Here is an 82,098-nt window from a genome sequence, read left to right on the forward strand (position 1 = left end):
TCCGGCCCCCGCAACCAACTTATTATCTTTTCCCCTTCTCCATATCCATCTCGACTCTCCTGTCTATCACCCTGATCCAGCACATTAATTTATGTGGTGGCGATCCTTTGTGCCATTTGTTCGGTATCATTCTGGCTTCTGTTCATGGATGAGGCCTCTCCCTGTGATGCACGCTTTCAACTACCTTGCCCCCAAGATAACCATGCAGACCAGCACCCTGAACGAGGTGATGGCGAGCGACATTCCCGTCAAACTGCTGCTGGTCGCCGAGACCGGGCGCGACGCCCTGCTGGCGCAACCGGCCTTTGCCGGAGTGGCGGCCCAGATAGCCCTGGGTCTGCCGGCCCCTTACCGGCTGGCGGATGATCAGGGCCTGCAGCTGGTGCTCTTCGTGGACTCGGCGCCGGTGCTGGATCACCGGCTCTACAAGCAGGCTCGCACCTGGACAGCCCCCCTTGCGGGTCTCAAGGTGGCGCAGCTGGCGCTGCACCTGGAGGGCTTCGATGAGGCGCCCCGGGCGCTGCTGGCCGAGCTGGTGCTCGCCACCCTGCTGGCGGCCAATGTGCCGCTGCCCACCCAGAAACGCGCCGACGAAGCGCCCATCGGCTATCAGAGCCTGACCCTGTCTCCCCCCTGCATCCTGGATCTGGCCCGCATCGAGGCCGAGGCTCAGGGCAACGGGCTGGCCCGTCATCTGGCCGTGCTGCCCGCCTCCGAGTTGAACGCCGCCAGCTACCGTGTCTTCGCGCGGCAGCTGGCGCAGGCGGAGGGCTGGCAATGGGAGGAGTTCGATGAGGCGGCCCTCGCCAAGCTCGGCGCCGGCGCCTTCCTGGCGGTGGCCAGGGGCTCTGAGGACAACCAGGCCGCCATCGTCAGGCTCAGCTATTGCCCGGCCAATCCGGTGCGCCGCATCGCGCTGGTGGGCAAGGGGATCTGTCACGACTCCGGGGGCTATAACCTGAAAGTCGGTGGCAGCATGTATGGCATGCACCTGGACATGGGGGGCAGCGCTGTGGCGCTCGGGACCCTGCATGCCATCAGCCGGGCCAAGTTGCCCTATGAGGTGCACTGCTGGCTCGCCATCGCCGAGAACCACATAGGCCCCCGTGCCTACCGACCGGGGGAGGTGGTGACCGCCCTCAATGGCACCACCATAGAGGTGGTGGACACCGACGCCGAGGGGCGCATGGTGCTGGCGGATGCCTTGGCGCTCGCGGCCAAAGGGGAGCCCGATCTGCTGATCGACTACGCGACCCTGACCGGCGCCTGCAAGCGGGCGCTCGGCAGCCGCTACAGCGGCGCCTTCACCAATCGCCCCGACTGGCTTCCCGAGCTGATACGCCTGGGGCAGCAGAGCGGTGAACGCATCTGGCCCTTCCCGCTGGACGAGGATTTCGATGACAATCTCGATAGCGAGTGGGCCGATCTGTTACAGTGCGCGCCTGGTAGCTCGCCGGATCACATTGACGCCGCCCGCTTCCTCAGCCGCTTCGTGCCCGGGCAGACACCCTGGTTGCACCTCGACTTGAGCGGTTTTCGCAACAAGGGGGGCAACGGCGTGGTCGGCAGCGAAGTGACCGGGTTTGGCGTCAGGCTGTCGCTGATGCTGCTCGCCAGCCCGCTCGGGATGGCCGAGCCCGCCACATGAATCGCCAAGTACAACCAATGAGGACAAGCGTGAAACAAGCAAGCTATGACTGGGTGTTGTTCGATCTGGACGAGACCCTGCTCGATTTCCCGGTCGCGAAGGCACTGGAGCGCACCCTGCAGATCTATGGCGTGACGCCGACGCCCCCCAGGATGGCGGCCTATCACGAGCTGAACCACAGGCTGTGGCAGCAATACAACTCAGGCGAGATAGACGCCACCTGGCTGCAGCAGACCCGTTTTTCGATGTTTGCCGAGCAGGTGGACGTGGCACCCATGGCGATGAATGACACCTTCCTGCAGCAGATCATCGCCCTGAGCGTGCCGCTGGAGGGGGTGGAGGAGACCCTGCTGGCCCTGAAGAGCCGGGTCAGGATGGGGATCATCACCAATGGTTTCAGCCTGCCCCAGCGCGGTCGTCTCGACAAGCTGGGCTGGAATGAGTGGTTTGAGCCCCTCGTTATCTCCGACGAGGTGCAGGTGACCAAGCCGGCCGCCGCCATCTTCCAGCACGCCCTGGATCTGATGGGGCAACCGAGCCCGGCGCGGGTTCTGATGGTGGGGGACAACCCCAAGACCGACATCGCCGGTGCCGCCGCCCAGGGGCTGGCGACCTGCTGGTACAACCCCGCCCGCCAGCAGGGGCCCTGCGAGGCGACTCACGAGATCCATCACTTCGCCCACCTCTCTGACATAGTGCTGGGACGCTGAGCCAGGCGCTAAGCGGATCCGCAAAGACACAAAAGGCAGCCCTCGGGCTGCCTTTTTTCATCTGAGGCGTTCTCAGGTGCCGAGGCGGCTGAGCAGCCAGGCCTCGAGCAGGGCGACGCCGGGGGCCAGCACGGCCTCGTCGAAGTCGAACTCCGGATGGTGATGAGGCGCCGCCAGATTGGCCCCCAGGATCAGGTAGGCGGCCTGGCCGCCATTTTGCTGCACTCGCTCGATGAGAAAACCGGCATCCTCGCTGGCACCGAAGCGGCGGCTGTGGATGGTTTCGAGCTTGAGCGCCTCGGCCAGGGGCACTATCTCCTCGAGCAGGGCCGGGCTGTTCTCTATGCCGATGGCTTCCCCCTGCTTGCGAATGAGGTAGCTGGCCCCCTGCATCATGGCGGCCCCTTCCACTATCTGCTGCACCTGGCCGAACATGTAGTCGTTGAGGGCCGGGGTGGCGCCCCGGGTCTCTCCCTGCAGGCGAGCGTGACCCGGGATCACGTTGCGACCGCTGCCCCCATTGAGCTGGCCTATGTTGATGCGGGTCATGCCGTCCCGGTGGCGGGCAATGCCGAGCATGGCGGTGGTGGCCGTGCAGGCCGCCGCCAGGGCGTTGTTGCCGGCGTTGGGCTCGAGCCCCGCGTGGGCGGCGCGTCCCATGAATTCCACATCGAACTTGGTGGAGCAGAGAAACTCGGTCGGATTGACCACCAGTTCGCCGCTGTTGGCATGAATGCCGATGTGCAGCGCCAGCAGGGCATCCACGTCGTCGAGCTGACCACCCGCCGCCAGCGCCTTGCCGCCGCGACACCCCTCTTCGGCAGGCTGGAAGAACAGCTTGATGCGGCCGTTGAGCCGCTCGGCCAGGGCGCTGATCCGCTCGGCCAGCACCAGCCCGATGGCGGTGTGGCCGTCGTGGGCGCAGGCGTGCATCCAGCCCGGGTTGGAGGAGTGCCACCCCTCCTGGCAGGGCTGGTGCGCCGGATCCCGGCTCTCTTCCACCTCTACCGCATCTATGTCGAAACGAAACCCCAGGGTGGGGCCGGGGCGGCCGCTGTCCCAGACCCCCATCACACCGGTGATCTCGTCGATGCGGGCCAGCCAGTCGGGGTGTGCCCCCTGACGCAGGGCTCGCTCCTTCTGGGCCGCGACGTCGATCTCTCGTCCCATGATGAGGTTGCTGGCCAGCAGCTTGTCCCCCAGCATGACGGAAAAACCGAGTTCGGACAGGTGGTGGGCGATGAGGGCACTGGTGCGAAATTCACACCAGGCGGCTTCGGGGAGACGGTGAAGGTCACGGCGCCAGTGGCGCAGAGCATCCTGAGTCATGGTGATTCCTGCATGGCAAATCCAGTGGACATTGTGACGGGCAGGGGGACAAGAGTAAATCCCGCACAGACAGATGCAGCAAGGGGAGCACTGAGGCTCCCCTTGCAACAACGGCGATCATGACGCCCAGGTCGTTAAATGCTCACAGATAGCCAATAAGTCCTGACTGGCATCCTGTTCTTGCGCAAGGCTTCAAAAACCCATCTTTGTGGGTGTTTTTGCGGCCTGGTGAGGCCATCAAGACCCAGGGCAAGCGGCTTCCTGACCGATTAACCGCCTTAGAGCTGTGCCAGCGAGGGCAGAGAGACGGCAACCAGAGTGAAAAACACGGTAAAAACGGCGGTAACAACGAACTCTTTCATTATTTTGTCTCCCTTGGCTGACTGATGATGAGACCAAGATACCACAATGACAGGGGATAACAATGAAAAATGTATTTATATGACCAATTTCACTTGGTGGCGATGTAGTGCCATGTTTTTGTAATTTTGTGGCTGTTTTATCGTCTTGTCATGGGGAGATCAATTTCATGCATGTCATTGATGCCATTATTCCTTTTATATACAGATAGTTACTGTTTATCGTTTGTGTTTTTTGATGGGTTTTGTACGAAGCTCTTTTAATGACCTTCAACTTTTGTGACGGAAAATGGCAGGGCGATGCGCCTGAAAGTGTCGCCAATGATGGGTTGGCTGGCTGGTATCACCATTTCCCTTGTCTCATCACTTTTACCTGCCCGCCATGGGATAAGCCCAGTCTGGGCGGTGCTTTATCGTCATCACCTCCCGGCAGAATTTCAATTCACAGAGGAAAACAGGGCAAAACAGCAGACATTCGGCAGGGGAAAGACCCGCAGCTTGGCCCGCCAAGCCGCTCATTTTGGACATTATTGGCTGCAGGTATGAGCCTGCATCCACAGGTGCACAGAGACAGATTCTAGGCATGGGGTTGCTTGTTGTCAGAGGACGCAAGGGGCAGGGCGAGAGGTGTCCTGAGAAGCACATCGGCCAGGGACGTGCGGGTTCCAGGCTGAGCAAGCCCTATGGCCCAGGGGCAGGCAGAAGTGCCGGCAAGAGGGCGGGCAAGACGAGGGAGTGAAGGGAGCAGGCGTCTGCTGAAGAGGGGTGAATGAGAGAAGTGAAAAGAGAAAGGGGAGAAGAGAGTGCGCGCCTATCTCGCCAACTTATCTGGCAGAAACGCAACGGGGTGCGGATCGGCGGGCTGGCTTATGGACAAGGCAGGAAGGGCGGTGGCCTGTGTCTGCCAGCAGACTGCGCTGATGACAACCGGCAGGCATGAAAAAACCCTCCAACGGAGGGTTTTTGTCACAACAACCTGCATGAAGCGCCAGGGGGCTTAGAACAGGGTGGTGGAGAGATCGTACAGCTCCTGATCGAAGGGGCGCTTGAGGTTCTCGATGCAGTCGATGATGTCGTGGTGCACCATCTCGTTGCCCTGGATACCGACGCAGCGGCCACCCTGACCGGCCAGCAGCTGCTCGACGGCAAAGGCACCCATGCGGCTGGACATGATGCGATCGCGAGCGGTCGGCGAGCCGCCACGCTGGATGTGGCCCAGAATGGTGGCGCGGGTTTCGCGGCCTGTCATGGCTTCGATGTCCTTGGCCAGGGCGTTGACGTCGGTGACGTGCTCACAGATGGTGATGATGGCGTGCTTCTTGCCTTTGGCTTCGCCTTCCTTGATCTGTTGCAGCAGCTTCTCTTTGTCAAAAGCCACTTCCGGCACTATCACGTACTCGGCGCCACCGGCAACGGCGGCGGACATGGCCAGATCGCCACAGTGGCGGCCCATGATCTCGACCACCGAGATGCGGTGGTGGGAGCTGCAGGTGTCGCGCAGACGGTCGATGGCGTCGACCACCACGTTGAGGGCGGTGTCAAAGCCGATGGTGAAGTCGGTACCGGCGATGTCGTTGTCTATGGTGCCCGGCAGACCTATGCAGGGGAAACCCTCTTCGGTCAGCTTCTTGGCACCCATGTAGGAGCCGTCACCGCCGATCACCACCAGGGCGTCGATGCCGTGTTTTTTCAGGTTCTCGATCGCTTCGGCGCGCACTGCAGGGTCCTTGAACGCGGGGAAACGGGCAGAGCCCAGGAAGGTGCCGCCGCGGTTGACCACGTCGGAGACGCTGTGGCGCTCGAGCTTGACGATCCTGTCCTGATGCAGACCGAGGTAGCCATCATAGATGCCGTAGACTTCCAGGCCATGATGCAGACCGGCGCGCACCACGGCGCGGATGGCTGCGTTCATACCCGGTGCGTCACCACCACTGGTCAAAACACCAATACGTTTGATTTGTTTGGTCATGAGTGCCTCTGGATCTGAGTTGTCGAATATCAATATCTGAAAATGGGGCCAGCCGTTTTTACTATATCGGCTTTCCTATGGAAGAAGGGGACCCATAGGAAAGCGATATCAAGAGAGGGGCCAGGCCCCTCTCTTGCGTCACTTACTGGGCGGCGCCAGCGATGATCTGGGAGAAGTCGTCCACTTTCAGGGACGCACCACCCACCAGGCCACCGTCGATGTCCGGCTGACCGAACAGATCGGCAGCGGTCGCGCCAGTGACGGAGCCACCGTACAGGATCTGTACTTTGGCAGCGACGGCAGCGTCGAAACCGGCCAGGTACTGACGGATGTGAGCGTGAACGGATTGCGCGATTTCCGGGGTGGCAGTCTTGCCGGTGCCGATGGCCCATACCGGCTCGTAAGCCACGACGGCGTTCTCGAAGGAGGCGATGCCGCAACGGTCGATGACGGCTTTGAGCTGGGTCTCAACCACGTTCTTAGTCACGCCGGCTTCGAACTGCTCCAAGGTCTCACCGATGCACAGAACCGGCACCAGGCCGCCTTTCTGGATGGCTTCGTACTTGGCAGCTACCACGTCGTCGGTCTCTGCGTGCAGGGTGCGACGCTCGCTGTGGCCGACCAGGGAGTAGGTGCAACCGAAGGCTTTGAGCATGGAGGGGGCGTTCTCGCCGGTGAAGGCGCCGGACTCGTGAACGTCGGCGTTCTGGGCACCGTAAGCAATCTTGCTGCCAGCGGTCAGCTGTTCAACCAGACCCAAAAAGATAACCGGCGGGCAGACGGCGACTTGCACGGAAGGATGAGCGGCAGCAGCCGGGGTCAGTCCTTTGATCAGAGCTTCGACAGAAGCTTTGGTGCCGTTCAGTTTCCAGTTACCCATTACCAGGTGCTGTCTCATCTTCTCAATCTCCTAGGCATTTGATTGCGCAACATTATATGAATTGAACCGAGCCCAAGATAGCTGACCCGGCGGCAAATGACGTAATTTTTTTTCGCTTTCCTGATCCAAATCAGGAATGCAAGAACCGATCGCTCAATCGTTAACCTGCCCCCGCAAACGGGCCCACCATACCCCAATCCACTCGTGAATGGCAGCCTCGGAATACATCAGGTAACGCCCCTTGGGCAGGTAGCTGTAGAGGGGCTGCGCCACCTGACTCTGCTTGGCGGTGTAGTCTGTGGGGGCCGGCACCGCATCGAGTCCCTGGCCGCGATAGAGCGCCATGGCCCTGGGCAGGTGGGTGGCCGAGCTCACCAGCGCCACCCGCTTGCCCTTGAGGTGGGCGCTGATGCTGACCGCCTCGTCATGGGTGTCTTTGTTGTTTTCAAACAACGTCATTCGGGATCTCGCTATCCCCAGGCTCGCCGCCATGCGGGCGTTGACCTCGGCATTGGACAGGGGATCCCCGGACACATAACCGGAGAAGATGATCTTGGCTTCTGGATAGGCTTGGGCAAGCCGCACTCCCTCCAGGGTGCGGGCCTGGGAGATGTTGTTCTGCCAGGAACGCTCGGGGATCGCCGGATCGCTCACATGACCGTTGCCGAGCACCACTATGGCCTCGATATCCGGATGCTGGATCACCTCGAAGGGCGGATAGGTCTGCTCCAGGCTGCGGGCCAGCTCATAGCTGACGGGTCTCATCCCCATCAGGGCGATGATCACCAAGGAGAGGGTCGCCAGCAGCTTGCCGCTCTTCTGAAAGCGGGTGAACCAGAGCAGCGCGAGCGCCAGCAGCAATAAGGAGAGGGAGAAGGGCAGCGGCATCAGCAGCTGGCCTAACCATTTTTTAAGCTCAAACACAGTGGTGTCGTCCTTGAGTTTTCAGCGGATCCGGGATGTGACAGAATACCCCTCTTTTTTCCTGTGGCCCAATCCTGTGTGGTTCCTCCAGCGAGCCCTCACGGCGGGGCGGCCGAAGATGAGAGTGTCTTGAAGCAAGATCAGAGTTTTGACGGGCGCGCCGACAAGTTCGCCCGCAACATTTATGACTCCACCAAGGGGCGCATTCGCACCACCGTGGTGTGGAGCGACATCGAAGCCTGCCTGGCGCGCCTTGGCAACAGGCCGCTGCGCATCCTGGATGCCGGCGGCGGCTTTGGCTACTTCGCCCAGAAGCTGGCGGCCATGGGCCACCAGGTGGAGCTGTGCGATCTCTCGGCAGAAATGCTGGAACTGGCCCGCAGCCAGATCGCCGAGAAGGGGCTGGAAGACAGAATCCGTCTCATCCATTGCCCCATTCAGGATCTCAAGGCCCATGTGACCGGCACCTTTGATCTGGTGCTCTGCCACGCCGTGCTGGAGTGGCTCGCCGAGCCCCGCCAGACCCTGCTCGGTCTGTTCCCTTTCGTCAATGCAGGGGGCATACTGTCGCTGCTTTTTTACAATCGTCATGGCCTGCTGTTCCAGAGCCTGGTGGTGGGCAATTTCGACTATGTGCGCCAGGGGCTGAACAAGAAGCGTCAGACCGCGCTCACGCCCACCAACCCCCAGTTGCCGGAACAGGTCTATGACTGGATAGGCCGGGGGGGCCTCAAGATCATCGGCAAGACAGGGGTGCGGGTCATTCACGACTACATGCGCCACAAGCAGGAGCAGGTCGAGAAATTCGATGATCTGCTGGCCATGGAGCAGCACTACTGTCGTCAGGAACCCTTTGTTTCCCTCGGGCGCTACATCCATGTGATGGCCCAGAAGCCGGTCGGCTGAGGGTGGTCATGGGGGCCTGAATGGTCGGGATGCAAGGGTTTATGCGGCCGGGATACCGCCGCCGGGGTTGCCCATCCCCGGGTCCAAATCACCACGAGGGGTCTTGTGCCCCCGTTTATAACAACGAGATGATAACGTCATGATGAGTACATCCCGTACCCTGCCAGAGACGGTGGGATGGGTCAGACAGGAGGGCCTCTCCTTGAATCTGCCCACCGACAGGCTGGCCTTTCTGATTGCGATCAAGACACTGTCCGAGGACGAGTCTGATCTCTCGGAGGCCGCGCTGCACGACGCCTTCGGTTATGTGAGCAGCGCCTTCGGCCAGATGGACGAGACCCTCTCCGGTCGCGCCAACAACGCCATCAACGATCTCATTCGCCAGCAACTGCTGTCGCGCTTCACCACCGACATGGTGGCGGGGGAGAGCCTCTATCGCCTGTCGCGCCTTGGCATGAGCATCGTCGACTTCTTCATGGATCAGCGCCAGGTCGATTCCATCAAGCTCTCCATCCTGCTCGAACACCTGGCATCCGAGCTCGACACCGCCCGCAAGGCGGCGCTTGAGACCAATACCCGCGAGCAGTGGGATGCAGAGGTGCTGCCGCGCCTCTCCTTCTCCCTGGAGGAGACGCTCGGGCGCATCGATCTCACCCAGCGCGCCATGGACGAGCAGCAGAATCAGGTCAAGAACGAGATAGCGGCCCTGCTGACCCAGAACTGGATCGACGCCATCCACAGCTGCGAGAAGCTGCTGCGCGAGACCGGCCAGACCCTGCGCGAGCTGCAGGATACCCTGGACGCCGCCGGCCACCGGCTGCAGGCGGGGCTGCTCAACATTCAGGAAGCGGCCCAGGGGCGCGACGATCTCTTCCACGTCGAGGAGCTGACCCATGCCCTGCAGGGGCGGCTCGACGTCATCACCTCCTGGGGCCAGCAGTGCATCGAGCTCTGGTCCCGCTATGACAGGCACGTCCACAAGTTCATCCGCAACGCCATCGACATGGACAAGAACCGCGCCTTCAGCCAGCGGCTGCGGGAATCCATCCGCAACTTCGAGCAGCACAACTTCTTGCTCAGAGTCGCCGAGGAGCCGCGCCTCTTGGAGCTGCGGGACGAAACCATCGCCATCCACGACGAGGAGGTGACCGGCGAGGTGCCCCTCGAGATGGAGTTCATGGAGATGGTGGACATCAACCAGGCGCTGGCGGAGCGCATCGAGCGCTATCTGGCCCGCTATCCCGAGCAGGGGCAGCAGTTGGACCTGGCCGATGTGCTGCGGGAATACCTGCTCGATTTTCCGGCCCACGCCCACTTCGACGTGGCGCGTCTGCTGATAGACCAGGCCGTGCGCCTCGGCCATGCCAGCGGTGAGCGCGAGCTGCACCGCCAACCCGCATGGAAACCCATTAACCAAGCTGGATCCAAGGTTCAGGCCTATGTCATTGATCAATTCTGAGTTTCCCTTGCCCCTGCGGCTCGCAGAGGCCATCGCCAACCCCTTGTTTCCGCGCATCGACACCGCCCTGCGCTCGGGGCGCCACATCAGTGCCGACGATTTCGAACAGCATTCGGCCCTGGTGGAGTTCCATGGCGAGCTCGAGCTCTTCTACGGCCGCTATCAGGTGGAACTCATCAAGGCGCCTGAGGGCTTCTTCTACCTGCGTCCACGCCCCAGCGCCGACATCGGCACCACAGTGCTCTCCGAGCTCGATATGTTGGTGGGCAAGGTGCTCTGTTACCTCTATTTGAGCCCGGACAGGCTCGCCTCCGAGGGTGTGTTCACCATGGCTGAGTTGCAGGAGGAGGTGCTCGGTCTGGCCGACGAGAAGCAACTGCTGCGCATGGTCAACAGCCGCTCCGGCGGCACCGATCTGGACAAGAAGAAGCTGCTCGAGAAGATCCGCACCTCCATGCGCCGTCTCAAGCGCCTCGGGATGATCACCGCCCTTGGCAACAGCGACAAGTTCAGGGTCAACGAATCCGTGTTCCGCTTTGCCGCCGATGTGCGCTCCGACGAGGATCCCCGCGCCGTGCAGCTGCGGATGATCCAGGAAGGGGAGGCCATCTTCCACGACGACGAGATGCCGAGCAGCGATTCGCTGTTTGACGACATCGAGGGAGATTTGGATGAAGAGCAGCTGGAGCTGGAGGTGGAAGATGATCTGCAACGTTAATGTTATGGCACAGATGGAGTCGGCCGGTTTGATGGAGAGTGTGGCGTGAGAGGCAAATTCAAATCCCTGACCATGGTCAACTGGAACGGCTTCTTCGCCCGTACCTTCGATCTCGACCAGCTGGTCACCACATTGTCCGGCGGCAACGGGGCGGGCAAGTCCACCACCATGGCGGCCTTTATCGCGGCCCTGATCCCGGATCAGTCCCTGCTGCATTTTCGCAATACCACGGAAGCGGGCTCCAGCAGCGCGTCCCGTGACAAGGGGCTCTACGGCAAGCTGCAGCGCGGCCACTGCTATTCGCTGCTGGAAGTGATGAACAGCCGCGAGCAGCGGATCTGGGTCGGCGTGCACCTGGAGCAGGTCGCCAACCGGGACAACAAGGTCAACATCACCCCCTTCGCCCTGGTGGACGTGCCTGAGCAGCTGCAACCCACGGATCTGCTGCTGGAAAAACTCCATGACGGCAAGGGCCGGGTGCGTGCCTTCACCGATCTGAAGGGGGCCGCCGCCGAGCTGGGGGCCATGAAGGTCGCCAAGTTCAATACGGTGACCGATTATCACAACTTCATGTTCGAGTTCGGCATCACGCCGAAGAAACTGCGGGATCAGAAAGATCGCGGCAAGTTCTATCGCCTGATCGAGGCCTCGTTGTATGGCGGCATCTCTTCGTCCATCAGCCGTTCCTTGCGGGAATACCTGCTGCCGGAGAACTCCGGTGTGCGCAAGGCGTTCCAGGACATGGAGGCGGCCATCTACGAGAACCGCCGCACCCTGGAAGCCATCAAGGAGACCCAGGGCCAGCGGGATCTGTTCAAGAACCTCATTACCGAGACCACCCACTATGTGGCGGCCGAGTATGTGCGGGGCGCCGCCGAGAAGAGCCGTCTCTCCGAGCTGGCCCTGAAGGCGCGCGCTGAGCTCGCCGGCAAGCGTCGCCTGCTGGCGGAAGAGAAGCAGCGCGCCATCTATCTGGCGGACGAGGTGGATCAGCTCAGCAACCGCGAGAAGCTGTTGACCGACGAGCTGGAGTCCGCCGCCGAGCACCTGGCCAAGGTGATGGCCGCAGTGGCGCTGCAAAAGAAGATAGAGCTGTATCGCGCCGATCTGCGGGAGCTCAACGACAAGCTCGAGCAGCAGCAGGCGGTGGTGGAAGAGATCCACGGCCAGTTGCTGGAGGTGGAGGAGCGCAAGGAGCTGGCCCAGGCAGAAGTAGACAGCCTCAAGACCCAGCTCGCCGACTATCAGCAGGCGCTGGACATTCAGCAGACCCGCGCCATCCAGTACCGCCAGGCGGTGCAGGCGCTGGAGACGGCCCGCGCGCAGTGCGAACTGCCGGGACTGACCGCCGAACAGGCGAGCGACAGCCTGCATCAGTTCCGCGCCGCCGAGCAGAGCCTTACCAGTCGAGTACTGGGGGCCGAGCAGCAGCTGGCGCTGGCCAAGGCCGCGGTGGCCGAGCATCAGGCCGCCCTGACGCTGCTGCTCAGCATCGCCCCCGAGACCGCCCGCGAGGCCGCCTGGCCCACGGCGCAGGCGCTGCTCAAGCGTCACATCGAAGACAAGGCCCGCATCGCGCAGGGGCAGGGGCTGCGCGCGGCGCTGGCCCGCCTCGAGAAAGAGAGCGACAGCCAGAAGAATCTCTTCAAGTTGCGTGACGAGCTGCAGCAGGCGTCTGGCCAGCTGATCGCGAGCCAGGACGAGCTGGAGCTGTTTCTTGAGGCCCAGCGCAACCGTCAGGAAGAGCTCGCCGATCAGCAGGCGGAGGCGAACCAGCGCCGCGCCAGCCTCGAGCATCAGGGCGCCCAGCTGGGCCGCGATATCACCGAGCTGACCAGGCTGGCGCCGCGCTGGCTCAAGTCGTTCGAGAAGCTCGAACAACTGCGCGAGCAGAGCGGATTGCCGCTGGCCACCGCCGAGGAGCTCTCGGCCGGTATGCAGACAGTGCTCGACAAGGAGCGGGAGTTCGAGCAGGAGAGCAACCGCATCCAGGGCCAGAAGCAGGCCCTGGAGCTGCAAATTCGCAACCTGCAGCTGGGGGCCGGGGAGGCGGATCCGCGCCTGGCCCGCGTCGCCGAGCAGGTGGGGGGCGTGCTGCTCTCCGACGTCTATGACGACATCTCCATCGACGATGCCCCTTACTACTCGGCGCTCTACGGTCCGGCTCGCAGCGCCTTGGTTGTGCTCGACCTTGAGGGCGCCATCGAGCGACTGAAAAAGCTGGAAGATTGCCCGGAAGATATCTACCTCATCCAGGGCAACCCCGACTCCTTTGACGAGGATCTGGTGGAAGCGGACGAACTGGGGGACGCCGTGCTGGTGCGCACCAGCAAGCGCCAGGTGCGCTTCTCCCGCTACCCCGAGCTGCCGCTCTTTGGCCGCGCCGCCCGGGAAAAACGCATAGAGCAGCTCGATCTCGAGCGGGAAAATCTTATCGAGGGCTACGCCAAGGCCGCCTTTGAGCAGCAGAAGTACCACCGACTCTACGGGCATTTTCGCGACTTTATCGGCCAGCATCTGGATATCGCCTTCCGCCCCGATCCGGAAGCAGAAGTGCAGGCCAAACAGGCCGAGCTGCGCGCGCTGCAAGGGGCCATGGCCGAGTGCGACAAGCAGCTGAGTGAGGCCAAGGCGGCCGCCGCCCAGCTGACTCGCCATATCCAGCTGGTGCAGGGGATGCTGCCCTTTGCCCATCTGTTTGCCGAGACAGACCTGGCGGCTCGTCTCGAGGCGGCCTACGCCGACATCGAGGCCCTTAAAACAGCCGAAGCCTTTGTGGCCCAGCACGGCAAGGGGCTCGAGAAGCTTGAAACCCTGGTGCAGGTGCTGCGCCAGGATCCCCAGGATCTCTCTGCCCTGCAGGCAGCCTTTGACGAGGCGAGCGAACTGCTGGCCGAGCAGAAGCGCCGTTGCTATGCCCTCGATCAGCTGGTGGCCCGTCTGCCGCACTTTGCCTATCAGGATGCGCAAGACCTGCTGGGCAAGGCCTCCGAGATGAGCGAGCGACTCAAAGAGAAGCTCAAAGCCGCCGAGCTGGCGGCCCGCACCGCAGGGGAGCAGCACAAGCAGATTGCCCAGCGTCACACCGAAGCGCTGCAACTGCGCACCGCGCTCGATTCCAGCGCCTCGGCCAAGGGCCAGACCCTGGCGGAGTTCGAGCAGGAGCTGGGGGCCATGGGGCTCACCCTGTCGGACGACATGGAGGAGAAATCCCGCGCCCACAAGAAAGAGATCGAAGAGCTGCTCATTCGCACCCGCTCCCGTCGCACCAGTGCCGAGGCCCAGTTGCAGGTAACCAAGCGCGAGATTGAATCCTTGGGCGGTCGTCTCAAGCTCGAAGGCAAGGACTACTTCGGCGCCCGTAAATCCCTGGTGGGCCACAAGGCGAACTGGTCGCGGGTGGTGCGGCTGGCGCGGGAGACCGATGTCGAGAAGCGCCTCAACAAGCGCGAGCTGGCTTATCTTGACAGCGACGAGCTGCGCTCCATGTCGGACAAGGCCCTCGGCGCCCTGCGGGTGGCGGTGGCCCACGACGAGGCCCTGCGCGATGCGCTGCGCCTCTCCGAGGGCAACCGCAGCACGGAGCAGAAGGTCGCCTTCTACGTGCAGGTCTACCGTTACCTCAAAGATCGCATCCGCAACGACATCATCCGCTCGGACGATCCTGTGGAGGCCATCGAGGAGATGGAGATCGAGCTGGCGCGGCTTGCCGACGAGCTCAAGCAGCGGGAGAACCATCTGTCCCTCTCCTCCCATGAGGTGGCGGCCAAGATCACCAACATCATACGCCGGGAGCAGAACCGCATCCGGGTGCTCAACCAGGGCCTGCAGAACATCGCCTTCGGCCTGGTGCGCGGGGTGCGCCTCAACGTCAACATCCGCGAGGCCCACACTCGTCTCTTGACCGCGCTTGCCGATCAGAGCGCCATGCACAACGATCTGTTCGCCGACAAGGAGCTCAGCTTCTCCGAGGCCATGGCCAAGCTGTTCCAGCGCCTGAACCCGCAGATAGAGCAGGGGGAGCGCAACTATCAGGTGATGGGGGACGTGCTGCTGGACTATCGCAACTACCTGGAGCTCGAAATCGAGGTGCAGCGTGGTGCCGATGGCTGGCTGCGTGCCGAGAGCGGCGCCCTCTCCACCGGTGAGGCAATAGGTACCGGTCAGGCCATTCTCTTGATGGTGCTGATCAGCTGGGAGGAGGAGTCCCGCCGTCTGCGCGGCAAGGACATAGCCCCCTGCCGTCTCTTGTTCCTCGACGAAGCGGCGCGCCTGGATGGCAAGTCCATCGCCACCCTGTTCGAGCTGTGCGAGCGCCAGGACATGCAACTGCTCATCGCGGCGCCGGAGAACATCAGTCCCGAGAAGGGCACCACCTACAAGCTCATCCGCAAGGTGCAGGGCAAGCACGAGCACGTGCACGTGGTGGGGCTGCGGGGCTTCGGTTTCGCCGATGACAAGCTGATCGCCTGACCTCTTCCCCTGACAGGGGCTGACGGGTGAACACACAAACGGGAGGCTTGGGCCTCCCGTTTTCCATGGGAAATATGAGAGAGTAGGCGCCTGTTCGCGGGATCCAGACTGGCGATGCAGGGTAACGGCCATGGCACATCAACCTGACATCGCATCGAGGGAATAAAGCATGACGTGGAAATTACAAAAAGGGCTGCTGGCCTCCCTGTGCCTGCTGCTCGCGGCCTGCAGCAGCCAGCCTGATGCGGGCAGTGCGGGCAACGGGCGAGGTTATACCCAGACTGGGCTGGCCTCCTACTATGCCGATCGCTACCACAACCAGCGCACCGCAAGCGGCGAGCCCTACCAGAAGAGCGCCAACACCGCCGCCCATATGACGTTGCCCTTCGGCGCCATGGTGCGGGTGACCAACCTTGCCAACGGCAAGAGCGTGGTGGTGCGGGTCAATGACAGGGGCAACTTCCCCAGAGGCCGGATCATCGATCTCTCAAGAGCGGCATTTAGCACCATAGGCAACACCCGATCCGGCCTTCTCAAGGTCAAGGTCGAGGTGTTGTAGGGGGCCATAAGCCCGGCCCATTGCACAGCGGGAAACGGCAAGGCCCCGGACATTGCATCTCAGCGTTGACAGCCTCCAGCCTCCAGTCGTATCTGTGTTATTGCGTGACTGCCGCTCAAGGCACTCAGCTGATCTTTTGCTGCCCCTCGCCAGGGCGCCAATATGGAGGTTGTTGAGATGACGAACCGTACGCCCATTCAGGCCACACAGATCCCGGAGAACAAGGCAAAGTCCCTCTATCCGGAGCCCTTCGCCTCCCTGGTCAAGCACCGCACCAGACGCAGACTGGGGGACCACTTCGGTCTTGCCAATCTGGGGGTGAACCTGACGACCCTGGCGCCGGGCGCCATCTCGGCGCTCAAGCATCACCACAGCAGGCAGGATGAGTTCATCTATGTGCTCTCGGGCACCCCTATGCTGCGCTACGGGGAGGAGGAGTACCTGATGTCGCCGGGGGAGTGCATAGGCTTCAAGGGTGGTAACGGCCTGGCCCACCAGTTGCTCAACCCTGGGGAGGTGGAGGCGGTTTATCTCGAGCTGGGGGACAGGCTGGCGGGGGACACAGTCCAATACCCTGACGACGATCTGGCCCTGGTTCAGGGCGCCGATGGCGCCTGGGTTGCCAGTCATAAGGACGGGACCCCTTATTAGGGGCCCATCACTCTTTGGGAAAGCATGATAAGCCTATGAAATTCATCCCCTTCTGTGAGGTGCGCGCAGAGGATTTTCTGCCCCTGGTCAACGACGAGACGTTGCGAAAGCACCTGATTGACCATCCCTCTTTCGAGCTGGCCACGGTGCGGCGCTGGATGGAGGAGAAGATGGCGATAGATGCGCTGCCCGGTTGCCGCGTGCGCGCCGTCCTCATCGATGGCCGACTTGCGGGGTGGTGCGGCCTCCAGCCCGATGAGGAGGGAGTCGAGATAGCCATCGTCATCGCCAGGGCGGGTTGGGGCAGGGGTCTCGCCATCTTCAACGAGATGATGGGTTGGGCGCGCAGCATGGGCCATCAGGAGGTCGTCTTTCATCTGCTGGGCACACGCCCCTTATACAAGTCCCTCGCCAGGCGCGCCACCAGGGTGACAAAGACGACACTGTCGGGGCACCCTTTCACCACCTATTACTTCAGCGTTTAGATCTGGAGCAGGCCCTGCCGCCGTCCCGTTGTTCACCCGGGTGAACACTCTGTCCATCCTGCCCATCTATATCGACCTGGCCGCCATGCCTACACTGGGCGCCATGTTGAGGGAGGCGGCTGCCATTAGAGGGCAGCCACCTCCCGGTCTCTTGATGATGTGACAGTGGAGAAATAGGGATGAAGAGAGAGTCGGACAAGATAGTGTCGATCGCCGTGCTCAAGGCCAAAGCCGGCATGAGAGAGCGCCTGCGCCACGAGTTGCTCGCGCTGATAGCGCCCACCCGCCGGGAGCCTGGCAATCTCGATTATGTGCTGTTCGAGTTGAAGGACGAACCCGGCACCTTCTACATGCGCGAAGCCTTCGTCAGTCAGGCCGCCCTGGATGCCCACTGCGAGACGGACTATTTCCAGGCCTTCGCCCGCCAGGCGGGCGACTTGCTGGCAGAGCCCCTTAGCCTCATCTTCATGGAGGAAGTGAGTCCGTCATCGGCCATGACGCAGGGCTGAGATCTGGCTCTGCTCTTCCCTCGAGCCAGTTTGCCCCCGTTCCCAAAGGGTGCGGATTCGCTATGATTGAGATGGCGCAGTGACTGGTACTGAGGGCGCTGCATGCAAACCCCGGTTGTCACTAGTCAAAGGTGGTATTGGGCCTATTGTCGGCCGTCACGGGAGGCGTCATGAAGAGAACCCTGATCCTGGTGCGTCACGGCAAGTCGAGCTGGGAAGAGAAGGGGCTGACTGACAGGGCGCGGCCGCTCGCCGAGCAGGGCCTGCGCGACGCGCCCCTGATGGGCAGACGGCTGGCGCACGATAAGGTGCGACCCGATCTCATCCTCTCGAGCCCCGCCTGCCGGGCCTTGTCGACGGCGAATATCATCGCCGAGGTGCTCGGCTACCGGCCAGAGGAGATAATGACGGACGAGCGGCTCTATGGCGCAGATGTGAGGACCCTGATGGAGGTGATGGGTGAGCTGGGTGACGAGTTAAGATGCGTCATGCTCTTTGGTCACGATCCCGAGTTCACCGACCTTGCCCACCGTTTTTCCGGTAGGATCACCCGGATGCCGACTTGCGCCGTCGCCCGCTTCACCTTTGACGCCCCCTCCTGGTCGGCCGCCGCGTCGCAAACGCCGCTGACGGCCGTGCTCGACTATCCGAAAAAGGGGTAAGTGAATAGCAAGAGGAAGCGCAGGGTTGTCGCTCACCGGGGTCTGGTGAAGAAGCTGGCAAGAGAGCAAACAAGAAGGGGAGCCCAGGCTCCCCTTCGCATTTCCGTCATGTCGCTTATTTGGCGGCGATCGGCCCCTTGGTGCCCGCATCGTTATCGACCCAGCCATCCTCCCCCTTGATGCGACGATCCCCCTGTATGGTGTAGATGACCATGCCGTCCTTGAACACCAGGGCCCCGTCGGATTTCTTGGCACTGACCTTCTTGTCGTTGACCCACACCTGATCCTTGTCATCGATGCGGATGGTGGCAACGGTGGCGCCCGTTTCGGGGAAGGTGGCGACCCAGTTGCCCGCGTAGGGACTGGCGCTGGTGGCCGCAGCGGGGGCGGCGCCAAACCCGGCGGCCGCGTTCTCGGCCTTGGTCTTGTGAATATCGCAGCCCTGGGCCTCGGTCACCTGGGTGCAGCCGGAGCGCTCCAGCTGCTGGGCATATTTTGCGTTGATGGCGTGAGCCGGGGCCATGCCAAGCAGGGTCAGGGTCACGATCAGAGCAGCATTCCTGGACATAATTCATCCCTCAAAATGTGAGTCTTGCCGGTTCATCGCAGCCTTGACTGCCATGAGCAACAGCCTGGGTTCGCGGCAATATCCTGGGTGCGAGGTGGCAGGCCTGTTTCACGTTAGCAGCTGGAACGGGACTCGCACAGGGGGGCGAAAAAATAGGTGCCATCCACGGGCTCCCTGAGCCCGTGGACTCAGCTTTGGGGCACTCTTATCCCCTTGTCGAGGTAGAGGCTGCTGTAGTGGGCGCGATGGGTGACGAACATCACCTGGTGGCGGCTGCCGTCAGAGAGGATGACGAAATCTCCGGCCTGGGCCGGGCTTTGCAAGAGGATCTCGTGCTCGGGGGCCGTCAGCTTGTCGACCTCTTCCCTGAAGATGAGGGTGTATGAATACATATGGCACTCCACTGCAGGCGCATATACAGACAGGTTTCCCAACTCTAGTCGCCAGTGCCCGGATCCGCGGCGCTCAAGCGGCACCTGTGCGGCCGTTAATTTTATGGGTAAGCTGACCCCTGATGGGCGCCCCCGGAAGGGGCCGCAAGGATGAGCCTATGAACCCCACTTTTCGTGAAGCAAGAAGCCAAGGAGTTGTCATGACGGAACTGGTCACTGAGCTGGTGCGGATCGCCGCCTTTTCCGAAGGATCCCGCGGGGGCAATCCCGCCGGTGTCTGGGTAGGGGCCCAACTGCCGACGGCGGAGGAGATGCAGCGGATCGCCGCCGAGGTCGGATTCTCGGAGACGGCCTTCGCCGCCCCGCTGCAAAGCGAAGGGCAAGGCGCAGAGGTGCGCCAATGGCGGGTGCGCTACTTCTCTCCCGAGGCGGAGGTGCCGTTTTGCGGCCATGCCACCATAGCCCTCGGGGTGGCGCTGGCGCGCCGCTTCGGGGCAGGGGACCATGCCTTGCGCCTCAGCCAGACCCAGATTCGGGTCTCGGGCTGGCAGGATGAGCAGGGGCAATGGCAGGCGGCGCTGCAATCCCCGCCGACCCACAGCAAACCGGCGCCTGCGGATCTGATGCGCGAAACCCTGGCGCTGTTTGGCTATGACGCGGCCAGCCTGGATCCCCGTATACCCCCGGCGATCATTCACGGCGGCGCCGATCATCTGGTGTTGGCGCTCAAGGATCGCGCAACGCTCTCGGCCATGCACTATTCGCAGGCTCAGGGGCGCCTGCTGATGCGCCGCGAGGGCCTGGTGACCATTCTGCTGGTGCATGTGGCCGGGGAGAGGTTGTTCCACACCCGCAATGCCTTCGCCTACGGCGGCGTCTATGAGGACTCGGCCACCGGCGCCGCGACCGCAGCCTTCGCCGGCTACTTGCGCGACCTCCACTGGCCCCACGGCGGCGCCATCGACATAGTGCAGGGGGAAGACATGGGCATGCCGTCGCGGCTGCATGCCGAGATCCCGGCGGAACCCGGCAGTTCAATTCGGGTGTCAGGAGCGGCGCGGTGGATCTGAACCGGCATCATACGCAATACCACGTCAATTGAGGCAGGAGGACGATGTCGATGGGATTGTTTGAGCGAGCGGATATTCGTGCATTGAGCGAAAAGCTGCTGGGGTTGTCACAGGGGCAGGGGATGCTACTGACTAGCGCCGCAGGCCGAGAGTTGGATGACATGCTCAAGCGCGTTGGCGGTGTGCAACCGCTCGGTTTGGGTGCGCGGCGTCAGCTTACCGAGCGGGGTCGTGTTTTTTTGATGGACAAGCTCGCAGAGGCAGCAGACGACAATGTCTGGTCGGGTGATGCCGTGCTGACAGAGTTGGGTTGCCAACTGCCTCGGCGCATTAACGGTGCAACCCTGAGTGGCCTTTGGCACCGAGACTGCAAGGTCAGATTGTCACAGAATCACATGGAGCAGGTTGCAGCGCTGGGGCTTAGGGTATTTGGTGATGAGGTCATACGATTACGTACCTTGACACCGCTGACATTGGTCGATGTGGAGGGCGGACGGCACGACATGACCGCTGTGATGATGCTTCTGGGGGAGTTGGTATTGCCAGAACGAGCCTTGGTCGGGTTGGAAGGCATGGAATGGCAAGGGTGGCAGTTAGTCACGGTGGAAAACAAGGGGGCCTTCGTGGACTACCCGCTACAAGAGGGCGAATTGCTGCTTTATGTCCCTGGCCGCAATACCGCCCTGGCAAAGCAACTGCTCCCCCTATTGCCAGAGAGCCTCCCCTGGGCACACTTTGGGGATCTGGATCAACGTGGCCTGGACATTGCCACCGAACTGGCGGGGGCTCTGGGTCGTCCTCTGGCGCTCTGGTTACCCGACAATCTCATGGATTACGTCCATCACTATGCCCGCGACTTACTCCGTCAGCCGAAAGAACAAAAGAGGCAGCGAGGCAAAATTGCTTGGCGAGACAACATAGCACCAGTTCAGGGGAGCACAGTGCTGGCAGAGGCATTGGCTCATTTGACCGCCAATAAAGCCTGGTTGGAACAAGAAGTCCTGGTCACAGCCAGATGCTGGCAGTTATGGGCACTTGGTGTTGAGAGGTAAACCGCACAATAAAAAACCGCCCTTGTGAAGTGGGCGGTTTTTTTATGGTGCCGACCCTTATTTCAGGGCTTTCTTCAGCTTCTTGATCTTGCCTTCGTGCTTGGCAATTTTATCCTTGCGGGCGGCGATTTTCTTCTTGATATCTTTTTTGCTGGCTTTGGCCATAGGTAGTGCTCCTTGTGTCAAGAGGTCATCATGGGGTCATGATGTTCAGGATCTGTCCATGTGAATAGCCCAGAGTGCCACATGAATTCCATCCGGGCCAGTGCTTCAGGGTTCCGGGAGCGGATGCTCCCCTGACGCAAATCCGGCGAAGGGGTGGCTCGCTCATCGGGACTGGTTTGCAGGATAGTCCAGTTTCCCGGCGGCGCCACTGTGGCAGCGCCGACATTGTCGGTGGCCAGACAACAAAAAAGCGCCCCTGGGGGCGCTTCTTGCATCATCCGAACCACAAGCCAGGGGATCAGGCCTTCTTCAGGTAGGCCGCGACCAGCACTATCTGCACGCCGTTGACCTTGCCTTCGATGTGCAGCGGGTTGTTGGTCAGGCGAATGCCTTTGACCAGGGTGCCACGCTTGGCGGTGAAGCCGCCGCCCTTGACCTCGAGATCCTTGATCAGGGTGACGGAATCCCCCTCCTGCAGCACGGCGCCGTTGGAGTCGATGGTGGGCACGCTGTCGTCATCGTCACTGGCGCTGCCTGCCTCGGCCCAGGCCTTGGCCTCTTCTTCCATGTACATCATGTCCAGCATGTCCTGGGCCCAGATCTCGCCCCGGGCAGACAGGTTTTTAAGCTGGCGCCATGCCATCACCTGCACCGCCGGCACCTGGCTCCACATGCTGTCACCCAGGCAGCGCCAGTGGTTGACCTCTGTGGTGTCCGGCTGCTCCAGCTGGCCACGGCAGGTGGTGCACAGCGCCACGCTGTGGTCATCGTCACTGGCGGGGGAGTGTGGCACCGGGAAGGCAGTCAGCGCATGTTCTGCTCCACACAGCTCACACTTGGCGTCCGCACGCGCTTGCAGGATGGCATTGATGGTCATGTTTTGGTTCCGTTCATATGGATAAAACGACCCGCGTGGGCGAGTCGCGCTAATGAGGGGGCGGAATATAGCACAAATCCCTGCTTTTTGTCAGGCTACCAGCAAGGGCGCAGGGCAGGCGCGCTGGCGAGTGCTTTTTGATGGCAGATCGCTAGAATGAGCCTCCCTTTTGGATAGCAGGACAAGCTCACCGTGCTGGCTCACCGTTTTCGACAACTGGATCGCTTGCTGACCGAAGAGAGAGGTTGGTGGCAATACCAGCCCTATCATCATCTGAGCCTGGCCTTCGCCGCCGAGGCCCCCGAGCTTGCCGCCTGCCTAAACGGCCTCAGTCTTGACGAGATAGCGCGGCTCGACGGCGACATGGAGGCGCTGTGCACCCTGCTTGCCCCCTGGATCCCGGCAGGGGCCGAGTTGCATGCCCTGAGCGAGCTCGACGCCTTTGTCCCCGAACCCATTCACTGCGCCAGGGCCATGGCGATGTACATGCCGGGACGCAAGCAGGCGCAGATAGAAGCCTTCACCGGCTGTCTGCCCGCCCATCAGGGCCCCTATCTGGAGTGGTGCGCCGGCAAGGGCCACCTGGGGCGCCTGGTCTCCCTGCATCGGGGGGCCGAGATCCTCAGCCTCGAATTGCAGCGCACGCTCTGCGAGGAGGGGCGGCAGCTCGCGGCGCGGGATGGTGCCCACATGCAGTTTGTGGAGGCCGACGCCTTCGCCGCCGAGTCGGGGGCGCTCATAGCCCCGCACCATCACGCCATGGCGCTCCATGCCTGCGGTGAGCTGCATACCCATCTGCTGGAGCAGGTGGCCGAGCGCGGCGCCCGGGGCGTGACCCTGTCCCCCTGTTGCTATCACCTGATCCGCACCTCTCATTACCGCCCCCTGTCACAGGCCGCCAAGGCCAGCGCCCTGCACCTTGGCAAGAGTGACTTGAAGCTGCCGCTGCAGGAGACGGTGACCGGCGGTGCCCGCATCTCCCGCCTGCGCGAGCAGGAGGTGATCTGGCGTCTCGCCTTCGATTGCCTGCAACGGGAGGTGCGCGGGGTGGATGAGTACCTGCCGGTGCCCAACCTGCAAAAGAGCCTGCTGGCGGGCAGCTTCGAGGCCTTCTGTGACTGGGCCGCCGAGCGCAAGGGGATGCTGTTGCCTGGGGGGATAGACCATGGCGACTTCCTCGCCAGGGGGGAGCGGCGCTTTGGGGACGTCGCCCGCATGGAGCTGGTGCGCCATCTGTTTCGCCGTCCGCTGGAGATCTGGCTCGCCCTGGATCGCGCCCTCTTCCTCGAGGAGCAGGGCTATGAGGTAGAGCTGGGGGCGTTTTGCGACAAGCCCATGACCCCTCGCAATCTGCTGATCCGGGCGGTGCGCGTCCGCGGCGCATAAAAACGAGCGTTCCGGGATCAAAATGAGGCCGTGGCGAGGTTTCATCTGAGTGCAGAGTGAAATGGCTCACAAAATCGCCAAACTCTTAATTCTTGTCGTGAATTTAGTTGTCAGGATGCCTATGCTCGCCCTGACATTTTCAAGACAAGGATGGTTACCCATGTTCATGCTCAAGCGCACCGCCTGGCTGGTTGCGGGGCTCTGCGCCTCGCCAACTTATGCGGCCATGAATATTCAGCCCGACCCACAAAATAGCGGTGGCTATGTGATTGCCGCCTCCGATATAACGGCCGTTGAAAAGGCCAAGACGGCCAATCCCATGTACGGCATCTGGTCAAAGGCATTGGCCACCCGGCCCAACACCCTGGTGGATGCGATTGTGCCGAGGCGAGTCGACAACCCGGACAACGTCAAACGGGTCGAGCGGGTCTTTACCGAATCGGACTGGGATTTTTTGACCCAGATGGCGGCCCCTGAATATACCTATGAGCGCTTCTTGCGGGCGGTCGGCAAGTTCCCCGCCTTCTGCGGCGACTACACGGACGGGCGCAATGCGGACGCCATCTGCAAAAAATCCATCGTCACCGCCTTCGCCCACTTCGCCCAGGAGACCGGCGGCCATATCGGCAAGGACAATGTGTCCGACAACCCGCTGGGGCTCGAGGAGTGGCAGCAGGCGCTGGTGCATGTGCGCGAGATGGGCTGGGCCGAGGGGCAACTCGGCTATACCACGGGCTGTGGCCAGAATGACTGGCAGAACAGGAAATGGCCTTGCAGCACGGGGCAGGGCTACTTTGGCCGTGGCGCTAAACAGCTCTCCTATCACTTCAACTACGGCGCCTTCTCCGAGGCGATGTTTGACGGCAACGCCTCTGTGCTGCTGAACAGCCCCGGCCTGGTGGCCGACTCCTGGCTCAACCTCGCCTCCGCCATCTGGTTCTTCCTGACGCCGCAAGCCCCCAAACCCGCCATGTTGCACGTCATCGACAGAACCTGGGTGCCCTCCCAGCGCGAGGTCGCGGCGGGCATCGGCTATGGCTTTGGCACCACCATCAATGTCATCAACGGCGGCATAGAGTGTGGCGAGCAGAACAAGAACAAGGGGCAGCCGGTCAACCGTATCCGTTACTGGGAAGGGCTGGCCGCCCACTACGGGATCCCGCTGCTCCCGGACGAGAAGAACACCTGCTGGCAGCAGACTCCCTATGGCAGCCTCAACCTGAACGGCGCCACCGACGTGCTTTACACCAACTGGGACGGCAACTGGAAATATTATGCCGACAGGCCAGGTGGCTACTCGTTTGAGTGCGAGCTGGTGGGATTCCAGACCGCCTATTCGGCCCTGGTGCCGGGGGATTACGAGAAGTGCGTGACCAATTTCTACGGCTCCCACGCCAACTGGCCCAAGGTGCGGGTGGTGGCCAAGCTCGATCCCGCGCCCGTTGACCCGACCGACCCGCCCGTGGGAGATGTGCCTGCCTGGGTAGCCAGCAAGGTCTACACCGCAGGCAATAAAGTCAGCCACAAGGGCGTGGTGTATCAGGCGAAGTGGTGGACCCAGGGCAACGAGCCAGGCAAGGGAGACCCCTGGGCGCCGGTGAACTGAGCCCGGCGAGGGCGCGTCATCAGTCATGATGGGGAAGGGGGGTGATGGGCCTCTCTTCCCCTCTTTCATGGGGATCCGGCGCAAGGGGGCCTCTGATCGGCCCGGCGGGTACTTGCCTGCGGTCCTTACCCAGTCGAGAGTGTTCGAGATCTCATCCCACACAGAGGAGTGACACATGAATATCGCCATCCATTTTGAAATTCCGGTGCAGGATCTGACGCGGGCCATCCGCTTCTATGAAGCGCTCTTCGAGATAGCCCTCGAGCGGGCGCACATAGATGGCAACGAGATGGCGCTGTTCCCGCTGTTTGACGGCATGGCGGGCTGCTCCGGCGCCCTGGCAAAGGGGGAGAGCTATGTGCCGAGCCAGGACGGTACCCGGGTCTATCTGAAGGTCGCGGACATAGAGCGGGCCATGGCCCGGGCGCTGACAGCGGGAGGGGAGTGTCTCTATACCATCACCCGGGTGGGGGAGCACATTCGGGTGGCCGAGATCAGGGATTGCGAAGGCAATCGCATCGCCCTGCAGGAGGGGCCCTGAGTGTTATTCATCCCGTGCATGGGGGTTGTTGAATCATTCATGTGATAAATGATGGTGGCGAATTTCCCCTTTTGGGGGGAGGCCAGGGTCGTCGGCCCCGCGGCGGGGCCCCGGGATGGTCAGTTGCCGCCGCCCGGATCCCGTGCTACTTCATCTGGTGCGGCAAGGAGTCAAGATCCACTTAGCCCCGTCTGCCGCTCAGCACTCAAGGAGGCATCATGGAAGGTCATTGTCTGTGTGGCGGGATCACCGTTTCAAGCGGCGATCACAAGGAGGTCAACCTGTGTCACTGCGCCATGTGCCGGCGCTGGTCCGGCGGGCCCATGTTCGCGGTGCATGGCGGCAAGGGGGTCAGTTTCAAGGGGCTCAGCCCTGTGGCCTACCGCTCGTCCGAGTGGGCGGAGCGCGGCTTCTGCCCCAACTGCGGCACCCACCTTTTCTATCATCTGTTGCCGACGGACGAGTACATCCTCTGTGCCGGGCTGTTTCAGGAACAGGCGTTCGAGCTCACCGGGCAGATCTTTATCGACGAGAAACCGGACTTCTACGAGCTTAAAAACGACACCCCGACCCTGACCGGGCAGCAGGTGTTCGAGCAGTTCGCCCCCAAACCCTGAGCCCGTCGCTGCGCCAGCAGTGTCGGCAAAACCCCAAGGAGACTGCCATGGATGAGCAACAGAAGGTGAGGGGGCCTGCCTCCTATTTTCCCTCCATCGAGAAAACCTACGGGCAGCCGATTGCCCACTGGCTGGCCCTGCTGGCGGGGCGGGAGGAGCGCAAACACATGGCGCTGGTGGCCTGGCTCAAGGGCGAGCACGGCCTGGGCCACGGCCATGCCAATGCCCTGGTGGCTCACTTTTTGGCGCAGCCCGATGCGCCTGGCGTGGCATAAAAATGCCGCAACGCAGGAAAGGCAGAGGAGAAGAGGGATGAAGATAAGCGTCAGCGTCCGGGTCGAGCGGCCACTCGCTCTGGTATGGGAGGGGTGGAACACTCCCGCCAGCATCATGGCATGGAATGCCGCCTCCCCCGAGTGGCACTGCCCCGGCAGTCGGGTGGATCTGCGGGTCGGCGGGCTTTTTTGTCACCGTATGGCCGCCCGGGATGGCAGCATGGGGTTTGATTTCGAGGGCACCTTCACCGAGGTGGAGCCCCTAACCTCCCTGGGTTACGTCATGGACGATGGCCGCGCCGTCAGGGTGACGTTCGTGGCGGAGCAGGGAGGCACCCGGGTGCACGAGGAGTTCGACGCCGAATCCGAACACAGCGGCGAGCAGCAGCGTGCCGGCTGGCAGAGCATACTCGACAACTTCAAACGCTATATGGAAAGCGCGTCCTGAGACGCGCTTTTCGATCAACCTTCTCCTGCCCGGCGCCGGGCTACTCCTCGATATCCAGCAGCACCAGGATGGCGCTCTCGCCCCCCCATTCCCGCGGGGCCTGATGGAAGGCGCGCACATTGGGGTGCTGGGCCAGCCAGCTCGGAATGCGCTGCTTGAGCACATGTTTGCCGATGCCGTGCATCACGGAGGCGACGTGGATGTTCTCTTTTTGGCACAGGGTGAGCAGGGCGGCCAGCTCCTGCTTGGCCTGGAGCTGACTCATGCCGTGCAGATCCAGATAGATCTCCGGCGGATAGAGGCCGCGCTTGAGCTTTTTCAGCTCGAATTTTGACACGTCTTCACGCACAAATCGGGTCGGGCCCTCTTCGTCCAGATGAGGCTGGTACTCGTCGCTGAAAAAGTGGTCAACCCCAAGCTTTTCGCGGCTCTCACGCAGTTCGCGTTTCTGCTTGACCGGGCTTGAGGAGGCCCTTATGGTATCTTGCTTAATTTTCCGGGTACCTTTGACAGCATCACGAAACAGCAGGCTTTCCTCGTCTGTGGGTGAGGGCGATTTTTTCATCAGGTACTCGTCTTGCTCGCTGTATAGAATTCTCGGGCCGGATATTACTCGACTTGGAGGTGGATTTGGACAAGATATTTATCGACGAGGTGGTTGCCGAGATGCACACCATCCAGGACATGTTGCGCTGGGCCATGAGTCGTTTCAACGACGCCGGGATCTTCTACGGACATGGTACCGACAACGCCTGGGATGAGGCCGTGCAACTGGTGCTGCCCGCGTTACATCTGCCGCCGGACGTGGATCCCGGCATGCGCCACTCCCGCCTGACCACCAGCGAGCGCCACCGCATCGCCGAGCTGATCATCCGCCGGGTGCAGGAGCGGGTGCCTGCCGCCTACCTGACCAACAAGGCCTGGTACGCGGGTTGGGAGTTCTACGTGGACGAGCGGGTGCTCATCCCGCGCTCCCCCATCGCCGAGATGGTGGCCAACCGCTTCGCTCCCTTCCTCAAACATGAGCCGACCCGGATCATGGATCTCTGCACCGGCTCGGGTTGCATCGCCATCATCATGGCCCACGAGTTCCCCCATGCGGAAGTGGATGCCATCGACATCAGCGTCGATGCCCTCAACGTGGCCGAGCGCAATATCAACGATCATGGCCTTGAGCAGCAGGTCATTCCGATCCGCTCCGATCTGATGCGCGACCTGCCCGCCGGTGACAAGTACGATCTCATCGTCTCCAACCCGCCCTACGTGGACTCCGAGGACATGTCGGACTTGCCGGAGGAGTTTCGCCACGAGCCGGAGCTGGCGCTGGCATCGGGCTCCGATGGCCTCAAGCTCACCAAGCGCATCCTGGCCAACGCCGCGGACTTCCTCAAGGATGATGGCGTGCTGGTGGTCGAGGTGGGCAACAGCATGATCCACCTGGAAGCCCAATTCCCCGAGGTGCCCTTCACTTGGGTCGAGTTCGAGAACGGTGGTCACGGCGTCTTCGTGATGACCCGCGCCGAGCTGGTGCAGTACCAGGCCCATTTCGCGATTTACAAGAGCTAAGCAGCAAGGAGCATCCATGGCAGGGAACAGTTTTGGCCAACTCTTTCGGGTCACCACCTTTGGCGAGAGCCACGGCCTCGCGCTTGGCGCCGTGGTCGACGGTTGCCCCCCGGGGCTGGAGATAAGCGAAGCGGATCTGCAAATCGATCTGGACAGGCGCAAGCCCGGCACCTCCCGCTACACCACCCAGCGCCGCGAGGCGGACGAGGTGAAGATCCTGGCCGGGGTGTTCGAGGGACGCACCACGGGCACCTCCATCGGGCTCTTGATCGAGAACACCGATCAGCGCTCCAAGGACTACTCCGAGATCAAGGATCTGTTCCGTCCGGGCCACGCCGACTACACCTATCACCAGAAGTACGGCCAGCGTGACTACCGCGGCGGTGGTCGCTCCTCGGCCCGCGAGACCGCCATGCGGGTGGCGGCGGGGGCCATCGCCAAGAAGTACCTCAAGCAGATGCACGGCATCGAGATAGTGGGCTTTCTCTCCCAGCTCGGCCCCATCAAGGCCGAGGCCTTCGATGCGAGCCAGATCGAGCAGAACCCCTTCTTCTTCCCCGATGCGGGCAAGCTGGAGGCCCTCGACGAGTACATGCGGGCGCTCAAGAAAGAGGGCAACAGCATAGGCGCCAAGGTGGCTGTCATTGCGCGCAACGTGCCTGTGGGACTGGGTGAGCCGGTGTTCGACCGGCTCGACGCCGACATCGCTCACGCCATGATGGGCATCAATGCGGTGAAAGGGGTCGAGATAGGTGACGGTTTCGCCGTGGTGGAGCAAAAAGGCTCCGAGCATCGCGACGAGATGACCCCGGCCGGCTTTGCCAGCAACCATGCGGGCGGCATCCTGGGGGGCATCTCCTCCGGCCAGGACATAGTGGTGAGCATGGCGCTCAAGCCCACCTCCAGCATCACTGTGCCGGGCAAGACCATCAACACCAGCGGCGAGGCCACCGAGATGATCACCAAGGGGCGCCATGATCCTTGTGTCGGCATCCGTGCCGTGCCCATCGCCGAGGCCATGCTGGCCCTGGTGCTGATGGATCACCTGCTGCGCCACCGTGCCCAGAACCAGGGCGTGCATACCCAGACCCCGCTGCTGCGCTGATCTGCAAGCAGCGCTGTCAGCTGATCACCGTGCACGGCAAAAAGGCGACCCCAGGGTCGCCTTTCTCGTTTGTGCGGTGTCGTCAGGGTCAGCCCTGAGTGCCTTCCTCCCGGGGCTGGCTGCCATCGATGCGGCACACCGGCGGGGCAAACGCCGCGTCCAGCGCCGGGAGGTCGGCGATGGCGGCATCGATGCGGGCAAGCTCTGCGTCGCTCACCGCCTGGCTGGCGAACATCAGGCTGACCGGCTGCTGGTGCAACAGCACCTGGCACAGGGTGAACTCCTCTGCCCCCAGCTGGGCCAGCCGATGGCGGGCATATTGCCACTCTATGATGACCCCATCGAGTCGCCGCGCCAGCAGGAGGGCGATCAGCCTGTCATCCGAGTTGTATTCGCTCGCCTGCCGAAGGGAGGGGCAGGCGTCGCTCAGGGGGAGGGGACGGGTGCCTCGCAGCTTGCCAAGGCGTAGCCCCGTCTGCTGGCACAGGTCCGCTAGGCCCCTTATCCCCTGCCAGCGATCTGGGTTCCCGGGGGCCGCCTTGTGGCTGAGCAGCACGAAGCTGGCGCGTCTGTAGGGGGCCGAGAAGCGGGCGAAGCGCGCCCGCTCCGGGGTCTTCAGGGCCCCCATGGCGACATCCAGCTGCTGGCGTGCCATGAGGTGCAAGGCCCGGGCCCAGGGGAGGTTGCGAAACGCGGGCTCAAGATTGGCGCCGCGGAGGATCTGGCGGGTCAGGGTCACGTCCAGCCCGCCGAGCTCGCCATCGGCCTCGATCTCGCTAAAGGGGGGCCAGTGGCTCCAGGCCACCGACAGTGTCTCCCTGGCGCCAAGGGGCAGGCTCGGTGCGAACAGCAGGCCCAGGCTCAATGCGCAGTGAATAGCGGTCTGGATATGTTTCCTGATCAAGCAGAACCTCCCTGTTCTGTGTCGTGAGTGTATGAATACGCACCCCAGGATGGGACTAGCCCTGGCGAGCGTCATCATCGCCATTCTGCCCCGCCATAGCGGGCTTTTCCACCCGGGCTGGGAGGCATATCACATTTTTCTCGTCTAAGTGCGCCAACTCCGTTAGACTGCGCCTCTATTCTTTCCCCTTTGCTCTGCTCCCCGGGGAAATCGTTGTTTTCTCTATAGGCCCAGATCCTGTGAGATGGCATCGGCTCAGCAGAGGAGCCCCACCACAGATCCCCGGCGCCCCTATCCCTAGCAGGTAATTATGAGTTTTACTTCCCTCGGTCTGGCCGAACCCTTGTTGCGTGCCGTTGCCGAGCAAGGCTACGACACCCCGTCTCCCATCCAGCAACAAGCGATCCCGGCCGTCCTGGCTGGCCGTGACCTGATGGCCGCCGCCCAGACCGGGACCGGCAAGACCGCAGGCTTTACCCTGCCGATGCTGCAGCGCCTCACCGAGAGCAAGCGCAAAGTATCCCCGAACCGCATTCGTGCCCTGGTGCTGACTCCGACCCGCGAGCTGGCTGCCCAGGTGGGCGAGAGCGTGCGCAACTACGGCAAGCACCTGCCGATCCGCAGCCACGTCGTCTTCGGCGGCGTCAGCATCAACCCGCAGATGATGGCAACCCGCCGTGGTCTGGACGTGCTGGTGGCCTGCCCGGGCCGCCTGATGGATCTCTACAACCAGAACGCCGTCAAGTTCGACGAAGTCGAGATCCTGGTACTGGACGAAGCGGACCGCATGCTCGACATGGGCTTCATCCGTGACATCCGCAAGATCCTGGCCCTGATGCCGAAGAAGCGCCAGAACCTGCTCTTCTCCGCCACCTTCGCCGACGAGATCCGCGAGCTGGCCACCGGCCTGCTGGACAACCCGGCGGTGATCGAAGTGGCCCCGCGCAACAGCACCGCCGAGCGTATCGAGCAGCTGGTGCACCCCTGTGACAAGGCCAACAAGATCGCGCTCTTGAGCCACCTGGTCACCAGCAACGACTGGCAGCAGGTACTGGTGTTCACCCGTACCAAGCACATGGCCAACCGTGTTGCCGAGACCCTCGACAAGAACGGCGTCAGCGCCGCCGCCATCCACGGCAACAAGAGCCAGGGTGCCCGTACCCGTGCCCTGGCCGGTTTCAAGGAAGGCAGTGTCAAGGTGCTGGTGGCGACCGACATCGCCGCCCGTGGTCTGGACATCGACAAGTTGCCGCAAGTGGTCAACTTCGAGCTGCCCAACGTGGCGGAAGACTACGTGCACCGTATCGGTCGTACCGGCCGTGCCGGCGCCGCCGGTCACGCCATCTCCCTGGTGGCGGCCGATGAAGGCAAGCTCATCAAGGCCATCGAGCGTCTGACCAAGCAGAACATCAAGTGCGAGCAGGTGGCTGGCTTTGAAGCCTCCCGCGAGACGCTGGACAACATCGCCCGTGGCATAGGCGCGCCGCTTCGCAAAGAGCCGCGGGATCCGAGCGAAGAGCGCCGTGCGCCGCGCCCGCAGGGTCAGCGTCAGGGGGCCGGTCGCTCCGGCAATGCTGGCGGTGCACGCACCGGTGGCAACGCGGGCAAGCCAAAGCCGCAAGGTGGACAGCGTCCCGCCGAGGGTGCCGCCAAACCGGCTCAGGCCCGTCGTCCCCGCCGCGCCAGCCACAACCAGTAAGCGGCTCGGGAGCCAGGCTCCCCGGCTGTTCGGTTGCTAAAAAAGCCCGCACCATCTGGTGCGGGCTTTTTGTTTGTGGTCAGCAGTGAAATGGTCAGGGGATGAGCACGGTGATCAAGATATGGGCCGCGCTCACCAGGATAACGCTGAAGGTCAGCCCCATCCCCACCACCCGATAGCGGAAGTTCTCCGGCGTGCGGCTCATGCCAAAGGCGTGGCAGAGGCGGCCGCACAACAAGCTGGCCCCCAGCAGATGGACAAGCCAGGGAGTCTGGCTGGTCACTTCGACAAAATAGATGAGCAGCAGGGCCAGGGGAACATACTCGGCAAAGTTGGCGTGCACCCGCATGGCCCGCAGCATGGCGGGATCTTCCCCGTGCCCCAGCGCCACCCCGCGGCTGTGGCGGGTGCGAATGGTGCGCACGCTGAGCAAGACAAAGAGCAGGGCGAGCAGGGCTGCGTAGATGGGCACTATGGTCATGGTATCTGGCTCTCGAGTGGATGTGTTTGTTTTGATATTGCTTGGCGCCTCAATGGCTTGCCTCTGAGGGTAGCAGCAAGATGTGGCGAGTTGGCGAACCAGGGCGGAACCCGCGGCCGAGAGCGCCTGGACCCAAAGAGTAAAAAGCCCCGCCAACTTATGCTGGCGGGGCTTTTCAATATGGGGCATCCAAAGCCGGTAGGATCAGAGCGCGGGCAACATGCCGAGGCTGACGCTCACCTGGACCCCGACGATCAGCACCCCCATGGCGCCAGCGAGTCCCAGTGCAACCACGCCGCCCGGGACGCGGTAATGGTGCGCCTCTGCCTGCTTGCGGCTCTGCCACACCAGGGCCACCGGCAGCAGCACCGCCAGCACCGCCAGGGCAATGGCGGCGTAACCCAGCGCCATGATGAAGCCCTGGGGGAAGTAGAGGGCAAACAACAGGGGGGGCACGAAGGTGATCATGCCGGTCTGGCTGCGGCCCTGCCAGTTGTCCTTGCGGCGGGTCACCTTGGCCATGAAATCAAAGAGCCCGAGCGTCACCCCGAGGAAGGAGGTGGCGAGCGCGAGATCTGCGAACAGGTGCATCGCCTGATTGAAGGCGGGCCAGTTCACCAGGTTGCCGACGCTGGCGAGCAGGCTGTCGAGGGCCCCGCCGGTCTGGATCAGGCTCTGCTGGCCCAGCAGGCCGAGGATCGCCACCTGCCACAGCACATAGAGGATGAGCGGCAGGGCTGAGCCCCACACAAAGACCCGGCGCAGTTGCTTGGGGCAATCGCCGAGGTAGAGCATGACGCTCGGGATGGAGCCGTGGAAGCCGAACGAGGTGAAGATGACCGGCAGGCCTGCCAGCAGCAAACCCTGACCCAGCGGCATGGAGAGCAGATGTTGACCCTCGGCGCGGGGCAGCAGCAGCGCCAGCACCCCTACCATGATCACCAGTTTGACGGTGAACATCAGCCGGTTGAGGTAATCCACCTGCCTGGTGCCGATGCACACCATGCCGCCGAACAGCAGGGTGAAGGCCCAGGCTGCCTGCTCCTGGCTGACTGTGGTGCCCGCATCGGCCAGCGCCTGGGCCAGCAGGCTGCTTCCGCCGCTGATGTAGGCGGAGGCCAGGGAGTAGAACAGCATCAGGATGCAGAAGGAGGCGATGCGCTTGCCCCAGGGGCCGAGCAGGTGATCCGCCAACTGGTGCAGGTACCACTTGCCGGTATTGAGGCTGGCCTCCACCTGCAGCATGGCGGTGAAGGCCATCAGGGCCCAGAGCCCGACCATCAGTAGCAGGGTGGCGGGGCCGCCCAGCGACGAGGAGGCCAGCGGCAGGGCGAGCATGCCGGCACCTATGGTGGTGCCGGCGATAAGCAGGGTGCAACCCAGGGTTTTGGTATTCATGGTGTCCATCCAGATAGAGAAACTGCGTATTTACAAAAGCGTGCCAGTGGCGCTGTCGGCCGGGTGCCTCCGGGGTCGGGACCGGAGGCTAGCAATATCGGAGTGGACGCATCGTTACGAAAAACCCGTGGATTGTAAAAGATGGTTGCCACGTTAACGGATCAAAATAGTGGAAACAAGCCTGAAAAGGCGGATTTTGTACTGCGAGGTGGCAGTGGGTGGAAATAAAAGATGACAGCAAGCGGTCTTGACTGGTGGAAAAGCGCGCCGGCGGGGCAGGAGACCGCCAGCGCGTGAGGGGCGTCAGCGGCGACGCTTGAGGGTGCGGCTCACATAGTGCAGACCACAGCGGTAGTGGCCGTTGATGGCCTCGAAGGCAAGGGTGAGGGCCTGGGCAGCCAGGGCGTCGTGCTGCTGGGGCAGTGAGTTGATGCCAAAGGGGAGGAAGTCCAGCAGCCGATCGTCCCCGAAAGTGGCCATGGCAATCCGGCTCATGTCGGCTTCCTGCTCCAGCAGATAGTCGAGCACCCCCTCCATCAATATGTAGGAGGTGGCGACCAGCGCCTCGGGCAGTTGGCCGAGCCGCTGGTGCAGCTCCTTGATCAGGCGATAGCCCTCGGCGCGGGAGAAGTGGGCTCCCTCGCAGACATGGGGTGTCAGCGGTGCGGCGCTGGCGTGGCTGCTCAACGCCTGCTCGAAACCGGCGCGGCGCTCCTGGCTGATCGTGAGACCCGGCAGCGCTGTGATCAGGGCGACATGGCGAAGGGCGGGGGTGAGCAGGGAGGCGGTGAGATCGCAGCTCGCCTTCTGGTTTTCACTCGCCACGGTAATGAAATGGTCGGCGGCCAGGGCCCGGTCTATGGCCAGGATCTGCACACCATGGGTCTGCTGCTCCCGATAGAAAGGATCCGCCGGCGGCAGGCAGCTCGCCACCAGCAGCGCATCCACATGGCGGCTGACCAGCATCCGGGCCAGCTCCTTCTCGGTGTCCGGCTCGTCTTCCGAGCAGACGATCAGCAGCTGATAGCCCTGAGCCCGGGCGCCTTGCTCGAGGCGCTTGGCGAGCTTGGCGTAACTGGCGTTCTCAAGGTCCGGCAGGATGAAGCCCAGGGTCCTGGTCTGGCCGCCGCGCAGGGAGGCGGCGCGGCTGTCCGGCTGATAGTTGTGGGCCAGGACCACGGCCATCACCTTGTCACGGGTGGCCTGGCTGATGCGATATTGATCCGCCTTGCCGTTGATCACATAGCTGGCGGTGGTACGCGAGACACCGGCCAGGGCGGCGATTTCATCCAGTTTCATCATATTGGCTCTGTTTGAGTTGCAAGGCCCGCGACGGTTTCAGGTGGGGGCACCGAAAAGTGTGCGCGGGATCATATCATTGAAAAGCACTCTCAGTGGGATCTTGAACAATTGGCTGAAACGATTCAGTCTGAGTGTAAGTGAAACGATTCAGCTTGTCAGTAAGCGATGAATGTTCGACCAGGAAATGCCGCAGCGGCCTACCTGGGGGAAGATTCCCGTCTATTGTCAGCAGGCAAATTACCCGAAATCCAAGTTGAGTTGAGCCGGTGTGCCGCGAGGCGAAGCCGGACCTGATGGAGAATCTCTATGTTGAAGTTGGCGCGACAGCAAATCCTGCTGGGACAATCGGTGACGACCAAGGCGGACGCCATCGCCCTGCTGGCAGGCAAATTGACCGAAGCGGGTCTGGTGGAAGCCGGTTATGTGGACGGCATGCTGGCGCGGGAAGCCCAGCACGCCACCTACCTTGGCAGCGGCATCGCCATTCCTCACGGCACCACGGACACCCGCCATCTGGTCAAGAGCACCGGTGTCATGGTGGCCCAGTTCCCCCAGGGCATCGAGTGGGATGAGGGGCAGACTGCCTATGTGGCCATCGGCATCGCCGCCAAGTCCGACGAGCATCTGGGCATCTTGCGCCAGCTCACCCATGTGCTGGGTGACGAGCAGGCAGCCGCGCAATTGAGAGAGGCCACAGATGAAGAGACCATCATCAACATCCTGACCGGCGCAACCGCGGCCAAAGAGGTGCAATATCTGCCCCTGGCGGACTTCCCGGCCGACGATCGCGACCAGCTGCTGCTGGGGGCCGCCGCCCGCGCCAAATCCGCCGGCTGGGGGGAGGCTGCCATGGTGACTTCCCTGCTGGCAAGCGAGCCCGCCTATCTGGGGGATGGCGTCTGGCTGGCCCGTACGCAAGCGGCCCAGACCGGCTGGGTGTTGGCGACCCCGAGCAACGCGCTCGGCGCAGGAGATCTGCCCGTCAGCGCCCTGTTGCTGCTGTGCGCCGCAGACAGCAGCCATCTGCCCCAGCTGGAGAACCTGGCCAAGTTGGCTGGCGCCGGTCAGCTCGGGACGCTCGCGGGCAGCGACGGATTGGCCATGCTGCAATCGGGCCCGGCCAGCGGTCTCTCCGACACCTTCACCATCATCAACCCCCATGGTCTGCACGCCCGCCCGGGCGCCATGCTGGTCAAGGTGGCCAAGGAGTTTGCATCCGACATCCGGGTGGCGAATCTGGATGGCAGCGGCGAAGCCGTCTCCGCCAAGAGCCTGATGAAGGTCATCGGCCTTGGGGTCAAGTGCGGTCACCGTCTCGCCTTCCGTGCCGAAGGGGCGGATGCCGAGGCTGCCCTCAAGGGCATAGGCGAGGCCATTGCCGCCGGTCTGGGCGAGGGGGCGCACTGATGGACATAGTCACCATCACCCTCAATCCCGCGCTGGATCTCACCACCCGCCTGGGCGCCATGAGCCTGGGGGAGGTGAACCTGGTGAGCGAGGCTTCCTTGCGCGCCGCAGGCAAGGGGATCAACGTCGCCATGGTCCTGAAAGATCTCGGCCGTGACGTGGGTCTGACCGGCTGGCTCGGGGCTGACAACCAGCAGAGCTTCGTCTCCCTCTTTGCCGAACGCTCACTGGCCGATCACTTCGTGCGTGTGGCGGGCAGCACCCGCATCAACGTCAAGATCTCCGAGCAATCGGGCCGGGTCACGGATCTCAATCTGCCGGGGCTTGAGGTGCACCAGGCGGAAGTGGCCGCGCTGGAGGCCGAGATAGAGAAACTGGCACCGCGCGCCGACTGGTTCGTGCTGGCGGGCAGCCTGCCCAAGGGGGTCGAGCCTGGCTACTGCGCCAAGCTCATCAGCCTGCTCAAGGCCAAGGGCAAGCAGGTGATCTTCGATTGCAGCGGCGCGGCCCTGAGCGAGGGCATCAAGGCGGCGCCGACCCTGGTCAAGCCCAATCTGGAAGAACTTGAGCAATGGGCAGGTCGCCCCATCAAGACCCTGAGCGATCAGGCCGACTGCGCCCGTGCCCTGCAGGCCGCCGGTATCCCCCATGTGGTGATCTCCAATGGCGCCGACGGCCTCATCTGGTTTGGCCCTGATGCCGTCTGGCAGGCCATTCCGCCGCGGATGAATGTCGTCAGCACTGTGGGTGCCGGCGACTCCCTGGTGGCGGGTCTCGCTCATGGTCTCAGCCTTGGCTGGGCGCCAGAGCAGACCCTGCGCCTAGCGACCGCCGTCTCTGCCCTGGCGGTGAGCCAGGTAGCTGTCGGCTTTGACGATATCAAGGTGCTCACCCCCTTACTCGAGCAGGTGCGCGTGCAGCGTCTGGATGACCTGGCACCGGCTCAATCCAATCCCCTTTCGATGACACACTCAGGAGATGCCCAATGAAAGCAATTCTGGTTACGGCTTGCCCGGCGGGCATTGCCACCAGCTTTCTCGCTGCAAAACGGATAGAACAGCAGGCCAAGCTGGCGGGCTGGGAGCTCACCCTCGACGTCGGCTCCAGCGTGCAGCCCCGCCAGGTTCCCTCGAAAGAGCAGATTGCCACCGCCGACCTGGTGCTGGTAGTCGCTAGTGCCCCTGTGGATCTCGCCGCCTATGACGGCAAGCGCGTCTATCAGGGCAGCATGGATCTGGCGCTGCAGGATCCTGCCGCCCTGCTGGAGGCCGCCGCGAGCGGTGCCAGCCTCTATCGCCATCAGGCCGCATCCGTGGTTGCCACTGCCGCTCCCAAGGCGACCACCGGTGCCAAGCGCATCGTTGCCGTCACAGCCTGCCCGACCGGCGTGGCCCACACCTTTATGTCGGCGGAAGCGCTGGAGACCATGGCCAAGCAGCTGGGTCACCAGATCCGTGTCGAAACCCAGGGCTCGGTCGGTGCCCAGAATGCCCTGACTGCGGATGAGATCGCCGCCGCCGATCTGGTGTTCCTCGCTACCGACATCGAAGTGGACATGGCCCGCTTCGATGGCAAGCCCGTCTATCGCACCAGCACGGGGGCTGCGCTCAAGAAGACCCGCGAGGAGCTCGACAAGGCGTGGACAGAGGCGAAGACCTATCGCCACAGCGGCGCCGCCGCGGCCAAGAAAGAGGAGAAGGCCGGCCCCTACAAGCATCTGCTGACCGGTGTCTCCTTCATGCTGCCCATGGTGGTGGCCGGTGGCCTCATCATCGCGCTCTCCTTCATCTTCGGCATAGAGGCGTTCAAGGAAGAGGGTACCCTGGCGGCTGCCCTGATGAAGATTGGCGGCGGCTCTGCCTTCGCCCTGATGATCCCTGTACTGGCCGGCTACATCGCCTACTCCATCGCCGACCGTCCGGGTCTCGCCCCCGGCATGATTGGCGGTATGCTGGCAAGTTCGCTGGGCGCCGGTTTCCTCGGTGGCATAGTCGCCGGTTTCCTCGCCGGTTACAGCGCCAAGTACCTGAGTGACAAGGTGCGCCTGCCGGTGACCTTGGAAGCGCTCAAGCCCATCCTCATCATTCCGCTCTTTGCCAGCCTGTTTACCGGCCTGGTCATGATCTACGTGGTGGGTGGCCCAGTGGCCGGCATCATGAATGCCATGACCGAGTTCCTGAACAACATGGGCTCTGCCAACGCCGTGCTGCTGGGTGTCATCATAGGCGCCATGATGTGCTTCGACATGGGTGGCCCGGTCAACAAGGCGGCCTACGCCTTCGGGGTCGGCCTGCTCGCCTCCAAGACCTATGCCCCCATGGCTGCCGTGATGGCCGCCGGCATGGTGCCGGCCCTGGGGATGGGGATAGCCACCTTCCTGGCCAGCAAGAAGTTCATCAAGGCGGAGCAGGAAGCGGGCAAGGCCTCCTTCGTGCTGGGTCTGTGCTTCATCTCCGAGGGGGCCATTCCCTTCGCGGCCAAGGATCCGATGCGGGTCATCCCGGCCTGCATGGTGGGCGGTGCCCTGACAGGTGCGCTTTCCATGCTGTTCGGTTGCGAACTGGTGGCGCCCCACGGCGGTCTGTTCGTGCTCTTCATCCCGAACGCCATCAGCCACGTGATGATGTACATACTGGCGATTGCCGCAGGCTCGCTCCTGACCGGGGTCTCCTACGCCATGCTCAAGCGCGGCGAGGAGCAGGCCAAGCTGGCAACGGCCTGACTGGCATCCCTCCGATGAATGACAAGGCGGCCTGCGGGCCGCCTTTTGTTTTGGTGGGCAGAAGGAGGGTAGGGAAGGGGTCAGAAATCCCAGCCGGGTTGCGATGGCGGCTCGACGGGGTCACCCTCTCTGGCCTTGCGGCGGGCGGCGTCGACCCGCGCCTTGCGGTTACGGCACAGGCGCATCACCTCCTGCTGCTGAGTCGGTGTCATGACCTGCCAGTTGAATCGCTCTTCCCGGCTGCGCAGGCACCCCTTGCAATATCCCTTGTTGTTCACTTCGCAGACCCCGACACAGGGGCTTGTCAGGGGGAAGATTTCGAGCTGTTCCATCCACGACCTCTCACATCTTGTCACCTTGTTATAACCCAGAAGATCCCCTTTGGAGAAATAGGGCGCCCGGGGGCGGATGGCGTTTGCTTTCCCCCGGCAAATTTGGCATCTTCCCCGCCGAACATGATGCTCGGTGTTATATGAGGACATATGAATAAACATGCGTACTGGCTTGCCGCCGCCGTCGTGGGGCTGGCCGGTTGTGCGGGCAACCCTGAACCCGCCAAGGTGCCCCAGAAGAAGGCGGAATCCGGATGTTTTCTGAACTGCGAGGTGCCCGAGAATCTGGGCAAGCAGTATCTGGATGGTGCCCTGCCCGGGGATCTGGTGAGGGTGGAGCGGGTCAACAGCCGTCAGGGGTCGGATTTTAGCAAGTTCGGCCCCCAGAGCCGGCTGGTGCTGGAGCGCTCCGGCAAGATGACCCGCCGCTATGGCGAGCTCTATCGTCAGCTCTCCCGCTGGGTGGCCAATGGCGGTGATCCGGCCCATATCACCCAGTACGGCATCAGCCTGGCCCAGCTCGGCGGTGCCGATCGCATGGGCAACGTGCTCTTCACCGGCTACTACTCGCCGGTGCTGGAGGTGCGCCACCGCCCGGATGCCAAGTACAAGTACCCCATCTATGCCATGCCCAAGTGCGGTGGCCGCTGCCCGAGTCGTGCCGAGATCCATCAGGGGGCCCTGGCCAACCGTGGGCTGGAGCTGGGTTATAGCAAGTCCCTCATCGACAACTTCCTGATGGATGTGCAGGGCTCCGGCTTCGTGCACTACGGGGATGACGACAGGTTGCAGTACCTCGGCTACGGCGGCAAGAACGGCCACGGCTACGTGAGCATAGGTCGGGTGCTGATCGATCGGGGCGAGGTGCCCAAGGAGCAGATGTCCATGAAGGCCATCAAGGAGTGGGCGAACCGCCAGCCGGAGGCGAACGTCAAGGAGCTGGTGGAGCAGAACCCCTCCTACGTCTTCTTCGAACGTCGCCCCACCAACGACGTGGTGGGCGCCGCCGGCATTCCGCTGCTGCCCATGGCGGCAGTGGCCGCCGACAAGACGCTGCTGCCCATGGGGACACCTATCCTCGCGGAAGTGCCGCTGCTCGACAAGGCGGGCAACTGGACCGGCAAACACCAGCTGCGCCTGCTGATCGCGCTGGATGTGGGCGGCGCCGTGAAGAAGGGTCACCTCGATCTCTATCACGGCATGGGGGAGAAGGCCGGTGTGGCCGCCGGTCACTACAAGCACTTTGGCCGGGTCTGGAAGCTGGGCCTGCACCAGGGGCCGACTGCCGCGCCCTGGTTATGACCCTGTGAGGGTTCGGGCGCCTGCGCAGGGCGCCCTGATCAGATGACCCAACAAAAAGCCGCCGGATTGCTCCGGCGGCTTTTTGTTGGGTGCGATTCCACCTTGGGTGGGGTCAATCCTTCTGGATATCCAGCCGGATGGCACCCATAGGTCGGCAGCAGCAGGGCAGGCACTCCCCTGGGGAGACAAACGCCAGCGGCACATTGGGATAGTGCACAGAGCCTGCCAGCAGCGGGGTACGGCAGGCGCCGCAATAGCCGCTGCGGCACTGGAACTCCACCCTGTGACCGTGGCGCTCCAGGGTATCCAACAGGCTCTCGCCGGGATGAGCGTGCAGGACGCCATCCTGGGTATGCACCCGTGGCGAACCCGCCTCGCTCTGCGCGGAGGCAGAGCAGGGGGCAGGGGGTAGCATGTTGGTGGCGTCACTCACGGCGCGACGTCACCGAGGTCATCAGGGTAAACCTCATCACAGCTCGAAGTCACCGAGATCGTCTGCATGCACTTCGCTATCGATCTGGCCGACCAGGTAGGAGCTCACTTCCACTTCCTGGGGGGCGACCTGCACGTTGTCGGACGACAACCAGGTGTTGATCCAGGGGATGGGGTTTTGCTTGGCGCCGGCGAAGGCTGGCTGCAGACCGACCGCACTCATGCGCAGGTTGGTGATGTACTCCACGTACTGGCAGAGGATGTCCTTGTTCAGGCCTATCATGGAGCCGTCCTGGAACAGGTACTCGGCCCACTCCTTCTCCTGAATGGCGGCTTCCTTGAAGATCTCGAAGCAGGCTTGCTCGCACTCGGCGGCGATCTCCGCCATCTCGGGATCGTCCTGGCCGGTGCGCATCAGGTTCAGCATATGCTGGGTGCCGGTCAGGTGCAGGGCCTCGTCGCGGGCGATCATCTTGATGATCTTGGCGTTGCCTTCCATCAGCTCGCGCTCGGCGAAGGCAAAGGAGCAGGCGAAACTGACGTAGAAGCGGATCGCCTCCAGGGCATTGACGCTCATCAGGCACAGATAGAGCTTCTTCTTCAACCCACGCAGGGTGATGGTCAGCTCGCGCTCGCCCACCCTGTGGGTGCCTTCCCCGTGCAGGTGGTAGAGGGCGGTCGCCTCGATCAGATCGTCGTAGTAGTGGCTGATGGAGCCGGCACGCTTCAAGATCTGCTCGTTGGTGATGATGTCGTCGAACACCTGTCCCGGATTGTTGACGATGTTGCGGATGATGTGGGTGTAGGAGCGAGAGTGAATGGTCTCGGAGAAGGCCCAGGTCTCGATCCAGGTCTCCAGCTCCGGGATGGAGACCAGCGGCAGCAGCGCCACGTTCGGGCTGCGACCCTGGATGGAATCCAGCAGAGTCTGGTACTTCAGGTTGGAGATGAAGATGTGCTGCTCGTGGGGCGGCAGGGCCTGGTAGTCGATGCGATCGTGGGACACATCCACCTCTTCCGGACGCCAGAAGAAGGAGAGTTGCTTCTCGATCAACCGCTCGAAGATGTCGTGCTTTTGCTGATCATAACGGGCCACGTTGACCGACTGGCCGAAGAACATCGGCTCCTTGAGCTGGTCGTTCTGGGTCTGGCAGAAAGTTGAATAAGCCATGGTGATTTGAATGTCTTGAATGAGAGGAAACAGGAGGGCGGGAGCTTCATGCTCCCGCCCGGTTCATCAGATCGTGCTGGACTTATATTTTACAAGCCCCGCCGGCGCAACCGTCGTCTTGCAGATCGGTCTGGGCATCGTCCGCACCATCACGGGTGTTGTGATAGTAGAGGGTCTTGAGGCCGTATTTGTAGGCGGTCAGCAAGTCCTTGAGCAGCTGCTTCATCGGGACCTTGTTGCCTTCGAAACGGGCCGGGTCGTAGTTGGTGTTGGCGGAGATCGCCTGATCCACAAACTTCTGCATGATACCGACCAGCTGCAGGTAACCGTCGACGCTCGGCTGCTTCCACAGCAGTTCGTACTGATCCTTCAGGCGATGGTACTCGGGCACCACCTGCTTGAGGATGCCGTCCTTGGAGGCCTTGACCGACACCAGGCCGCGCGGTGGCTCTATGCCGTTGGTGGCATTGGAGATCTGGCTGGAGGTCTCGCTCGGCATCAGGGCGGTCAGGGTGGAGTTGCGCAGACCCACCGTCTTTATCTCTTCACGCAGGCTTTCCCAGTCCAGGTGCAGCGGCTCGTTGCACAGCACATCCAGATCCTTTTTATAGGTATCTATGGGGAGGATACCCTGGGCGTAGGTGGTCTCGTTGAAGGCCGGGCAGGGGCCGAACTCGCGGGCCAGCTGCACGGATGCCTTCAGAAGGTAGTACTGGATCGCCTCGAAGGTGCGGTGGGTCAGGGCCAGACCTGAGCCGTCGGAGTAGCGGGCGCCGTTCTTGGCCAGGTAGTAGGCGTAGTTGATGACGCCTATCCCCAGGGTGCGGCGGTTCATGCTGCCCTTCATCGCGGCCTTGAGCGGGTAGTCCTGATAGTCGAGCAGGGCATCCAGGGCGCGCACCGCCAGATCCGCCATCTCTTCCAGGTCTTCCAGCTTCTCGATGGCGCCGAGGTTGAAGGCAGAGAGGGTGCACAGGGCGATTTCGCCCTCTTCGTCATCCACGTTGTTGAGCGGCTTGGTGGGCAGCGCAATCTCGAGACAGAGGTTGGACTGGCGCACCGGCGCCACGCTCGGATCGAAGGGGCTGTGGGTGTTGCAGTGATCCACGTTCTGGATGTAGATGCGACCGGTACCGGCGCGCTCCTGCATCATCAGGGAGAAGAGATCCACCGCCTTGAGGGTCTTCTTGCGAATTGACGGGTCTTGCTCGTACTTGACGTAGAGCTGCTCGAACTTGTCCTGATCCGCGAAGAAGGCGTCGTACAGACCCGGCGCATCGGAGGGGGAGAACAATGTGATGTCGCCACCCTTGATGAGGCGCTGGTACATCAGCTTGTTGATCTGCACCCCGTAGTCCATGTGACGGACCCGGTTCTCTTCCACGCCGCGGTTGTTCTTCAGGACCAGCAGGCTCTCCACCTCTGTGTGCCACAGCGGGTAGAAGAGGGTGGCGGCACCGCCGCGCACGCCGCCCTGGGAGCAGCACTTCACGGCAGTCTGGAAGTACTTGTAGAAGGGGATGCAGCCGGTGTGGAAGGCTTCGCCGCCACGGATGGGGCTGCCCAGGCCACGGATGCGGCCGGCGTTGATGCCGATGCCTGCGCGCTGGGAGACGTAGCGCACAATGGCGCTGGCGGTGGCATTGATGGAATCCAGGCTGTCATCGCACTCGATCAGCACGCAGGAGCTGAACTGACGAGTCGGGGTGCGCACGCCGCTCATGATGGGGGTGGGCAGGGAGATCTTGAAGGTCGAGACCGCATCGTAGAAACGCTTGATGTAGTCCAGACGGGTATCTTTCGGATACTTGGAGAAGAGGCAGGCCGCCACCAGTATGTAGAGGAACTGCGGGCTCTCGTAGATCTCGCCGGTGACGCGGTTCTGCACCAGGTACTTGCCTTCGAGCTGCTTGACGGCAGCGTAGGAGAAGTCCATGTCACGCCAGTGGTCCAGGTAGCCGTTCAGCTCCTCGAATTCGGCCTGGGTGTAGTCGGTCAGCAGGTGCTTGTCGTACTTGCCCATGTCTACCAGACGGGCGACGTGCTGGTAGAGGTGGGGCGGCTCGAACTGGCCGTAGGCCTTCTTGCGCAGGTGGAAGATGGCCAGGCGGGCGGCCATGTACTGGTAATCCGGGCTCTGTTCGGAGATCAGGTCAGCAGCGGCCTTGATGACGGTTTCGTGGATATCGGCGGTACGGATACCGTCATAGAACTGGATGTGGGACTTGAGCTCCACCTGGGAGACCGACACATTGTCGAGCTTCTCGGCAGCCCAGTCGAGCACGCGGTGAATTTTATCCAGATCGATGGGTTCTTTGTGGCCGTTACGCTTCGTCACAAACAAGTTCATTGGCTGATGACCTTTAGTTGATTCCCGAAAAACCATGGCGCCACGCATCCAAGGTTCCCTTCTCTAGGGTGGCCTGGGGGCGAAGTGCGCCATGAATCACAAGATATAGTGTTATTTTAAATTCGAACTACAAGATAGTGAGGTCGGCACGGCATTGCAATCTGTGGATAACGCATTAGCTGTGGATAAATTGTGGGTGTTCGGGCTCGAGTTAGTGACTGCTCACAGTGAGTGGGTTTTCATCCGTCCGATCCGGCAAATGCAAGTCCGATGATCGAAGATGGAAAATTTAAATAACTTTTTTTGCTTGCGAAAAGAGGGTGTTTTTACTAGCAAATTCAGCCTGGTTATCCCTTGTGCAGCCAGGGTCAAAAGCTGTCCTGTCCCCACAGGCACGCACTTGTCATCCCCTCAAAACAGGGGGCGCATCTGCGCCCCCTGTCATGGCCATTGTGCGGCTCGGTGAATGAGCGCCGTGCTCATCTGGGAACCCTCTGACGCTAAAGCTGCCCGGATGATCCATCTATAGCGTTATGTTGTGCTGGCTCAGCTCAGCTCAGCTCGTAGCGCAGCCAATGGTGGAGGGCCTGCACAGTGTCGAACTGCAGATCCGCCCCCCAGTCGGCGGTATCCTCGTCATCGCTCAGATAGCCCCAGCCCGCCACCGCGGTACGCATGCCGGCGTTGCGTCCCGCCTCTATGTCACGCACATGATCCCCCACGTAGAGGCACTGGCTCGCCTCGACCCCGAGCCGCTCGCAGGCATAGAACATGGGGGCGGGGTCGGGCTTGCGCACCGGCAGGGTGTCGGCACTGACGGTGACGCCACAGCTGGCGAGCGCCGGCAGGGCGGCAAGCAGCGGCTCGGTGAGGAAGCCCGGCTTGTTGGTGACTATGCCCCAGGGCAGCTTCTTCTCATCGAGCCATTCGATGAGATCCAGCATCCCCTCATAGGGGCGGGTGCCGACACAGAGGTTGGCCGCGTAATGGTCGAGCAGGGCGGTGCGAAGGCGCGTGGCCCCCAGCTCTTCCAGCAGTTCGTCCCCCAGGCCCGCCCTGAGCAGCCCGAGGGCCCCGTGGGAGGTGGTCTGGCGGATGATGGCCTCGGGCAGCGGAGCAAAGCCTTCGCTTATCAGCACATGGTTGACGGCGGCCCCCAGATCCGGGGCCGTGTCGAGCAGGGTGCCGTCGAGATCGAACAGCACGCAGCGCAGGGTCGCCTTGTCGGTGTTCATCAGCCTTGCTCCGGGCGCACGAAGGCCACCATGTAGTTGACGTCGACGTTCTTGCCGAGCTTGAAGCTGTTGGAGAGCGGCGCGTAGTGCACCCCGCTCATGTCCCGCACCAAGAGGCCCGCGGCTTCACCCATGCGACACAGCTCGGCGGGGGTGATGAACTTTTTGTGATCGTGGGTGCCCTTGGGGACCATTTTGAGCAGGTACTCGGCCCCCAGGATCATCATCAGGTAGGCTTTCGGGTTGCGGTTGATGGTGGAGACGAACACCTTGCCACCCGGGCGCACCAGGGTGGCGATGGCGCGCAGCACGGAGGCGGGATCCGGCACGTGCTCCAGCATCTCCATGCAGGTGACCACATCATACTGGCCCGGGGCCTCGTCCGCGTGGGCCTCGGCGGTCATCTGGCGGTATTCGAGCTCCACCCCCTGCTCGAGAGCGTGCAGACGGGCGACCCCGAGGGGCTCCTTGCCCATGTCGATGCCGGTCACGCGAGCACCACGGCGGGCCATGCTCTCGGAGAGGATGCCGCCCCCGCAGCCGATGTCGAGCACGCGTTTGCCAAACAGGCCGCCGCTCTTGTCGGTGATCCAGTCAAGGCGCACCGGGTTGATTTGATGCAGGGGTTTGAACTCGCCCTCCATGTCCCACCAGCGGGAGGCGATGGCTTCAAATTTGGCGATTTCTGTCAGATCGACATTGGCATCACTGTTCATTTTTTGATGATCCTGTGGCAGGGCGCGCAGCGGGCAGGGCGCGCGCAATCTATTGTCCTGGCGGGCATTATAACGGACGGACTTGGTCACACCAGCCCGACGTGTTACCCGGATTTGTGGCTTAAGGTATTTGGCTCAGTGTGTTACCATGTCGCGCTGTTTAAGCCAAAGAACAACTAATTAGGGATTAAGGCTTTCTATGAGCGATCTGGCCAGAGAGATCACGCCGGTCAACATCGAAGAAGAGCTCAAGAGTTCCTATCTGGATTACGCCATGAGCGTGATCGTAGGACGAGCTCTGCCGGATGTGCGTGATGGCTTGAAACCGGTTCACCGCCGCGTTCTGTTTGCTATGAACGAGTTGGGGAACGACTGGAACAAGCCCTATAAGAAATCGGCCCGTGTGGTCGGTGACGTAATCGGTAAATATCACCCGCACGGCGACAGCGCCGTGTATGACACCATTGTCCGGATGGCGCAGGATTTCTCCATGCGTTACATGCTGGTCGATGGTCAGGGCAACTTCGGCTCGGTCGATGGCGACAATGCTGCGGCCATGCGTTACACCGAAGTGCGGATGGCGCGCATCTCCCACGAGTTGCTGGCCGATCTGGACAAAGAGACAGTGGACTGGGTGCCGAACTACGACGGCACCGAGATGATCCCGGCTGTCATGCCCACCAAGGTACCCACCCTGTTGATCAACGGCTCCTCCGGTATCGCGGTGGGCATGGCGACCAACATTCCTCCTCATAACCTCACCGAGATAGTCAACGGCTGTCTGGCGTTGATCGAGAATGGCGCCCTCACCATTGACGAGCTGATGACCTATGTCACCGGGCCCGATTTCCCCACCGGCGGCATCATCAACGGGCGTTCCGGCATCATACAGGCCTACCGCACTGGTCGCGGCTCCGTCTATGTGCGGGCCAAGGCCGAGGTGGAAGTGGACGAGAAGACGAGTCGCGAGACCATCATCGTTCACGAGCTCCCCTATCAGGTGAACAAGGCGCGGCTGATCGAGAAGATCGCCGAGCTGGTCAAAGAGAAGAAGGTCGAGGGCATCAGTGCCCTGCGCGATGAGTCTGACAAAGACGGCATGCGCATCGTTATCGAGATCAAACGCGGCGAGTCCGGCGAGATTGTGCTGAACAATCTCTACAAGCACACCCAGATGCAGACCACGTTCGGCATCAACATGGTGGCGCTCGATAACAACCAGCCCAAGGTGATGAACCTTAAAGAGATCCTGGATGCCTTCCTGCTGCACCGCCGTGAGGTAGTGACCCGCCGGACCGTGTTCGAACTGCGCAAGGCGCGGGATCGGGCGCACATCCTGGAAGGTCTGGCGGTGGCGCTGGCCAACATAGACCCCATCATAGAGCTGATCCGCCACAGTGCGACCCCGGCGGATGCGAAAGCGGGCCTGGTTGCCAAGGGCTGGGAACTCGGCAACGTGGCCGCCATGCTGGAAAAAGCGGGCGACGACGCGGCGCGGCCGGAGTGGCTGGAGCCGGAATTCGGTATCCGTGAAGGGCAGTACTTCCTGACCGAGATCCAGGCCCAGGCCATCCTTGACCTGCGTCTGCACAAGCTGACCGGCCTTGAGCACGAGAAGATCCTGGAAGAGTACCAATCTCTGCTGGATCTCATCGCCGAGCTGCTGTTCATCCTGGCAAGCCCGGAACGCCTGATGGAAGTGATCCGCGATGAGCTGCTGGCCGTGCGCGAGCAGTATGGCGACGAGCGTCGCACCGAGATCAGCATGTCCAGTGCCGAGATCAACATCGAAGATCTGATCACCCCGGAAGACGTGGTCGTCACCCTGTCTCACCAGGGCTATGTGAAGTATCAGCCGCTCTCCGACTACGAGGCCCAGCGCCGCGGTGGTCGTGGCAAGTCGGCCACCCGGATCAAGGAAGAGGACTTTGTGGAGCGTCTGCTGGTGGCCAACACCCACGACACCATTCTGTGCTTCTCCACCCGTGGCAAGGTCTACTGGCTCAAGGTCTATCAGCTGCCGGAAGCGTCCCGTGGCGCTCGTGGTCGTCCCATCATCAACCTGCTGCCGCTGGAAGAGGGTGAGCGCATCACCGCCATACTGCCGGTGAAGGAATATGATGCCGACAAGTACGTCTTCTTCGCCACCGCCAACGGTACCGTGAAGAAGACCAGCCTGTCTGACTTCAGCCGTCCGCTCTCCTCCGGTATTCGCGCCATCAACCTCAAAGAGGGTGATGAGCTGATCGGGGTGGACATCACCGACGGCAGCAACGAGATCATGCTGTTCTCCGACGCGGGCAAGGTGGTTCGCTTCGCTGAAGGCAGCGGTCGCGCCGATGTAGCCGATGCAGATGCCAGCGATGAAGTCGAGACCGACGACGACGCCGGCAACGACGATGATGGCAGCGACAACGGCGAAGGCACTGAAGGCACCGAAAGCAAGGGTACCTTCAAGGGCGTACGTCCCATGGGTCGTACCGCCGCCGGTGTCCGTGGCATCAAGCTGGCCGCCGGTGACAAGGTGGTTTCCCTTATCGTTCCGCGTGGGGTCGGTGCCATCCTCACCGCCACCGAGAACGGTTACGGCAAGCGTACTGCACTCGAAGAGTACCCGACCAAGAGCCGTGGTACCCAGGGCGTTCGCTCCATCAAGGTGGACGAGCGCAACGGCAAGGTGATCGATGCGATCCAGGTCGAAGATACCGACCAGATCATGCTGATCACCAACGGCGGCACCCTGGTCCGTACTCGCGTTGCCGAGGTGAGCGTCATTGGCCGTAACACCGGCGGTGTCCGTCTGATCCGTACCGGTGAAGACGAGACAGTGGTCGGCCTGCAGCGCATCGCCGAGAGCGACGAGGAAGAAAACGACGCTCTGGTCACTGAGGGCATGGCCATCGACGGCGAGCAGGTGGAAGGGGCAGAAACTGCGCCAGACGCCGGTGCTGCCGACGATGCTGGCTCCAGCGAAGAGGGTGTGGCTGACGACGAATAATCGTTACCTGCCTCGATAAAAAAGAGCGACCCTTGGGTCGCTCTTTTTATTTGTCCTGCCCTTGTCGCCGTTCGCTCCCGCCGTGGCGATCCACCCGAATTCTTCCGAGCCACATCGACGTGAGGGCGCCACTCTGCCCAAGTCTGGGCGCCAGTTCATTCTCATACTCAATCCTTCATCCCTGCGTCATCTGGCTGTCATCCCATCGGGACAGACTGCGGCTGTTCAGGTGGGGGCATGACCATGCCCGAGCCCGACGTTGGCAATATCATCCAGAAGGAGCAGGGTATGACCAGTTGGATCATGTGGGAGATCTGGTGGAGCCGGATGTGGGGAGAGGATGCCAAGGCATTGGCGCACAGCGAGCAGGAGGAAGTCGCTTATGAGCCATCGCGCCTGCCCGCCGAGCTGATAGCACAGGGCAAGCCGGTGCGCCCTTATCCGCCCAGGCCCAGAAGCTGATCAGAGATAGCCGCAGCCATCAGAACAGACGCAACTGCTCGTTGGGGCGCAAGAAGCGCTCCACATTGAGCTGCACGTGGCGTTTGCCCAAACCAAGGCGCTTGCTGATGAGGCGAAAGCGCTGGGCGAGCAAGTCGGCGAATTGCCCCTCTCCGCGCATGCGGGTACCGAAGGCGGGGCTGTTGAGGTTGCCGCCCCGGCTTGCCCGCAATTGGTTCAGGATGGCTTCCTTTTGACCGGGGTAGTGTTCCTCAAGCCAGTCGCAAAACAAGGTGGTCAGCTCGTGGGGCAGTCGCAGCAATATGTAGTCGGCGCAGCCGGCGCCCGCCTCCACGGCGCCCTTGATGATCTGCTCCAGCTCGGGCTCGTTGAGCCTGGGGATCATGGGGGCCGCCAGCACCCCCACAGGTATCCCGGCCTGGGCCAGCTTCTCGATGACCTTGAGCCGACCTGCGCCCGTGCTGGCGCGGGGCTCCAGCTGTCGCCTCAGCGTCTCGTTCAGGGTGGTGACCGACACCATCACCTGACAGAGTCCCTCCCGGGCCAGCTCGGCCAGCAGATCGAGATCGCGCAATATCATGGCGCTCTTGGTGATGATCCCCACCGGGTGGCGATGGGCCAGCATCACCTCCAGCAGCTCGCGGGTGAGGCGATAGTGGTGCTCTATGGGCTGGTAGGGATCGGTATTGGCCCCGAGCACTATGGTCTGCGGTTGATAACTGGGCTTGGCAAACTCCCGCCGCAGCAGCGCGGCGGCATTGAGCTTGGCGAACAGCCGGGTCTCGAAATCCAGGCCGGGGGAGAGCTCCAGGTAGGCGTGGCTGGGTCTGGCATAGCAGTAGATGCAGCCGTGCTCGCACCCCTGATAGGGATTGATGGAGCGGCCGAAGGGGACATCCGGCGAGAGGTTGTGGCTGATGATGCTCTTGGCATGGATTTCCCGCACCTCGGTTCTGGGCTGGGACGCACGAAATGCCGCCTCCCATTCCACGGCCTGCCAGCCATCGTCGACGGCATCGATCTGCGGGCCGCTGAAACGGTGTTTGATATTGTGGGTGCTGCCTCGTCCTGCCATCTCATCACACCATGCACTGTTTATATATACAGTTATTCTGCTCGGGATAGTGCCAAACATCAAGTCCGGCCAGTCTTCCCTTATTTGACTCGGCCAAAGAACGGGATCTCTTGCTTGATCTGTCGCTACATTTCGTTTACATAGACAAAATGCGAACTGGATCACGGAAATTGTCATGAGCCCCACCACTTACCGCTGGCTGTTTATCGGCGTCATTGCCCTGGTCGCCTGGCGTCTGCTCCCGCTCTCCACCGAGCAGGAGCTGGCAGCGGCCAACCGCGCCTGGCGGGTAGGTCACTTCGAGCAGGCGACCGGCATCTGGCAGCCGCTGGCCGAACAGGGTCAACCCAGGGCGCAGGCGCTGATGGGGTGGAGCCATGAGCTGGGGCAGGGGAGCGAGCAGGATCTGGCGCAAGCCATCCGACTCTATCGTCAGTCCGCCGAGGCGGGGGATGCGTTTGGCCAGTACCGGTTGGCGGAGCTCTATCTGCGTGGGGTCGGTGTGCCACGGGATCTGCGTATCGCCTTTCACTGGATGGAGCGAGCGGCCCGCAACGGGGATGTGCCCGCCATGCTCAAGGTGGGGGTGCTGCATCTGATGGGGGCCAACGGCCGGGTCGACATGGCCGAGGCCAAGCAGTGGCTCTATCAGGCCTCGCAAAAGGGCAACAAGCTGGCGTTGACGGTATTGCAGGAGCTGGCGCTGGCCGAAGAGGGTCGCAGCGCCTTCGATTTCAATGGCCAGTCACTGCTGGGGGAGGGTTAGCCCCTCAGCGGCTGGCGGTGATCTTGCCCGGTGTCACGTCGGTGACATAGAGGGTACTGCGATCGGCGCTGTGCACTATGCTGCATACCTCTCGCTTGCTGCCATCGCTCAGGATCACCAGCTCCCCGAGATGGACGGGGCAGTGTGTCGTCAGCAGGTGGTCCGGGTGGACAATCTTCTCCGCATGCTCCGGAAACGAAATCTCATAGGTGTACATCATGCTCTCCTTGCTCAGGCAGACGCCTCACTGGAACCCTAGCACAGAGAGGGCGCCACGGGACCCGCATCGCATGTGCGCTGCACCGATTGCCTCTGTGACACCAGGCAAATTAACTGATGACGGCGCACCTCGCTTTCCCCTTCCATGGTATACAAAATCGGCAAGGCAACTTGTCTGAGTCGTGACGTCTGATACAATCCTCCGCTGTACCTGTCAATTGATGGCCTTGCACACCCAAGAGGGTGTGTACCACTGTTGTGTACCAACCGTATTGTGAACGGTGAAACTCAGGAGTGAACTGCTTGAAATGAAAGGTTTTCTCCAACCTGCATGTGCCCTTTGGTAGGGGGCACCACTGTATAAGGAAACACCTAATGCCAATCATTACTCTGCCTGACGGCAGCCAACGTCAATTTCCCCACGCCGTTTCCGTCATGGACGTCGCCGCCGACATAGGTCCCGGTCTCGCCAAGGCGTGCATTGCCGGCCGGGTGAACGGTGAACTGGTGGATGCGTGCGAGCTGATCGAAGCCGATGCCTCCCTGGCCATCATCACCGCCAAAGACGAAGACGGTCTGGACATTCTGCGCCACTCCTGTGCCCACCTGCTGGGTCATGCCATCAAGCAACTCTGGCCCCAGACCAAGATGGCCATAGGTCCTGTGATCGACAACGGTTTTTACTACGACGTTGATCTCGACCGCACCCTGACCGATGAAGATCTGGCTGCCCTGGAAGAGCGCATGCTGGCGCTGGCTGCCAAGGATTACGACGTCGTCAAGAAGAAGGTCTCCTGGCAGGAGGCGCGCGACGTGTTCGAGGCCCGCGGCGAGACCTACAAGGTCGAGATCCTGGATCAGAACATCGCCCGCGATGACCAGCCCGGTCTCTATCATCACGAAGAGTACGTCGACATGTGTCGCGGCCCCCACGTGCCGAACATGCGTCACTGCCACCATTTCAAGCTGCAGAAGATGTCCGGCGCCTACTGGCGCGGCGACTCCAACAACAAGATGCTGCAGCGCATCTACGGCACCGCCTGGGCCGACAAGAAGCAGCTCAAGGCCTACCTGCAGCGTCTCGAGGAGGCCGCCAAGCGCGACCACCGCAAGATCGGCAAGCAGCTCGACCTGTACCACATGCAGGAAGAGGCTCCCGGCATGGTGTTCTGGCACAACGATGGCTGGACCATCTTCCGTGAGCTGGAAACCTTCATTCGCGGCAAGCTCAAGGAGTACGACTATCAGGAGGTGAAAGGCCCCTTCATGATGGATCGCGTGCTGTGGGAGCGCTCCGGCCACTGGGAAAAATATGCCCAGGCCATGTTCACCACCCAGTCCGAGAACCGCGAGTACGCCATCAAGCCGATGAACTGCCCGGGTCACGTGCAGATCTTCAACCAGGGTCTGAAGTCCTACCGGGATCTGCCGCTGCGCATGGCCGAGTTCGGCTCCTGCCACCGCAACGAGCCCTCTGGCTCCCTGCATGGTCTGATGCGGGTGCGTGGCTTCACCCAGGATGACGCGCACATCTTCTGTACCGAAGATCAGATCATGGAAGAGGTCTCGGCCTGTATTCGCATGGTCTATGACGTCTACGGCACCTTTGGCTTCGAAAACATCGTGGTCAAGCTCTCCACCCGTCCGGAGCAGCGCATCGGTTCAGATGAAGCCTGGGATCGCGCGGAAGCCGCCCTGGCTGAAGCCCTGGTGCTAAACGGTCTGAAGTACGATCTGCAGCCGGGGGAGGGGGCTTTCTACGGTCCCAAGATCGAATTCACCCTGCACGATTGTCTTGATCGTGCGTGGCAGTGTGGTACCGTGCAGCTCGATTTTGCCTTGCCGGGCCGTCTTGGCGCCACTTATGTGGGCGAAGACAACGAACGTCACGTACCCGTGATGATCCACCGGGCCATTCTCGGGTCCCTCGAGCGTTTCATCGGTATCCTGACCGAAGAGTACGCCGGACTGTTCCCGACCTGGCTGGCACCGACTCAGGCCGTGGTCATGAATATCACGGATAATCAGGCCGATTATGCGGTGAAAGTTGCCAAGGCATTGAATGATGCGGGCCTTCGCGCAAAAGCGGACTTGAGAAATGAGAAGATTGGCTTTAAAATCCGCGAGCATACTTTGAAGCGAGTGCCTTTCATGCTGGTCTGCGGCGATAAAGAAGTAGAAGCCGGCAAGATTGCAGTACGGACTCGTAAAGGGGCTGACCTGGGTTCTTATCCTGTTGAAGAGCTGATAGCTCTGTTAACCCAGGAAGTTCAGACCCGCGGACAAAAGAAAGTGGAGGAATAAGCTATAAAAGGCGGAAAAAAACTGGGCAAGCAACCGCAAGCCCGCGCTCACCGGATCAATGAAGAGATCCGTCTGAAAGAAGTTCGTCTGACTGGTTTGGACGGTGAGGCCATTGGCATCACTACCATTCAGGATGCACTGAACTTGGCCCTTGAAGCCGGAGTGGATCTGGTCGAGATCAGTCCTAACGCTGAGCCGCCCGTTTGCCGAATCATGGATTACGGCAAATTCCTCTACGAAAAGAGCAAGACCACCAAAGAACAGAAGAAAAAGCAGAAAGTCGTCCAGGTAAAGGAAATCAAATTCCGTCCTGGCACTGACGAAGGCGACTATCAGGTAAAACTACGCAACCTGGTTCGCTTTCTGGAAGACGGGGATAAGGCTAAGGTCACCCTGCGCTTCCGTGGTCGTGAAATGGCCCACCAGGATCTTGGTATCAAGGTTCTGGAGCGAGTCAAGAACGATCTGGAAGAGTTGGCCGTAGTCGAGTCGTTCCCGAAAGTCGAAGGCCGTCAAGCTGTGATGGTCCTCGCACCCAAGAAGAAATCTTAAGGCCCACAAGAAATTGACTCATGGGTTCGCCCCATGAGTCGGTTCGCCTTGCGATTTTGTTGTCACTCACAATGCGGAGTATGAAATGCCGAAGATGAAAACCAACCGGGGTGCTGCAAAGCGCTTCAAGAAGACTGGCTCAGGTCGCTTCAAGTGCAAGCATAACCACCTGCGTCACATCCTGACCAAGAAGAGCAGTAAGCGTAAGCGTAAGCTGGGGCCGAAGTTCATGGTTTCTGCTGCCGACCACAAACGTGTTGTCGCTTGTCTGCCGTACGCATAAGGGGGATGTGAAAAATGCCAAGAGTTAAACGTGGTGTGACTGCTCGCGCTCGTCACAAGAAAGTAATGAAAGCCGCCAAGGGTTACTACGGCGCCCGTTCCCGTGTCTACCGCGTAGCGGTACAAGCGGTAACCAAAGCTGGTCAGTATGCCTACCGTGACCGTCGCCAGAAGAAGCGTCAGTTCCGTCAGCTGTGGATTGCGCGTATCAACGCTGCAGCCCGTCAGAACGGTCTGTCCTACAGCCGTCTGATCGACGGTCTGAAAAAGGCTTCTATCGAGATCGATCGCAAGATCCTGTCCGATATCGCCGTTCACGACAAGCTGGCTTTCACCGCCCTGGTTGAAAAGGCCAAAGCAGCTCTGGTTTAATCCGGTTCTGTTATGAAAGATAAAAGGAGGCTCAGGCCTCCTTTTTTGTTGCCCGTTTTTTGCTTTCAGTGTGTTGTGCCGTACAGTGCCATCCGTCTTGGTGGCTGATGCGAAAATGTCTGATATGCCAACAAACCAAGGTCGATCATCAAAAATTGAAGCGGGCAGGGTAGAGCTTGAGACTCGCTTGATATAACAAAATGATTTATAGGGAGAAAAGCCCACCATAACTATGGTCAGCCAAGGGGCTTTTTTTGTATTATTCCCCTCTTGACCTTATTTAGCCTAAAGGCTCCTGTATCGGGAGTGGTGACGAGGAAGACATGCAACAGCTTGAAGAAGTAGTCGGCCAGGCCAAGGCCGAAATTGAGGGCGTAAGCGACATCGCCGCCCTCGACGAAATCCGGGTCAAATATCTGGGTAAAAAGGGCTTTTTCACCGAGCAGATGAAGGGCCTTGGCGCCCTTTCGCCTGAGGAGCGTCCCGCCGCAGGCGCCGTGATCAACCAGGCCAAGCAGCTGGTTCAGGATGCCTTAAACGCGCGTCGTGAAGCCCTCGAAGTTGCCGTGCTGAACCAGAAGCTGGCCGCCGAGACCATCGACATCAGCCTGCCGGGTCGTCGCATCGAGAACGGTGGCCTGCACCCGGTGACCCGCACCATTGAACGCATCGAGCGCCTGTTTGGCGAGATGGGTTTCAAGGTAGAGCGCGGTCCCGAGATTGAAGATGGCTTCCACAACTTCGATGCGCTGAACATTCCGGCTCATCACCCGGCGCGTACCGATCACGATACCTTCTACTTCAATCCCGATCTGATGCTGCGTACCCACACCTCAGGTGTGCAGATCCGCACCATGCAGCAGCAACAGCCGCCAATTCGCATTATTGCGCCGGGCCGCGTCTATCGTAACGACTACGACATGACCCACACCCCGATGTTCCATCAGGTCGAAGGTCTGCTGGTGGACGAGCATGCCAGCTTTACCGAGCTGAAGGGCATACTGCACGACTTCCTGCGCAACTACTTCGAGGAAGACTTAACCATTCGCTTCCGTCCTTCCTACTTCCCGTTCACCGAGCCGAGCGCCGAAGTGGACGTCATGGGCAAGAACGGCAAGTGGCTGGAAGTGCTGGGCTGCGGCATGGTGCACCCGAACGTGCTGCGTTCGGTCGGCATAGATCCGGAAAAATACTCCGGTTTTGCCTTCGGCATGGGCGTTGAGCGCCTGACCATGCTGCGCTACGGGGTCAATGACCTGCGTGCCTTCTTCGAAAACGATCTGCGCTTCCTCAAGCAGTTCAAGTAAGGGCGAGAGAACATGAAATTCAGTAAATCCTGGGTGATGGAGTGGGTCCGCACCGAGTTGAGTGACAACGCACTGGCCGAGCAGATCACCATGGCCGGCCTGGAAGTGGACGCCGTGGAAGCGGTGGCTGGCCAGTTCAACAATGTGGTGGTGGGTGAAGTGGTCGAGTGTGCCCAGCATCCGGACGCCGACAAGCTGCGGGTGACCAAGGTCAACGTGGGCGAAAGCGATCTGCTGGACATCGTCTGCGGCGCGCCGAACTGCCGCACCGGCCTGAAAGTCTGCGTGGCCAAGGTGGGGGCGACCCTGCCGGGTGATTTCACCATCAAGAAAGCCAAGCTGCGTGGCCAGCCGTCTCACGGCATGCTCTGCTCCTTCAGCGAGCTGGGTATCGAGGTGGAAGCGGACGGCATCATAGAGCTGCCACTTGATGCCCCCATCGGCACCGACATTCGCGACTACCTCAATCTGAACGACGTCGCCATCGACGTGGATCTGACTCCGAACCGTGCCGATTGCCTGGGTATCGCAGGGCTTGCCCGCGAGATTGGCGTGCTCAACAGCGTGGACGTGGTCGAGCCGAGCTGGACCCCTGCTGTCGCTACCATAGACGCGACCTTCCCGATCCGGGTGGAGGCGCCAGCCGATTGCCCCCGTTATCTGGGCCGTGTCATCAAAGGGCTGAACCTGCAAGCGCAGAGCCCGCTCTGGATGCAAGAGAAGCTGCGCCGTGGCGGCATTCGCTCCATCGACGCCATCGTCGACATCACCAACTTCCTGCTGCTGGAATACGGTCAGCCGATGCACGCCTTCGATCTGGCCAAGCTGGAAGGGGAACTGGTGGTGCGCCGCGCCAAGAGCGATGAGCCCATGACCCTGCTGGACGGTACCGAGGTGAAGCTCAAAGACAACACCCTGGTGATTGCCGATACACAAGGCCCTGCCTGCATGGCCGGCATCTTCGGCGGCGATCGCACCGGTGTGTCCGAGACCACCACCGATATCCTGCTGGAGTGCGCCTTCTTCGCGCCGCTCTCCATCACTGGCCGGGCCCGTGCCTACGGTCTGCACACCGACTCTTCCCACCGCTTCGAGCGCGGGGTCGATCCCGAGCTGCAAGCCAAGGTGATGGACAGAGCCACCCGCCTGCTGCTGGATATCTGCGGCGGTGAAGCGGGTCCGGTCATCGAAGTCAAATCCGATGCCCATCTGCCCAAGGCTGCTCCCATCAAACTGCGCCGTGCCAAGCTCGACAAGGTGATCGGCATCAGCGTGGCCGACGCCCAGGTGCTCGAGATCCTGACTCGCCTCGGCATGCAGGTGACTGTGGATGCCGACGGTTGGACCGCACTGGCCCCCTCCTGGCGTTTCGACATCGCCATCGAGGAAGACCTCATCGAGGAAGTGGCCCGTATCTACGGCTACAACAAGATCCCGAACCTGAAACCCGCCGCTTCTCTGGCGATGGTTGAGCAGGCAGAAGGGCAGGTGACCCTGAAGCGGGTGCGTGACCTGCTGGTCGACCGCGGTTTCCAGGAAGCGATCACCTACAGCTTCGTGGATCCCAAGGCCCAGCAGACCCTGTTCCCCCAGAGCGATGCCATAGTGCTGCCGAACCCCATCTCGGTCGAGATGTCCGCCATGCGCGTGTCGCTCTTCCCGGGTCTGGTGCAGGCGGTGGTCTACAACCAGAACCGCCAGCAGGGCCGTGTGCGTCTGTTCGAGCAGGGCCTGCGTTTCATCAAGGACGCGAGCGCCGAGAACGGCATCCGTCAGGAGCCCATGCTGGCCGGCATCATCACCGGCAACCAGAGCGACGAGCACTGGGACGTCAAGAGCCGTGGCAGCGACTTCTTTGATTTGAAAGGGGATCTGGAAGCAGTGCTGGATCTCACCGCCGAAGGGGCTACTTTCAGCTTCGAGCGCACCGAGCACAGCGCCCTGCATCCTGGTCAGAGTGCCGCCATACTGCGCAATGGCGCCGTCATCGGCCACATTGGCGTGATCCACCCGAGCCTCGAGAAGAAGCTGGGTCTCAAGAGCCGTGCCGTGATGTTCGAGCTGGAACTGGACAAGCTGACCCCTGCCAAGGTGCCGGTTGCAGCCGAAGTTTCCCGCTTCCCGGCCAATCGCCGTGACATCGCCGTGGTGGTCGACGTTGCGGTTCTGGCCGGTGATGTCCTGGCAGTAATTAAAAAAGTTGGCGGAAATCAGTTAGTTGGAATAAACTTGTTCGACGTATACCAGGGTGCTGGTATGGCAGAGGACAAGAAGAGCCTGGCCATCAGTCTAGTGTTGCAAGACACCCAGCGCACCCTGGAGGAGAAAGAGATTGCCGAGACCGTAGACAATGTCGTGCGGGCCCTTGGTGAAGAGTTGAATGCATCCTTGAGGGATTGATCTATGGCGCTTACCAAAGCCGACATTGCAGAGCACCTGTTCACCCAGCTCGGGATGAGCAAGCGTGAAGCCAAAGACATGGTGGAAGCCTTCTTTGAGGAAATCAGACAGGCGCTCGAGCGCGGTGAACAAGTCAAGATTTCAGGCTTCGGTAACTTTGATCTTCGTGAGAAGAACCAGCGTCCCGGACGTAACCCCAAGACGGGCGAGGATATTCCCATCAGCGCCCGTCGCGTGGTGACCTTCCGGCCTGGCCAGAAGCTCAAGGCCAGGGTAGAAAATGTTGAACCCAATGAGTAAAGAAAAGCCAGGCAACCGCCTGGCTTTTGCGTTTCGATGATAAAGACCCTCTTCCTGTTTGGTGCGCTGCTGGCCTTGCCGCTGCGTGCCGCCACGCTTCCCCTGTCAGCCGAGACCCAGGCCTATGCCGATACGCTCACCGGGCTGACTTTCTGCTACCCGGCCCTGCAGCGTCCGCCCTATCTGGAAGCGCAGGGGGGCCTGCTCATCGATCAGATGAAACGACTGGCCCTGCAACTGCCGGTGCCGCTGCGTTTCGAAAAACTGCCCAACTGGGCGGCGACCCTGCAGGGTTTGCAGCGCGGGCAGTGCGATCTCATCCCCCATGTGGGCCCAACCCGGGAGACCATGCCCGGCACGGCCTTGAGCCGTGCCATGCTGGAGGCGGAGTCCGCCATCCTCTATCGGGGGGAGCTCGAGCAGGCGACCTTCCTGGTCTCGCCCATCTGGCAGGCAGAGGAGACCCTGCAGCGGCTCTATCCCCACTCGTCCCAGCTGCTCCTGACCGATGCGGAAAACTGGTACGGGGCCCTGGTGGCGGGCAGGGGCAGCGCCTACCTCGGTGACTATCTGCAACTGCGTTACCTGATGCGGGAATTCCCGGACGAGGGGCTTCGCCTGCGGCGGATGCGCAGCGACGATCTGGTGATCAGCTACCGGTTGATGATGGACGACAAGCCGCAGTTGCAGGAGCTGATAGACACGGCGATCCGCTTCCTGCCGCCGGGCAGCCTCTATCGGGATCTGGGGCGCTATCTGCCCCAGAGCGAGCAGGACATCAACCCCTTGCACTTCACCGACAAGGAGCAGGCCTGGCTGGTCGGCAGCGCGCGCACCATCAAGCTGGTGGCGGATCCCGGCTTCATGCCCTACAGCGGCGTCAACCAGCAGGGTGAGCTCATCGGCTGGAGCGGCGATGTGCTGCGGGAGGTGAGCCGCCAGACAGGGCTGAATTTCGAACTGATCCCCGTTGCCAGCAAGGAGGAGGCGCTGGCCAGGCTGCGCAGCGGGGAGGCCGCCATGATGGCCGGTCTGCTGGAGTCGCCGGCACTGCACGAGGAGTTCGAGTTCACCCGTGCGGTGGCAACCAGTCGCTATGCCCTGGTCAGCCGCAAGGGGGGGGCTTATCACGCCCTTGCCGAGGTCAAGGGCAAGGTGGTCGTGCCCCGTATGCTCTACGACCCCAGCCTGCTGGCCCGGTTCGGGCCACACGACTGGGGGGTGACCGACAACCTGCTGCAAGGGCTGGCGGCGGTGCAGAGCGGTGAGGCCGATGCCATGCTGGCCGAGCTCTATCAACTGCAATATCCGCTGCGCAACAACCAGCTGAGCGAGCTGAGCATCACCGAGCTGCCTGAGGTGTTTGGCCTCGGCTTTGCCATCAGGCGGGATCAGCCAAGGCTCGCCGGGGTGCTGGAGCAGAGCCTGACGACAATCAACGATCGCCAGGTGAGCGAACTGGTCCAGCGTTGGCGACGCCTCGTCCTGAACCAGCAAGAGGGGGTCAGTTACGGCTTCTGGCTTGGCTCCATTTTGCTGGCACTCCTGATCAGCGCGGGGGTGATCTGGTCAATCTGGCGCTCCCGCCAGCAGCTGGCCCAGGAGGCGCGTGAGCGCCAGAAGGCGGAGCAGGCGCTGGCGCTGGAGAGCAAGTTCAGGGAGTCCCTGTTCCAGTCGCTGCCCGTGCCCGTGTTCTTGCGCAATGACAAGGGGGAGGTGATCAAGCGCAACAAGCGTGCCAAACGGATGGAGGCACGCTACGCCACCGATCTCGTGCTGCCGTCCCCGCAGCTGCAAGGGGCTGAGGGGGAGATAGCCCTGCGGGATCAGGTCTACTCCTATGCCCAGATCCCGCTGCGCCTGGGGCCCCAGGCCCCGGCCGGGGATCTCATCGCCCTGTCAGACATCAGCGCCCTGCGTGAGCGCACCCGCTTGCTGCGCCAGGCGGAGCGACGCTTGCGGGCCCTCACCAATACGGTGCCCGGGGTAGTGCTGCAGTTTACCCTGCAAGGCGGCACCATCACCCGGGTGGAGTTCGTCAGCCGCGGCAGCCATGAGCTGCTGGGGCTGGCGAGCCAGCAGATCCGCCTCAATCCCAACGAGACCCTCACCCGCATCTCGCACCAGGACAGGCGGGAGATGCGTGCCCCCATGCTGACCATGTTGCAGGCCGGGCGCCCCTTCTCCCATCTGCTGCGCTACCAGCATCCGACCAAGGGCTCGCGCTGGCTGCAGTTCTCCGGCAGGGGGCGCCGTCAGGGGGAGGGGTGGCGCGTCTTTGGAGTGGTGCAGGATGTGACCAACCGGGTCGAGCAGGAGCACTCCCTGCAACTCTCCCACGAGCAGGCCCAGCAGGCCGTGCTCGCCAAGGGGCGCTTCCTCGCCGCCGTGAGCCACGAGATCCGCACCCCCATGAACGCCATCCTGGGGTTGCTGGAGTGGCTGGATCAGACCGAACTCTCCGCGGAGCAGACCTCGGTGCTGGCGCACGTCAGGCAGGCGGGCAACGAGTTGCTCGGGCTGCTCAACGACGTGCTCGATTTCAGCCGCAACGAGAACCGCCAGCTGCGGCTCACCCTGCAGCCGACCGATCTGGTGGAGCTGTGCGAGCATGTGGCGGCGGTGCACTGGTCCAAGGCGCGCTCCAAACACCTGCAGATGCGCCTCAACCTGGATCCGGCACTGCCTGCCCTGATGGCGCTCGATCCCCACAGGGTGCAGCAGGTGCTGCACAACCTGCTCTCCAACGCCATCAAGTTCAGCGAGCAGGGCGAGGTGGTGCTCTGGGCCCGCCGGCATGGGGACTGGGTCTGGTGCGGGGTGGACGATCAGGGGCCCGGCATCAGTGCCGAGCTGCTGCCTCGGCTGTTCCAGCCCTTCGAGCAAGGGGAGGAGCTGGGTCAGCTCAGGGCCCAGGGTACCGGCTTGGGGCTGGCCATCTGTCGCCAGCTGATGGAGCAGATGGGAGGGGAGATCCGGGTCGAGCCGGTGGCCACTGGCGGCAGCCGCTTCATCTGCGCATGGCCCCTCAAAGAGACGCAGGAGAAGGCGCCCTGGCAGCCAAGGTTCAAACAGATTTCCCTGCAGCTTCCCCCCGAGGAGCTGGCGTACGTGCGGGCCTGGCTCGCCGAGTTTGGCGTGACCGAGGAGGCGACGGCGCCCGGCCTTTCCGCCACCCAGGATGAACAGGGACTGCGTGCCTGGTCCTGGCAGGGGGAGCCCTGGATCCCGGGCGCCGTGGTGAGCCTGCTGCAACCCAGGCTGGTTCAGGGGAGCGGGGAGGTCGCGGATCTGCCGGGGGCCGGCATGCGGGTCCTCCTGGTGGAAGATCACGAGGTGAACCGGGTGCTGATCAGCATGCAGCTGAGTCAGCTGGGCGCCCGGGTGCTGAGCGCCGCCAATGGCCGCCTGGCCCTCGAGATCCTGGGGCGGGAATCTGTCGATCTGGTGCTGACCGACCTGCAGATGCCGGTGATGGACGGTGCCGAGCTCTGCAAGCAGTTGCGGGCCTCGGCGCGCTGGCAGCAGTTGCCCGTCTATGTGATCACCGCCGATCTCAGCGAGCAGGCGGCCCAGCGTCTGGCCGACTGCGGCTGCCAGGGCCATTTGGACAAGCCCGTCCTGCTGAAGGAGCTGGCCATCTTGCTGCGCACCGTCTCCGGTCGCAGCAGTGCGCCCCTGGTGGAGACTTCGGTCAAGGCCAGCCCCATGACGACACTGCTCAACCCGGCGCTCATCAACCTCTATCTGGTGTCGGCTCGTCAGGATCTGGCCGACATTGAGGGGTGCGTCACGGCAGGGAATGAAGGTGCCCTCAATACGGCTTTACACAAGATGAAGGGGGCCGCCAAAATGGTGGGGGCCGCCGCCCTGGTACAGGTGATCGAGCGCTGGCAGCGCGACCCTGGGCACCCCTTGGTGGAAGAATTGCAGCAGGCCGTGGAAGACGTCTGCTGGCAACTGGGCGAGAGAGCATGAGATGATCATCACAGATGAAGAGTTGTTGGCCTTGCTGGAGTCAGATGTCAGCCAGGAGCCCGTATTTCACCCCGTCAGCGTCTATGCCCTGGACGCCGTCTCCCATCAGGCGGCAAAGGAGGCGGGCCTGCCGGCCTATGCCAGCCTGCACCGTACCCGGCCGGACGCGAGCTGGCAGTGGGAGGGATTGTTCGCCGCCGGGGCCATCGCCCTGTTCGATCCCGCCTCCCACGGGGGGGCCGACTATCTGCCCCATCTGCAGACCCCGGGGGTGGGGATCTACCGCCTGACGGATCCCTGGCTTGAGGGGTTGCAGGCGCGGGAGCAGGGGTGGCGGGACTGGCTAGCCCGGCTCCAGATCCTGTTGCTCGAGGATCACCCCTTCCAGGGAGCCTGCATCCAGCAGGAGATCCAGATGCTGGGACTTCCCTGCCACTGGGTGCAGGATGGCGACGGCTGCCTGCAGGCGCTGGAAGAGGGGGGCGTGGGGCTGCTGATCTGCGATCTCAGCCTGGCGGAACAGGATGCCATCAGTCTCCTGATGAGCCATCCCCAGTACCGTCACAGCGGCCTGCCCATCATACTGCTGTCCGCCCACGATCAGACCCTGATCGACGGCGCCAGACGCCTGCTGCACGACGCCGGCTTCAACGTGCTGGCTGCCCTGGCCAAGCCGCTGCAGAGCGACGATCTGTTGCGCCTGCTCAAGGCGCTCTACCTGGGGCCGCAGCGCCAGCGCAGGCTGGGTGGCCTGAAACGCACCATTCGCAGCTGGCAGGGAGGGGCGCGGGGTCAGCTTGGCCTGCAGGCGGATGCGGCATCCAGCCCCCTGCCAATCTGGCTGGCCGTGAGCAGCCTGCCCCCTCACTGGGAGCCCCTCAAGGCATGGCTGGAGCAGCATGGCAGGCAGGCGAGCGAGCTGACCCTGGTCATCCATCGGCGGGACAACTTGCTGAACCAGGCGGATCGCTTCGCCCTGGTGCTGCAGGCGAGTCTTGCCGGGGCCAGGCTGGCTCTGCTGTTGGACAATGCCCAGCACCTGCCTTTCGATCAGCTGGAGCGGCTGCCGATCCAGAGCCTGCTGCTGGGGCAGCATCTGCTGCCGGAGCTGGAGGCCATGGCCGCCGACTCTTTGCTCGCCCGCTTCATCCAGCGTGCTCGCGAGCTCGGCATGGCCCTCTATCTCGACGATCCCTTCAACCTGCAGGATCCCGCCCAGTGGCAGGAGCTCGGCATGGCGGGGCGCTGGTAGCCCGTGCCGCGCTACCTTTGCTGGCCTCCCGACGAGGCGCGTCTGCAACGGGCACTGGCGGGCTGGGTACACCCCGGCTCGCGGGCCTCTCTGCCCCTGATGATGGAGGTGGGCGGCATTCCCTGCCGACTGCAGGAGCTGGCAGGATCCGATCCCGAGCGGCTGAAGGCGGCCTACGAGGCGCTGAGCGAGCAGAGTGTCTACCTGCGCTTCATGCGCGCCAAGCAGCCTGCCACCGCCGATCAGCTCGCCTTCTTTCTCGACTACCCCAGAGCGCCCCAGATAGGGCTGCTGCTCACCGACGAACAAGGGGCACCGCTGGCCATGGCTCAGTCCATCCGGCGGCGTCTGCACCCGGACAGGGCGGAGTTCTCCTGCATAGTCGCGGATCATTTTCAGCATAGGGGGGCCGGGCGCCGCATCCTGCTGGCGCTGGCATTGCTGGCGCACGGGGAGGGGATCCGCGAGTGGACCGCCGAGGTGCTCGGCCAGAATCGTCCCATGCTGGCCCTGCTGAAGGGGCTGGGGTTGCCGCTGACCCTGGTGACGGGGCGGGAGATGGTCTTTGTCAGGCTGGACTTGAGCATACTGGGCACCCTGGTGCCCCGGCATTCCTAAGACCAAGGGCGAATGTGCCGGGCCAGCCGGCTGTGCTAAGGTCAGCCTGTGATCCGTTGGAGGAAGTCAACCATGGTGCAGTCAGCCAAACATATCGTGATCCTCACAGGTGCCGGCATCTCGGCCGAATCCGGTATCAAGACCTTCAGGGCCTGCGACGGTCTGTGGGAGGAGCACAGGGTGGAAGACGTGGCCACTCCGGAGGGCTACGCCCGGGATCCCGAACTGGTTCAGCGCTTTTACAACGCGCGGCGCCATCAGTTGCAACGCGCCGAGATCCACCCCAATCCTGCCCACTATGCCCTGGCGCGCCTCGAGCGCTTGTTGCCGGGGCGAGTGACCCTGGTCACCCAGAACATCGACAACCTGCACGAAAGTGCAGGCAGCAAACACCTCATCCACATGCACGGCGAGCTGCTCAAGGCGCGCTGCCCGGGCTCGGGACAGGTGATCGAGTGGCGCGGGGATCTCCACCAGCACGAGCTCTGCTCCTGCTGCCAGTTGCCGCAGCCGTTGCGGCCTCATGTGGTCTGGTTTGGCGAGATGCCCCTCGGACTGGATCGCATCTACTCGGCCCTGGCGCAATGCGATCTCTTCATCTCCATAGGTACCTCGGGGGCCGTCTATCCCGCGGCGGGGTTCGTCCATGAGGCGGGCCTCAATGGTGCGCACACAGTCGAACTCAACCTGGAGCCAAGCGAAGTGGGTAGCCAGTTTGACGAGAAGCGCTATGGCCCGGCCTCCTTGCTGGTGCCCGCCTTCGTGGACGAATTGCTGCAAAGCTGCGGGGTGCATCAGCCCAAGCAGATCGACGGTCATAACTGGATGGAGATGCGTGGGCCATAACTATTGAGTAACAACATAGTTGCATTGACTCAATGAAGCCGCCAAACTGACCCGTAAAATAGAAGATGCAGCTGGCGCAAGGGATATGGACATTTTCAAGCATGGAATCGCGTTTCTTCTGCTGGTGCTGACGGCGTTCGGCACTCAGGCAACCGCTTCTTCACCACTGTTGCACTTGATCCTGCCAGACAAGCGGGAGATCCCCCTGGATGAGGCGGCGCTGGCCGCCTTGCCACAGACCGAGTTCGAGACCGAGACTCCCTGGACCGCCGGGGCTCATCGTTATCGTGGCCCGACCCTGAAGGCGATGCTGGCGGCGCAGGGGCTCAAGGATGTCACTAATGTCAGGGTGACTGGCCTCAATGGCTATCAGCAGCAGTTCGACCTCTCCCCGTTTGCCCAGGTGCCGCTGACCCTGGTGCGCTATCAGGATGACAAGCCGCTGACCCGTCGCAACAAGGGACCCGTCTGGCTGCTGATGCCCTTCTCTGAATACCCTGAGTTCGATGTCTCCCCCATTCACAGCTTCATGGTGTGGCAGTTGGTGCGCATCGAGGTCATCCCGTGACTCGTCGCCACCGTCATAACCTGCTGCTGGCGGCCATCTCTCTGCTGTTTCTGTTCTCCTCCGTCTGGGGGCTGCTGCTGCAGAGTCGGCATGAGCAGCTGGTCGATATCTTCTATCGCAACACCCACTGGAACATCAGCCAGGTCATGCTGGAGTCACAGCGCTTCCTCTATGGCTTGCGCCTCTATCGGGCGGGGGGCCTCGAGATGGAAGCCCTGAGCCTGGATTACGATCTGCTGTGGAATCGACTGGATGTGTTCCTGATCAGCAGCGAGACCGCAGATGCCCGCGCCCGCCATGGCCTGGGGACTGTGCTGGCCGGGTTGTTTGACGAGATCAAGGCGCTCGAGCCCCAGATACAGGCTGGTGCGCTGCAGGAGGGGGAGGCCCTCGATCGTTCCCAGGCCCGGATTGCCGAGCTGACCCGCCAGGTGGAGCAGATAGGGGATCAAATCCTCTCTGGACAGGAGCGGGAAGCCTCGCTCAATCAGCTGCGCCAGAGCCTGTTCTGGATCCAGATCTGGCAACTGATCCTGCTGGTGATGGGGGGCATGCTGGTGTTTGCCCTGATCCGCACCAATCTGCAGAATCGCCGTCTCTCCCTGCTCGACCCCATGACCCGACTCGGCAATCGCCGAGCCTTGCAGGGCCAGCTCAGGCAATCCCTGCAGCGTGGCCGTGTCCAGGCCCTGGTGGTGCTGGATCTGAAGCGGTTCAAGCAGGTCAATGATCTGCTCGGCTACCAGGTCGGGGATCGCCTGCTGCAGGCGGTGGCCGCAAGGCTGCGGCAAGCCTATCCAGGTCGGGCCTACCGGCTGGGGGGAGATGAATTTGCCGTGGTCCTGGCCGGCGAGCAGCCCGGCCTCGAAGCCGAGATGGAGGCCATGGTGAGCCTGCTGCAGTTCGAGTTCGTGACCCGGGAGAGCAGCTTCGATCTGGCCTGCCGCTTCGGGGTGGCCAGGGCCATTGAGGGAGAGGATGCGGATCAGTTGCTGGAGCAGGCCATATTGGCGCTGAACCAGGCCAAGCGGGACAACGCGACCCTGATCTGGTACCAGCCGGCGATGAAGGCCTCCCTGAGCATGGGCCAGCGCCAGCTGCACCAGTTGCGGGAGTGGCTGGCCGGGGCGGCGCCCTCGCCGCTGGAGACCATCTCAGAGACCCTGGAGGACGAGCGGGGGCAGCAGGTGCTGGGCATCAGCCTGCGCTGGCGGGTGGGGCAGCAGGTGTGCGACATGGACTGGATGCAGGAGCGCGGTATCCTGGGCCCTGTGGTGGCGCGGCTGCTGACGGACGCCGAACAGCGGCTGCCGCTGCTCTTGGTGCTCCATCAGCAGTCCCAGCTGGCCCATGTGCTGGCCTATCTGCCGCCCCTGGGAGAGCGGACGCTGATCCTGGCGCTGCCGACCCTGACAGAGGATGCATTGCTGTTGGAGAAACTGAGCCAGCGCGGCTGCGTGCTGGCATTGCGTGAGCTGGGCAGTCGGGTCCCAGTACTCTTGCGAGCAGGCTGGCCGGTGCGCTACTGGTTGCCCGATCCCTCGGATCACGATGCCTTGCTGCAGCCCCTGGCGCAGCAACTGGGGCTGCTGCGGCTGGGCCCTCCGGCAGATGAGCAGGAAGGGGAGATAAGAAGACAGGGGGAGCCCCGTTGACCTGGTAGTGACGGTTCGAGAATGACAAGGGCGGCCTCGGCCGCCCTTGTCATTGTGCGAAAATCAATGCTGCTGGGGGTCGGTGGAGGGCGACAAGGGGGCGCAGGAGTCTCTGATCACCAGGTCAGGGTCCACGGTGATCATACGGTTATCAATTTGGTCGCCATTGATCCGTGCCAGTAGCCGGGTGACGGCGAGGCGACCCAGCTCCTCCTTGGGTTGATTGATGGTGGTCAGCGGCGGGGACATATACTGGGCCAGTGCCACGTTGTCATAGCCGACGAGGGAGAGATCCCGCGGGATCTGAAGCCCGGCGCGATGGGCGGAGCTGATGACCCCCATGGCCATCATGTCGTTGCACACAAACAGGGCGCTGGGGCGTGCAGGCAGGGCAAGCAGCCGCTCCATGGCGCTGAAACCACTGGCGCAATCGAAATCCCCCTCCTGGATCCAGCCTGGATTGACGGTGAGCCCCGCCTCCTGCATCGCCTGCTCGAAGCCCGCCAGGCGCTGGTTGGCGGGGGCGCGGCTGTGGGGCCCTGTGATGCAGCCGATATCGGTGTGGCCCAGCGCCAGCAGATGACGGGTCGCCAGATAGCCGCCGCGATGGGAGTTGTCGGCGATGAGATCCACCTCCTTGCTCTCCATGCCCCAGTCCATCACCACCACAGGCAGGCTCTTGAGCCAGTCTAGCTGGTTGAACACCTCCTGCTGCCCCTCGCTGCACATGATCAGCAGGCCATCCACTCGTTTTCTGAGCATCATCTTGAGGTAGGAGAGGGCGGTTTCGGCCTGCCCCTCTGTGTTGCCCAGCATCAGGTTGTAACCCTGCTCGAAGCAGTAGCGTTCCACCCCGCGCACCACCTCGGCGAAGAAGGGGTTGCTGGAGGTGGTGACCAGCATGCCGATGCTGTTGGTCTCCTTCACCTTGAGGCTGCGGGCTACCAGGCTGGGGGCGTAGTTGAGATCGCGCATGGCACTGAAGACCCGCTCCCGGGTCTCTTCTGCGACGAAACGGGTCTCGTTGATGACGTGGGAGACAGTGGTGGTGGAGACCCCCGCCCGCGCCGCCACTTCCTTGATGTTGGCCATCAGTGCCCCTGCGCCGCTTGGGACTGGAGGAAGGTGTCGACCTCCTGCTTGCCCGGGATCGAGCTCTGGGCCCCGAAGCGGGTCACCGAAAGCGCCGCCGCCCCGTGGGCGAAGCGCACAGCGGCCTTGAAATCGGCACCGGCCAGCTCGGCGGCCAGCAGGGCGCCGTTGAAGGTGTCGCCTGCGGCCGTGGTGTCCACCGCCTCGACCCGGAAGCCCGGAATGAGCGCCTGCTGCTGGCCGTTGCTGCAATAGACCCCCTGGGACCCTAGGGTGATCATCACATCCGCAATCCCCATCTGGTGGAAACGGGCCGCCGCCTCTGCCGCGCTCGCCTCGCCCGTCACCTTGACACCGGTCAGCAGCTCGGCCTCGGTCTGGTTGGGGGTGATGAGATCCACCAACGCCAGCAGATCGGCCGAGAGTGGCTGGGCGGGCGCCGGGTTGAGCACCACCCGGGTGCCGTGGGATCTAGCCAGCTTGGCGGCTTCAAACACGCTTTCAAGCGGCACTTCCAGCTGCAGCAGCAGGGTGTGGGCGCCCGCGATCATGGCCTCATGGCGCTTGACCATGGCGATGTCGAGGGCGCCGTTGGCTTCGGTGGAGAGGCCTATGCTGTTCTCCCCCTCGTCGCTCACATAGATGATGGCGATGCCGGTGGGGAGCTTGTCGTCGAGTTCGACGGCGCTCACGTCAATGCCGTCGTTGGCAAAACCCGTTTTCATCTGACGGCCGATGGCGTCATCGCCGATGCGGGCGATAAAGGAGACGGCGGCCCCGAGGCGGGCGGCGGCCACCGCCTGGTTGGCCCCCTTGCCACCGGGGACCACCTGGTAACTGTGACCGGTCAGGGTTTCACCGGGACGGGGAAAGTGGGGGACGCGCAGCACATGATCCGCATTGACGCTGCCGAGAACTACGAGACGATTCATATCGATCACCCTTGATTGAGAACATCTTGGCTTGAGTGAGCCCAAGCCGGGAGGCTCTGCCTGCGCACAGGAGACAAAGGGGGAGGCGAACCTCCCCCGTCCTGCTTACTTGCTGACGATTTGCAGCGGTACCGGGATGGATTTCTCCACCGGCTGGCCCTTGAGCACCTTGTCGGCGGTTTCCACGCCGATGGCACCGATCAGTGCCGGCTGCTGAGCTACTGTGGCGGCCAGTTTACCCTTGGCTACCGCCGCCTTGCCATCGTCGGTGCCGTCGAAGCCGACTATCATCACCTCTTTGCCGGCCGCCTGCACGGCGCGGATGGCACCCAGCGCCATCTCGTCGTTCTGGGCGAACACCGCCTGCACGGTCGGGTGGGCCGCCAGCAGGTTCTCCATGACGTTCAGACCCTTGGTGCGGTCAAAGTCGGCCGGCTGGGAAGCCAGCACCTGCAACTTGTTGGCGGCAACGGCCAGAGCAAACCCTTCGCCACGGTCACGGGCGGCGGAGGTACCGGCTATCCCTTCGAGCTGGATCACCTTGGTGCCTGCCCCCAGCTTCTCGGTGATGAAGTCACCGGCCAGCTTGCCACCGGCCACGTTGTCGGAGGCGATGTGGGCCTTGACCTCACCCTGGGCCGCGCCGCGGTCCAGGGTCAGCACCGGGATATTGGCCTTGTTGGCCAGGCGGATGGCGTTGCCCACGGCTTCGGAGTCTGTGGGGTTGATCAGGATGGCATTGATCTTGCGCACGGTGAGATCTTCCACGTTGGAGAGCTCCTTGGCCGGGTCATTCTGGGAGTCCAGCACCACCAACTCGTAACCAAGCTCCTTGGCCTTGGCTTCGGCCCCCTCCTTCATGGTGACGAAGAAGGGGTTGTTGAGGGTGGAGACCACCATGGCCAGCGTCTGATCGGCGGCCTGGGCGGTACCCAGCACGGACATGATGGCGGCAGCGAGCAGGGTATTGAGCTTTTTCATCATTTCATTCCTTGTGTGTGCATGGCTTACGTTATTAACGATTGCTTTTGTTATCGATCATCACGGCGAGCAAAATGACGCTGGCCTTGGCGATCATCTGGTAATAGGACGAGACGTCGAGCAGGTTGAGGGCGTTGTTGAGGAAGCCGATGATGAGGGCCCCGATGAGGGTCCCCATGATGCGGCCCTTGCCCCCCATCAGACTGGTGCCACCCAGCACCACGGCGGCGATGGCATCCAGCTCGTACCCCATGCCGGCGGTCGGCTGGGCCGACGAGAGGCGGGAGGTGACGATGAGCCCGGCCAGGGCCGACAGCATGCCGCACAGGCCGTAGACTGCGAGCTTGACCCGGGCCACGTTGATGCCGGAGAGGCGGGTGGCCGACTCGTTGCCGCCCAGGGCATAGATGTAACGGCCGAGGCGCGTGTGGTTGAGCAGGTACCAGGCCAGCAGGAAGACGATGGCCATCAGCCAGATGGGCACCGGCAGACCGAACAGGTAGCCGGTCCCCAGCCAGGCGAAGTGATCGGCGCCGTCGCTGAAGCCGGTGGAGATGGGACGTCCCTCGGTGTAGACCATGGTGACGCCGCGCAGGGCCGTCATGGTCACCAGGGTGGCGATGAAGGCCTGCACCTTGCCCTTGGCGATGATGAGGCCGCTGACGCCGCCGAGCAGGGCACCGGCACCCAGGGTGAGGGGCACCACCAGCCAGATCGGCAGCTCCATGGCCACCATGGTCGCCGCCAGGGCGCCGCACAGGGCCAGCACGGAGCCGACCGACAGATCGATGCCGGCGGTGAGGATGACCAGCGTCATGCCGACCGCCATGATGGCGTTGACCGAGGTCTGGCGCAGTATGTTGAGCAGGTTGTCGGCGGTGAAGAAGTTCGGGCTCAGGAAGGAGACCACGCCGATCAGCACCAGCAGCGCCACCAGGGATTTGTTCTCGATCCACCAGGCCTTGCTCATGACGCCACGGCGGGGAAGGGTTTGGGTTGTCATTGTGCTGCCTCTTGCTCTGCTTGCCACTGTTTGCCGACTGCCGCCGCCATCAGTTTCTCCTGATTGGCCTCGCGGGTGTTGAACTCTGCGCTGATGCGCCCTTCGTGCATCACCAGGATGCGATCACTCATGCCGAGCACTTCCGGCATCTCGGAGGAGACCAGGATGATGCTCATCCCCTCCTTCTTGAACTGGTTGATGAGCTGGTAGATCTCCTTCTTGGCCCCCACGTCGACGCCCCGGGTAGGCTCGTCCAGGATCAGCACCTTGGGCCTTGTCAGCAGCCCCTTGGCGATGGCCACCTTCTGCTGGTTGCCACCTGAGAGCAGCTTTATCAGCTGATCCTGACTCGGGGTCTTTATGTTGAACAGGCGCACATAGTCGCTCACCGCCTGGCGCTCGGCCTTGCCGTCAATCTTGCCGTGACTGATGAACTCGCCGAGGGCGCAGAGGCTCATGTTTTCACGCACCGACAGCTCCAGCACCAGGCCATCTCCCTTGCGATCCTCGGAGATATAGGCGATGCCGGCGGCCAATCCGTCGGCCGGGGTGCGCGGTACCAGCACCTTGCCATCGACCTCGACAGCGCCACTGCTGATGGGGCTGGCGCCATAGATGAGCTTCATCAGCTCGGTACGGCCAGAGCCCATCAGGCCGCTGAAGCCGAGGATCTCCCCCTGGCGCAGGGAGAAGCTCACCCCGCGCACGCCGGGACCGGCCAGATCTTTCACCTGCAGGCTGACGGGGCCGAGCTCGCGCACAAGGCGCGGGTATTGCTCCTCCAGCCGGCGGCCCACCATCATCTCGATGATCCTGTCTTCGTCCAGCTCGCTCACCGCCTGCTCGCCGATCCACTTGCCGTCCCGCAGCACGGTGACGCTGTCGCAGATCTGGAAGATCTCCTTGAGACGGTGGGAGATGTAGACGATGCCGCAGCCCTGCTGGCGCAGCTCGCGGATGACCACGAACAGCTGCTCCGTCTCTGTGTCGGTCAGGGCATCTGTGGGCTCGTCCATGATGATGACGCTGGCATCGAACGACAGCGCCTTGGCGATCTCCACCATCTGCTGCTCGCCAATCGACAGATCCCCGAGCCGGGTGTCCGGTCCGTGCTTGACGCCGAGACGGGCCAGCAGGGTGCTTGCCCGCTCACGCAACTGTTTGTGATCTATGTTGCCAAAGCGGGTGCGCGGCTCGCGGCCGAGGAAGATGTTGGCGGCAATCGACAACTCCGGCAGCAGGTTCAGCTCCTGGTGGATGATGCTGATCCCCTGATCCTGGGAGTCGCGCGGGCCCTTGAAGTGGACCGGCTGGCCGCGGTAGCTGATAGTGCCCGCATCGGCCTGATAGATGCCGGTCAGCACCTTCATCAGGGTGGATTTGCCGGCGCCATTTTCACCGAGCAGGGCCATCACCTGGCCCGGATAGACTCGCAGACCTGCTTCGTCGAGGGCGCGCACACCGGGGAAGGTCTTGACGATCCCGGTGAGCTCGAGAATGGGTGAGGGGGAGGAGGTTGTGCTCATTTGCAGCTTCCTTGAAGAGGCTTAAAACGCCACACCGGCGCAGAGAATAATGTTGGCGTAGGGAGTCACCTCGCCGCTGCGTACCACAGCCTTGCTCTGGCGGGAGCGGGTCTTGAACGCCTCGTGCAGGCAGTATTCGATGGTGATGGGCTTGCCCTGGGCCAAGGCGTGGGCCTCTAGCTGCGCAACCAGTGTCTGATGGGCATCCGGGCTGATCAATTTTATTTCGCTTGCCATGATCACCTTCTCCACCACCAGATCGGTGAGCAGGGCGGTCAGCACGGTTTCAAGGCTGGGAGTCCCCGCCATCAGCGCCAGATCGATGCGCTCCGGACCTGCCGCAATGGGCAGGCCCGCATCGCAGACGGTGATCTCGTCGGTGTGGCCCATCTGTGCCACCAGGGCACTCAGGGGAGCATTGAGCAGCTTGCCTCGTTTCATACAACACCTCGGCGGCATGGGGACCGCATGTCGATATTTATCTGGGCAACCGGTTACGCAACCGGTTGCGTCGTTGAGGCGAAAGATAGGCGCTAACCGTTAACGGGTCTAGGAACAGATGACGAAAATGTGAAAACGATCTCAGTGATCCGGCCGTCGGAGGGAAAAACGGGTGCCAGAAGAGCACCCGTACCACGGAAAGAAGGGGTCAGAGGAGGAGGGCTTGCTGCACGGCGGGGCGCGCCAGCATGCGCCTGGTATGGGCCGCCACCTTGGGAAACTCGTCGATGGCGACCCCGTCGCTCGCAAGCCAGCTGGCCACCACGAACAGGTAGATGTCGGCCAGACTGAAATGCTCCCCCAGCACCCAGGGGCCGGCCAGATAGTGGTGCTCTATCTCGGCAAAACCCTCGCGCATGTTCTGGGGCATCCTGGCCTTCATGGCGGCGATGGCGTGCTCGTCATCGGCCCAGCGGCTGCCGCGGCGGCCATGGGCATGGGAGACGTGCACCGTCGAGGCGAGGAAGCTGTGCACCTCCTGCATCCTGGCCAGCAGGAAGGGGTCGTCCAGGGGGGCGAGCCCGGCATCGGGGAAACGCTGGGCCACGTAGAGCAGCAGGGCCGGGGTTTCGGTCAGCACGCCGCGCTCCGTCACCAGGGCCGGCACCCGCCCCTTGGGGTTGATGGCAAGGTAGGCGGGGGTGCGTTGCTCCCCGGCGGCGAGATCGAGGCGCTTGATCTGGTGCGGGGCACCGGCTTCCACCAGGGCGATGCGCACCGCCATGGCACAGGTACCGGGGGCGAGATAGAGCGTCAGTTCGGACATTGCAGCTTTCCTTGTGTGGGTGATCCGGGATGAAGTGCGCGAGTCTGTCGAGTCTTGGCCATCCATCCTACGCCCATGGCGGGCCAGGGCCAAGCCAGGCGACCGGGGCACAAACAGAGGGCAGGGTAACAGCGCGCTTGTCAGTGAAATCAATGGCTTTCTGAACGGAAGATAACAGGAAAAACGACTACGCATGCCCGGTCAAACCGCTATAATGTGCCACCTTGGAACAGTCGCTTTTGAATGTTGGATAGTCAATTGAGTAATAGAATGCGGATCGGTGGAACCCTCGAACAGTCCCTCAGCCAGGGATACCGTCTGGACCTGCAAGGGGTGTTGAAAGAGGCCTGGCAACAGACCCGCCGCACCGGTTTCGGTCTGACGCTGGCCATCGCCGGGGTCATGGCAATCTGGATCCTGCTGAGCAACACCCTGCTGGCCCCCTATGTCAGCCAGGAAGGGGGTGACATGGACATGGCTCTGATATTGAGCCTGCTTATCACCGTCATCATGTCTCCCATGACCTCTTCCCTCGACATGTTGGGGTTGCAGCAGTCGGTGGGCGTACGGGCTCGCCCGAACCAGGTGTTCGACTTCTTCCGTCACTTCCTGCGTCTGGGCTCCCTGAGCCTGCTGGGCAGCCTGATCACCAGCCTGTTCGGCCCTCTGTTTGAAATGCTGGGCCTGCCGGTAATGCTGGCCTTCATTCCCTCAGCCCTGGTGGGCATGGGGCTGGTGTTCACCGTGCCCCTGGTGCTGGAGCGCGGCCTGTCGCCGGCCCAGGCCATCCTGGTCTCCCTCAAGCTGTTCGCCCGCGGCTGGCCCAGCATAGTGCTGCTGCATGGCGTCATGCTGGCGCTGTTTTTCCTGGCCATCATCCCCATGGGCATAGGCCTTATCTGGGTGGCCCCCCTCTATTTCAACCTCAAGGGGATCCTCTATCGGGATCTGTGCGGGGTTGCCGTGGAGGTGACCGAAGTGGCGGACAATGCCGCCACCGGGCAAGGGCCTGATCATTTCAACGCGTGATGCAAAAGGATGGCATATGAAGCTGGTTCGACATGGCATGGCGGCAAGTCTGCTGATAGTGCCGGTGCTGTGCGTGGCGGCGCCCTCGCTGGATCTGCAATACAGCACCTTCTACAGCCAGATGAAGACCTTTGCCAAGGGCGAGTTTGGTGATGCCAGGCTGGGGTTTTATCTGACCGATCCGCAAAGTGGCCAGCGCTGCGGGCTCTCCTCGGCCCGGGTTTCGACCCTGGACAGGGACGTTGCCGCCGAGGTGACCATAGACAGCGAGCTGCGCCTGCCCTATGACGACGATCTCAATCTCGACAAGGCAACCGTGGTGGTGGAGCTGACCGAACCACACGCCGCCTGCGACATGTCGGTGCAGGTGATGGCCGATGCGCCCCCTGCATCGGATGGTCAGGGGTTCAGGGTGAGCGAGGTGGTGGCACGCCAGCAGGAGATGCAGTCGCTGCTGGACAAGCTGGCCGGCATGGTCGGCAAGCACTTCCTGCCGGACATGGCGGGGATACGGGTGACCCTGGTGCAGCCGAGCGGCACAGCCTACCTCATCGACGGTGCCCGTCAGCAGCCTCTCCCCTGGCTGGATGGCCAGCTGCTGCTTCGCAACGAACAGCTCGCAGACTTCGCGGCGGGCAAGTTGCAGCTTGAGGGAGATATACTGCGACTGACTCCCTGGTTGCACAAGGGCTGAAGACGCCTCGAGCCAGACAGATAAAGAAAAGGAGCGCATGGCGCTCCTTTTTCGTGGTTGTTGGCAGGGCGCTCAGCGCACCTCTATCACATCCAGCACGTCCATCTCATCGATGTTGAGCAGGGGCGCGGTCGGCAGCTCGGGGGGATCGAATGCCTTGTCGCCGCCGTCGATGATGCCGGAGTCGCGGTTGATGCTCTTGAAGTCAAACAGCTTGTGATCCAGCAGGTGGCTCGGGATCACGTCCTGAATGGCGGTAAACATGGTCTCTATCCGGCCCGGGAAGCGGCGATCCCAGTCCTGCATCATCTGCTTGATGGCCTTGCGCTGCAGGTTCTCCTGGGAGCCGCAGAGGTTGCACGGGATGATGGGGAAGGCCTTGACCTCCGCATAGCGCACCAGATCCTTCTCCTTGCAGTAGGCCAGGGGACGGATCACCACGTTCTTGCCATCGTCGCTCACCAGCTTGGGGGGCATGGACTTGAGCTTGCCGCCGTAGAACATGTTGAGGAACAGGGTCTCGAGGATGTCATCCCTGTGGTGGCCGAGGGCAATCTTGGTGCAGCCCAGCTCCTGGGCGGTGCGGTAGAGAATGCCGCGGCGCAGGCGGGAGCAGAGGGCGCAGGTGGTCTTGCCTTCCGGTACCTTGTCCTTGACGATGGAGTAGGTGTCTTCCTCGACTATCTTGAAGTCGACGCCGAGGGCGGCCAGGTATTCCGGCAGCACGTGCTCGGGGAAGCCGGGTTGCTTCTGATCCAGGTTGACGGCCACGAGATCGAAATGGATGGGGGCGCTGGCCTTCAGGCTCATCAGGATGTCGAGCATGGCGAAGCTGTCTTTGCCGCCAGACAGGCACACCATGATCTTGTCACCCTCTTCAATCATGTTGAAGTCGGCGATGGCCTGACCCACGTTGCGCCGCAGGCGTTTCTGCAGCTTGTTGAAACTGTATTTCTCTTTGGCGTTAAGCTCTTCTAGCATGGCCTCAAACCCGGGACAAAAATAAGCGGCTTATTATAGCCATGTCCCGGGGGAGGGCAAGAAACGCTTATGCAGGATGACGCCTGTCATCCACGGGGCAGCTGTAATCATCGGGTTTGAGGATCAGGATGTCGCAGTTGAGCCTGTCCACCACATGTTCAGCCGTGTTGCCGAGCAGGGCGGCGGAGAGACCGGTGCGACCGACGCAACCCATGATCATCAGGGTGGACTTGAGTTCGTCCGCCATGTCAGGCAACACTTCCTCCGGCAACCCTTCCGCCACCTTGGTCCACATGTGATTGATGCCGAATTGATCGGCATGCTCTCGCAGCAGGTCCTCGTGATGCTTGCGGATGGCGTCGTTGTAGGCGTTGGGGTCGAACTCGGGCAGCTCGATGGCAACATTCACCGGCGTGCCGGGGTAGGTGTTGACCAGATAGAGGTTGGAGCCAAGCAGATCGGCGATGGCGACGCCCTCGCGGGTGATGCGCTCATTGAGGACTTTTTGCTCCAGATCGTCGCTCGAGCAGTTGATGGCGGCAATGATGTTGCCGCCCCGCTGCCAATGACCCTCCTTGACCAGCAGGACGGGGCAGGGGCATTTGCGCAGCAGGTGCCAGTCGGTCGGGGTGAAGATGAAGGTTTGCAGGAAGGAGTGCTTGTGGGTCGCCTTGACCACCAGATCGTGGCGATGCTCCAGCACTTCCTGGATGACGCACTCAAAGGGGCGGTTGTGCCACAGCACCTTGATCTCGCACTCCAGCCCTCTGGCGCGATAGGGTTGCAGTATCTCGTCCAGCCACTCCCGGCGCTGGGCAATGACGCCGTGGCGCATCTCTTCCCGCTCATCCACGGACAGCATGGCGGTCATCTCGTACGAGAAGTCGTAAATCGTCAGGAGCAGGGTCAGCTGGGCGCCCTCGTCCAGCTCGGCGACCTTGACCGCGCGTTCGAGCGCGATCTGGCGCTCCTCTTCCGGGTTGATCACCACCAGAATGTTTCGGTACTTGACCATGTTCTCCTCCTTGGCAAAAACGCCAATGATGGCAACTCTTTAGCCATTACAGCTTAGTCCAAGGGGGGAGACGGGAAGGTGTGCCGGATCAAATTTCAGGGTGAACCGATCCGGCAACAGAGGGGAAAGGGGGTGATCAGCCGCAGGCTGGGCGAGTGGCACCGGCCATGACGCCGAGGGCCACGTGATCCAGCACTGTAATGTATTTGCCCTTGACGCTGATGAGGCCGGACTTCTGGAAACGACCGAGCAGACGGCTGATGGTCTCGACGGTGAGACCGAGGTAGTTGCCGATGTCACCCCGGGTCATGGAGAGACGGAACTCCTTGGCGGAGAAGCCGCGCTCGGAGAAGCGTACCGAGAGGTTGTGCAGGAAGGCCGCGAGGCGCTCTTCCGCATTCTTCTTGGAGAGCAGCAGTATCATCTCCTGATCTCCCATGATCTCGTTGCTCATCAGACGCATGATCTGCTGGCGCAGCTTGGGCATCTTGCCGGAGAGATCGTCGAGTACATCGAACGGGATCTCGCACACCATGGCGGTTTCCAGCGCCTGGGCGAAGGAGGGGTGTGCCTGTTTGTGGATGGCATCGAAACCGACCAGATCCCCCGCGAGGTGGAAGGCGGTGATCTGCTCGTCACCCTGTTCGGTGATGGTGTATGACTTGATGGTCCCGGAGCGGATGGCGTAGAGCGACTTCAGTTCATCGCCGGCCTTGAACAATTCCTCACCCTTCTGGATCGGCTTTTTGCGCTCGATGATGCTGTCCAGCTGATCGAGCTCACTGTCGTTCAGGGTGAAGGGAATGCAGAGCTGACTGATGCTGCAATCCTGGCAATGAATTGCACAGCCACCGCTCTGAATACGTCTGCCAGGTTTCTTGTCCGGGATCATAGGCTCATATGAATAATTGATTTATATCAAACAAGTTTACCACCAACTCATCCGTTTTGGATAGGGTTTCAAAAGGATGCCAGCCCGATCCAGAGGGTATGCAGGCCATAGGCAATGAGCAGCAGGGCACCGCCGAGGCGCAGGCTGCGCAGGGTCAACCAGTAGCGCAATCTGTCCGCCAGCCCCCCCAGGGCGAACAGTGTCGGCAGGGTGCCCAGACCAAAGCTCAGCATGATAAGTGCGCCACCACCGGCGGAGCCTGCCGCCGCGCTCCAGGTCAGCATGGAGTAGACCAGACCGCAGGGCAGCCAGCCCCACACCATGCCAAAGGGAAGCGCCTGCCAGGCCGAGGTGAAGGGGATGAACTTGCCGGCCAGCGGCTTGATGAGAGGCCAGAGCTTGGCACCGAGCCGCTCCAGCAGCAGTATCCCCTGCCACCAGCCAGCGAGATAGAGGCCCAGCGCTATCATCAGCAGGGCCGCAACGAGGCGTAAGCCGGCGATAGCGTGTTTACCTGCCCCGAGCTCGCTGGTGGTGGCCAGCAATCCGCCCACCAGGGCGCCAGCCAGCACATAGCTCAGGATCCGCCCCAGGTTGTAGTTGAGCAGGTAACCGAGTCGCCCCCAGAAGTGCTGTTTCCCGGCGGGGATGGCCATGGAGAGGGCGGCGGAGACGCCACCGCACATGGCGATGCAGTGGCCTGAGCCTGCCAGTCCCACCAGCAGGGCGCCCATCAGATCAAGACTGCTTGTCATCGCTCGGCTGATCCTTGCCCTTGGTGGCGGGTTGCTCCTCGTCAAACAGTATGTTGGAGCCCTGGCGGTCGAGATCCTCGAACTGCTCCGAGCGAATGGCCCAGAAGAAGACGGCTCCCGCGATGATGACGAACAGGATGGCGATGGGGATCAGGACAAAAATGATGTTCATGGGAGCTACCTTGCATTCATCCGTGGCAATCGACCCCCATGGTAACCCTGTTCGGGCAGGGGGCCAGCCGCTATCAGCGAGAAATGTGGCTTGCATCGGAGGCAGGCCACATTTTCAGCTTTTTCCTGCGCCTGCTCATCGATTGAGGCGCATGGAGTTGGTTACTACTATGAGGGAGCTCAGGGACATACCCGCCGCCGCCAGATAGGGGGGCAGCCAGCCGCTGGCCGCAAGCGGCAATACCAGCAGGTTGTAACCGATGGACCAGGCGAAGTTCTCCTGGATGATCCTGCGGGTGCGCAGCGCCAGGGCGCGGGCAGTCAGCAGGCGGGAGAGATCGTCGGCCAGCAGAATGGCGTCGGCGCTGTTTTTCGCCAGATCCGTGCCGCCCGCCATGGCGAAGGAGGCATGGGCACCGGCCAGCACGGGGGCGTCGTTGATGCCA

At 62.2% G+C, this 82,098-nt stretch carries 77 protein-coding genes and 1 pseudogene; 45 read left to right on the forward strand and 33 right to left on the reverse strand.

The features are described 5' to 3' along the window. The first annotated feature begins 163 nt into the window (after nucleotides 1–163). Both G4923_RS19185 and yjjG read left to right on the forward strand, forming a co-directional pair. The gene (locus tag G4923_RS19185; protein ID WP_163138005.1) at nucleotides 164–1,648 is read left to right on the forward strand and encodes a M17 family metallopeptidase; all 1,485 of its coding nucleotides are present in this window, start codon (nucleotides 164–166) and stop codon (nucleotides 1,646–1,648) included. A gap of 29 nt (nucleotides 1,649–1,677) precedes the next feature. After that, nucleotides 1,678–2,358, forward strand: a complete 681-nt coding sequence (gene yjjG, locus G4923_RS19190; RefSeq protein WP_111911892.1) for a pyrimidine 5'-nucleotidase — start codon at nucleotides 1,678–1,680, stop codon at nucleotides 2,356–2,358. 72 nt (nucleotides 2,359–2,430) lie between these two features. On the opposite strand, the gene G4923_RS19195 is transcribed toward yjjG, so the two are convergent. Continuing rightward, complete coding sequence (locus tag G4923_RS19195; RefSeq protein WP_163138006.1) at nucleotides 2,431–3,687, reverse strand: amidohydrolase; 1,257 nt, start codon at nucleotides 3,685–3,687, stop codon at nucleotides 2,431–2,433. A gap of 659 nt (nucleotides 3,688–4,346) precedes the next feature. On the opposite strand from G4923_RS19195, the gene G4923_RS19200 reads away from it, so the two are divergent. Then, entirely contained in the window at nucleotides 4,347–4,592 is a 246-nt protein-coding gene (locus tag G4923_RS19200) for a hypothetical protein (protein ID WP_163138007.1), read from the forward strand. 451 nt (nucleotides 4,593–5,043) lie between these two features. On the opposite strand, the gene pfkA is transcribed toward G4923_RS19200, so the two are convergent. The 3 genes from pfkA to elyC form a co-directional block, all read right to left on the reverse strand. After that, complete coding sequence (pfkA, locus tag G4923_RS19205; protein WP_163138008.1) at nucleotides 5,044–6,015, reverse strand: 6-phosphofructokinase; 972 nt, start codon at nucleotides 6,013–6,015, stop codon at nucleotides 5,044–5,046. Nucleotides 6,016–6,157: 142 nt separating this feature from the next. Beyond that, nucleotides 6,158–6,913: a triose-phosphate isomerase gene (tpiA, locus tag G4923_RS19210; RefSeq protein ID WP_111911896.1), complete on the reverse strand. Its 756-nt coding sequence runs from the start codon at nucleotides 6,911–6,913 to the stop codon at nucleotides 6,158–6,160. Nucleotides 6,914–7,048: 135 nt separating this feature from the next. Then, complete coding sequence (gene elyC, locus G4923_RS19215; protein WP_163138009.1) at nucleotides 7,049–7,819, reverse strand: envelope biogenesis factor ElyC; 771 nt, start codon at nucleotides 7,817–7,819, stop codon at nucleotides 7,049–7,051. A gap of 129 nt (nucleotides 7,820–7,948) precedes the next feature. Between elyC and cmoM the strand changes: the two genes are divergently transcribed. The 9 genes from cmoM to G4923_RS19260 all read left to right on the forward strand — a co-directional run bounded on the left by cmoM (nucleotide 7,949) and on the right by G4923_RS19260 (nucleotide 18,241). Next, complete coding sequence (gene cmoM, locus G4923_RS19220; RefSeq protein WP_163138010.1) at nucleotides 7,949–8,725, forward strand: tRNA uridine 5-oxyacetic acid(34) methyltransferase CmoM; 777 nt, start codon at nucleotides 7,949–7,951, stop codon at nucleotides 8,723–8,725. Between the two features lie 139 nt (nucleotides 8,726–8,864). Next, the gene (mukF, locus tag G4923_RS19225) at nucleotides 8,865–10,184 is read left to right on the forward strand and encodes a chromosome partition protein MukF (RefSeq protein WP_163138011.1); all 1,320 of its coding nucleotides are present in this window, start codon (nucleotides 8,865–8,867) and stop codon (nucleotides 10,182–10,184) included. Next, nucleotides 10,165–10,902 carry a chromosome partition protein MukE gene (gene mukE / locus G4923_RS19230; RefSeq protein WP_163138012.1) on the forward strand — a complete coding sequence of 246 codons (738 nt, stop codon included), beginning with the start codon at nucleotides 10,165–10,167 and terminating at the stop codon, nucleotides 10,900–10,902. The genes mukF and mukE overlap by 20 nt, the downstream gene beginning before the upstream one ends. A 45-nt stretch (nucleotides 10,903–10,947) precedes the next feature. After that, complete coding sequence (mukB, locus tag G4923_RS19235; protein ID WP_163138013.1) at nucleotides 10,948–15,375, forward strand: chromosome partition protein MukB; 4,428 nt, start codon at nucleotides 10,948–10,950, stop codon at nucleotides 15,373–15,375. Nucleotides 15,376–15,544: 169 nt separating this feature from the next. After that, nucleotides 15,545–15,934, forward strand: coding sequence for a septal ring lytic transglycosylase RlpA family protein (locus G4923_RS19240; protein WP_163138014.1), 390 nt, complete (start codon nucleotides 15,545–15,547; stop codon nucleotides 15,932–15,934). 177 nt (nucleotides 15,935–16,111) lie between these two features. After that, on the forward strand, nucleotides 16,112–16,585 hold the full coding sequence (locus tag G4923_RS19245; RefSeq protein ID WP_163138015.1) for a cupin domain-containing protein: 474 nt from the start codon (nucleotides 16,112–16,114) through the stop codon (nucleotides 16,583–16,585). Nucleotides 16,586–16,620: 35 nt separating this feature from the next. Beyond that, complete coding sequence (locus tag G4923_RS19250) at nucleotides 16,621–17,070, forward strand: GNAT family N-acetyltransferase (RefSeq protein WP_163138016.1); 450 nt, start codon at nucleotides 16,621–16,623, stop codon at nucleotides 17,068–17,070. 179 nt (nucleotides 17,071–17,249) lie between these two features. Further along, nucleotides 17,250–17,579: a putative quinol monooxygenase gene (locus tag G4923_RS19255; protein WP_163138017.1), complete on the forward strand. Its 330-nt coding sequence runs from the start codon at nucleotides 17,250–17,252 to the stop codon at nucleotides 17,577–17,579. 170 nt (nucleotides 17,580–17,749) lie between these two features. Beyond that, nucleotides 17,750–18,241, forward strand: coding sequence for a SixA phosphatase family protein (locus tag G4923_RS19260; RefSeq protein WP_163138018.1), 492 nt, complete (start codon nucleotides 17,750–17,752; stop codon nucleotides 18,239–18,241). A gap of 115 nt (nucleotides 18,242–18,356) precedes the next feature. Here the strand turns inward: G4923_RS19260 and G4923_RS19265 are convergent, their stop codons facing one another. After that, nucleotides 18,357–18,809: a hypothetical protein gene (locus G4923_RS19265; RefSeq protein WP_163138019.1), complete on the reverse strand. Its 453-nt coding sequence runs from the start codon at nucleotides 18,807–18,809 to the stop codon at nucleotides 18,357–18,359. 188 nt (nucleotides 18,810–18,997) lie between these two features. Then, nucleotides 18,998–19,201, reverse strand: coding sequence for a hypothetical protein (locus G4923_RS19270; protein ID WP_106886705.1), 204 nt, complete (start codon nucleotides 19,199–19,201; stop codon nucleotides 18,998–19,000). Nucleotides 19,202–19,401: 200 nt separating this feature from the next. Between G4923_RS19270 and G4923_RS19275 the strand changes: the two genes are divergently transcribed. Further along, nucleotides 19,402–20,271, forward strand: a complete 870-nt coding sequence (locus G4923_RS19275) for a PhzF family phenazine biosynthesis protein (RefSeq protein WP_163138020.1) — start codon at nucleotides 19,402–19,404, stop codon at nucleotides 20,269–20,271. A 44-nt stretch (nucleotides 20,272–20,315) separates the two neighbouring features. Next, the gene (locus tag G4923_RS19280) at nucleotides 20,316–21,323 is read left to right on the forward strand and encodes a Wadjet anti-phage system protein JetD domain-containing protein (RefSeq protein ID WP_338120476.1); all 1,008 of its coding nucleotides are present in this window, start codon (nucleotides 20,316–20,318) and stop codon (nucleotides 21,321–21,323) included. Nucleotides 21,324–21,786: 463 nt separating this feature from the next. Here G4923_RS19280 and G4923_RS19285 read toward each other — a convergent pair whose 3' ends face one another. Further along, a complete protein-coding gene (locus G4923_RS19285) occupies nucleotides 21,787–22,365 on the reverse strand; it encodes a PhnA domain-containing protein (protein ID WP_163138021.1) in 579 nt (192 codons plus the stop codon). A 192-nt stretch (nucleotides 22,366–22,557) separates the two neighbouring features. On the opposite strand from G4923_RS19285, the gene G4923_RS19290 reads away from it, so the two are divergent. The 6 genes from G4923_RS19290 (at nucleotide 22,558) to G4923_RS19315 (ending at nucleotide 27,238) form a co-directional block, all read left to right on the forward strand. Next, nucleotides 22,558–23,751 carry a methyltransferase gene (locus G4923_RS19290; RefSeq protein ID WP_163138022.1) on the forward strand — a complete coding sequence of 398 codons (1,194 nt, stop codon included), beginning with the start codon at nucleotides 22,558–22,560 and terminating at the stop codon, nucleotides 23,749–23,751. A 160-nt stretch (nucleotides 23,752–23,911) separates the two neighbouring features. Continuing rightward, nucleotides 23,912–25,357 (forward strand): chitinase, encoded by a 1,446-nt coding sequence (locus G4923_RS19295; protein ID WP_163138023.1) that lies wholly within the window; start codon nucleotides 23,912–23,914, stop codon nucleotides 25,355–25,357. Nucleotides 25,358–25,532: 175 nt separating this feature from the next. Continuing rightward, the gene (locus tag G4923_RS19300) at nucleotides 25,533–25,898 is read left to right on the forward strand and encodes a VOC family protein (protein ID WP_163138024.1); all 366 of its coding nucleotides are present in this window, start codon (nucleotides 25,533–25,535) and stop codon (nucleotides 25,896–25,898) included. Between the two features lie 218 nt (nucleotides 25,899–26,116). Beyond that, nucleotides 26,117–26,515 (forward strand): GFA family protein, encoded by a 399-nt coding sequence (locus G4923_RS19305; protein ID WP_163138025.1) that lies wholly within the window; start codon nucleotides 26,117–26,119, stop codon nucleotides 26,513–26,515. Between the two features lie 47 nt (nucleotides 26,516–26,562). Further along, nucleotides 26,563–26,790, forward strand: a complete 228-nt coding sequence (locus tag G4923_RS19310) for a DUF4287 domain-containing protein (protein WP_163138026.1) — start codon at nucleotides 26,563–26,565, stop codon at nucleotides 26,788–26,790. 37 nt (nucleotides 26,791–26,827) lie between these two features. Then, a complete protein-coding gene (locus G4923_RS19315; RefSeq protein WP_163138027.1) occupies nucleotides 26,828–27,238 on the forward strand; it encodes an SRPBCC family protein in 411 nt (136 codons plus the stop codon). A 40-nt stretch (nucleotides 27,239–27,278) separates the two neighbouring features. On the opposite strand, the gene smrB is transcribed toward G4923_RS19315, so the two are convergent. Continuing rightward, on the reverse strand, nucleotides 27,279–27,803 hold the full coding sequence (smrB, locus tag G4923_RS19320) for an endonuclease SmrB (RefSeq protein ID WP_025327061.1): 525 nt from the start codon (nucleotides 27,801–27,803) through the stop codon (nucleotides 27,279–27,281). 65 nt (nucleotides 27,804–27,868) lie between these two features. Between smrB and prmB the strand changes: the two genes are divergently transcribed. Together prmB and aroC are read left to right on the forward strand one after the other, a co-directional pair. Then, nucleotides 27,869–28,804, forward strand: coding sequence for a 50S ribosomal protein L3 N(5)-glutamine methyltransferase (gene prmB, locus G4923_RS19325; protein ID WP_106887942.1), 936 nt, complete (start codon nucleotides 27,869–27,871; stop codon nucleotides 28,802–28,804). A 16-nt stretch (nucleotides 28,805–28,820) separates the two neighbouring features. Beyond that, nucleotides 28,821–29,909: a chorismate synthase gene (gene aroC, locus G4923_RS19330; protein ID WP_025327059.1), complete on the forward strand. Its 1,089-nt coding sequence runs from the start codon at nucleotides 28,821–28,823 to the stop codon at nucleotides 29,907–29,909. Between the two features lie 88 nt (nucleotides 29,910–29,997). On the opposite strand, the gene G4923_RS19335 is transcribed toward aroC, so the two are convergent. Continuing rightward, nucleotides 29,998–30,810: a substrate-binding periplasmic protein gene (locus G4923_RS19335; RefSeq protein ID WP_420884908.1), complete on the reverse strand. Its 813-nt coding sequence runs from the start codon at nucleotides 30,808–30,810 to the stop codon at nucleotides 29,998–30,000. A gap of 313 nt (nucleotides 30,811–31,123) precedes the next feature. Between G4923_RS19335 and G4923_RS19340 the strand changes: the two genes are divergently transcribed. Further along, nucleotides 31,124–32,512 carry a DEAD/DEAH box helicase gene (locus tag G4923_RS19340; protein WP_111910662.1) on the forward strand — a complete coding sequence of 463 codons (1,389 nt, stop codon included), beginning with the start codon at nucleotides 31,124–31,126 and terminating at the stop codon, nucleotides 32,510–32,512. 94 nt (nucleotides 32,513–32,606) lie between these two features. Here the strand turns inward: G4923_RS19340 and G4923_RS19345 are convergent, their stop codons facing one another. The 3 genes from G4923_RS19345 to cra all read right to left on the reverse strand — a co-directional run bounded on the left by G4923_RS19345 (nucleotide 32,607) and on the right by cra (nucleotide 35,693). Beyond that, nucleotides 32,607–32,993, reverse strand: a complete 387-nt coding sequence (locus G4923_RS19345; protein WP_163138028.1) for an MAPEG family protein — start codon at nucleotides 32,991–32,993, stop codon at nucleotides 32,607–32,609. 204 nt (nucleotides 32,994–33,197) lie between these two features. Beyond that, nucleotides 33,198–34,391 carry an aromatic amino acid transport family protein gene (locus G4923_RS19350; protein ID WP_163138029.1) on the reverse strand — a complete coding sequence of 398 codons (1,194 nt, stop codon included), beginning with the start codon at nucleotides 34,389–34,391 and terminating at the stop codon, nucleotides 33,198–33,200. A 303-nt stretch (nucleotides 34,392–34,694) separates the two neighbouring features. Then, nucleotides 34,695–35,693: a catabolite repressor/activator gene (cra, locus tag G4923_RS19355; RefSeq protein ID WP_163138030.1), complete on the reverse strand. Its 999-nt coding sequence runs from the start codon at nucleotides 35,691–35,693 to the stop codon at nucleotides 34,695–34,697. Between the two features lie 306 nt (nucleotides 35,694–35,999). On the opposite strand from cra, the gene fruB reads away from it, so the two are divergent. From fruB to fruA, 3 genes are read left to right on the forward strand one after another with little or no spacing between them, the layout of a single operon-like run. Further along, entirely contained in the window at nucleotides 36,000–37,100 is a 1,101-nt protein-coding gene (fruB, locus tag G4923_RS19360; protein ID WP_163138031.1) for a fused PTS fructose transporter subunit IIA/HPr protein, read from the forward strand. Further along, nucleotides 37,100–38,089: a 1-phosphofructokinase gene (pfkB, locus tag G4923_RS19365; RefSeq protein ID WP_163138032.1), complete on the forward strand. Its 990-nt coding sequence runs from the start codon at nucleotides 37,100–37,102 to the stop codon at nucleotides 38,087–38,089. Before fruB ends, pfkB begins: the two co-directional genes overlap by 1 nt. Then, nucleotides 38,086–39,822 carry a PTS fructose transporter subunit IIBC gene (gene fruA / locus G4923_RS19370; RefSeq protein ID WP_163138033.1) on the forward strand — a complete coding sequence of 579 codons (1,737 nt, stop codon included), beginning with the start codon at nucleotides 38,086–38,088 and terminating at the stop codon, nucleotides 39,820–39,822. The genes pfkB and fruA overlap by 4 nt, the downstream gene beginning before the upstream one ends. Nucleotides 39,823–39,902: 80 nt before the next feature. Here the strand turns inward: fruA and G4923_RS19375 are convergent, their stop codons facing one another. Next, nucleotides 39,903–40,154 (reverse strand): DUF1289 domain-containing protein, encoded by a 252-nt coding sequence (locus G4923_RS19375; protein WP_111910651.1) that lies wholly within the window; start codon nucleotides 40,152–40,154, stop codon nucleotides 39,903–39,905. 150 nt (nucleotides 40,155–40,304) lie between these two features. Here G4923_RS19375 and mltA point away from each other — a divergent pair, with 150 nt between their 5' ends. Next, nucleotides 40,305–41,456, forward strand: a complete 1,152-nt coding sequence (gene mltA / locus G4923_RS19380; protein ID WP_163138034.1) for a murein transglycosylase A — start codon at nucleotides 40,305–40,307, stop codon at nucleotides 41,454–41,456. 112 nt (nucleotides 41,457–41,568) lie between these two features. On the opposite strand, the gene yfaE is transcribed toward mltA, so the two are convergent. The 5 genes from yfaE to ubiG form a co-directional block, all read right to left on the reverse strand. Next, nucleotides 41,569–41,889, reverse strand: a complete 321-nt coding sequence (yfaE, locus tag G4923_RS19385) for a class I ribonucleotide reductase maintenance protein YfaE (protein ID WP_163138035.1) — start codon at nucleotides 41,887–41,889, stop codon at nucleotides 41,569–41,571. A 36-nt stretch (nucleotides 41,890–41,925) separates the two neighbouring features. Beyond that, on the reverse strand, nucleotides 41,926–43,059 hold the full coding sequence (gene nrdB, locus G4923_RS19390) for a class Ia ribonucleoside-diphosphate reductase subunit beta (protein WP_033130037.1): 1,134 nt from the start codon (nucleotides 43,057–43,059) through the stop codon (nucleotides 41,926–41,928). Between the two features lie 82 nt (nucleotides 43,060–43,141). Next, entirely contained in the window at nucleotides 43,142–45,409 is a 2,268-nt protein-coding gene (nrdA, locus tag G4923_RS19395; RefSeq protein WP_005329715.1) for a class 1a ribonucleoside-diphosphate reductase subunit alpha, read from the reverse strand. A 551-nt stretch (nucleotides 45,410–45,960) separates the two neighbouring features. Next, nucleotides 45,961–46,644 carry an HAD family hydrolase gene (locus G4923_RS19400; protein WP_163138036.1) on the reverse strand — a complete coding sequence of 228 codons (684 nt, stop codon included), beginning with the start codon at nucleotides 46,642–46,644 and terminating at the stop codon, nucleotides 45,961–45,963. Then, nucleotides 46,644–47,360: a bifunctional 2-polyprenyl-6-hydroxyphenol methylase/3-demethylubiquinol 3-O-methyltransferase UbiG gene (ubiG, locus tag G4923_RS19405; protein ID WP_163138037.1), complete on the reverse strand. Its 717-nt coding sequence runs from the start codon at nucleotides 47,358–47,360 to the stop codon at nucleotides 46,644–46,646. Before ubiG ends, G4923_RS19400 begins: the two co-directional genes overlap by 1 nt. A gap of 199 nt (nucleotides 47,361–47,559) precedes the next feature. On the opposite strand from ubiG, the gene gyrA reads away from it, so the two are divergent. Together gyrA and G4923_RS19415 are read left to right on the forward strand one after the other, a co-directional pair. After that, complete coding sequence (gene gyrA, locus G4923_RS19410; protein WP_163138038.1) at nucleotides 47,560–50,358, forward strand: DNA topoisomerase (ATP-hydrolyzing) subunit A; 2,799 nt, start codon at nucleotides 47,560–47,562, stop codon at nucleotides 50,356–50,358. Between the two features lie 288 nt (nucleotides 50,359–50,646). Beyond that, a complete protein-coding gene (locus tag G4923_RS19415) occupies nucleotides 50,647–50,820 on the forward strand; it encodes a hypothetical protein (protein ID WP_163138039.1) in 174 nt (57 codons plus the stop codon). Between the two features lie 19 nt (nucleotides 50,821–50,839). Here the strand turns inward: G4923_RS19415 and G4923_RS19420 are convergent, their stop codons facing one another. Then, nucleotides 50,840–51,895, reverse strand: coding sequence for a PA0069 family radical SAM protein (locus G4923_RS19420; protein ID WP_106886728.1), 1,056 nt, complete (start codon nucleotides 51,893–51,895; stop codon nucleotides 50,840–50,842). Nucleotides 51,896–52,070: 175 nt separating this feature from the next. Between G4923_RS19420 and G4923_RS19425 the strand changes: the two genes are divergently transcribed. Beyond that, nucleotides 52,071–52,661: a tetratricopeptide repeat protein gene (locus tag G4923_RS19425; protein WP_163138040.1), complete on the forward strand. Its 591-nt coding sequence runs from the start codon at nucleotides 52,071–52,073 to the stop codon at nucleotides 52,659–52,661. Nucleotides 52,662–52,665: 4 nt separating this feature from the next. Here G4923_RS19425 and G4923_RS19430 read toward each other — a convergent pair whose 3' ends face one another. Next, nucleotides 52,666–52,881, reverse strand: coding sequence for a hypothetical protein (locus tag G4923_RS19430; RefSeq protein ID WP_139743859.1), 216 nt, complete (start codon nucleotides 52,879–52,881; stop codon nucleotides 52,666–52,668). A gap of 374 nt (nucleotides 52,882–53,255) precedes the next feature. Here G4923_RS19430 and thrS point away from each other — a divergent pair, with 374 nt between their 5' ends. The 13 genes from thrS to G4923_RS19495 all read left to right on the forward strand — a co-directional run bounded on the left by thrS (nucleotide 53,256) and on the right by G4923_RS19495 (nucleotide 69,314). Further along, on the forward strand, nucleotides 53,256–55,184 hold the full coding sequence (gene thrS, locus G4923_RS19435; protein WP_043131783.1) for a threonine--tRNA ligase: 1,929 nt from the start codon (nucleotides 53,256–53,258) through the stop codon (nucleotides 55,182–55,184). Nucleotides 55,185–55,205: 21 nt separating this feature from the next. Further along, nucleotides 55,206–55,736, forward strand: a complete 531-nt coding sequence (infC, locus tag G4923_RS19440) for a translation initiation factor IF-3 (RefSeq protein WP_205597183.1) — start codon at nucleotides 55,206–55,208, stop codon at nucleotides 55,734–55,736. 85 nt (nucleotides 55,737–55,821) lie between these two features. Continuing rightward, nucleotides 55,822–56,019 carry a 50S ribosomal protein L35 gene (rpmI, locus tag G4923_RS19445; RefSeq protein ID WP_005315535.1) on the forward strand — a complete coding sequence of 66 codons (198 nt, stop codon included), beginning with the start codon at nucleotides 55,822–55,824 and terminating at the stop codon, nucleotides 56,017–56,019. A gap of 14 nt (nucleotides 56,020–56,033) precedes the next feature. Further along, nucleotides 56,034–56,390 carry a 50S ribosomal protein L20 gene (rplT, locus tag G4923_RS19450; protein WP_010674800.1) on the forward strand — a complete coding sequence of 119 codons (357 nt, stop codon included), beginning with the start codon at nucleotides 56,034–56,036 and terminating at the stop codon, nucleotides 56,388–56,390. A 323-nt stretch (nucleotides 56,391–56,713) separates the two neighbouring features. Continuing rightward, a complete protein-coding gene (gene pheS, locus G4923_RS19455; RefSeq protein WP_106886730.1) occupies nucleotides 56,714–57,697 on the forward strand; it encodes a phenylalanine--tRNA ligase subunit alpha in 984 nt (327 codons plus the stop codon). Between the two features lie 12 nt (nucleotides 57,698–57,709). Next, on the forward strand, nucleotides 57,710–60,097 hold the full coding sequence (gene pheT / locus G4923_RS19460) for a phenylalanine--tRNA ligase subunit beta (RefSeq protein WP_163138041.1): 2,388 nt from the start codon (nucleotides 57,710–57,712) through the stop codon (nucleotides 60,095–60,097). A 3-nt stretch (nucleotides 60,098–60,100) separates the two neighbouring features. Continuing rightward, entirely contained in the window at nucleotides 60,101–60,397 is a 297-nt protein-coding gene (ihfA, locus tag G4923_RS19465) for an integration host factor subunit alpha (protein WP_005300715.1), read from the forward strand. Nucleotides 60,398–60,451: 54 nt separating this feature from the next. Next, complete coding sequence (locus G4923_RS19470) at nucleotides 60,452–64,375, forward strand: ATP-binding protein (protein ID WP_163138058.1); 3,924 nt, start codon at nucleotides 60,452–60,454, stop codon at nucleotides 64,373–64,375. Nucleotide 64,376: 1 nt separating this feature from the next. Continuing rightward, a complete protein-coding gene (locus G4923_RS19475) occupies nucleotides 64,377–65,627 on the forward strand; it encodes a response regulator (RefSeq protein ID WP_163138042.1) in 1,251 nt (416 codons plus the stop codon). A gap of 3 nt (nucleotides 65,628–65,630) precedes the next feature. Then, entirely contained in the window at nucleotides 65,631–66,245 is a 615-nt protein-coding gene (locus G4923_RS19480) for a GNAT family N-acetyltransferase (protein WP_163138043.1), read from the forward strand. 72 nt (nucleotides 66,246–66,317) lie between these two features. Next, nucleotides 66,318–67,091, forward strand: coding sequence for a Sir2 family NAD+-dependent deacetylase (gene cobB / locus G4923_RS19485; RefSeq protein ID WP_106886735.1), 774 nt, complete (start codon nucleotides 66,318–66,320; stop codon nucleotides 67,089–67,091). 85 nt (nucleotides 67,092–67,176) lie between these two features. After that, on the forward strand, nucleotides 67,177–67,659 hold the full coding sequence (locus G4923_RS19490; RefSeq protein ID WP_163138044.1) for a putative pterin-binding protein: 483 nt from the start codon (nucleotides 67,177–67,179) through the stop codon (nucleotides 67,657–67,659). Further along, nucleotides 67,656–69,314, forward strand: a complete 1,659-nt coding sequence (locus G4923_RS19495) for a diguanylate cyclase domain-containing protein (protein ID WP_163138045.1) — start codon at nucleotides 67,656–67,658, stop codon at nucleotides 69,312–69,314. Before G4923_RS19490 ends, G4923_RS19495 begins: the two co-directional genes overlap by 4 nt. A 63-nt stretch (nucleotides 69,315–69,377) precedes the next feature. Here G4923_RS19495 and G4923_RS19500 read toward each other — a convergent pair whose 3' ends face one another. The 7 genes from G4923_RS19500 to G4923_RS19530 all read right to left on the reverse strand — a co-directional run bounded on the left by G4923_RS19500 (nucleotide 69,378) and on the right by G4923_RS19530 (nucleotide 76,115). Beyond that, nucleotides 69,378–70,406, reverse strand: a complete 1,029-nt coding sequence (locus G4923_RS19500) for a substrate-binding domain-containing protein (RefSeq protein WP_163138046.1) — start codon at nucleotides 70,404–70,406, stop codon at nucleotides 69,378–69,380. Then, entirely contained in the window at nucleotides 70,406–71,338 is a 933-nt protein-coding gene (gene rbsK, locus G4923_RS19505; RefSeq protein ID WP_163138047.1) for a ribokinase, read from the reverse strand. The genes G4923_RS19500 and rbsK overlap by 1 nt, the downstream gene beginning before the upstream one ends. 105 nt (nucleotides 71,339–71,443) lie before the next feature. Beyond that, entirely contained in the window at nucleotides 71,444–72,319 is an 876-nt protein-coding gene (rbsB, locus tag G4923_RS19510) for a ribose ABC transporter substrate-binding protein RbsB (protein ID WP_163138048.1), read from the reverse strand. A 34-nt stretch (nucleotides 72,320–72,353) separates the two neighbouring features. Further along, nucleotides 72,354–73,322 carry a ribose ABC transporter permease gene (rbsC, locus tag G4923_RS19515; RefSeq protein ID WP_043131801.1) on the reverse strand — a complete coding sequence of 323 codons (969 nt, stop codon included), beginning with the start codon at nucleotides 73,320–73,322 and terminating at the stop codon, nucleotides 72,354–72,356. Beyond that, nucleotides 73,319–74,848 carry a ribose ABC transporter ATP-binding protein RbsA gene (gene rbsA / locus G4923_RS19520; protein ID WP_163138049.1) on the reverse strand — a complete coding sequence of 510 codons (1,530 nt, stop codon included), beginning with the start codon at nucleotides 74,846–74,848 and terminating at the stop codon, nucleotides 73,319–73,321. Before rbsA ends, rbsC begins: the two co-directional genes overlap by 4 nt. Nucleotides 74,849–74,869: 21 nt before the next feature. Further along, the gene (gene rbsD / locus G4923_RS19525; protein WP_163138050.1) at nucleotides 74,870–75,289 is read right to left on the reverse strand and encodes a D-ribose pyranase; all 420 of its coding nucleotides are present in this window, start codon (nucleotides 75,287–75,289) and stop codon (nucleotides 74,870–74,872) included. 208 nt (nucleotides 75,290–75,497) lie between these two features. Next, nucleotides 75,498–76,115 (reverse strand): glutathione S-transferase family protein, encoded by a 618-nt coding sequence (locus G4923_RS19530; protein WP_163138051.1) that lies wholly within the window; start codon nucleotides 76,113–76,115, stop codon nucleotides 75,498–75,500. A 270-nt stretch (nucleotides 76,116–76,385) separates the two neighbouring features. On the opposite strand from G4923_RS19530, the gene G4923_RS19535 reads away from it, so the two are divergent. Both G4923_RS19535 and G4923_RS19540 read left to right on the forward strand, forming a co-directional pair. Further along, entirely contained in the window at nucleotides 76,386–77,144 is a 759-nt protein-coding gene (locus G4923_RS19535; protein WP_163138052.1) for a DUF2189 domain-containing protein, read from the forward strand. Between the two features lie 16 nt (nucleotides 77,145–77,160). Next, nucleotides 77,161–77,838, forward strand: a complete 678-nt coding sequence (locus G4923_RS19540) for a DUF2987 domain-containing protein (RefSeq protein WP_163138053.1) — start codon at nucleotides 77,161–77,163, stop codon at nucleotides 77,836–77,838. Between the two features lie 72 nt (nucleotides 77,839–77,910). On the opposite strand, the gene ttcA is transcribed toward G4923_RS19540, so the two are convergent. The 6 genes and pseudogenes from ttcA to G4923_RS19570 all read right to left on the reverse strand — a co-directional run. Next, a complete protein-coding gene (gene ttcA, locus G4923_RS19545; protein ID WP_025327018.1) occupies nucleotides 77,911–78,819 on the reverse strand; it encodes a tRNA 2-thiocytidine(32) synthetase TtcA in 909 nt (302 codons plus the stop codon). A gap of 67 nt (nucleotides 78,820–78,886) precedes the next feature. Next, nucleotides 78,887–79,834, reverse strand: coding sequence for a universal stress protein UspE (gene uspE, locus G4923_RS19550; RefSeq protein WP_025327017.1), 948 nt, complete (start codon nucleotides 79,832–79,834; stop codon nucleotides 78,887–78,889). A gap of 136 nt (nucleotides 79,835–79,970) precedes the next feature. Further along, entirely contained in the window at nucleotides 79,971–80,726 is a 756-nt protein-coding gene (locus tag G4923_RS19555; RefSeq protein ID WP_025327016.1) for an FNR family transcription factor, read from the reverse strand. A 68-nt stretch (nucleotides 80,727–80,794) separates the two neighbouring features. Further along, a complete protein-coding gene (locus tag G4923_RS19560) occupies nucleotides 80,795–81,481 on the reverse strand; it encodes a sulfite exporter TauE/SafE family protein (RefSeq protein ID WP_163138054.1) in 687 nt (228 codons plus the stop codon). Further along, nucleotides 81,465–81,653: a cbb3-type cytochrome oxidase assembly protein CcoS gene (ccoS, locus tag G4923_RS19565; protein WP_139743874.1), complete on the reverse strand. Its 189-nt coding sequence runs from the start codon at nucleotides 81,651–81,653 to the stop codon at nucleotides 81,465–81,467. The genes G4923_RS19560 and ccoS overlap by 17 nt, the downstream gene beginning before the upstream one ends. A gap of 135 nt (nucleotides 81,654–81,788) precedes the next feature. Continuing rightward, nucleotides 81,789–82,098: pseudogene (locus tag G4923_RS19570) on the reverse strand (cation-translocating P-type ATPase); the annotation flags it as partial.

The sequence above is a fragment of the Aeromonas rivipollensis genome (assembly GCF_010974825.1).
GTDB lineage: Bacteria > Pseudomonadota > Gammaproteobacteria > Enterobacterales > Aeromonadaceae > Aeromonas > Aeromonas rivipollensis.

What these genes read in the sequence shown, in the direction of transcription:
- G4923_RS19475 (WP_163138042.1), top strand. Translation starts at nt 64,377, where the DNA reads ATGATCATCACAGATGAAGAGTTGTTGGCCTTGCTGGAGTCAGATGTC.
- G4923_RS19195 (WP_163138006.1), bottom strand. Translation starts at nt 3,687, where the DNA reads ATGACTCAGGATGCTCTGCGCCACTGGCGCCGTGACCTTCACCGTCTC.
- G4923_RS19500 (WP_163138046.1), bottom strand. Translation starts at nt 70,406, where the DNA reads ATGGCCAACATCAAGGAAGTGGCGGCGCGGGCGGGGGTCTCCACCACC.
- G4923_RS19400 (WP_163138036.1), bottom strand. Translation starts at nt 46,644, where the DNA reads ATGAACACCGACAAGGCGACCCTGCGCTGCGTGCTGTTCGATCTCGAC.
- G4923_RS19430 (WP_139743859.1), bottom strand. Translation starts at nt 52,881, where the DNA reads ATGATGTACACCTATGAGATTTCGTTTCCGGAGCATGCGGAGAAGATT.
- G4923_RS19530 (WP_163138051.1), bottom strand. Translation starts at nt 76,115, where the DNA reads ATGTCCGAACTGACGCTCTATCTCGCCCCCGGTACCTGTGCCATGGCG.
- ttcA (WP_025327018.1), bottom strand. Translation starts at nt 78,819, where the DNA reads ATGCTAGAAGAGCTTAACGCCAAAGAGAAATACAGTTTCAACAAGCTG.
- pheS (WP_106886730.1), top strand. Translation starts at nt 56,714, where the DNA reads ATGCAACAGCTTGAAGAAGTAGTCGGCCAGGCCAAGGCCGAAATTGAG.
- G4923_RS19490 (WP_163138044.1), top strand. Translation starts at nt 67,177, where the DNA reads ATGGACATTTTCAAGCATGGAATCGCGTTTCTTCTGCTGGTGCTGACG.
- uspE (WP_025327017.1), bottom strand. Translation starts at nt 79,834, where the DNA reads ATGGTCAAGTACCGAAACATTCTGGTGGTGATCAACCCGGAAGAGGAG.
- G4923_RS19260 (WP_163138018.1), top strand. Translation starts at nt 17,750, where the DNA reads ATGAAGAGAACCCTGATCCTGGTGCGTCACGGCAAGTCGAGCTGGGAA.
- tpiA (WP_111911896.1), bottom strand. Translation starts at nt 6,913, where the DNA reads ATGAGACAGCACCTGGTAATGGGTAACTGGAAACTGAACGGCACCAAA.
- G4923_RS19300 (WP_163138024.1), top strand. Translation starts at nt 25,533, where the DNA reads ATGAATATCGCCATCCATTTTGAAATTCCGGTGCAGGATCTGACGCGG.
- mukE (WP_163138012.1), top strand. Translation starts at nt 10,165, where the DNA reads ATGTCATTGATCAATTCTGAGTTTCCCTTGCCCCTGCGGCTCGCAGAG.
- G4923_RS19415 (WP_163138039.1), top strand. Translation starts at nt 50,647, where the DNA reads ATGACCAGTTGGATCATGTGGGAGATCTGGTGGAGCCGGATGTGGGGA.
- thrS (WP_043131783.1), top strand. Translation starts at nt 53,256, where the DNA reads ATGCCAATCATTACTCTGCCTGACGGCAGCCAACGTCAATTTCCCCAC.
- fruB (WP_163138031.1), top strand. Translation starts at nt 36,000, where the DNA reads ATGTTGAAGTTGGCGCGACAGCAAATCCTGCTGGGACAATCGGTGACG.
- G4923_RS19295 (WP_163138023.1), top strand. Translation starts at nt 23,912, where the DNA reads ATGTTCATGCTCAAGCGCACCGCCTGGCTGGTTGCGGGGCTCTGCGCC.
- nrdB (WP_033130037.1), bottom strand. Translation starts at nt 43,059, where the DNA reads ATGGCTTATTCAACTTTCTGCCAGACCCAGAACGACCAGCTCAAGGAG.
- G4923_RS19315 (WP_163138027.1), top strand. Translation starts at nt 26,828, where the DNA reads ATGAAGATAAGCGTCAGCGTCCGGGTCGAGCGGCCACTCGCTCTGGTA.
- rplT (WP_010674800.1), top strand. Translation starts at nt 56,034, where the DNA reads ATGCCAAGAGTTAAACGTGGTGTGACTGCTCGCGCTCGTCACAAGAAA.
- cobB (WP_106886735.1), top strand. Translation starts at nt 66,318, where the DNA reads ATGGTGCAGTCAGCCAAACATATCGTGATCCTCACAGGTGCCGGCATC.
- pfkA (WP_163138008.1), bottom strand. Translation starts at nt 6,015, where the DNA reads ATGACCAAACAAATCAAACGTATTGGTGTTTTGACCAGTGGTGGTGAC.
- G4923_RS19345 (WP_163138028.1), bottom strand. Translation starts at nt 32,993, where the DNA reads ATGACCATAGTGCCCATCTACGCAGCCCTGCTCGCCCTGCTCTTTGTC.
- G4923_RS19310 (WP_163138026.1), top strand. Translation starts at nt 26,563, where the DNA reads ATGGATGAGCAACAGAAGGTGAGGGGGCCTGCCTCCTATTTTCCCTCC.
- smrB (WP_025327061.1), bottom strand. Translation starts at nt 27,803, where the DNA reads ATGAAAAAATCGCCCTCACCCACAGACGAGGAAAGCCTGCTGTTTCGT.
- G4923_RS19280 (WP_338120476.1), top strand. Translation starts at nt 20,316, where the DNA reads ATGTCGATGGGATTGTTTGAGCGAGCGGATATTCGTGCATTGAGCGAA.
- G4923_RS19350 (WP_163138029.1), bottom strand. Translation starts at nt 34,391, where the DNA reads ATGAATACCAAAACCCTGGGTTGCACCCTGCTTATCGCCGGCACCACC.
- pheT (WP_163138041.1), top strand. Translation starts at nt 57,710, where the DNA reads ATGAAATTCAGTAAATCCTGGGTGATGGAGTGGGTCCGCACCGAGTTG.
- G4923_RS19420 (WP_106886728.1), bottom strand. Translation starts at nt 51,895, where the DNA reads ATGGCAGGACGAGGCAGCACCCACAATATCAAACACCGTTTCAGCGGC.
- G4923_RS19555 (WP_025327016.1), bottom strand. Translation starts at nt 80,726, where the DNA reads ATGATCCCGGACAAGAAACCTGGCAGACGTATTCAGAGCGGTGGCTGT.
- G4923_RS19240 (WP_163138014.1), top strand. Translation starts at nt 15,545, where the DNA reads ATGACGTGGAAATTACAAAAAGGGCTGCTGGCCTCCCTGTGCCTGCTG.
- G4923_RS19560 (WP_163138054.1), bottom strand. Translation starts at nt 81,481, where the DNA reads ATGACAAGCAGTCTTGATCTGATGGGCGCCCTGCTGGTGGGACTGGCA.
- G4923_RS19375 (WP_111910651.1), bottom strand. Translation starts at nt 40,154, where the DNA reads ATGGAACAGCTCGAAATCTTCCCCCTGACAAGCCCCTGTGTCGGGGTC.
- G4923_RS19245 (WP_163138015.1), top strand. Translation starts at nt 16,112, where the DNA reads ATGACGAACCGTACGCCCATTCAGGCCACACAGATCCCGGAGAACAAG.
- G4923_RS19540 (WP_163138053.1), top strand. Translation starts at nt 77,161, where the DNA reads ATGAAGCTGGTTCGACATGGCATGGCGGCAAGTCTGCTGATAGTGCCG.
- aroC (WP_025327059.1), top strand. Translation starts at nt 28,821, where the DNA reads ATGGCAGGGAACAGTTTTGGCCAACTCTTTCGGGTCACCACCTTTGGC.
- rbsA (WP_163138049.1), bottom strand. Translation starts at nt 74,848, where the DNA reads ATGAGCACAACCTCCTCCCCCTCACCCATTCTCGAGCTCACCGGGATC.
- G4923_RS19425 (WP_163138040.1), top strand. Translation starts at nt 52,071, where the DNA reads ATGAGCCCCACCACTTACCGCTGGCTGTTTATCGGCGTCATTGCCCTG.
- nrdA (WP_005329715.1), bottom strand. Translation starts at nt 45,409, where the DNA reads ATGAACTTGTTTGTGACGAAGCGTAACGGCCACAAAGAACCCATCGAT.
- rbsK (WP_163138047.1), bottom strand. Translation starts at nt 71,338, where the DNA reads ATGAATCGTCTCGTAGTTCTCGGCAGCGTCAATGCGGATCATGTGCTG.
- G4923_RS19265 (WP_163138019.1), bottom strand. Translation starts at nt 18,809, where the DNA reads ATGTCCAGGAATGCTGCTCTGATCGTGACCCTGACCCTGCTTGGCATG.
- G4923_RS19340 (WP_111910662.1), top strand. Translation starts at nt 31,124, where the DNA reads ATGAGTTTTACTTCCCTCGGTCTGGCCGAACCCTTGTTGCGTGCCGTT.
- cra (WP_163138030.1), bottom strand. Translation starts at nt 35,693, where the DNA reads ATGATGAAACTGGATGAAATCGCCGCCCTGGCCGGTGTCTCGCGTACC.
- rbsD (WP_163138050.1), bottom strand. Translation starts at nt 75,289, where the DNA reads ATGAAACGAGGCAAGCTGCTCAATGCTCCCCTGAGTGCCCTGGTGGCA.
- gyrA (WP_163138038.1), top strand. Translation starts at nt 47,560, where the DNA reads ATGAGCGATCTGGCCAGAGAGATCACGCCGGTCAACATCGAAGAAGAG.
- G4923_RS19200 (WP_163138007.1), top strand. Translation starts at nt 4,347, where the DNA reads ATGCGCCTGAAAGTGTCGCCAATGATGGGTTGGCTGGCTGGTATCACC.
- G4923_RS19305 (WP_163138025.1), top strand. Translation starts at nt 26,117, where the DNA reads ATGGAAGGTCATTGTCTGTGTGGCGGGATCACCGTTTCAAGCGGCGAT.
- mukF (WP_163138011.1), top strand. Translation starts at nt 8,865, where the DNA reads ATGATGAGTACATCCCGTACCCTGCCAGAGACGGTGGGATGGGTCAGA.
- ihfA (WP_005300715.1), top strand. Translation starts at nt 60,101, where the DNA reads ATGGCGCTTACCAAAGCCGACATTGCAGAGCACCTGTTCACCCAGCTC.
- G4923_RS19275 (WP_163138020.1), top strand. Translation starts at nt 19,402, where the DNA reads ATGACGGAACTGGTCACTGAGCTGGTGCGGATCGCCGCCTTTTCCGAA.
- pfkB (WP_163138032.1), top strand. Translation starts at nt 37,100, where the DNA reads ATGGACATAGTCACCATCACCCTCAATCCCGCGCTGGATCTCACCACC.
- G4923_RS19535 (WP_163138052.1), top strand. Translation starts at nt 76,386, where the DNA reads ATGCGGATCGGTGGAACCCTCGAACAGTCCCTCAGCCAGGGATACCGT.
- G4923_RS19270 (WP_106886705.1), bottom strand. Translation starts at nt 19,201, where the DNA reads ATGTATTCATACACCCTCATCTTCAGGGAAGAGGTCGACAAGCTGACG.
- ubiG (WP_163138037.1), bottom strand. Translation starts at nt 47,360, where the DNA reads ATGAACAGTGATGCCAATGTCGATCTGACAGAAATCGCCAAATTTGAA.
- mltA (WP_163138034.1), top strand. Translation starts at nt 40,305, where the DNA reads ATGAATAAACATGCGTACTGGCTTGCCGCCGCCGTCGTGGGGCTGGCC.
- fruA (WP_163138033.1), top strand. Translation starts at nt 38,086, where the DNA reads ATGAAAGCAATTCTGGTTACGGCTTGCCCGGCGGGCATTGCCACCAGC.
- rbsC (WP_043131801.1), bottom strand. Translation starts at nt 73,322, where the DNA reads ATGACAACCCAAACCCTTCCCCGCCGTGGCGTCATGAGCAAGGCCTGG.
- rpmI (WP_005315535.1), top strand. Translation starts at nt 55,822, where the DNA reads ATGCCGAAGATGAAAACCAACCGGGGTGCTGCAAAGCGCTTCAAGAAG.
- G4923_RS19285 (WP_163138021.1), bottom strand. Translation starts at nt 22,365, where the DNA reads ATGACCATCAATGCCATCCTGCAAGCGCGTGCGGACGCCAAGTGTGAG.
- ccoS (WP_139743874.1), bottom strand. Translation starts at nt 81,653, where the DNA reads ATGAACATCATTTTTGTCCTGATCCCCATCGCCATCCTGTTCGTCATC.
- rbsB (WP_163138048.1), bottom strand. Translation starts at nt 72,319, where the DNA reads ATGAAAAAGCTCAATACCCTGCTCGCTGCCGCCATCATGTCCGTGCTG.
- G4923_RS19255 (WP_163138017.1), top strand. Translation starts at nt 17,250, where the DNA reads ATGAAGAGAGAGTCGGACAAGATAGTGTCGATCGCCGTGCTCAAGGCC.
- G4923_RS19250 (WP_163138016.1), top strand. Translation starts at nt 16,621, where the DNA reads ATGAAATTCATCCCCTTCTGTGAGGTGCGCGCAGAGGATTTTCTGCCC.